Genomic DNA, 112,141 nt, shown 5'->3' on the forward strand with positions numbered 1-112,141 from the left:
ACGTTCCGGTCGGGGTCGGTCGGGATGTACTGACTGCCGACGCCGGTCACTTCGATTGTCGTCCGGTCCGCCCGTTCGACGTGAACGATGTCGGCGGGGCGGTCGAGAGCCACGCCGAAGACATCGAACCCACTTCCGAGGTTGGCGCTCGTGGCGGGTGCGCGGACCGTAACCATGCCCCGCTGTTGCCTTATCGCAGATAAAAATGTGGCGAACGTCGCAACCGACCCCTCGTCGCGCGCTCAATCGCTCGTCGACTGCTCCGCGTTCGCGGGCTCGGGGTCGGTCTCGACGCCGGTGAACTCGAACCGCGCCCCGCCGGCGTCCGACTCGCCGAGGCTGACGGACCAACCGTGGGCGTCCGCAATCGTCTTGACGATGGGCAGGCCGAAGCCGGTCCCGTTCTCGTGGGTCGTGTACCCCCGCTCGAACACGTCCGCTCGCTCGGACTCCGGAATGCCCGGCCCGTCGTCTTCGACGTAGAAGCCGCCGTCGAGTGCGCCGACGGCGACGGTGAGCGCGTCGTCGTCTTCGCTCCCGTGCTCGACAGCATCACCAGACGTAGTCTGGTTGCCCGTGGAACCGTGTTCCACGGCGTTCCGAAACAGGTTCTCGAACAGCTGGCGGAGTCGTCCTCGGTCGGCGGCGATAGTCCGGTCGGCCCGAACGTCGAGGGCCGCGTCGCCGACGACCGTGCCGTCCCACGCCTCCTGTGCGACCGTTCGCAGCGCGACCGGCGTCACGTCGGTGAGCGTCTCGCCCTCGCGGGCCAGCGTGAGCAGGTCCTCGATGATGTTCTCCATCCGGTCGTGGGCGTCCTCGATTCGCTCGAAGTACTCCTCGTCGCCGGTCTCGGCTGCGAGTTCGAGGTAGCCGCGGGCGACGGTGAGCGGATTCCGCAGGTCGTGAGAGACGACCGACGCGAACTCGTCGAGCCGCTCGTTTTGGCGTTCGAGCCGTCGCTCGCGTTCGACCCGTTCTGTCACGTCGCGGAGGAGGACGAGCGTCCCCGTCATGTTCGCCTCGTCGCCCAGCGGCGTCGTCTCTACGAGGAGGGCGCGCTCGCCGTCGTCCGTCGGGACCGTCGTCTCCGTCTCCGCGTCGGACTGCGGAACGCCGTCGAGCGCGTCGACGATTTCCGCGGGGAGGACGCGCACGACCGACCGTCCGTAGGCGTCCGAGAGGGGAAGCGAGAGGAACTGCTCGCCAGCGGGGTTGACGTCGATGACGCGCCCGTCGCCGTCGAGGACGAGCGCGGCGTCGTGCATCGACTCGACGGCCGACTCCCACGCGACGGGGACGAGCGTGAACAGTCGGTGTCGGAAGACGCTCCAGGCGACCGCCCCCGAGGCGACCGAGAAGGCCAGCACGGGGATGTTGAGACCTGGAACGGGGCTCAGGCCGGCGACGTAGACGACGCCGCCCACGGTCGGGACCAGTCCGCCGCCGAGGAGGGCGAGCGTCTGCTTCCGGTAGATGCCGTCGGACCGCAGGAGCGTCCGGCCGAGGGTGGCGCACCCGAGCAGGATGAGGGCGTAGGCGTAGACGATGAAGCCGGCGAAGGCGACGCCGTGTTCGTTGACGAGAACGACGTAGCCGTGGTCGGCGTCGAGCCAAAGGTCGGTCCAGATGAGGCCGTGCCACGAGTTCGTCAGCACGAGCGCGACGACGGCGACTGGCACGGACCCGAGCGCCGCCCACGCGACTCGGGACTCCAGTTTCACGCCCGCGTGGCGCATCACGTACGCGAACCACAGGAGCGGGAGCGGCGCGATGCCGAAGTAGCCGAGTTGGTTCAAGAGGACCTTCGTCGAGAAGTCGGTCAGGGAGAGTTCGAGCGCGTACGTCCCCATCCAGAGCCCGGACGCGAACAGCAGGAGGGCACCGAGGGTCGCGCCGGGGACGAGGCGACGCTCCGTCCGGCGGCGAAAGAGGTACGCGCCGAGCGCGACGAAGAGGGCCGCACCGATTCCGATGGGAATCGTGTACGGCGTCGCTTGCCAGTACGGAGCGCCGTGCATGCCCGGCTTTCTGTCGACAGGGGTTAAAACTCCCACCGTCGGCGGCGGACCCGGCCAATCAGAAAGGACTTTCCACCCGACGCCGAACGTCGGGGCATGATAGGCATCGTCGGCGGCGGCATCGCGGGCCTCGCCGCGGCGTACCGACTCCAGAACCGGGGTCACGACGTTCGAGTCTTCGAGGCGGCCGACTCTCTCGGCGGCCTCGCCGCAACCTACGAGACGGACGGCGACGACATCGAGAAGTTCTACCACCACCTCTCGAAGTCCGAAGAGACCATCGTCGAACTCGCCGGGGAACTCGGCCTCGAAGACGACCTTGAGTGGCGCATCGGCAAGAACGCCTACTACGTCGATGGCGTCGTCCACCCGCTCGACACCGCGTGGCAAATCGCCGCCTACCCCCACATGAGCCTCTACGACAAGTTCCGTCTCGGCATGCTCACCCTCGGCGTCGACGTTCGCGGAGGCGTCCCCGACTTCGACGCCTACGAGGAACTCGCCGAGTACGAACACACCCCCATCGAGGAGTTCGTCGTCGCGCACACGACCCGCGGCGTCTACGACAACTTCGTCGACCCGCTTCTCGACGGCAAGTTCGGCGAGCGCAAACACGACGTGTCGGCGTCGTGGTTCCTCGGGCGCGTCCGCTTCCGCGGCGAGCGCGACCTGCTGCGCGGGGAGAAACTCGGCTACTTCGACGGCGGCTTCGCGCCCTTCATCGACGCGCTCGTCTCTGCGGTCGGCCGCGAGCACATCGAGACCGGCGCGCGCGTGACGGAACTCGACACCGACGGCGAGGCGGTCTCGACGCTGACCGTCGACACCGACGACGGGACCGAGACCCACGAGGTCGAGTCGGTCGTCGTGGCGACGATGCCGAACGTGCTCGAAGACCTCACGGGCTTCCCCTGCGACATCGACTTCCAAGGGGCGGTCTGCGGACTGGCGACCATGTCGGAGTCGCTGATGGACACCTACTGGCTCAACATCGCCCACGACGCGCCGTTCGGGTCGCTCATCGAGCACACGAACTTCGTGCCGAAAGAGCGCTACGGCGGCGACCACCTGTTGTACGTCGCGAGCTACGTGCAGGGGCCGCACGAAGCGCTCTGGCAGATGAGCGACGAGGAGGTCGAAGACGCGTGGTTCGACGAGATAGAAGACATGTTCCCCGACTTCGACCGGTCGGCGGTCGAGGAGTTCCGCATTGCTCGCAACCCGCGGGCAGGACCGGTGTACGAGCGGGGCTACCTCGACCTCGTGGTGCCGTACGACCTCGGCGAGGAGGTCGCCGAGGGGGTCTACTACGCGGGGATGGCGTCGGAAGCGCAGTACCCAGAGCGGTCGCTCAACGGCGGTATCGTCGCCGGCTACGAGGTCGCAGACCGTATCGACCGTCGCCTGTAGCGCGACCGTAAGCCGACGCTCTCGGAATTTTCCGACCTTCCCGCGGGATGCCGCCCCACAGCGTGCCGATTTCTCTCGTGGCGCGCCGTCGCACACTTACCGGCAACTTGTTTCTCGTTCGTAACTTCTTTTTAAGTAGCTGACTGACTAGTCAGTTAGTGAGTGCAGACGAAACGCCGGACCAGTCGGTCCCCGACGAGGTCCACGAAGAACTGATGGCCGCGACCTACCGGGCACTGTGCGCCCACGGCTACGCGGACCTGACGATGCAACGAATCGCCGACGAGGCCGGAAAAAGCAAGTCCCTCCTCCACTACCACTACGGGACCAAACAGGAGCTGCTCGTCGCGTTCCTCGGCTACCTGTTCGACCGCTTCGAGGAGCGGGTCGCCGCGACCGAGGGCGACGCCCCCGAGACCCGCCTCCGGGTCCTCCTGGATAAGATGGTCCCCGACGGCGACGACGACGGCGACTACGACCGCTTCGGGCTCGCCCTCAACGAACTGCGGACGCAGGCCCCCTACGTCGAGGCCTACCGCGAGCAGGTCGCCCGCAACGAGGCGATTATCCGCCGCCGCCTCGCCGACATCATCCGCGAGGGCGTCGAGGAAGGCCACTTCCGCGAGGTCGACGCGGACCGAACCGCGTCGCTCCTCTTCGCGGCGCTCGACGGCGCGCGCCTCCAGCGCGTCGCCGTGACCGACCCCTCGGGAATCGAGACGGCGAGCCAGTCCGCCTTCGACGCGCCCACCGAAGTCCGCGCCGCGCTCGACGAGTTCGTCGTCGAGAACCTCGTGCGCGAGGAAGGTGACGAATGAGCGCGAAGGCGAAGGACGTCAACCTCGTCGACGGCGACCTCGTCAAGCCGATGTTGGTGCTGTCGCTGCCGCTCGTCTTCTCGCAGATTATGCAGGTGGCGTACAACCTCGCCGACACCTTCTGGGTCGGCCGCGTCGGCTCCGAGGCCGTCTCGGCGCTGTCCTTTTCGTGGCCGCTCGTCTTCCTCATGATCTCGTTCGGCGGCGGGTTCACCGTCGCCGGGACGGTCCTCGTCGCCCAGAACAAGGGCGCGGGTAACCACGACGAGGTCGACCACGCCGCCGGGCAGACCCTCGGGTTCGTCATCCTGCTTTCGGCCGGGTTCGCGGTCATCGGCTATCTGTTGACGCCGATACTGCTCCCGCTCATCGGGACGACGCCCGGCACCGAAGTCCACCAGTTGGCGGTCGACTACACGCGCACCATCTTCCTCGGCGTCGCGTTCATGTTCGGCTTCTTCATCTTCCAGGCGCTGCTCCGCGGGTGGGGCGACACCAAGACGCCGATGTACCTGATGGGCCTCGGCGTCGTCATCAACGTCTTCCTCGACCCGTTCCTCATCCTCGGGTTCAACGCGAACCCGATATTCGGCCTCGTCGGTCTCGAAGGCCTCGGACAGTCGCTTTTCGCCGCGACCGGATTCACCGGCTTCGGCGTGCAGGGTGCGGCCATCGCCACGGTGTTCTCACGCGGCGTCGGCGCGCTCGTCGGCTTCTGGCTCCTGCTCTCTGGGCGGGTCGGTATCAGCCTCTCGCCGCGCGACCTGATTCCGGAGCGCGAGATGGTCGAGCGCATCGTCCGCATCGGCGCGCCGTCGAGCATCGAACAGTCGACCCGCGCGCTCGGCGTGACTGCCCTCACGGCGCTCGTCGCCTACGCCGCCGTCAACGCCGGCGGGGCCAGCACCGAGACCGCGGTCGCCGCGTTCGGTATCGGCAACCGCCTCAACTCCCTCGTGTTCCTGCCGGCCATCGGCCTCGCGCAGGGTACCTCGACCGTCGTCGGCCAGAACCTCGGCGCTGACCAGGCCGAGCGCGCCGAACGCGCGGTGTTCTGGGGCGTCGGCATCATCGTCACCGCGCTGGTGTTCGTCTCCGCCGCCGCCTACCTGTTCGCCGAACCCATCGTTGCGGTGTTCATCCCCGGCGAGGAGGCGGTCATCGCCATCGGCGTGGACTACCTGCGCATCATCGGCCCGACGTTCCTGTTCCTCGGGGCGTTCAACGTCGTCAACGGCGGGTTCCGCGGGAGCGGGTCCACCCGGACGGCGATGGTGTTCTCGCTCATCTCGCTGTGGGTGCTGCGCATCCCGGCGGCGTTCGTGCTCGTGGAGTTCTTCTCTATGGGTCCGACCGGCGTCTGGTACGGCATCGCCTTCTCGAACGTCGGGGTGGCGCTGCTCGCGTTCGCGTGGTTCACCCGCGGAACGTGGAAAAACAGCGTCGTCGACGTCGGCCCCCGCGTGCCGTCCGACGATTAGAACCGACCCGACTCCGCGCGACGTCTCTTAAGCGGTCTTCTCGTCGGTGCCGTCGACGTCCTGCATCCCCGGCGCGGCCGACACGTCCACGTCCTCGGGTTCGTCGGCCCCGCCGACCTCGACTTCGCCCGAGTCGTCCTCGACGTACACGTCGTCGGCGAAGCCGCCCTCCGCGTGGGGGTGGTTCGGGTCGTCGAGCTTGCCGAGCGTCGCGGGCGCGTCCGGGATGTCGATGGTGCGGAAGTCGCCGAGGGGGTTCGCGATGTCGATGCCGTGGCGCTCGAAGAACTCCTCGTAGCGTTCGTAGTGGGCCTCGATTTCGTCGACCGGAATCTCCATCATCTCCGTCCAGCCGTGGTTGTAGAAGTCGAAGTTGGCCTGGACGTGGGTTATCTCGCGGGCCTCGGCCTCGGGGAAGCCGGCGTCGAGCGCCGCGAGATAGGTGTCGAAGGTGCACTCGAAGAACGCCGCCATGTGGGCCTCTCGCTCCGCTCTGCGGTCGGAGTCCGCGCGCTCGCCGAAGATACGGACGTGGAGGTCGACCATCTTCTCGGTGGCGATGTCGCCGATGACCGGCATGGTGAGGGCCTTCTTCGTCGCGAAGTGGCGGATGTTCTGGCGAATCTTCATTCCGTCGTCCGCTTCGGGTCGGATACAGGTAAAGACCACGTCTCCGGGGGCGCTTCGCGGGCGTCCCGCGCGAGACGGACGCGACCCCGCCTGACTCACGCGGGCGACGCGACCCGCGAGTTCCCGAACGAAATTTTACGAGGTGATTTAATGCGGTTCGCCCGCATGTGAGGGGTATGAGCGACTCCGCATCCGTCCGCGAGGACTCGGTCCTCGAGTGCGACGACTGCATCTCGCCGGCCGAAGCGTTCGGCATCGTCGCCGACGAGACCCGACTCACCATCCTCGAAGCGCTCTGGGAGTCACCCGACCGACCCGTTCCCTTCTCCGAACTCCGCCGACGGGTCGGCGTCGACGACAGCGCGCGATTCAATTACCACCTCGGAAAGCTCCGCGGCCAGTTCGTCCGCAAGACCGACGACGGCTACGACTTCCGCCACGCCGGCGAGAAGGTCGTCCGCGCCGTGCTCGCGGGGACGTTCAACGAGGACCCCGTCCTCCCCGCCTTTTCGGCACCCGGCTCCTGTGTCGCCTGCGACGGCCCGCTCGAAGCCGACTACGGCGACGAGAAACTCACAATCTCCTGCGCCGACTGCGCGCGGACCCACGCCCACGAGGAATTCCCGCCCGGCGGCCTCGAAGGGCGCACCACGGAGGCGCTCCTATCGGCGTTCGACCAGCGCGTGCGACACCTCCACTGCCTCGCCGCCGACGGCGTCTGCCCCGAGTGCGGCGGGACGACGAGCACCTCGCTGTCCCGCGACGCCGACCCGTTCGACCTCGACGTGGTCGTGACCCACCGCTGCGGCCAGTGCGCCTACGAGGCCGTCTCGCCCGTCGGGCTGGTCCTGCTCGACGAGTCGACCGTCCTCGGCTTCCTTTCCTCGCGGGGACAGGACGTGTGCGGAACTCCCTTCTGGCGGTTCCCGTGGGTCGTCGGCGACGAGGCACTCACCGTCGTCTCGGAGGACCCGTGGCGCGTCCGCGTCCGCATCGAACACGGAGACGAGGCGCTCGTCGTCGACCTCGACGACGAACTCTCGGTCGTCGACTCTGCGGCCGAAGCTGTCGAGAAGATTGCATAAGCGCGCTACGGTAAGCCCGCTTACAGAAATGTAATTCAGATTACCCTTTTGGTGTCGGCGGTCGTCTCTCCAAACGAGGAGAACGACCATGTTTGACGATATCCACTTCGGCCGCGGCGACGTACGAGAGATAGTCCCGATCCGGTTCAGAACGCTCTCAGAGACGGCGCTCGTCGCGGTCGCGGCGGTCCTCGGCGTCGTCGCGGCCACCGCGGTCGCGACGCTCGTCGCCCCGCTCGCGCCCGGTCTCGGTCTCGTGGCGCTATTCTTGGGCTGGCCGCTCGGTTTCGCCGCCGGCGTCGCTGGCGTTCGCGGAGTCGTCCGCATCGCCGCCACCAGCGGCGTTCCCGCCCGCGTCCGCGGCTTTGTTCGCGCCGCGTTCGCTCGCGGCGACGACGACGCGGAGTTGGCACCCTCGGAGTGCCCGGCCGCCGCCGACGGCGGCTTCACCGAGCGGTTCGGTGAGACGCAGTAACAGCCGCGATTCGGCTCCCGTCTCCCCATCTCGTCCCGATTTCCGGCTGCAAAACAATCATGAGGGAGATAGCAATCCACATTAACCCCGAATACAAACGTCGGGTCATGAGCCAATCGTACGTGATCGTCGGCGACGGTATCGCCGGGGCCTCAGCGGCTGAGACACTCCGCGAAGAGGAACCCGACGCCGACATCACCATCATCACGGACGAGGGCGAACCGCTGTACAACCGCATTCTCATCAAGGAATTCGCCAAGGGCAAACTGCCCGAGGCACCCATCTCCATCCACGACGAGTCGTGGTACGACGACCGCGACGTGGACCTCGAACTCAACACGCTCGTCACGGACATCGACCCCGAGGGCCACACCGTCACCGCCCACGACGGCACCGAGTACGACTACGACAAACTGCTTCTCGCCATCGGTGGCACGCCGACCCAGCTCCCCGTCGAGAACTCCGACGCGGAGGGTATCCACCACTTCTGGACGTTCCAAGACGCCCGCGACATCAAAGAGCACATCGAGGGCGCGGACAACTCCGTCGTCATCGGCGCGGGCCTGCTCGGCATCGACCTCGCGGCCATCACCGCCGCCCAAGAGGTCGAGGGCAAGTACCTCATGCGCGGCAAGGCGTGGTGGCGCTACGCGCTCTCCGAGGAAGGCGCGGAAATCATCCACGAGGCGCTCCGCGAGCGCAACGTCGAACCCGTCTTCGACTCCGGCGTCGACCACTTCGAGGTCGACGACGACGACCGCGTCACGACCGCCGTCGACCCCAACGGCGACCGCTACGACGCCGACTTCGTCGGCATCGCCATCGGCCTGAACTTCAACACGGAGATTCTCGGTGGCACCGACATCGAGTACGACAACGGCATCTACACGGACGAGTTCATGCGGACGAACCACGATGACATCTTCGCGGCCGGTGACATCACCGAGTTCCACGACCTCATCCTCGGCGACCGCGCCCAGAACGGCGCGTGGGGCTCCGCCAAAGAGCAGGGCACCATCGCGGCCAAGAACATGGTCGACTACGGCTCCGAGGAGTTCCGCTGGGTCTCGTCGTACTCCATCACCCACTTCGACTTCCCGTTCCTCTCGTTCGGCCACCCGACGCTCGGCGACGACCACGTCGAGGCCAAGTACTCCGACACCGAGTGGCGGCGTCTCGCCATCAAGGACGGCAAAATCGTCGGCGGCGTCCTCATCGGCGACCTCTCGCCGCAGACGAAGTACAAGAAGCTCATGCGCGAGCAGGTCGACGTCAGCGGGCAGAAGGAAATCCTCGTGAAGCAGGACTTCCAGCTCGACGACCTCGAAGGCGCGGCGGCCGAACAGTAACTCGGGACCCGCTCCCGCTGTTTTCACCCGGCCAGCCGCGTCTGCGCGCGGCCGCCCGGCGCGGCTTCGGCCCGCCGGGCGCTCGCCTGCGTTCGCGGTTCGCCCCCTCGTTCTTGGCTCTCTTTCGCCCGTCGTTACGCGCCCCGCCAGTCGTCTCGCCGGCCAAACATTTATCTCCACCCATGGTGTGTGTTACCACATGTCATCAAAAGACGGACAGTCGCCGTCTTCCCCAGCAGTCACCGCGCCGCCGACCGTCGCACCCGTTACCGACGTGCCGCCGGGCGCTCGGGTCCATCACTTCGACGAGTTGAGCGAGCGGACCCAGCACGCGCTCGCGAGCGCCAGTCCCGCCGGCCGGCTCGACATCGACACGACCACCTCGCGGCTCTCGCGGGGCGACATCGTGGTGTTCACCGACTACGTCCGCGTTCAGTAATCTCGCTGCGCCCGTCCCGTCGCTCGCGTTCTCCGCCCGACCCGGTCGCCCCCGAGCCGACGGCCTCCCGCTCGCGGACGGCCGGGACCGAAGTCGTTTTCCACGCGTCGCCGCCTATCGCCGGGTATGGCAACAGGTGGCGGCCAAGGAACGATGACGCTCGCGTTCGAACTCTCCGCGCTCAAGCAGCTCGGCGACCCGAACGCGGCGTTTTCGGACGCCCGGACGTGGACGAAGTACATCGGCGTGGTGAGCGAGAAGCCGACGTACGTCGTGACGAACTTCACCCGAAAAGAGCGCATCCGGCAGGACTTCTTCTCCGGACCGCGCGGCGTCAAAGAGAGCCTCGAAAACGTGATGCGCCAGTTCGACACCGACCGGCACGTCTTCGTCGGCACGTCCGACGAGGACCGCGCGGTGGCCGAGGAGACCGGCTGGGAGTACCTCCCCGTCGAGGACGCCGCCGAGGCCGCCGAGTGGGTGCTCGCCGGCGACGACGACGCCCCCGCGGACCCCTTCGAGGACGAGGGGCGCGACGACTGGCCGTAGTCGGAGCACAGCGGGGCGTTCGCCCGCGATTCTGTTCCCCTATCGAAAGCACTAATCAGCAACGGCACTTTTTATTCTTCGATGAGTCACCAGTTGCCTGACGTACAGGCCTCCCAGCCGGACGTGACCGTCGGGCTGAGCCAGGTCGGCGTCACAGGCGTCGAGAAGCTCGTCAAGATCGCCCGCGACGGGAAGCGACCCCTCGTCTTGATGGCTGAGTTCGAGGTCTTCGTCGACCTCCCCGGCGGCCGCAAGGGCATCGACATGAGCCGAAATATGCAGGTCATCGACGAGGTCCTCGAAGCCGCCGTCTCCGAGCCGGCCTACCGCGTCGAAGACATGTGCGGCGACGCCGCCGAGCGCCTCCTCGCGAAGCACGAGTACACGACGACCGCCGAGGTCAGCATGACCGCCGAACTCGTCGTCCGCGAGGACACCCCCGCCAGCGGACTCTCCACCCAGAGCACCGCACAGATCATCGCCAGCGCCACCGCGACCGAGGAGGGCACCCGCGAGGAAATCGGTGCGGAAGTGGTCGGCATGACCGTCTGTCCCTGCTCGCAGGGCATGTCCGCCTCCCGCGCCCGCGACGTGTTGCAGGACCTCTCGGTCGACGACGACACCATCGAGGAGTTCCTCGACAAGGTCCCCCAGCCGGGCCACTCCCAGCGCGGCCACGCCACGCTCACCGTCGAGACGCAGGGCTCGCCCGAGGTCGACCTCATGGACCTCATCGACATCGCCCGCGACTCGATGTCGGCGCGCATCTACAACCTCGCCAAGCGCCCCGACGAGGACCACATGACCTACCACGCCCACGCGAACGCGAAGTTCGTCGAGGACTGCGTCCGCTCGATGGCCGAGATGTCCGTCGACGCACTCGACCACCTCGGCGACGACGCGGTGGTCCACATGAAACAGTCGAACGACGAGTCGATTCACCAGCACAACGCGCACGCCGAGCGCGAGGTGACGCTGGGACAGCTCCGCGACGAACTCGACGCCTGAACGGTCTCCGCACCCGGACACAACCGCTTTCTCTCTCCGAATCCCTACAGCGGGAGCGGTGCCGCTTCCTCCCAGCGCGGGTCGAACGTCTCTCGGAGGTCGGCGGCGAACTCGGGGTCTTTCAGGTCTATCATGGCGAACGCCTGCCCGGGGTCGAGGGGGTTCGGGACCTCGATGCAGACCTCCACGTCGTCGATGAGATTGAACACGCCCGTGACGTTCTCGGCAGTTCGCACGTGGAAGTTCTGCGCGCTCGACAGCCGGTTCATGTAGCTCTGGCCGACGCTCTCGGGCAGGCTGTCGACGAGGTCCGGCGACATGAGCATCGAGACCTCCACGCCGCGGTCGAGCGCGGCCTCCAGTTCGTCGACGACGAGGTCGCCGACGGCGTCGAGGTCGAACTGCGGCGAGGGCGTTCCGGCGACCATCACGAGCGAGTCGTCGGCCGCCGCGAGTCGCTCGACGAGCAGGTCGATGGTCTCGTCCGCGCCGACCGCGGCCGTCCAGAACTGGTCGTGGACGGGCTCCGCGGCGTCGAGTTCGTCGGTCAGCTCGGCGACGACGTTCTCGTACTGCTCGGCCTTCTCGGCCAGCTCCTGACGCTTCGATTCGAGCAGGCGGTCGAGCGCCGTGTCGGGCTCGACGGCGACGTACTTCTTCGGCCGGCTGGCCGCCTGACTCCGGATGAGGTGATACTGTTCGAGACTGTTCAGCACGTCGTAGACGCGGCCCATGGGGACGTCGCTGGCGCGCGATAGCTCCTTGGCCGTCGTCGCGCCCGTCCGCAGAAGCGCGCGGTAGGCTCGGGCCTCGTACTCGGACAACCCGAGGTCTCGCAGACTGGTCATGCACCGTCCGTCTCGTTTCTCCCTGATAAACAAACCGGATGTTTACACCCGCTCGCGGTTGCCGTCGGTTGCGGTCAGGCGTCGGGCGTGACTGAGGACACCGCCTGCATCAACTCCTCGGGAGTGGTTGCCTCCACCGTCGTCTCGCCGGCGCTGACGCGCGCGGTCCCGTCGGCGAGGCCGTCGGCGTCGGCCTCGGGAACCACGAGCGCCTCGTGGTCGGCGACGCGGAGCGCCGCCCGGTGGAGGTCGGAACCGACGCCGTCGTTGAGTTCCACGACGAGCGGGTCGCGGAGCAGACGCGCCGCCGCGGTCCCGTAGGCGGCGATTTGTACGCCGATACGGTCCCACGCGCCCGCGAACGCGCCGATGGTCTCCTGTGCCACCTCGCGGTAGCGCTCGTCTCCCGTGAGCGCCGCGAGGTCGAGCAGCGCGTTCGCCATCTCCACGTTCCCGTCGAGCGGGCGGAGCGGCGACGACAGGAGCGCCTCGCCGCTCGCGGGACCGTCGAGGAACGAGCCCTCGTCGAACAGTTCGTCGATGGCGGCGTCGGCGGCATCGGCGGCGAACGCGAGGAGCGGGTCGCCCGCGACCGACTCGTCGCCGAGCACCTGTCGGGCGCGGCAGGCCGCGGCGACCACGCGCGCCTGGTCTTCGAGCAGGAGCTTCTCGCCCGCGTCGCCGCCGGACCGGAAGTGAGTCACGACGCCGTCGTCGACGAGGTCCTCGGCGAGTCTGTCGAGCGCGCGGGAGCCGAACTCGCGGGCCCGCTCGTCGTCGGTGAGGCCAGCCAGCACCAACAGCGCGTCCGCGGCGAGGGCGTTGCCGCCGGCGTAGACGGTGAGGTCGGTCCGCGGGCCGGGCGCGTTGTCGCGGCCCTCCTTTCCGAGGAGGTAGTAGTCCGTCCCCGCGGCGGGACCCATGCTCCCCGCGAAGCCGGTTCCCGTCCACAGCGAGTCGACGAGGAACTCGGCGGTCCCCGCGGCCGGGTCGAGGTAGGCGTCCTCGCCGGTGTAGCGGTAGCCGTTGGCGAACGCCCGCAGGAGCGCGGCGTTCGATTCGAGCGTCTTCTCGCGGTTCGGCTTCGACCACGCGGCGTCGTCGGCGTAGCGGAAGAAGCCGCCTTCGACGGGGTCGAACAGGCCGTCGCGAATCGCGTCGAGCGACCGGAGCGCCCGGCTTCGGTCGCGCTTCAGCGCGAACTCGACGGTCCGCGGGAGCGGGAACTTCGCGGCGTCGCCCCACCCGCCGTGGGCCTCGTCGAAGGCGACTTCCAACTGGCCGGCGAGGTGCGACTCGATTCGAGGCGAGACCTCGCCCGCGGGGGGGAGGTCGCCCCTGAGCGCCCGCGGGAGCCGTCCGGCGTCCGCGCCCTTCTTCTCCCACACCTCGCGCACGCGGTCGACGACCTGCCGCATGCCGTCGGGGCCGATGAACGTCGCGCCCGTGATGGGGTGGCCGTCGGGCGCGAGGAAGACGGTCGAGGGGAAGCCGCCCATGTTGTACCGCTCGCGGATGCGCGGCTGGCGGTCCACGTTCACCCGAACCGGGACGAAGCCGTCGTTGAGGTTCGCGGCGATGCGCGGCTCAGCGTACGTCTCGGCGTCCATCTCGTGACAGTCCTCGCACCACGTCGCCGACAGCGAAAGCAGGACGGGCTTGTCCGCCGCTCGCGCCTCGGCGAACGCGTCGGGGCCCCACTCTCGCCATTCGACGCGCGTCTCGTCGGTCATGTCCACCCATCCGCGGTGGACGCGGGTAAGCGCTTCGAGCCCTCGTGGCGCGGCCGGTCGCAGTCGGCGGGTCGCGCGCATCCTCGACGGTCGCCGCGGACGGGTTCGGGAGACCGGCGCGTCGCGGGCGGGACAAAAGGGCTATGGGCCGCGGCCCGGTAGTGTCGCCCATGCGAACGCGCACGCTGATGGCGCTCTTGCTCCTCATCCCCCTCTCCGACGCGTTGCTACTCGTGGTCGTCGCGCAGTACATCAACCTCGTGCCGACGGTCGCGCTCGTCGTCCTGACCGGGCTCGTCGGGATGCTCATCGTCCGCGCCGAGGGGCGACATACCCTCAGAAGCCTCCAGTCGAAGTTCGCCGGGGGCGACCTCCCGACGAACGAGGTCATGGACGGCGGCCTCCTCATCGCCGCGGGCGCGTTCCTCCTCACGCCGGGGCTCGTCACCGACACCATCGGCTTCCTGCTCGCCATCCCGGTGACCCGGTACCCCATCCGCGAGGTGCTCAAGCGCTTCGTCGTCAAGCCGTACCTCGACAAGCGCGCCGACGGCTTCGTCACCGGCAACGTCTGGACGACCGGCTTCCCGCAGGGCGACTTCGGACCCGGCGGTCCCGGTGGATCGCCCGGCCCGAGCGGCGGGAGCGGTTCCGGCGGAAGCGGCAACAGTAGCGGCGGTGACGGCGTCTACGACGCCGACCCCGACTCGTACCGCTTCGACGGCGACGGCAACGACTCCAAGTAGCGCGTCTTCCTCCGGTCCCGCGTCGTCTCTCTTGTTCGGGTTTCCGGCGCGTAGCCGCGCGAAGCCTTCCGATATTCGACTTCACGCCCAGCGTCTGAAGCGGTGTAATCGACCGACGACGCCGACATTCACTAACACGCACCAACGCGCCTCCGAAAAGAAAGTCTTAAAATCAACAGCGCACAACGAGTGAATGCGCTTACCTGGGCCAATAGCTCAGTCAGGTTGAGCGCTCGGCTGATAACCGGGAGGCCCGCGGTTCAAATCCGCGTTGGCCCACTCCCGTTGGCAACGATTCGTTGCCGATGCGAGTTAGGGGCTCAAACTCCCCGGCCACCCAACTTCTGCGGATACTACCGACCGAGAGAACGCTCGGTCTATCGTTCGTGTCGTCGGGACGAATCAGCGGCGAACACTCGACCGCCCCGACCGAGCACGACTGTCCCGACACAGAGAACTACTAATGTCTGACTCAAATCCCCGAGCATCTCTCACAAATATGCACCAATTCACACAGATTTGTCCGCATTTATCAGCACATAGCTGGTCGAACGGACGAATTCTGAGAAAGCTATATCACGCAATAGATTGTGGTACCGAATAACATGGAATACGAACTCACCTGTCTGTACGGGTGCGGCCACACCTCCACGGCCGACTCCCGCGAGGACGTCGGCGTTCTCGTGATGGAACACATGGACGACGAACACGACACGCCCGTCGACCCGCTGGAGGCGGGCGAGCTCGCGTTGAAGCGCTTCGACGGCGCGTCGCTCCGCCAGGCGCGGCAGTAGCCGACTACTCGAACTTCCGTCAGGTCTTCGAATCCGAGTTTCTCTCGACTATCACCGTCTCGTTCGTTCGAGGGACTGCGCTGTCTCTCGATTTCGTGGTTCGACGAGCGACCCATCCGAACAAATTTACTCAGTTCTGTATCCCAGTAGTATTAAACCCGTACACGCCATACGTGTTGGTGATGCCAACCATCGACGTCTCCGAACACCTGTACCGCCAGATTGAGTCCGCCGCCGACGGCGAGGACCTCGACGCGGCGATGTGGAAGATGGTCGGACGGTACCAGCGCGGTAACACGCCCGGCGACTGACAGGATTCGGACCACCCTCGACCCCTGACCGCGCGTGCGGTCATCATCAACCCCGCTCGCCGCAACTTGCCCTGTTTGCGGCGAGTCCGTTTTCCGTTTTCTGAGCGATAGTACCCGCGAACGGGTTCGCCGTCGCGCCCGTCGGCCTCGTCCTTCTTTAGCGACGCGTCCGTAGTCTCTCGCGTGTTCGACGCCGAACCCACCGGAACCCTCGGGAAGTTCGCGGAGACGGTGCGCGTCTTCGCCGAGCGGCGGCCGTCAGTCCGCGACCTGTTGCGCAGTCGAACCGGGTCGCTCGACCGCGTCCACGCGGTCCTGCCATCGACCGTCGCGGTCGGCGAGTCCCTCGACCTCACGGTACAGGTGTGGGACGAGTACGAACGGCTTCACGGCGCGTACGACGGCGACCTGCGGGTGTCTGCGACCGACGATACTGCGACGTATCCAGACCGCGTCTCCCTCGCCGGCGACGACGAGGGCTACGTCAGACTCGCCGACGCCGTCTCCTTCGAGACACCCGGCGTCCACTACCTGACCTTCTCGCGCCCCGGGTTCGATGAGCGGTACGTCTCGAACCCTGTTTCCGTCTCCACCGACTCCCCCGACGAGCGCGTCTACTGGGGCGATATTCACCTGCACTCGCGGCTCTCGGACGGGACGGGGAGCCTGAAGAAGGGGTATCGGTTCGGGCGCGACGCGATGGCCCTCGACGTCGTCGCCTACACCGACCACGACACGATGGGGTTTTTCATCCCGCCGTCGCTCCAGCGCGCCCTCATGCACGGGTGGTACTTCGACCGGTCGCGCCGCGTCGCCGACCGGTTCTACGACCCCGACGAGTTCGTGACGCTCGTCGGCTACGAGTGGACGAAACAACCCAACTGCGGCGGCCACGTCAACGTCTACTTCGAGGACGCCGACGACGCCGTCCTTCTCGACTCCCGCGGCGGGACGACGGACACCTACGAGAAGCTTTGGAGCCGCCTCCGCGAGTTCGAGTCGACCCGCGACTCGCGGGTCGTGACGATTCCGCACCACCCGACGGAGCGCATGTATCCCTTCGACTTCTCGGCTGTCGAGTACGACGACGAACTCGCGCCGCTCGTCGAGGTGTACTCGCAGTGGGGGTCCGGCGAACTGCCGGGCGACGAGGGGAACCCGTTTCCACTGGCGATGGGTCGCGGCGAGACCGACGAGCCGGGCCACTTCGTCCGCGACGCGCTGTCGATGGGCTACCGGGTCGGCCTCGTCGCGGGCGCAGACTACCACGGCCCGCACCCCGGCCACTCGCTCATCCACGCCGACCCGCACCTCCCCTCCGTTCGCGAGTGGGTCGAAGACGGCGTCGGCTGGTCGAGCATCTGGCGCGTCTGGAACGAGCGGAGCTATCCAGGCGGTCTCTCGGCGTTCCGAGCGCCCGAACTCACCCGCGAGGCGGTGTTCGAGAGCCTCCGGAGTCGCCGCGTCTACGGGACGACCCAGCCGCACCGCATCCTCGCGTCCCTCTCAGTCGGCGGCGTCGAACCCGGCGAGAACGACAGTTCGCTCCGCCTCGACACCCGCGACGAACCCCGCGAGGTCGAAGTCGAGGTCGCGGGGACCGCCCCGCTCGAACGCGTCGAAATCGTCAAAAACGGCGAGACGTGGCGGTCGCAGGCGATTACCTCGGACCCCGACGCGCCGCTTTCGGCGTACACGACGTCTGTCTCGTGGACCGACGGCGACCCGGTCGAGGGGACGGTCTGGGACGACGACCGGCGCTCGGCGGCCGACGCGTACTATCTCCGAGTCACCCAGGTCCCGCGGGACTGCGAGTTTCCCGGGACCGCGTGGGTGGGTCCGGTCTGGGTCGAACCGCCGGACTGAGAGAGGCGGCCGCAGCGACCCCGCTCGCCGCCGGGCGACCTCTCAGGCGAGGAACCTCGTCACGCCGAGGCTTTCTGCGACCAGCCACGCGATGAACAGCGCGTAGGTTCCGAGGAGGAGGTACGACTCGCCGCGCGTCAGCGCCATCTCGGTCCGGAGGACGGCGAAGAAGACGACCGACGCGCCCGTGAGGAAGCTCATCATCGGAACGACCTCCTCGAAGGCGATGACCGCGCCCCCTGCGACGAGGATGCCGACCGGGAGCGCGACGAGGAGCGCGAACACGTTGCTCCCGAAGACGTTGGCGAGGCTCATCGGCGCGTTGCCCTGCCGGGCGGCCGAGACGCTGACGAACGTGTCGGGGAGGCTCGTGCCGGCGGCGACGACCGTCAGCCCCCAGAGGAACGGCGACGTGCCGAAGACGTCGCCGAGGCCGACGGCCGCGCGGACGAGTAGTTCGGCCCCGAGGAGAATGACCGCGAGCGACGCCACGAGGGCGACCCACTCGCGTCTCGGGTTCACGTCGTTGACGACGGCGGTGAGTCCGGCGCGGTGCTCCAGCGTGTCGTGGTACTGCATGAACAGGTACAGGCCGTACAGCGCCAGCGGGATGAGCGCGAGCGCGGGACTCACGAACCCGTCGAGGCTCGCGGTGTCGGTGACGGGTCGGTAGATGACCGCGAGCGAGAAGGTGAGCACGAGAACGGCGATAGAAAGCAGGTAGAACTGCGCTTCCTTGTAGACGAGGTCGCGGTTCGAAGCGAGCCGTCCGCCCTTGCCGACCATCGCCGACACGGACGGGATGATAAGGATGTTGTAGACGGCCGACCCGACGACCGCGCCGACGCCGATGTCGAACGACTGGTACCGGACCGTGGCGATGACGATGCTCGATAGCTCGGGAAAACTCGACCCCACGGCGGCGATGATGGCTCCCTGCACGATGGCGGGGAGCCCGTAGTACGCGCCCAAACGGTCCGAGGCCTGCACGAGCATGCCGCCGCCCTTCCACGCGAGAATCGCGCCGGCGGCTGTGAACGCGACGAGAACCGGAACTGATGCCACGCCCGCACTTCGGCGGCCGGTGGGAAAAAACCGACCCGACTGGCTGCGTCGGCTGATTTCGGCTCGACCCGCTCGCTCAGAACCCCTCGCGCAGGTACGGGTCCCGCTCCGTGAACACCGAGGCGAGGGCACCGGCCGTCTCCTCCCCGGCGACCGAGAGGCGGTCGGTGCGGGCGAGTGCCTCGACGCTCCGCGCGCCGACGAGGAGTTGCGAGAGCGCCCCGATTTCGACGGTCGCGTCCGGGTCGGCGTCGCCACCGACTGATTCGACGCTCGCCGCGCCGTCGCCGACGGCGACCCGGAACGACCCCTCGTTCCAGTCGCAGCGGTCGTCGCGGACCGCGAGGACGAGGTCACAGGCGGCGTCACCGGGGAACGAGACGGCTTCGAGGGCGGCCGGTACGTCCACGATGCGGACCATCGGGCCGGGCTTGATTTCGACTGTCGCCGCCCGCGGGTCGGTCAGGCCGTCGATGAGCCGGGTCGATTCGCGTTCCGACGAGAGAACGACCTCGTCGACCTGCGAGTCGTGGTCCCGCAGGAACCGAAACAGCTGTGCGCGGGCCTCGGCGTCGACGGCGACGAGTTCGCCCACGGACAGCGTCCGCGACTCCCGGTCGCCGCTCACGTCGTAGACGACGTAGCCGCGGAGGTCGCCGTCCCGTTCCCAGCCGTAGGCGAACGGGTCGCCGTCCCAACCGCGGAACAGCCGGTGGCGAATCCAGCCCTCGCTTCGGTCCACCGCGAGGTCTTCGGTCGCCGCGGCCGCGTACACGTCCTCGACTCGCGCCCAGTCGTCGGCGTCGAGGCGGACGAACTCCCCGGCCGGGTCGGCGGCGACCGCCGCGAGTTCGTCCGGCGGCACCGTCGTCTTCGCGTAGTTGTTCGCCGTCGCCCAGCCGAACCGGCGGTAGAAGGCGTACTCGAACGGCCAGAGCGCCGAGAGGTACCGACCGGTGTCGCGGAACTCCGCGAGGAGGTCGTCGAGCATCGCGCCGACGTGGCCCCGCCGGCGCGCCGGCGGCGGCGACGCGACCGCCGAGATACCGGGCAGCGGGTGCCACTCGCCGCGGACGCGAGCCGTGAAGTCGTAGAAGGCACACACCGTCCGCAGGTCGGCCGCGTCGAGGTCTTCGACGGGCGTGTCGGGCGGCGCGTCGTAGAACCCTCGTGGGTGGTAGCTCTCCGGGTCGGGAAGTCGCTCGTCCGACCAATCGGGGCCGTTCTCGGGGCGGAAGGCGTAGTTGAGGAACTCGCGGTAGGTCTCGCGGTGCTCCTCGGGGAGGGAACGGAGGTGCATGCCCGCGGTGCGTCGGGGGACGGTATATGTTTTCGGTACGCGGGCTCGCAGGCGGTCGATTACGATACGATAACACCGACGGCGGAGACCGATGGCGCGACGAAAGCTTCCGTCGTGGGCCGCTTCCCGAACCGTGCGATTCACGTCGTCTCGGTCCCGAGCCCTGCACATGAGCGAGACGAAGCAGTCGTTGGTATCGCGGGGGAACCTCCTCCTCGCGGCCGTCGTGACGCTCGGCATCGTCCTCCCGGGCGTGGCACGCCGCTTCCTCGGCGAGGCGGGCTACAACGACCTCGGAATGGTCGTGTTCGTCCTCGGCTACGCGGGCATGGTCTTCGTCGTCTGGTACGGGTGGATTCGGCCGCTCGACATCACCGGCCCGTCCGAGTAGCGCGCGCCGACCACCGGACGCCGCTCCGTGCCGACAGCGGTGCAGACCCCGGGGGAATCGCCCCGGCAGCCCGGTCGCCCCAATATCGGGGGGTCCGACCGCCGGTTTCCAACGAGAATAACGGAACTTTGATAGTCGATTCGAACCGACCGAGAAAACAAGAATGCTTCCCCTTCAGCTCGTAGACACCTTCCTGCTCGACTACAACATCGGGCAGGCGCTGTTGCTCGTGTTCATCCTGTCGACGGTTGGAACGCTGCCGCTGAAGTCCCGGCAGATCCTCGGTATCAACACCACGGTGTTCGGGCTCATCTTCCTTCTGACCCCGGTGTCGCTGGGCAAGGCTCACTACCTGTTCCTCGGGATTGCGCTCCTCATTGTCGGCCCCATCGTCTACGTCTCGGGCCGCCGCTGAGGGGACGCCGCCGGGCGTTTCGGCCCGGGTCACCGCCGTTTTTTGCGACAGTACGACGGACTGACCGACCGCAACCGACGGTCGCCGTCTCGTTTTTCTCTCGCGACGATTCCGAAGAACGCGACGTTTAAACGGAGAGAACCGCAACCCACGGGTATGTCTGAACCGAGCGTTCCCGGCGGCCGCGGGGCCGTCTTGGACCTCCCCTGCGGCGAGACGAAGCGCGTCCGGGAACTCGACTTGGGCAAACGGGAGTTCGACTGTCCGTGCGGGGACAGCCACGCCGTCGTCATGGACGTCCACCCGCCCGACCGATTTCTCCCGGAGTTCCTCGTCGAAATTCTCCAGGAGACCATCGAGACCACGAGCGACGACATGCCCGAGTTCGGGACGGCCCACCTCATGGGCATCGTCCTCGAGGAGTTCCCCGAGGCCGTCGTCTCCGAAGACGTGTCCGAGGACGGCGAACTCGGCGCGGGCATCGTCTGGGTGACCGACTTCGACTCTCGACGGCTCCACGAGATAATCGTCGAACTCGTCGTGGAACTCATGGAACACGCCGTCAGCCACGCCGACGACGACGAAGTCGTCTCTGAGTTCGAGTCGAAGATGCTCCAGTTCGACGTGAGCGAGTTCGTCGACCAGTACCGCGCCCAGCGCGACCTCGACCCCGAACCGTACATGTAGCGTGCGGGCCGAGCGCCCGCTTTTCAGTCGACTCGAAGTCGCTCCACCGTCGGGTCGAGGGTCGCCTTCGCGCCGAGCGGAAGCGGAACCGTCGGGTCGGCGTGGCCGAACTCCACGTCGAACACCGCCGTCGCGTCGGGGTTGTACGCGTCGAGGACCGACAGCACCTCCGCGCGGAGTTGCGCGCCGTAGTCGGCCGGCGGTTCCCACTCAAGTCCGGGCGAGTACGTCCGCGGCCGACCCATCACGAGCCCGTCGAACCGCGCTAACAGGCCGCGTTCGCCCATCGACCGCAGGGTGTACCGGACCTCCCGGGGGAGCGGCACGTCCTCCGAGGTTTCGAGCGCGAGCACCGCTCCGTCGAGTTCCTCGGGGTCTGGGAGGTAGCGGTCGGTCTGGAGATGCCACTTCAGGACGCTGAAGTTGCCACCCCAGAGTCGCCCGGTCACGCGTTCGTCGCCCCGCCACGTCCGACCCGGGTTGTCGTGCCACTCGCGCGGGTCTTCGGTGTCGAAGTCGAACCAGTCGTCGGTCCACTCCGGCGCGGGTTCGACGACGCCGATGGAGCGCTCGAAGAACGCCCGGCGGAGGTATCGCTCGACGTACGGGTGTAGCTCGGGGTCGACGGTGAGCGTGGGGTGGAGCGTCGCGCCGTAGCTCACGACGCCGTGGGTCCAGAGGAACAGCCGGAGATTGTCGTTGTCGCTGAAGCCGAAGAAGCGCGTCGGCGACGCGGTCAGCCGCGCCGGGTCGAGGTGCGGGAGGATTCGAAGCTGGTCGTCGCCGCCGGTGACGGCGATGACGCCGCGTATCGACGGGTCCTCGAAGGCCTCCATCACGTCCTCCGCGCGCGCCGCCGGGTTGTCCCGGAGCCACTCCCAGTCGCGGCGGGCGGACTCGAAGACGACGGGGTCGAGCGAGAACACGTCGCGGAGACGCGCGCACGCGCGGTCCAAGTGTGATTCGTCGATGGGGCGCGACGGCGCGACGACCGCGACCCGGCTCCCGGAGTCGAGCGGCGGCGGCGTCGTGAATACCGCGGGCATGCGTAGCCGGTACTCGGATACCCGTCAAAAGCCTTCCCCGGGCGCGACAGCGGCGTTCGGCAACATTTTCGAAATTCGCAATCGAGTTTCGGACCTCGTAATTTTTCGCCGGACTTATTACGATGTGCGGATTGGATTCCGACGATGACTGACGAGGACACCTCGGCCGGACCTCAGCAAGGTACAGAGGACCGGACGATTTTGCTCATCGGAAGCGGCCCAATCCAGATTGGACAGGCGGCGGAATTCGACTACTCCGGCGCGCAGGCCTGCCGCGCGCTCCGAGAGGAAGGCGCGCGAGTTGTCCTCGTCAACTCGAACCCCGCGACCATCATGACCGACCCCGAGATGGCCGACAAGGTCTACATCGAACCCATCACGACCGAGGCCATCTCCGAGATTATCGAACGCGAGCGCCCCGACGGCGTCATCGCCGGACTGGGCGGTCAGACCGGACTCAACGTCACGGCCGAACTCGCAGAGGAAGGCGTCCTCGAGGAGTTCGACGTGGACATCATGGGCACGCCGCTCGACACCATCTACGCGACGGAGGACCGCGACCTCTTCCGCCAGCGCATGGAGAAAATCGGTCAGCCCGTCCCGAAGTCGACGACCATCTCGCTGGAGGAAGACGAGGCGGTCGAGAACATCACCGAGGAGGCCCTCGAAGAGCGCGTCGAAGCCTCCGTCGACGCCGTCGGCGGCCTGCCGGTCATCTCGCGGACGACGTACACGCTCGGCGGCTCCGGCTCCGGCGTCGTCCACGAGATGGACGAACTCGTCTCCCGCGTCCGCAAGGGACTTCGCCTCTCGCGCAACAGCGAGGTGCTCATCACGGAGTCCATCTCCGGGTGGGTCGAACTCGAATACGAGGTGATGCGCGACGCCGACGACTCGTGTATCATCATCTGCAACATGGAGAACATCGACCCGATGGGGATTCACACCGGCGAGTCCACCGTCGTCACGCCCTCGCAGGTCATCCCCGACGAGGGCCACCAGGAGATGCGCGACGCCGCGCTCGGAGTCATCCGCGAACTCGGCATTCAGGGCGGCTGTAACATCCAGTTCGCGTGGCACGACGACGGCACCCCCGGCGGCGAGTACCGCGTCGTCGAGGTGAACCCGCGCGTCTCGCGCTCCTCCGCGCTCGCCTCGAAGGCGACCGGCTACCCCATCGCCCGCGTCACCGCGAAGGTCGCCCTCGGCAAGCGCCTCCACGAGATTACGAACGAAATCACCGGCGAGACCACCGCCGCCTTCGAGCCCGCAATCGACTACGTGGTCACGAAGGTTCCGCGGTGGCCCAAGGACAAGTTCACCGACGTGGACTTCGAGCTCTCGACGGCCATGAAGTCCACCGGCGAGGCGATGTCCATCGGACGCACCTTCGAGGAGTCGCTTCTGAAAGCGCTCCGTTCGTCCGAGTACGACCCCGCCGCCGACTGGGACGAGGTCTCCGACGAGGAACTCGAAGCCGAGTACCTCGAAACGCCGACCCCCGACCGCCCGTACGCCATCTTCGAGGCGTTCGAGCGCGGCTACACCACGGAGGACGTGGTCGAACTGACCGACATCCACGAGTGGTACGTCGAGCGCTTCGGCCGCGTCGTCGAGGCGGTCGAAGCCGCCTCCGAGGGCGACTTCGCCGCCGCCGCCTCCGCCGGCCACACCAACGCCAGCATCGCCGCGGCGACCGGTACGAGCGTCGGCGAGGTCGAACAGGACGTCCCCGGCCGCACCTACAAGCAGGTCGACACCTGCGCCGGCGAGTTCGCCGCGCAGACGCCGTACTACTACTCCGCGCGCAAGCCCGAGTTCTTCCGCGGGCCCTTCGAGGGCGACTCGGCCGGTAACGAACTCCGCGTCGACCGCGACATGGAGAGCGTCGTCGTCGTCGGCGGCGGTCCCATCCGCATCGGACAGGGCGTCGAGTTCGACTACTGTTCGGTCCACGCGGTGCAGGCGCTCCGCGACATGGGCATCGACGCGCACGTCGTCAACAACAACCCCGAGACGGTGTCGACCGACTACGACACCTCCGACGGCCTCTTCTTCGAGCCCATCACGGCCGAAGAGGTCGCCGACGTCATCGAGGCCATCGACGCCGACGGCGTCATGCTCCAGTTCGGCGGGCAGACCTCGGTCAACATCGGCCACCCGCTCGAATCCGAACTCGACCGCCGCGGCGTCGACTGCGAGATTCTCGGCACGACCATCGACGCGATGGACCTCGCCGAGGACCGCGACCGCTTCAACCGCCTGATGGACGACCTCGGTATCCTCCAGCCCGAAGGCGGCTCCGCGACCAGCGAGGAAGAGGCGCTCGACCTCGCCAACGACCTCGGCTACCCCGTGCTCGTTCGCCCGTCGTACGTCCTCGGCGGCCGCGCGATGGAAATCGTCCACTCCGACGCGGAGCTCAAGGAGTACATCGAGGAGGCCGTTCGCGTCTCCCCCGACAAGCCCATCCTCATCGACGAGTTCCTCGCCGACGGCGTCGAACTCGACGTCGACGCCGTCTCCGACGGCGAGAACGTCCTCATCGGCGGCGTGATGGAGCACGTCGAGGCCGCCGGCGTCCACTCCGGCGACTCCGCCTGTATGATTCCGCCGCGCTCGCTCGACGACGAGACGATGGCCCGCGTCCGCGAGGTTACGGAGGACATCGCCAGCGCCCTCGACACGGTCGGCCTGATGAACGTCCAGCTCGCGGTCAAGCAGAACGAGGAGGGCTCGAACGACGTGTACGTCCTCGAAGCCAACCCGCGGTCCTCGCGCACCGTCCCGTTCGTCTCGAAGGCCACGGGCGTCCCAATCGCCAAGCTCGCGGCGAAGGTCATGGCCGGCAACTCGCTCGCCGACCTCGCCGTGAGCGAGCAGATTCCCGAGCAGGTGTCGGTCAAGGAGGTCGTCCTCCCGTTCGACCGCCTGCCGGGTTCGGACCCGCGTCTCGGCCCGGAGATGAAGTCCACGGGTGAGGTCATGGGAACCGCGACCTCGTTCGGGAAGGCCTACGAGAAGGCCCAGTCGGCCGCCAACGACCCGATTCCGGCCGACGGAACCATCTACGTCGACCTCGCGGACCCCGAGTTCCCCGACGCCGACAGCGAGGCCGGACAGGAACTGCTCGACGCCTTCGGCGAGTACTACGAGGTGCTCACGCCCGAGGACGTCGACGACTTCCTCACGATGCTCCGCGAGGACAACTTCGACTTCGTCGTCTCCCGCGACCGCGAGACGCTCATCGACTGCGTCGAAGAGGAGGTCAGCTACTTCTCGACGTACGCCTCCGCGAAGGCGGCCCTCGAAGCGCGCGGCGCGGCCGACGAGGACATCGACGTGCTCCCGGTCGGCGAGCGTCCGCGCGTCGTCGCCAACTGGGGTCAGTAAACGACCGGTCGGCGCGCGAACCCCCTGACTCGATTCCTCGATTTCCCACCGACTCGGTTCTTCTCTCCTCGGGCCGGCGACCGCCGCCGCCCCGGACTTTTGACGCGTTCCCGAAGGTTATTGAGCCCCGCACCCATGCGCGGGTATGGCACGCAATCGCGGTCGCGTCCTCCTCGCCGGTGCGACGGGTCGGACGGGCCGACACGTCCTCGACGCGTTGGCGGACACTCCCCTCGTCGTCAGGGCGCTGACCCGCGACGCCGACGCCGAATCCGACCTCCGAGCGCGCGGCGCGGACGAGGTCGTCGTCGGCGACCTCCTCGACCCCGACGACGCCCGGCGGGCGGTCCTCGACGCCGACGCCGTCGTCTCCGCGGTCGGCGTCTCGGCGGGACTCGACGCAATCCGCGGCGACCTCGTCGACGGCGCGGGCGTCGAGAACCTCGTGGACGCCGCGACCGCCTCCGGCGCGCAGCGGTTCGTTCTCGTGTCTTCTATCGGTGTCGGCGACTCGAAGGGCGGACTCCCGCTGTCGCTCCGCGCGATTCTCACCGCGTCGGGCGTCCTCTCGGCGAAGGAACGAAGCGAGACGCGGCTTCGAGACGCGCCGCTCGACCACACGATTATCAGGCCCGGCGCGCTCACCGACGCCCCCGCGACCGCCGACGTGGTCGTCGGCGAGGGCGGCGACTCGGTCTGCGGGAGCGTCCCGCGCGCGGACGTGGCGAACGTCCTCGCGCACTCGCTTTTCACCCGCGAGACCGAAAACCGGACGTTCGAGGTCGTCTCCCGGCCAGGGCTCCGCGGCCGGCCGGATAACGTGGTCGACATCGACTGGACGCCGCTCCCCCGCGCCGAGGCGTCGGGCGACGAGGGCGAACGAGAACTCGCGGAGTAGCCGACCGCGGCGGCGCGCTCAGTCGAGTTTTCCGAGCGCTTCGAAGAAGTCGGAGGTCGGACCGGCGAGTCGAACCGGCGAGTCGGACCGCTCGATACGTATCTCCGTCGGCGGCGACACCGTTCGCCGGGTCCGCCCGTCGCCGACGACGACCGCCGACGCCGCGTCGGTGACGCTGACGGTCACGGCCGCGTCCAGCGGGACGACGAGTGGCGGCATCCCCTCGTCGGCCGCCATCTCGGTGACGACGAGCCCCTCGACGCCGGGGTGGACGAGCGGGCCGCCCTCGCTGAGGTTGTAGGCGGAGCTCCCCGCGGGCGTCGTGACGAGCACGCCGTCGGCGTGGCCGCCGGAGTACACGGAGCCGTTCACGCGGACTTCCAAGTCCGCGCCGCCGCCGTGTCCCCGGCGCGGGCCGTGGACGACGACCTCGTTCATCGACGGGTTTATCTCCCAGCCGTCACCGCTGGCGACGATTCGGGGGACCTCCCGAATCGACTGGCTCCCCTCGCGGAACGCGGCGACCTCGGCCAACACCTCGTCGATGGCGTCGTCGGGCGAGACCGCGTTCAGGAAGCCGACCTCGCCGAGGTTGACGCCGAGGATGGGGACGCCGTCGGCACCGCGGGCGGCGTAGAGAAACGTTCCGTCGCCGCCGATGCTCACCACGAGGTCGCAGTCGTCGAGCGACTCGACGGGGACGCCCTTGACGCCCAACTCCTCGGCGGTCGCCGCGTCGACGACCGCCTCGGCGTCGACCTCGGCGAGCGCCTCGCTCGCGTCCGCCGCGAGGTACGCGGCCCGGCTGTTGCCCTTCTGTGCGACGATGCCGACCTTCATGCCCCGCGGTTTGGCGTCCCCCGGCAAAAGCCCACCGTCACGTCGCCCGGCCCCGTCTCCGCTCGACGCCGCGCGGTAGCTCCGCGCACGGGAAACGTTCATCACGACGCCTGCCTACCTTGAGGTGATGGCAGGCACGGACGCCGGCCGCGCTGTCGTTCGGTGGTGGCTCCCGTGAGTGACGACGACTGGTTCGAGCGGGCACTCCGCGAGGGCGCCGACGGTGAGACCGACGCAGACGACGCGGACCCGGACGAACGCGAGCAGCGCGACGACGGTGAGACCGACGGGTCTCCCGAGAGCGATGCGGTCGCGGACCCCGCGTACGAGCCGTCGGAAGACACCCCCGAGAGCGGGGCCGGCGGCGTCGGAGAGCCTCTGTCGTTCGATGACCGCGCCCCCTTCGACGGTGACGACGACCGCTTCGACGGCGATGACGACCCGTTTTCGACCGACTTCGCCACGGCGTTCGAGAACGCGCCGATGCCCGACGCGGGCGGCGGCCTCGGCGGCGCGCAGTCCGACGACGAGTTCGGATTCGGCCCGGATCCGGGGGAGTCGGAGCCGCCGGCGTTCGACGACGAAGAGCTCGATTCCGACATCGACCGCATCGACATCGGCATCGAAGGCCTCGACGACATGATTCTTGGCGGCGTCCCGGAGCGGTCGCTCATGGTCACTATCGGGAGCGCCGGGACCGGCAAGACGACGTTCGGCCTGCAGTTCCTCCGGAAGGCGCTCGAAGACGGCGACAGCGGCGTCTACATCACGCTCGAAGAGAGTCGCGAGCGCATCCTCGACACCGCCGACGAGAAGGGGTGGGAGTTCTCGAAACACGAGGCCGAGGGCCGACTGGCCGTCGTGGACCTCGACCCCGTGGAGATGGCGAACAGCCTGTCGAGCATCCGAAACGACCTCCCGCGGCTGGTCGAGGAGTTCGGTGCCGACCGGCTCGTCCTCGACTCCGTCTCGCTTTTGGAGATGATGTACGACCACCCCTCGAAGCGCCGCAGCGAGGTGTTCAACTTCACGCGGTCGCTGAAGGACGCGGGCGTGACGACGATGCTCACCTCGGAGGCGGACCAGTCCAACCCCTACGTCTCCAGACACGGTATCGTCGAGTACCTCTCTGACGCCGTGTTCGTTCTCCAGTACGTCCGAAACGACGACTTCCGCGAGACGCGGCTCGCAATCGAGATTCAGAAGATACGCGATGCCAACCACTCCCGCGAGACCAAGCCCTACGAACTCACGAACGAGGGTATCAGCGTCTACCAGCAGGCGAATATTTTCTGAGCCTGCGTTTCGCCTCTCGGCTCACGGAGGTTCTGTGCACGACCGTACGGGTTCCCGTAAGAGGGCTAAGCGCGACCCCCCTGTTGCAGCCGCCTCAGTCGTCGGCGGGCGCCGGTTCGGCGGACTGTTCGGACTCGAAGCGCTCGAAGTGGACGACCTCGTCGACTGGGCGGCGGTACTTGCGTTCCGCCCGCAGCTCGTCGGCGTCGTCGACGGGGATGCCCATCGTGAGAAGCATCACGGGCTCGTACCGCTCGCCGTCGATGTCGAACGCGTCGAGGACGGCGTCAGCGTCGAACCCGCCGATGGGGCAGGTGGCCACGCCCTCGTCCCACGCGGCGTACATGAGCGACATGGCGACCAGCGACGTCGAGCGGACGGTCCAGACGCGGCGCTCCTGTTCGGGGAGGTCCGCCATGTCGGCGATGTTTTCGAGGATACCGTCGTGGACCTCCTCGCTCGGCAGGTAGCCCTTCTCCAGCATGTCGTCGGTGACGGTCTCGGCGTGGGCCTCGGGGTCCTTGTTACCGAGCACGATGACCGACGCGGCGGCACCGGTGACGTGTTCTTGGTCGTACGCCGCCTCGCGGAGCGTCTGCTGTGTCTCGTCTTCGCGCAGTACGACGAACTCCCACGGTTGGAGGTTGTAGCTCGACGGGGCCTGTACGGCGTTTTCGAATATCGTCCGGAGAGTCGTCGAGCGACTCGTCGGCGTACTCGTGGACTGAACGGCGAGTCGTTACGACCTCTGTGAATTCCATTGATGCCCGCCAAGGGCGGCACCAAAATAGGGCGTTGCAATCCGGTCGAACCGGCCGATTCCGGTGTGCTCGCAGTACTCGTATCAGCACGCTACTGGGTGACGCCCGTGTCACCGCGAGGTCGAAGACACGGTTCTGTGGTGCCGTCCGCTCGCCGCGACTCACCTGACGATAGTCACCGGCACCGGCGACCGCCGGAGGACCTCCTCGGCGACGCTTCCGAGCAGGATGCGCGAGACGCCGGTTCGGCCGTGGCTCCCCATCACGACGTGGTCGTAGCCGGCGTCGTCGCCGTCCAGCACCTCGACGATGACTTTCTGCGGGCTGCCGACCTCGATGCGGTCGGTGACCGACCTGTCGGTGTCGACGAGCCCCACCTCGGCTTTCACCTCGGCGAACGTCTCTCTCGACTTTCGTTTCTCCGCTTGAAACCACTCTTCGGAGCCGCTGAGTGCCCGCTCACGATAGTCGGCGTCGGCGGGGTTGATGACATTCAAAAGCGTGAGTTCCGCGTCGGGCCACTCCGTGGCGGCGAAACGGACCGCGGCGACTGACTGCGGCGACCCGTCGGTCGGAACGAGCACGTGTTCGGCCATGTCGCGGCCTACTCGGCCGCGGGCTAAAAATCCGCCCGGCGGGCGCGGGCCGGGACAACCGCGACTCGATCGTCTGCGACGGACGGCGCGGGACGTTCCGGGTGCTCAGTCGCCGTGTCGCGTCACGCAGGTCGAAAGCCCCGTCAGCTCGACGGGCTCGGAGTTATCGGGCGAGTAGACGACCATCTGCCCTTTCTCCATGTACGGCACCTTGTCTTCGAGGTTCGGCGGGATGTTGACGCTCTTGATGGCGTCCTCGTCACCGAGGTTGAGCACGACCTTCGTGTTCACCTGCTTGAACACCGGGTCGGCGATGTCCTGTGGGTCCTGCGTGATGAGGAACAAACCGAGGCGCTCTTTTCGGCCCTGTTTCGCCGCCTCGGTGAACTTCTGGATGACCTTCCGCGCCTGTACGGTGTCGGCGTCGGTGAGGAAGTTGTGCGCCTCGTCCATCCCGAGGACGACCGGCGTCTCCTTGATGCGGTCGCTCGCGGGGTCGTTCGAGAGTTTGTCGTCGATGAGGAGCGCCGAGACGGCGAGGACGAACAGCTCTTTCGCCCGACTCGACGAGAGGTGGTAGGTCGGCACGACCGTCAGCCCGCCGGGCCGGACGAGTTCGTGGTCGAGTTCGGTTATGGGCCGGGCGTCCTGGTCGAAGACCCCGCTCGGCACGCCGCGGACCCGGCGTTTCACCGCGTCGAAGGTGGCCTCGTGGACTCGCCCCGACTCGTGGAGTTCCTCTTTCAGCGCCGGGTCGTCGAGGAACTGGAGGAACTGCTTGTACGTCCCCGAATCGCCGTAGTTCCGGAAGAAGCGGTTCAGGAGTTCGGTGAGCGCCGGGTACTGGTTGTCGTTGAGGCTGCTGCCGGCGACGAGCCACGGGAGGTCCCGCGCCATCGAGAAGGGGATGGTGAACTCCAACTGCTCGGCGCGGTGGTTCGCGCCGGGGTACGACGACCCGGCCATCTTGGGGACGAGCGCGAGGGTGTCGTCGTGGCCGCCGTGGGCGACGCCCTCGCGCTCGTAGCGCCGGGCCATCTCGTCGTCCATGTCTGGGTTGTCGTCGTGCATCTGGGCGTACTCGTCCTGCGGGTCGAACTGGACGATCGCGGTCTGGACCTGACGGCCGTCGTCCATCTCGTAGCTCCGTTCAGCCGAGAGGTACTGCCGCAGGATGTTCTTCGAGGCGTGGGTCTTCCCCGACCCGGTGCCGCCGGCGACCAGCGTGTGGCGGAACACGAGCGGGTCGCCGTCGGTGTAGTCGTCGTTCAGGCGGTAGTCGATGGTCGGCGGTCGGGCCGCGGTTCGGACCTTCTCGCCGCCGACGGAGAGGTGGCCGAGGAAGACGCCCTCCTCGGGAATCTTCAGGCCGGTCTTAATCTGGGTCGCGTCGGTGGCCTCGCCGACCGTCGCCTGCGGTTTCGGTACGCGGTCGACCATCCGCCGTTTGAGGTCGCCGCGGTCCGAAAAGAGGACGGCGATGGGTTCGAGTTCGGCCATGAACTTGAAATCGCGCTCCTCGAACTCGTCGGCGGGGCGGCGCATCGCCCGGCGGGCGTGAATCTCGGTCGCGTCGTCGGCCTGGAACTCCTGGGCGTACTCCAAGCCGACGATGCGACAGAACAGCAGTTCGTCGTCGGGATAGGGGACGACGAGGTACTTCCCGAGGCGGACGCGCTCGCGGTTCCCCGCGGTCACGAACGCCCGGAGCGCCGTCCGCTCGGGGTCCTCCGACACGCGCAGGCCCTGCGAGACCGCAATCGCGCCGACGCCCCGCTCGTCGCCGACGGGGTCGGCGTCGTAGTCGTCGAACTGCAGGTCGTCGGCCTCGTCGGTCACGCCGCCCATGTCAGTCGAGCCGGCGTCGTCGCGCTCGCCGGAGTCGGTTTCGACGCCATCACCGCCGGCGGCGCTCGCGGCGGCCGCAGTTTCGGCTCCCGCGGCGGCCTCGGAACGCTCCGAGCGCCCGTTTCCGGTGGCGTCAGCGGCCGGCCTGTCTCGGTCCGCGTCGGACGAGTCGTCGGGGTCGTCGCCGGCGAAGTCGCTGAAGTCCCCCAAATCGGTCATGTTCCAACGCTTGCGGGCGGCGAGTAAAAAGCCACGCGTCGGCGACGGCGCGCGGTTCCCCTGTCGAACGGTCCCGGATGACGCGCTCTCGGGCGTCGCGTACGACTTTTCCGTGTCGCGCACCTAGCCCGGCTATGTTATTGGTCCGCGGTCACGGCGGCGGCACGGCACTCACCGGTACGATATTCGAACGGGGGGAGCAAGCGCCGACCTACCGCGGCGCGCCGGACGAGGACGCGCCCTACGTCTGGGTCTGCGACGAGTTCTACGAGGTCGAAAGCGGCGGGTCGGAGACCGAAATCGACGGCCGGACGATTCGGGTCGCCTTCGACACGCCGCTCCCCCGCGGCTTCGACACCCGCGAGCAGGCGCTGTCGGCCGCGAAAGAACACGTCAAGACGCAGTTCGCGCGGGTCGGCGTCTCCGCCGACGACGTACGAGTCGAGGTCGTCAGGCCCGAAGAGGAAGGGACGCCGGAGGACGAACAGCCGGACGCGGCGGACCGCTCCGCCGACGAAGGCTCTCCCGAGGGCGACGCGTCGCTCTGAGGGCGGTCGACCGCCGAGGCGCGCTCCTCGGTCGCGCTACTCTTACTCGTCGGCGTCGACCCAGCGGATATTGTCGTAGCTCTTCATCTGGTCAGAGTCGAGTTTCTCCGAGAGCTTTCGTCTGAGCGCGGCCTTCTCGCCGACGCTCACCCGCGCGAGTTCGTCGGCCTTCTCGACCGCCAGCGGCGGCCCGCGCGTGGCGGCCACGTCGCGGACGACGTGGTGCATCAGGTCGGCGCGGCGCTCGGAGTCCTTCGTGAACGCGTAGGGCGCTTCGACCCGGTAGCACACGTCGGTTCGGGGGTCGTACAGCACGAAGAACGTCACCGTGTACGCCTCGGGGTCGAGCGTTCGCTCGATGCCGAACGCCTCGCCCTCGGCGCTCAGTTGGCGGTCCGAGCCGCCGCGCGAGACGAACCAACTCGTGAACGTGAGCTCCTCGGTGCGGCGCTCGTCGCCGTCGGGGCCCTCCCGGCGTTCGAGCAGGTTGACGAAGAAGGCGGCGTCGTCGACCCACGGCCGCCTGCCGGCGTCGTTCCCGTCGAGCTGTTTTCTGACCGTGCGGACGACGTGTTTCGCGCCGGGATTCTTCACGAAGCCGGCGAGGGGCACGTCCCGCTCGACGAAGCGCTCGACGAGTCGGATGTAGTTCTCGACGACGGCCTTCGGCTTCGCGTCGCGCGCGAGGTCCTTCAGTTCGGCGTCGCGGTCGCGCCAGTTCAGGAGTTCCTTCGGGTACACCGGTCCGTCGAGGATGAGCAGGTCGGAGACGGCGTCGGCGTGTTCGAGCGCGTGGGCGCTCTCGGCGAGGTAGAGCGCGAGCGCGTGGACGACGCCCTCGGCGTAGCGGTTGACCCGCGGGACGCTCAGCACGCGCCGGCGGCCGTAGCCCTCGTCGGACCGGAGCCACTCGTCGGTGTCGAAAAACTGGACCGGGTCGTGGGTGTGCGCCGCCATGACGATAGAGCGGTGTCGGTGGAGGTCGAGGTCCGACGGCTCGGCGGCCATCGCGGCGTGGGCCACGTCGAGGACGAGCCCGTTTTTGAACGTCGTCGGGTTGATGGTCCCCGAGTCGAGGCCGTGGACGGTCGGAAACGGCGACTCCGTGAGCGCGACGTCGTCGATGGCGGCGGCGTGGAGGCGCTGTTCCCCGAGCGGTTCGACGATGGGAAGTCCCCCGTCGGGCGATTCGAGGGGGTCGAGCCACGATTCCCAGACCGTCCGCGCGAGGTCGTCGTAGTCGGCGTCGTCGACCGAGTCCGCGATGGAACTCGCCATGGACGCGATGTCGTCCACGTGGACGGGGTCGAGGGTCATATCTCGGCGTCGTCGCCGACGGGTATAGTGGTTGTCGTCGCCGGTGAGGCGTCGTTCGGACTGGCCCGCGGCGAGCCGACGCGCGACGGGTCGCCCCCTCGACAGGTCCCGGCACGCTCATATCGCTCCGTTGCCAACGCTTCGCCGAGAATGTCTGTCAGCGCGGTCGGGTTCGACCTCGACTACACACTCGCGGTTCCGACGCGGGACCGCGAGACGATTCTCTCGGAGGCGGCGGCGGCGGCGGGCGCGCCCCCGTTGACCCGAGAGGCGTATCTCCGGGCACACCAAGAGAACCTCACGCGCGAGACCCGCGCGCCCATCTTCGAGACCCTCCTCGACGAGCACGACTCCACCGTCGACCCGGAGCACGTCGCAACGGCGTACAGAGAGCGAATCACCGACGCGGTCGTCCCCGTCGAGGGCGTCGAGGCGATGCTCGCCGGCCTGCGGACGACCTACCGCGTCGGCCTCCTCACCAACGGGCCGGTCGTGGCCCAAGAGGCGAAAATCGACAAACTCGGTTGGCGCGACCACTTCGACACGGCGCTCGTGACGGGCGCGCTCCCCGCCGGAAAGCCGGACCGGCGGGCGTTCGATGCCCTGCTCGACGAGCTCGGAACCGAGCCCGAAGAGACCGTCTACGTCGGCGACAGCGTCCACCACGACATCGCCGGCGCGCACGACGCAGGGCTGCTCCCGGTGCAGGTGCTCGGCGAAGGCTGTGACGACCCCGACCCGCGGGCGGTCGCACACATCCACCACGACGACCTGCCGACGGCGCTTCCGGAACTCGTCGCGGACCTCTGAGTCGGTCGCGCGGCGGGCGGGTTTTATTGGTCTCGGCCCTCGGCTTCGAGCGCCGCGACCAGCGCGCGGAACGCCGGGAGCGTCCACTTCACCTGCGCGCCGTCCTCGACGAACACGAGCGTCCGCGGCGGGCGGACCGCCTTCGGGCGGACGCGAAGCCCCTCCTCGGAGGCGGCCTCGGCGGTCACGTCGGGGTGGGCGAGGAACTCGACGCGGGCGCGGTCGGGCTGGACGTACACCTCGGCGACGCGCTCGTCGCCGGCGGCGACCGCGTAGGCGAGCGCGCCGTCGTCGGTCGGTTCCACGTCGGGGTCGGCGTCGACGACGGAGAGAACGGAAAAGGCGTCTTCGTGGCCCGTTACCTCCGAGGCGAGCAGTTGGGCGATGCGTGTCCCGTCGGAGAGCGAATCGACGACCATGCCGGCCGTTCGCGCCCGGACGGTTTCGGGGTGTCGCTTCGCTGGCGGGCGGAGGGGCGAAGCGAAAAGACGGGAGGACGCTACTCGGCCAGCGACCGCTTTGCTTTCTCGGCCGCGTCGTCCACGTTCACCTCGTTTGCGCGTGCGAAGAGGACCGCGGCGGCCTCGGCGGTGACGCCGAGGCGGGACTGTCGCTCGTTGATGCCGGCGACGGCGGCCTGTTTTTCGATGCCGGCGGCGACGCAGGCGTCGAGAATCTGCTCGAACGCCGACTGCTCGCGGAGGACGGAGGCGTCGGGTTCGAACTCCTCGGGTATCCGTACCTCGGCGGGGTCGAACGTCGCGACGACCTCGCCGTCGTCGCGCTCGACGAGGCCGCGGCCCGCGGCGAGGTCGATGAGGCGCTTCGCCTGGTCCGGGGAGAACCAGTCGCGGTCGAGCGACAGGGCGACGACGAACTCGCCCTCGCCGAGGCGGGTCGAGCCGTGTTGCCGGAAGGGGACGGCGACGGTGACGTCGAGACTCATCGGTTCGACGGCGGGCGCGGGCGAACTAAACGGTTTGCGTTGCCATCGCGCCCGAGAGACGTGGTGTCACCCGTCTCCGCCGAGCACCGATTCGAGCGATTCAAGTAGTCACCGAGGTTTTTACCCCGTATGAAGGACCAAGGACGCTCCAAGCGGAAGCGGACCGGCGGTCGGCGCAAGCCGTCCCGAAACAAGAAGCGCTACCAGCTGGGCCGCGAACCCGCCGCCACGACGGTCGGCGAGCCCCGGTTCCAGATCATCGACTCCCGCGGTAACAACGAGAAGGTCCGCGCCCTCTCGACGAACGTCGCGCAGGTCGCCGACGGCTCCGACGTGACGCAGGCCGACATCGAAGGCGTCTTCGACAACCCGTCGAACGTCAACTACGCCCGCCGGAACATCATCACGAAGGGCTCCATCATCGACACGAGCGCCGGCCGCGCCCGCGTCACCTCCCGCCCCGGTCAGGACGGGCAGGTCAACGCCGTCGTCGTCGACGAAGAGTAAGTCTCTCTCCCCGCGTCGTCGTTTCGGCGCGGCTCGACTGTTTTACCCCGTGAGCCCCGCGGCCGTCGCTCGCGGGCGTGGTTCGGTCGAAGTCGAATCCGGAACAAGAAGTGAGCGATAAAAGCGGCGTCGCGGCTGGCCGCTCGTGGCCGGTCAGGGCGTCGGCGCGGCCTTCTGAAGCGCCGTCTCGGCGATGTTACCACCGTAGTCGGCGCTCCGGGAGACGGAGTCGACGATGAGGCCGAGCAGTTGCGCGCGGGCCGGGTCGAGGCCGCGGAGGAGTTCGTCGATGCCGCGGGCGCTCGCGTCGATGGCCTGGACGGCCTCGCGGGACTCGTTGGCGAGGCGGCTCGCCTCGTCGCTCTCCTCGGCGAACAGCGCGTCCATACCGCCGTTGACGACGGCCTTCGCCTCCTCGAACAGTTCCTGAATCGCCTCGACGATTTCGCCGTCGACGGGCTCTTCGAAGTTCAATGAGAGGTGGGCGATTTTGGTCGCGTGGTCGCCGATGCGCTCCAGTTGCCGGGCGGCGGACTGGTAGTCGAAGCAGATTTCGCGGGGCAGGCCGAGTTCTTCTGCGGCCTTCGGAGTCCGGAGCGTCGCCCGGAAGATTCGGGAGACGACCATCCAGAGGCGGTCGACGTCGTCGTCGCGCTGGATGACGTCGCGGGCCATGTCGTCGTCCTGCTCGGCGATGGCCGCGATGGCGTCTTCGAGCATCGAAAGCGAGATGAGCCGCATCCGAGTGACCGCGTTGTGGATGGAGAGCTCGGAGGAGTCGAGCAGGTCGCGGATGACGACCCGGTCGCGCGTCTCTTCGAGCACTTCGAGGCCGACGAGGCTCTGGGTCGCCTCGCGGATGGTCCGGCGTTGGTCGGTCGTGATGCGCGAACTCTCCAGCGCGATGATGTCGAACCCGCTTACGTACATCGTCATGACGGCGCGGGTGAGTTCGTCTCCTTCGAGGGTCGCGATGTCGAGGGTGCCCTCGGTGCGTTCTTCCTCCGAGCGAGGGGTCAAGAACAGCGAGTCCCCCTCCGGGTAGAACTCGACTTCGCTCCCCGCCGAGACGCCGTTGTCCGTCGCCCAATCTTTGGGAATCGAGACGGTATAGGTGGAACCGCCCGTCACCTGCACCTTTCGGGTTTCGACCATGTCCGTGGGTGGTTCTCAATACACAATAAAACTGTCTATCTCTATATATTGATTGCGCATTTTATGTGATGAGCGCTACCGAACGTGACCCGTGCCGATTCGAGCTCGAAACACCGCTCCCTCAGTAGTTGTTTTTACGCCGCTCCCGTCGGCCCGTGTCCCCGCGTTTTCTGACACGTCGGCGAAAGTTCGCGCACGAGACGGCTACGAATGGAACAATCGGCTGCTTTCGTCGATTACGCCCCGTTCTTGTCACACGTTATCAATCGTTGTGGACATACCGGAACGTATCACTATATAGTTGTCATAGCAGGGTATTTACGCCAAAATCGGCTCGTCAAAATCGATGACGCGTAACTCGGACAGCGGTCTTTCGCGGCGTAAGTTCCTGATTGCCTCGGGCGCGGCCGGTCTCGCTGGACTCGCCGGGTGTACGGAGAACAACACCGACGGCGGTGGCTCCGGCGGCGACTCTGAGGGTGAGGACTCGTCGGGTGACGGGAGCAACGAGCTCTCGGGAACCATCGATATCGCCGGCTCCTCGACGGTGTTCCCGCTCGCGACCGCGATGAGCGAGCGCTTCCAGACCGAGCACTCCGAGGTCAACATCAACCTCCAGTCCACCGGTTCCGGTGGCGGTTTCGCGAACTACTTCTGTACGGGTCAGACCGACTTCAACAACGCCTCGCGCCCCATCAAGGGCGAAGAGCAAGACCAGTGTGAGAGCAACGACGTGACCCCCGTCGAACTCAAAGTCGCCACCGACGCGCTGACGGTCATCGTCAACAACGACAACGACTTCCTCGGCGACGGACTCACCGTCGAACAGCTCCGGACCATCTTCTCGGCCGAGTCGACCCCGACGACGTGGTCCGACGTGAACTCCGAGTGGCCCGACGAGGAGATTCAGATTTACGGCCCCACCGACGCCTCCGGCACGTACGACTACTTCATCGAGGCCATCATCGGCGAGGAAGGACCGGGCCACCGACAGGACTACTCCGCGACCGAGCAGGACCGCACCATCATACAGGGCGTCCAGGGCTCCGAGTACGCCATCGGCTACATGGGCTTCGCGTACTACAGCGAGAGCACCGACGCCGTGCAGGCCGTCCCCATCGAGAACGACGCCGGCGAGTTCGTCGAGCCGTCGCTCGACACGGCGCTGTCCGGCGAATACAACCCGCTTTCCCGCCCGCTGTTTACCTATCTCGCCCGCGAGTCGCTCGCGGAGAACCACGTCGCCGAGTTCGCCCGCTACTGGATGGAGAACTCCACCAGCCGCGAAATCGTCGCCAACGAGGTCGGCTACGTCCCGCTCGGCGAAGACGAGCAACAGGAGATGCTCGACACGCTCAACGCGGCCATCGAGGAAGCCAACTAGCCGCTTCCCCGACAGAATCAGCTAACGAAGCGCTTTTTCATACACCACGATTCAATCCAACCAATGAGCACAGATGACCTCGAAACCGACCTCACGCGGAACACGGAGAACTCCCCGCGTGAGCTACTGACGCGGTCGTTCTTCTTCCTGTGCGCGGCGTTGTCCGTCGTGACGACCCTCAGTATCGTCGGGCTCCTCATCACGGAGGCGGCCAAGTTCTTCACGCTGACAGCCCCGCTGATGGGAGTGGTGGGGGAGACGGCGTCTATCGTCGACTTCCTCACCGGAACCACCTGGCAGATACACAGCCAAGAGTTCGGCGTGCTGGCGCTCGTGTCGGCGACGCTGATGGTCACCATCGGGTCGGCCATCATCGCGCTCCCGCTCGGCGTCGCCACCGCCATCTACCTCAGCGAGTACGCGAGCGCACAGGCGCGCTCGATTCTCAAACCCGCGCTGGAAATCCTCGCCGGCGTCCCGACCGTCGTCTACGGCTTCTTCGCGCTCATCTACATCACGCCGGCACTGGAAGTCGTCTTCCCCGGCATCGGGACGTTCAACATGCTCTCTGCGAGCATCGTCGTCGGCATCATGATCATCCCGATGGTCGCCTCCATCAGCGAGGACGCGATGTCCGCCGTCCCCGACGAACTCCGACAGGCGGGCTACGGCATGGGCGCGACGAAGTTCGACGTGTCGACCGGCATCGTCGTCCCCGCCGCCCTCTCCGGTATCTTCTCTTCTTTCATCCTCGCGCTCTCGCGCGCCATCGGCGAGACGATGGCCGTCACCGTCGCCGCGGGCGCGCAGGCGAAGTTCCTCAACCCGCTCAACCCCGCGTCGTACCTCGAAGGCGCGCTGCCCATGACCGCTGCGATGGTCCAGCTTCTCACCGGTGACATCACCGGCGGCGGGCTGGCCTACCGCAGCCTGTTCGCCATCGGCCTCGTGCTCTTCGTCATCACACTCATCATGAACGTCATCAGCGACTACGTCTCGCGACGCTACCGGGAGGCATACTGAGATGTCGACCGACACCGAATCGAGTTACGCAGACGGGTTCGGACAGGTCAGCCGAACCACCGGAACCGTCTTCCGGTACCTACTGTTGGGCGCGACGATGTTCGGCATCGTCACGCTCGCCATCCTCCTCGTCTACGTCGCCAACGACGCGATTCGCCCGCTCACCGCCGACCTCGGGTGGCATCTCACCTTCTTCCTGACGCTCGTCGTCCCCACGACGGTCGTCGCCGGCTCTCTCGCCCGCCGGAACGTCCCGGCGCTCAAGCTCGGCGGGATGGTCATCGGGATGCTCGCGGTGTTCCTGCTGTTCAGTGGCGGCGTCGCCATCGTCTTCGTCGATATCGTCCCGCCGCTGACCGGCCTGTCGTACGTCGTCGGCCTCCTCGTTCCGGCGGCGCTCACGGTCGTCCTGACCAAGTACGAACAGCAGATTCCGTTTACCCTCCGCGTCGCCGCGACCGGTGCCGCGTTTATTCTCTCGCTCGTCGGCGTTCCGGGGTACTTCCACAGCATCCCCGAAATCGTCCGACAGCTCCCGTTCGTCCCGACCGATTGGATGATTCTGACGCTCGTTCTCGGCGGCGTGACCGCGGTCGTCGTCGGACAGTACATCGCCCGAATCCGAGAGGACACTACCGCGGGCCTCGCGGCGGGCGCGTCCGCGCTCGTCCTGACCGGTCTCGCGGCCGTCGTCGGTCCGACGCTCGGCGTCGACGCCAACGCCGCCGCCGTCGTCACGTCGGTCGCGTTCGTCCCGACGCTGGCCTACGCCGGCGGCGCGGCGGTCACCCGCGAACAGGAGCGAATCGGCCTGCTGCTCGCGGGCGTCATCATCGGCGGGTCGCTCGTCGGCGCGGTCGCGGTCGACGCGCTCGGCTTCGCCGGCCCGCAGTCGTGGGTCGACTGGCAGTTCCTCACGAGCGCCCACAGCGGGACCGCGGAGAACGCCGGCCTCTACCCGGCCATCGGCGGCTCCATCCTGCTGATGGCGACGGTCGCCGCCCTCTCGTTCCCGCTCGGCGTCGGCGCGGCGGTGTACCTCGAAGAGTACGCCCCCGACAACGCCTTCACCCGATTCATCGACGTGAACATCTCGAACCTCGCCGGCGTCCCCTCGGTCGTCTACGGCCTGCTCGGACTCGGCGTGTTCGTCACCTACCTCGGCCAGCCGACGGGGACGGTCCTCATCGGCGGCGCGACGCTCGCGCTCCTCATCCTGCCCATCGTCATCATCTCCTCGCGCGAGGCGATTCGGGCGGTTCCCAGCGACATGCGGCAGGCGTCCTACGGCATGGGCGCGACGCGCTGGCAGACGGTGAAGAACGTCGTCCTCCCGGAGGCGTTCCCCGGCATCCTGACCGGAACCATCCTCGCGCTCGGCCGGGCCATCGGAGAGACCGCGCCGCTCATCATGATCGGCGCGCCGAACGTGCTTTTCAGCCTGCCGACGGAGCTCACTTCGAAGGTGAGCGCCATGCCCCTGCAGGTGTACGCGTGGTCCAGCCTGTTCGCCAGCGAGGACTTCTACACGAAGGCAGTCCCGGCGGGCGTCGTCGTCCTCCTGGCGGTCCTCCTCGCCATGAACTCCATCGCCATCGTCCTGCGCAACAAGTTCGAAAGTGAAAACTGAACACCACCAATGAGCCAAAGAGACAAAGCACCCGAGGGAGAACAGCAAGCCATGAACGGAACAGAGGACCCGACGAACGACGAGATGCTCGTCGAAACCGACGTGAGCGACGGGCTCTCTGCGTCGGAGAGTTCGGTGGGGCGGGACGCCGAGACCGTCATCAGCTCGGATAACATCAACGTCTGGTACGGCGACGACCACGCGCTCACCGACATCTCGATGGACATCCCCGAAAACAGCGTGACCGCCATGATCGGTCCCTCCGGCTGCGGGAAGTCCACGTTCCTCCGCTGTATCAATCGCATGAACGACCTCATCGACGTCGCCCGCGTCGAAGGGGGGCTCACGCTCCGCGGCAAGAACGTCTACGACGACGACGTCGACCCCGTCGCGCTCCGCCGCCGCGTCGGCATGGTGTTCCAGAAGCCGAACCCGTTCCCGAAGAGCATCTACGAGAACGTCGTCTACGGCCTGAAGATTCAGGGCATCGACGCCGACTACGACGAGGTCGTCGAGGAGTCGCTCAAGCGCGCCGCCCTCTGGGACGAGGTGAAAGACCGCCTCCACGAGTCCGGTCTCGACCTCTCTGGCGGTCAACAACAGCGCCTCTGTATCGCCCGCGCCATCGCCACCGACCCCGAGGTGCTGCTCATGGACGAGCCCGCCTCGGCGCTCGACCCCGTGGCGACCTCGCAGATCGAAGACCTCGTCGAGGAACTCGCCGAGGACTACACGGTCGTCATCGTCACCCACAACATGCAACAGGCGGCGCGTATCTCCGACAAGACCGCCGTCTTCCTCACCGGCGGCGAACTCGTCGAGTTCAACGACACCCAGAAAATCTTCGAGAACCCCGAGAGCCAGCGCGTCGAAGACTACATCACCGGCAAGTTCGGATAACCCGCTCTCGCTCGCACGGTTCGCGGCTCGTTTTGTGCCACGCTCGGTCCGCATCGCCGACCCGACGCCCGCGTTTCGGCGTCGCGTATCGGACACGGTCGTTCGGGACGTATCGGCGGCTCAGTCACCGAAACCATCACAAGGAATTTCACTTCGCCTGCCGGAACGTCACGTATGGCCAGAAACACGTACCAATCTCGCCTCAATCAGCTCGAAGAGGACGTGTTGTATCTCAGCGAACTCGTCTCGGAGCGAGTTCGGTACGCCCTCGACGCGCTCGAAGACAAAGACGAGCGGAAGGCCCAGGAGGTCATCGAGGGCGACCACGAAATCAACCGCATCTACCTCGACTTGGAGCAGGACTGCATCGACCTGCTCGCGCTCCAACAGCCCGTCGCGGGCGACCTGCGATTCATCGCGGCGTCGTTCAAGATAATCACCGACCTCGAACGCATCGGCGACCTCGCGACCAACCTCGCGCAGTACGCCATCGACGCCGAAAACGACGTGTACACGGAAGTCGACATCCGCCGCATCGGCGACGCCGCGCTCGACATGGTCGACCAGGCGATGGACGCCTACGAGACCGAAGACACCGACCTCTGTCAGTCCGTGGCGGAGCGCGACGACAGCCTCGACACGATGTGTGACAACGCGTCGCAGAGCATCGTCCGCGACCTCATGAGCGGCGACGACTTCGAGGGCGACGGCGACCTCGAACCCGAGACCGCCCTCGTCGACGTGCGCCGCCTCCTGCTTACGGTTCGCGACCTCGAACGCATCGGCGACCACGCCGTCAACGTCGCGGCGCGGACGCTCTACATGATAGACAACGACGACTCGCTGCTGTTCTGAGCGCGCGCCACACACCAACGCGTCGCTTCTTTTTCGGGAGATAAGAAGAAAAACCAGACCAACCGACCGCCGACCGTCCGACTTACTGGAAGCCGATACGGCCGCCGTCGCGGGTGTCGGGCGACAGGCCCTCGCGGGAACCGCCCTTGAACTGGTCTTGGATATCCTCGTAGTAGCGCATCAGTTCCTCGGTGATGGTCGGCCGGACCGACTCCATCGCCTTGCGGAAGTGGCGCATCTCGATTTCCTCGGCGTCGGAGTCCTCGCGGAGCGCCTCGATGGCCGCCTCGCGGCAGATGGATTCGAGGTCGGAGCCGACGTAGCCGTCGGTTATCTCCGCGATTTCGCGGAGGCTCACGTCGGGCGCGAGCGGGCTCCGCTGCGTGTGGATATCGAGAATCTGCTCGCGGCCCTCCTCTGCGGGCTGGCCGATGAGGACGAGGCGGTCGAACCGACCCGAGCGGATGAGCGCGGGGTCGATCATGTCCGGGCGGTTCGTCGCCGCGATGACCATGACGTTGCCCGCGTCTTCGAGGCCGTCTAACTCCGTCAGGAGCTGGTTGACGACGCGCTCGGAGACGTTGTTGCCCATGTCGTTGCCGCGGGCGGGGGCGAGCGCGTCAAGCTCGTCGAAGAAGATGATGGTCGGCGAGACCTGCCGCGCCTTGCGGAACGTCTGCCGAATCGCCTTCTCCGACTCGCCGACCCACTTCGACAGCAGCTGCGGGCCGCGCACCGAGATGAAGTTCGCGTTCGTCTCGTTGGCGACGGCCTTCGCTATCAGGGTCTTCCCCGTGCCGGGCGGCCCGTAGAGGAGCACGCCCTTCGGGGCCTCGATGCCCATCCGCTCGAACTTCTCGGGCGTCGTCAGCGGCCACTCGACGCTCTCTTGGACCTTCTGTTTGGGCCCTTCGAGACCGCCCACGTCCTCCCACGTGACCTTGGGAATCTCGACGAGCACCTCGCGCATCGCCGAGGGCTCGACCTCGCCGAGCGCGCCGCCGAAGTCGTCGTTCTTGACGACCATGCGGTCGATGAGGCTCGGCGGGATGTCTTCCCTGTCGAGGTCGATTTCGGGGAGGTAGCGCCGAAGCGCCTTCATCGCGGCTTCCTTCGTCAGCGCCTCGATGTCGGCACCGACGAAGCCGTGGGTGTCGTCGGCGAGGTCGTCGAGGTCGACGTCGTCCGAAAGCGGCATGCCGCGGGTGTGAATCTGGAGGATTTCCTTGCGGCCCTCCTCGTCCGGCACGCCGATTTCGATTTCGCGGTCGAAGCGACCGGGGCGTCGGAGCGCGGGGTCGACCGAGTCGACGCGGTTCGTCGCCGCGATGACGATGACCTGTCCGCGGGCTTCGAGCCCGTCCATCATCGTCAGCAGCTGGGCGACGACCCGGCGTTCGACCTCGCCGGTCACGTCCTCGCGCTTGGGCGCGATGGAATCGAGCTCGTCGATGAAGATGATGCTCGGCGACTCCTCTTTGGCGTCCTCGAATATCTCGCGGAGCTGCTGTTCTGACTCGCCGTAGTACTTCGAGATGATCTCCGGCCCTGCGATAGAGAAGAAACTCGCCGAAGTCTCGTTGGCGACCGCGCGGGCGAGAAGCGTCTTCCCGGTGCCCGGCGGGCCGTGGAGCAACACCCCCTGCGGGGGCTCGATGCCCAGTTTCTTGAATATCTGGGGGTGCTTCATCGGCAGTTCGACCATCTCGCGGACGCGCTGAATCTCGTTGGTCAGCCCGCCGATGTCTTCGTAGGTGATGCCGCCGCCGGCCTTCTCGAAGCCCGAGATGGGCTCCTCGCGGAGTTCGACGTCGGTGTCCTCGGTGACGAGGACGACGCCGTCGGGCTTCGTCTCGACGGCGATGAGCGGAATCGCCTGTCCGGGCGACCGCATGAACGGGTGGTTCGTACTCGACATCACCGGGACGATGTCGCGTTCGACCACGGGCCGCTTGAGAATCTGCCGTTTGACCATGCCGGCCGCGTCGGACCCGAACTGGACGCTCGCCTCTTCGGGCGGCGCCAACACGAGTTTGTCGGCCTTCGTGGCCTCTGCTTTGCGGATGGTGACCCGCTCTCCGATGCCCACGTCGGCGTTCTGCCGAGTGAACCCGTCGATGCGGACCGTATCCGTGTTCCAGTCCTGCCGGTCTGCCCGCCACACCTTCGCGGCGGTCGTTTTTCCTCCCTCTATCTCGATGATGTCTCCCGGCGAGAGCTTGAGATGGAGCAAGGTGTCCGGATCAAGACGGGCGATACCGCGCCCCGAGTCGTTCGGGTACGCTTTCGCCACTTCGAGTTGGACTTCGTTCATGATTACCTCGCGGGGATGCTGATACCTGTGAGAGGCCATCGGATAAGTCCTTCCCCGGTCGGCCCGAGGCACCGTCCTCCCGTGGTTACAGCCTAGCACACCGTAGGGCGGGCGGCTACTAATCCCTACCGACTGGACAGGCGTCGGCGCGTCGATGGCTGGCGTTTTTACCCTCGAACACGACGGTTCACGCATGCGACTCCTCGCGTTCGACGGCCGGATGGGTGCCAGCGGCGACATGCTCCTCGGCGCGCTCGTCGCCGCCGGTGCCGACCCGTCCGTCCTCTCGCCCGTCGAAGACGCCCTCGACGTGACCTACCGCGTCCACGAGGTCGACAAAAACGGCATCCTCGCGACCAAGGTGGACGTGCTCCTCGCGGAGACCGACGGCGGCGACCCCCGCGGCGAGGGCCACGGCGACGACCACCGACGCCTGCGCGCCGACGGCGACGACGGGGGCGACTCCGACAACGACGCTGACGGCGACGGCGAAGACGAGCACAGTCACCAACACCAGTACCGCCACCACGACCACGCTCACGACGGGGAGCACACTCACCACCACGACGACGGCCACGAGCATTCGCACGACGACCACGAACACCACCACTCCCACGACGACCACGAACACCACCACTCCCACGACGACCACACCCACGCCGAAGGTCACGGCCCGCACCGGACCTTCCCCGAGGTCGTCGGACTCGTCGAGTCGATGGACCTGCCCGCGAGCGTCGTCGAGGATGCGACGGCCATCTTCCGCGTGCTCGGAGAGGCAGAAGCCGAGGTCCACGGCACGGACCTCGACGAGACGCACTTCCACGAGGTCGGCGCGGACGACGCCATCGCCGACGTGGTCGGGGTCTGTCTCCTCCTCGACGACCTCGGCGTCGACCGCGTCGTCACCGGCCCGGTCGCCGTCGGCGGCGGCGAGGCCGAGATGAGCCACGGGTCCTACCCGGTCCCCGCGCCCGCCGTGCTCAACATCACCGGGGCGGCCGACTGGTCGGTCCGCGGCGGCCCCGTCGAGGCCGAACTGCTCACCCCCACGGGCGCGGCCATCCTCGCGCGCCTCGCCGAGGGCGTCGAGACGCTCCCGTCGATGTCGGTCGAGTCGTCCGGCTACGGGGCCGGCGGCTGGGACTTCCCGGACCGGCCGAACGTCCTCCGCGCGGTCGTCGGCGACGGCGGCTCCCGGCTCGTCCGCGACGAGATTTCCGTCCTCGAGACGAACCTCGACGACGCGACGCCCGAAGTCCTCGGCGGGCTGCAGGAGACCCTGAAGGACGCCGGCGCGCGCGACGTATCAATCGTCCCGACGACGATGAAGAAGTCCCGCCCCGGCCACCTCGTCAAGGTCGTCGTCAAGCCGGAAGACGCCGAGCGCGTCGCCTACCGCCTCGCGGTCGAAACCGGCACGCTCGGAATCCGCGAACACGGGGCGGGGCACCGCTGGACCGCCCGTCGCGAGTTCGAGACGGCGACGCTCGCTGTCGACGGCGACGAGTACGAGGTGAGCGTCAAGGTCGGAAGCGACGCCGACGGCGTCGTCTACGACCGAAGCGCAGAGTACGACGACGCGCTCGCCGTGGCGAACGAGACGGGACTTCCCGTCCGCGAGGTCATGCGCCGCGCCGTGGACGCGGTGGCGTCTAACGACGGTGAATAAGCGATTCGCGAGGCTCACCGTCCGGGAGGATTCGCCGAAAAAGCGGTCGCGGCCGACCCGTCAGGTCACTTCTCGTTGAACTGCGGTCGGGAGTTGAACGGCGCGAACGTCCCCGCGGGGTTGTTCACGTGGACCCACGCGTGGAGGCCCCAGTGGCCGCCGGCGAAGCCCCACATACCGTCGTCGCTGTCGCCGTGGAACAGGTCCGGAAACGGCCCCTCGTACTCTGGCCCTTCGTCGAACAGGTACTCGACCGCGCCGAGGATGAGTTCCTCTTTGCCGTTGCCCTCGTTTTTCCCGTAGACGAGCGCGGCGGGCTTCGTGATATCGACCTCGTCGTCGTAGTTCTCGATGAGGTAGTGGTGGTTCACGTAGTGGTAGCCCATGCCCGGCACGAACGGACTGCCGAGGACGTAGCCGTCCGCGATGGCCTTCCGAACGTCGGCGTACTTCGACGTGGCCGCCCGGACCGACGAGAGTTCGCGCTGGAGCGCCCCGCGGTGCGCCGCCACGGGCGAGGCGAACGCGCCGAGCGAGAGCGCGCCGACGCCGAGAGCCTTCAGGTACGTTCGTCGCCCGACTTCGGGGGTGCGTGATGTGCTCATGCGACACGAGATACGCGACGGTAGAACGTAGGTATGAATCGGGCACGGCGCGTCTCATAAACCGAGAGTCGCGTTAATAGCGTTCTTTTCCCTGCCGACCACTCGAACACGGCCCCTCGACCGGTCGCGTAGACACCCGTTAGGCGGCCGTTAACGGCGGCACAACCGCCGACACGGACGCTCACTCCTCGCGCGAGCGGTGTTCGTCCAGCGCTTCGTCGATGCTCAGTTCCCCGCCGGCGACGCGGCGCGCGAGCGCGTCGTCGATGGTGCGGTTGTCGTCGGACGCCTCGCGCGAACGCGCCTTGATGCGCGTGAGTTCGCCCTCGGTCGGCTCTATCTCGCGGGATTCGATGCGCTCGCCGTCCCGGCGGGCGATGTTCACCGCGGCGAGCACGTCACCCATGCCGCGCGCGCCGGTCCCGAGGTACGGCGTCGTTCCGGTCTCGTCGACGAGTTCGACCGCGACGTCGTCGAGGTCGTTGATGAGCTTCGCGCCCTGCAGGCGCGCGCCGTCGCCGATGCGGACCACGGGGTCGACCGCGTCCTCGGTCTCGCGGCGGATGACCTCGACGGCGTCCGAAAGCGGGACGTGGAACGCGGCGACGACCGTCTCACCCGAGAGGACGGCGACGCCGGGTCTGGTTCCGGGGTCGACGCCGACGACGGTCCGTCCGTCGCCGCCGCGGAGGCTCGCGAGCGCCTCGTCGACGGCCCGGCGCACGTCGTCGCCGGTCGCGGTCACGCGGGCCACGTCGCCGTCGGTATCGACGCCGTCGAGGTCGTCGTCCGGGCCGGTGAGGAGGACCCGCGCCCGCTCGGGAAGCGGGTCGCCCGGCTCGACGGTGGTAAAGGCGACTCCTCGGCTCCGGAGTTCGGACACGGCCTCGTGGTAGAGGTCGAAGTCAGCGGTGGCGACGACTATCACGACCCTCCCTTGGCGACGGCGACGAATAAAGCGTCGTGCGCGGGTCGCCCTCGACGGTCGCGGACTGGCACCGAAGCGGCGGCCCGTACCGCGCCGGGCGACCGGGGTCTTTTTCGGCCGGTGGCACCCACCACCTGACGTGACAGAGTCAGTCTCCACCGGGTGCACGGCGCTCGACGACCTCCTCGACGGCGGGTTCGAACGCGGCACCGTCACGCAGGTGTATGGCCCCTCTGCGGCCGGCAAGACCAACGTCGCGCTCTCGGCGGCGGTCCGGGTCGCCGCAGCGGGTGGCACCGTCGTCTACATCGACACCGAGGGGCTGTCGGTCGACCGCTTCCAGCAGCTCGCGGAGGCGGTCGCCCCCGAGGACGTGGAGTCTGTGACCTCGCGGCTGATGATAAGCGAGGCGTACGACTTCGAGGACCAAGAACAGGCCGTCCGCGACGCCGAGGAACTCGCCCCCAACGCCGACCTGATCGTCCTCGACTCCGCGACCGGCTTCTACCGGCTCGAACGGACCGCCGAGGGCGACGGCGGCGAGGCGCTCCGTCGGGTCGCCCGGCAGGTCACGCACCTGCTGTCGCTCGCGCGCAAACACGACCTCGCGGTCGTCCTGACGAATCAGGTGTACTCCGACCCCGACACCGACCGGACGCGGGCGCTCGGCGGCCACACCCTCGAACACTGGACCGGCACCGTCGTCCGCCTCGACCGCTTCCGCGGCGGCAACCGCCGGGCGACGCTCGAAAAACATCGCGCGAAACCCGCCGGGGAAACGGCGACGTTCAAGATAACGGACCGCGGGCTCTCGGCGACTGAAGTGTAGAAAAAGGTCGACGCGGCCGGGCGGACGACCCGGCCCAATCCTGCTCCTGTGTTCCGTTCGCGTTTCGATTTCGGGCGTACCGGTGTGTCCGGTGCGTCGGCGTTACAGCTCGTTCAGCTTCCGGAGGAGCTGACCGCGGTAGCGCTCGTCGGCCTCGAAGCCCTTGACTTCGAGCACGTTGCGTTCGAGCTTATCGAGCGCGACGTGGAACGCGTGTTCCGCGCCGTAGCCCTCGCCGCTGCCGGCCAGTTGGCCGTGGCTCGTGCGGAGCCGAATCTGGCACTGGATGAGCGGCGTGCCGCGGAGCTTCTCCTTGTGCTCGTGGAAGCGGACGTGGGCGTGGAGCACGCTCATCCGCTGGTACTTGTCAGCCACCTCGGTGATGGCCGAGTTGATGTCGGCGCGGCTCAGCGTTTCGAGGAGGCCGATGTTCGTGACCTGCACGTCCATCTGCTCTTCTTCGGTGTAGGTGAGCGCGCGGAGCACGTCGGTCTTGGTCACCACGCCGAGGACCTCGCCGTCGTCGTCGGCGGGCGTGACGACGAGCCCGGCGATGTCGTGTTCCAGCATGCGCGCGACCGCGTCGCGGACGCTCTCTTCGGGCGTCGCCGTGCGCGCCGGGCTGGTCATGAGGTCGTAGACCGGGAGGTCGAGCATCCGGTCGGTGTCGCCGCGGCGGTCCTGTTTGCCCTGCCGACCCTCGTCGCGCACCATGAACTCGACGAGGTCGTAGGTGGTCAGGATGCCCGCGAGGCGGCCGTCCGGGTCGACGACCGGCAGCCGCGAGACGCCGTGTTCGCGGAGGCGGTTGATGGCCTGTCCGAGGTGGTCGCGCTCGCCGATGGTGACCACGTCGTCGGTGTAAATCTGCTCGACGGTCAGCGCGTCGAGGTTGTCGAGGACGGCCTCGAGGATGGCGTCCTGCGTGATGATGCCGTACTGTTTTTCGCCCTCGTAGACCGGCGCGACCTTCGTGTTGCCCTCGACGAGCATGCGCGCGACCTCGCGCACGTTCTCGTGACGGTCTATCTTGGGGACGGCCTTCGTCAGCGCGGCCGCTTTGGTGTTGTCTTCGACGTGCGAGTTGATGAGCTGCTTCTCACCGATGACGCCCGCGTACTCGCCGTCGTCCTGGACGATGATGCCTTTAGGGTTTTCCCGCTCGAAGATGGAGCGGACCTTGCCTAATCGCTCGTCAACGTCGACCTCGATGAAATCAGGAGTGGCGATATCAGCAATATCCATAATACATCCTTACATACAACGCCGCTTCTCTTGAAGGTTCGTCCCGTTTCCACCCGCGAGGAAGGACCGAAATCGCAAGGCCACGACGGGGCTGAAGGGTGGAATTCCGACGACAGACGGCCTGTGCTTATTGGTAACACTATTCTCACGCGGAATATCGTCGTTTCTCGCCGACGCGTCGACCGTGAACGGTGCGCGCGGCCGAATACTGTAACTCAGTTGCCATTCTCTCGCAGGCGAGTTTGGGGACACCCCCGCCTCGATTCCCGGTCGAGATCGGACTAGATGAATCCGGGATATGCCGGTAGTTCGGGCCTAACCGGTCGAATTCGCACATCTAGTCGCTCCATACTTACAGCCGTTCCTACCGTTCAGTATTTCCAGAGAATGGCGTCTCCTGACAAGAACTCCCAGACTGACCGCCGCGATGGCGAAGAATCGTTCCGAGCAGACGGTGCCGGCACCGCCGAACTGGTCCCCACGACCGGTCTGGAGGCGATGGCCGCCCGCGCGAGTGAACTACCGGTCCCCGCGTCGGACCGCATCGAATACGGCCCCGTCGAAGACCTCACCGACGACGAAGCGGCGGACGAAGACCGCCCGGAAACGCTCCGGGAGGCCGTCCTCCGCGAGGTGAAGGCGTTCTTCGCCGAAATCGACGACGAGACGGCGTTCGCGCCGACGCCCTCGGAGGCGTTCATCGAAGACCAGTTCTTCGACTTCTCGTTCCTCGAGGGCGTCGAGGCCGTCGAACACTACTGGGTGAACAAGCCCTTCGCGTTCGTCTCCATCCTGTACGACCACGAGAAGCGCGAACACCAGTACCACGTGAGCGAACCGCGTCTCGACGACTTCGAGGACTTCGTGCGCGACGACCTGACGAAGATTCTGCGCAACAGCCTCCTGTACCGCGACCTCGACGCCGACGGCGACCGCGAGGACGTGTTCGACGACGAGGCCCGCGAGATAATCACCGAACACGCGGCGACGGTCGAAGAAGGGTCGCTCTGGAAGCTGTTTTACTTCCTGCTCCGCGACTTCATCCACTTCGGCCGCATCGACCCCGTGATGCGGGACCCCGGCATCGAAGACATCTCCTGTGACGGCGACGACGTTCCCGTCTACGTCTTCCACAGCGTCTACCGGGACGTGCCGACGAACGTCGTCTTCGACGACGGCGACCTCTCGTCGTTCACCATCCGCCTCGCGCAACGCGCGGGCAAGCAGGTCACCGTCTCCGACCCGCTCGTGGACGCGAGCCTCCCGGACGGCTCCCGCGTCCAGTTGACCCTCGGCTCGGACATCGCCACCCGCGGGTCGAACTTCACCATCCGGAAGTTCTCGGACGTGCCGCTGTCGCCGGTCGACCTCGTGCGCTGGAACACCTTCAGCGTCGAGCAGATGGCGTACTTCTGGCTCGCCATCGAGAACAACCGGTCGCTCATCTTCGCGGGCGGCACGGGCTCCGGGAAGACCACCTCGATGAACGCGGTGTCCTTCTTCGTCCCCGGCCACGCGAAGGTCGTCTCCATCGAGGACACGCGCGAAATCACCCTCCCGCACGACAACTGGATTCAGTCCGTCACCCGCGACACGTTCACGGCCGACGGCCGCGGCGAGGTGTCGATGTACGCGCTCCTGCAGGCCGCGCTCCGACAGCGCCCCGAGTACCTGCTGGTCGGTGAGATTCGCACGGAAGAACGCGTCGCCCTGACGTTCTTCCACTCCATCGCCACGGGCCACACCGCGTACACGACGTTCCACGCCGACTCCTCGGAGGGCGTGGTCCACCGCATGCGCAACGAGCCCCTCGGCGTGCCCGCCCAGATGCTCTCGGACCTCGACATCATCTCGGTGCAAAAGCAGATTCACCTCGACGGCGACCGGACCCGCCGGAACATCGCCGTCACCGAAATCGCCGGCGTCGACGACGACGGCGAGGTCGAACTCCGCGACGTGTTCAAGCGCAACCCCGAGAACGACGCCCACGAGCGCGTCGGCGACTCGGTCGTCCTCGACGAAATCGCCGCCGAGCGCGGCTGGACGGCCGCCGACCTGCAGTACGAACTCGACGTTCGCGCCGACGTGCTCCGGTACATCGCCGCCTCGGGCGTCGACGACTACCTGACGGTCTCCGCGATGATTCGCCGCTTCGAGCGCGACCGCGAAGGCCTCCTCGCGCACGTCTACGCCGAGACCTCGCTGGTCTCCGTGGACGAGGGCGACGAGGACGCCACGGCAGACGACCTCGACGACGACGAAATCGAGGTCTCGCCCGAGACCGAGCGCCTGCTCGCGGACCTGTTCGACATCGAGTTGGACGACGACGCGGATGCCGACGCGGAAGACGACACGGCAGACGACGAGCGCGACGACTCCGACGACTCCGACGACGGCGCTGACTGGGAGGTCTTCGGCGACGAAGCTGACCCGGCCGCTGCCGACGCCGCTGCCGACGCCGATGCCGACGCCACCGAGTTCGACGATATCGCGGAGGCTGGCCCCGCGCCGGCCGATGACGCCTCGGACGCGGACGAAGCCGTGAGCGACGACGACGACCGGGAGGCCGACGATGCCCGCTGACTCGTCGTCCTCGGTTCCCCTGCCCGACTACGAGGTCGAGCAGTACTTCCCGCGCGAACACTTCGACGAGTCGCCCGAGGAGGTCAAGCGGCTCCGCCAGCGCTACGGGTACGTCCGCACGTACTTCAAGCGCAACCCGGCGAACCACCGCGACCTCCAGCGCTGGCTGAACCAGACCCGCGTGGGTACGACCTACGACCTGTACCTCACGCAGTCGCTCAAACTGGCGTTCGTCACCGCGGTGTTCGGCTCGCTCGTCGGGCTCGCGCTCACGTTCGTCCTCGCCCGCATGGGCGTGCTGGCGAACGCGTCGAGCCCCGTGAGCTTCGGCATCGCGGCGCAGTACGTCGTTCCCCTGCTCCCCTACAAGGTGCCCATCCTCGGCGCGGCCCTCGTCGGCCTCGTCGGCGGATTGGCGGCCGCCGGGACCTACTACGCCCGGTACTACCTCCCCAAGAGCCGCGCCGAGATGCGCGGCCGGAGCATCGACATCCTGCTCCCGCACGCCATCGTCTACATGTACGCGCTCAGCCACGGCGGGATGAGCTTCCTCGAAGTCATCCGCTCTGTCGCCGACGCGCCCGACTACGGCGAGGTGTCCAGCGAGTTCGAGATGATTGCCCGCGATATGGACCTGTTCGGCAACGACCTGTTCACGGCGCTCCGCAACTCGCGGAACCTGACGCCGTCGATCAACTTCGAACAGTTCCTCGACGACCTCCTTTCGGTCCTCGACTCCGGCGGCGACGTGGCCGCCTTCCTCGACCGCGAGTCCGCGACGTACCTCGAAGAGGCCCGCGACGAGCAGGAGGACTTCATCGAGACGCTGTCGATGCTCTCTGAGGTGTTCGTCGCCGCGTTCGTCGCCGCGCCGCTCTTGCTCATCGTCACCCTGATGGTCATCAGCTTCCTCGGCGGCGACACGCTCGTCCAGCTGTACGCCCTGAACTACCTCATCTTCCCGCTGGGGATGGCGTTGTTCCTGCTCCTCGTGGACGTGCTCTCCTCGCCGTACACGCAGGACACGGTCCGGACGAAACACGACGTGACCGTCCTCGAAGAGATTCGGACGGTCGTGGCCAACTTCCTCGGCGCGATGCGCCGCGAAGTCCAGCGCGCCCGCGAGGCCCGCTGGGGCGGTGACGGCGTCGCCTCCGACGGCGGCTTCGTCGACGAGCGACTCGACGACTACCGCCGGGAAAACGCGGTGTACGAGCTTCGGACGCTCGTCGGCGACCCGCTCGACATCATGCGCCGCCAGCCGTACCTCTCGGCCGTCGTCACGGTGCCTCTCGCGCTCCTGTCGGTCGTCGGCGTCCTCGTGCTCGGCCTCGCGACGCCGACGCTCGACGCCATGCTCGCGAACCCGTACAACACGACGGTCTGGTTCGTCGTCCTCCCGTTCGCCATCGTCGCGGTCCCCCTGACGGTCTTCCACGAGCTTCGGACCCGCCGCGAGCGCACGCTCGAACGGCGCTTCCCCGACACGCTGAACCTGCTGTCGAGCGCCAACCAGATGGGTATCTCGCTGGTCGAGGCGCTCGCGCTCGTCTCCCGGTGGTCGAACGGCGCGCTCGCGGACGAACTCCGCGCGCTCCGCAACGACATCCACTGGAACCACGACGCCCACTCGGCGCTCATGGCGTTCGCCAGCCGGCTCAACGTCCCGCAGCTCTCGCGGGTCATCCGGCTCATCGCCAGCGGTGGCCGCACCAGCGGCGACCTCTCGCGCGTCCTCAGCGTCGCCGCGGAGGACACCCGCAACCGGTACAAGCTCGAAAAGTCCCGCCGTCGCGCGATGGGTTCGTACATCGCCATCGTCGTCATCGGGTACTTCGTCTACCTGTTCGTCATCCTGATGCTCGGTGCGAGCTACCTCGGCCCCCTCGCCGAGATGACCGGGCCGTCGGCGTCCGCGTCGATGGACGGACAGTCGCTCCCCATCGGCATCTCGTCGGTGCCGCTGGCGAACTTCCACGTGGTGTTCTTCCACTCCGCGCTGATTCAGGCGGTCGGAAGCGGACTCCTCGCCGGAAAACTGGCAGACAACAGCGCCCTCAGCGGACTGAAGTACGCCCTCGGACTGTCCGCGCTGGCGCTCGTCGCCTTCGCACTGGTGTAAGGCCATGACTCACAACACTCCCAATCAACACACGCAATCGCCCCTCAGGCACGTACTGCGCGGGTTCGTCGCGGGCGAGGCCCGCCGCGGCTCGCACCTCCGCGGTGACCGCCGCGGAGCCTCGGCCATCCTCGGCACGATGCTCGCGTTCGCGCTCGTCGTCTCGCTCGTCGCGATGGTGCAGGTTTCGGCGGTCCCCGCGTGGAACCAACAGACCGAATTCGAACACCTCACCGCGGCCGAGACCGACTTCGCCGCGTTCGACGAGAGCGTCGCCAAGGCCGTCGACGGCCGGCAGACCCGCGCGACCCTCGACGCCGGCGTCGACTACCCGACCCGCGCGCTGTTCGTCTCGCCCGCGGCCGGTTCCGGTTCGCTCCGGACGACCGACCCCGCGACGGCCCGCATCTCCGGCGCGGTCGCGACCGGCGAGACCGGCACCTACTGGGACGGCTCCGAACACGCGTTCGACACCCAGCAGTTCGTCTACCGACCCGACTACCGGTACCTCCAGAGCGAACCCTCGCTCGTCCACGAGGGGACCGCGCAGTACACCGCCTACGGCGGCGGCGAAGTCGGTGCGACCCAGTCGCTCGTCGACGGGACCAAGGTGTCTCTCGTCTTCCTCGAAGGCGACATCGACACCGCGACGGGCGAGGCGACGACCTTCAGCGTCGTCCCCCTGAGCGCCGGCACCGACTACATCACGGTCACCGACGCGGGCACGCCCATCTCCATCTCGGTCCCCACTCGGCTCTCCGAAGACACGTGGCGCGACCTGCTGGCCGACGAACCCAACGTCCGCTCTATCGCCTACGCGACCGGAGCCGACTACAACACCCTGACGGTCGAACTCGCGCCCGGCAAGACGTACGACCTGCGGCTCTCGCGGGTCGGCATCGACACCCCCGGCGCGCTCCAAGAGCCCGCCTACATCGTCGACGTCGAGGGCGACAACGCCGTCGTCCCGCCCGGTGCGACCCACCGGGCCGTCGTCGAGGTCCGCGACGCGCAGAACAACCCCGTCCCCAACGCGGTCGTCAAGGCCAGCCCCGGCCTGACCGCCGAGAGCGGGCGCATCGTCGCGCGCGACACCGGAACCATCTCGACCGTCACCGACGGCGACGGCCGCGCGACGTTCGTCTACACCGCGACGAGCAGCGTCGACGGCGTCGTCTCCGACGAGTTCGACGTGGTCGTCGAGGACTCCGCGGGCGCGAACGTCGACCGCGTGACCTTCGACGTGCAGCTCCGCGAGGGCGGCGTCACCGACCCGCTCCGCGGGCTCGTGGCCGCCATCGGCGACCCCGGCTTCGTCTACGCTGACGTGGACGGCAACGGCGAGTTCGACGGCGCGGACTACCGCGTCAACAACACCGGCACGGGCGGCGACATCGTCTACGACGCCGGCTCCGACCGGCTCGTCGTCCCGCCGAGCGTCCGAACCATCGTCTCCGACGAGGACATCACCCTCGCGGGCGACGGGGTCTCGCTCCACGTCGACGTCGTCGCGACCGGCTCGAACAGCCGAATCGACATCGACGCCGGAAGCGGCTCTCTGGCCGCGGTCGGCGTGAGCGTCACCTCGGTCTCGGGCAAGAACATCGACGTGACCGCGGGAGACGAAATCGACCTCTCCGGCGCGTCGGTCACGCAGGGCAGCAACGCCGACCTCACCATCGAGGCCGGCGGCGACATCGACCTCGACAACGCCGGGGTGACGCTCACGCAGGATCGCAACCTCCTCGCTGTCACCTCGACGAACGGCTTCGTCAGCGCCCGGAGCGCCGACATCAGCGGGAAAGGCGACGTCCGCATCGACGGCGCGGACGGCGTCGACCTCGCCGGGGCCGGCCTCTCGGGCGTCAAGGACAACGCCGACCTCGAAATCGACTCCGCCCGCGGCGGCGTCAACCTCAACGGCGTGGTCATGCTCGGCGACGGCGACATCCTCGTCGACGCCGAGGGCAACATCTTCGTCGTCGGCGCGAACATCGCCTCGGCGAAGACGGACGTGGAGATAACCTCCGACAGCGGCATGGTCAGCGGCCGCGAGGCCGCCATCTCCGCCGAGGACGACGTGGTCATCACCGCGGCGACCCGCATCTACCTCCCCGACTCCGCCATCGAGGACGAGGACTCGCCCGAACTGAACGCGCCCGACGTGGAGGTCTGAGCCGTGTCTCGCCTCTCTCTGGACTCTCGCGGCGTGTCCGAAATCCTCGGGCTCGTCTTCGCGTTCGGCCTCATCGTGTCGGTCATCGCCATGGTCCAACTCGCGGGCACGCCCGTCTGGACCGCCGGCGACGAAGCCGACCACAGCGCCAGCGTCTCGACCGACCTCGCGTCGCTCGACTCGCAGGTGTTCCGCGCCTCCGGCGTCGACGCCGGCAGCCGCGTCGCGGTCGACTCCGACGTGTCGTACCCCGAGCGCTACCTCGTGGTCTCACCGCCCGACAGCGTCGGGACGTTCCGGGTCGACGGCGCGGACGCCGTGACCGTCACGGGCGTCTCCGCGGTCGGCCCCGAGCGGGTCTTCTGGAACGGCTCGACGCACACCTACGCGACCGGGGCCATCGTCTACGAACCCGACTACGCCGAGCGCGACGAGGCCCGGATGGTGCTCGAAAGCGGCGTCTCGTACCTCGAAACCGACGGCACCCCCGTCGTCCACCGCCAGTCGCTCGTCCGCGGCACGACCGTCACGCTCGTCTTCTTCGAAGGCGACCTCGACGGCCACACGACCGCCGGCGACACCGTGGCGCTCGCGCCCGTCTCCGTCCGCACCGAGTCGCTACCCGTCTACAGCGCCACCGACCCGGTTCGCATCTCGGTGCCGACCTACCTCTCGGAGGACGCGTGGGTCGACCTCATGGCCGAGGAACCCCACGCGCGGGTCGTCTCCTACACCTCCAGCGGCGACCACGCGGTCGTCACTATCGAACTCGACGCGGGCGTCCGCTACGACTTCCGCGTCGCTCGCCTCGGCGTCGGCGAGGCTGTCGAACCCGACCCCGCCGCCTACGCCGTCGCGGTCGAAGGCGAGGACGCCGCGGTCCCCTCCGGCGGCCGCGAGACGCTCGTCGTCCGCGCGTTCGACCGGTACGGCGCGCCCGCCGCGGGCGCGACGCTGACCGTCGCATCGCCGACCTCGCTCGGCGGCACCGTCGCCCCCACCGACGGGGCGACCGCCGTCACCGACGAGTCGGGCCGCGCGAGCTTCACGTACACCGCGCCCGACGGCGTGACCGAAATCGAACACGACACGGTCACCGTCACCCTCGACGGGGCGTCCGGCCCCGGCGCGACGGTCACCTTCCCGCTGGAAGTCCGCGGGATGGGCGAGACCTACGAGGTCAGAAACGTCGTCACCTCGACGCCGACTCCGACGCCCACTCCAACGCCGACGCCGTCACCAACGCCAACACCCACGCCGACCCCGACGCCGGAGCCCGAAGATGACTTCACCATCGACGACGGCGAGGTCGTCCCCTCCGACGACTTCACGGGCGAGTTCGAACTGCTCGGCAGCGCCATCAAGAACGGGCGGTACGACGTGCCCGTCTCCGTCACCTTCGTCGTCGACGGCGAGTCCCACAGCCCGTTCGACTGGAACAACGTGAACGACGGCGCGTCGCGCTCGTTCAACGTGGCGGGCGACGCAGGCGACGGCCTCTCCATCGTCGCCGCCGCCGAGGGCTACGTCACGGCCGACTCGTCGGTCGACCACCGGCAGGTCGCGGTCCTCCGCGACGGCGACCCGGTGCCGGACATAAAAGGCTACAACGGACAGGACGACGCCGCCGAGTTCGTCGCCCCCTACATCAGCGACGACGGACAGACGATGGAACTCGACAGCAACCAAGCCATCTTCCTGTTCGAACTCGGCACGACGAACACGAACAGCAACGCCTTCGACATGCAGGACGTGGTCATCCTCGTGACCCTCTGGGAGGACGACTGAGTAGGCCGACTCACCTCCGCCGCGCTCGTCAGGAGCGCCAACCCCATTCTTCGGTCTTTTTTCCCGCCGGGTTCGCACGACCGCCGTATCGTTAACACCCGCGTCGCCGTAGGGTCTCGCATGTCGTTCGACCCGGACCGCGTCTCGACGGTCACGTTCGACTCGTACAGCACCCTCGTGGACGTCGACGCCGCCGAGAAGGCGCTCGCCGAGCGCGTCGACGACCCCGAGCCCGTCTCGAGGCTCTGGCGGTCGCGGTCGCTCGAATACACCTTCGTCGGCAACCACATCGACGAGTACGAGCCCTTCTACGAGGTCAACCGCGCGGCGCTCCAGTACGCGCTGGAGGCCCACGACGCGTCGGTCTCGGCGACCGAGCGCGACGAGATTCTCTCGGTCTACCACGAACTCGACGTGTTCGACGACGTGCGCGACGCGGTCGGCCGCCTCCGCGACGCCGGCTACGACTGCTACGTCGTCTCGAACGGGAACCCGGAGATGCTCGACTCGATGGTCGACCACGCCGACATCCGCGACCTCCTCGACGGCGTCGTCAGCGCCGACGAGGTCGGAGTGTTCAAACCCGACGCGGAACTCTACCGCCACGCGGCCGCCCGCACCGGGACGCCCATCGACGAAATCGCCCACGCGACCGCCGGCTGGTTCGACGTGATGGGGGCCCAACACGCCGGGATGCAGGGCGTCTGGGTCGACCGGAAGGACTCGCCGTGGGAACCGTTCGGACCGGAGCCGGACCTCTCTGTCTCCGACCTCACGGCGCTCGTCGACACGCTCGTCGGCGACGAAAGCGGGACGGCGGACTGACCCCACGGCTCGCACCCGCTCGCGGGAACCGCGCGCCAGGTGCTCACAATACTATTGTCGCTGGCCGTTCATCTAGTTGGATGGAACGCCGGCGCGTGAAAGGCGGAATCTTGGCCGCTATCGGGTTCGTTCTGTCCCCGCTTTCGTGGTGGAACGACCTCGTGGTCAACCTCCCGCTGGCCTACGCGTTCGGCGTCACGGTGAGTCTCGTCTCCAGAAGCTGGTTTCTCCCGGGTGTCGTCGCCGGCTACTGGCTGACGAACGTGGTCGGCTTCGTCTTGCTCCACAAGGGCGCTGTCGACGCGGTGTCCGCCGAATCGCAGCCATATACGACCCGACGGTTCGCCAAGGACTTCGCCATCTCTATCGGTTACACTGCGCTCGTGGTCCTGTTGGTCTGGTTCGGCTTCCTCACCGTTCCCGACGGTCTGCTCGCGGCGCTCGGCCGGTGACTGCTGCCGGGTCGGTCGGACCGGCGCTCGTCGTGAAAAATAGTTCGAGCCGACTCGGCGGTAGGACCGGGTCGGTCGGCGGTCGTCGTCTCAGTTCTCCGTTCCGTTGTCGATAGGCGTCTCGGTCGGCGGTGGTGTCTCCGTCTCGTTCGTCGGTTCTTCCGTGGTCGGTTCTTCAGTCGTCGGTTCTTCCGTGGTCGGTTCTTCAGTCGTCGGTTCTTCCGTAGTTGGTTCCTCTGTCGTTGGTTCCTCTGTCGTCGGCTCGTCACCGACGGTTATCTCCGCGTCGTCGGTGATGGGCGACCCGTCCATCGTGTACGGGCCGTCCTCAGCGCCGTCAGACGAGAGGAAATCGAGCTGTTGGTTGTTGTTCGTATCCAGATGCGCCATGGCGGTCAGGGTGGCGCTCTCGCTCAGCGACTCGGTGAGGAAGATTCGGATGTTACTGTTGCTCTCTTCGATGTAGTTCGATATCCCGACGACGTCGCCGCTCTCGTTGTGAATCACGACGAAGCCGCCCTCAGAGAGGGTCGCGCTCGCGACGGTCACGGTGGCCCCGTTGGAGTTCTGGTCTTCGAACTCGACGGTCGCTGTCGGTTCTTCGGTCGGTTCTTCGGTGGTCGGTTCCTCAGTCGTTGGCTCTTCCGTAGTTGGTTCTTCGGTGGTCGGCTCCTCAGTCGTCGGTTCTTCGGTGGTCGGCTCCTCACCGACAGTCACGTCAGCGTCGTCGGTGACGGGCGTCCCGTTGACCGTGTACGGGCCGTCTTCGGTCCCGTTGGACGTGAGGAAGTCGAGCGTTTGGTTATCGTTGGTGTCGAGGTGCGCCTGTGCAGTCAGGGTGGCACTCTCGTTCAGCGGTTCGAGGAGCGGCACGGAGACGTTCTCCTGCTCGCCGGGTTCGAGGTAGTCGGTCGCGCCGACGACCGAACCGTTCTCGTCGATGACGGCGATGTAGCCGCCTTCCGAGAGGTTCGCGCTCGCGACGGTCACGCTACTCCCGTCGGACTCCTGGTCGTCGAACTGGAGTGACGCGGTCGGCTCTTCCGGCGTCGGCTCCTCGCCGACGGTCACGTCAGCGTCGTCGGTGACGGGCGTCCCGTTGACCGTGTACGGGCCGTCTTCAGTCCCGTTAGACGTGAGGAAGTCGAGCGTCTGGTTGTCGTTGGTGTCGAGGTGCGCCTGTGCAGTCAGCGTCGCACTCTCGTTGAGCGATTCGAGGAGCGGCACGGAGACGTTCTCCTGCTCGCCGGGTTCGAGGTAGTCGGTCGCACCGACGACCGAGCCGTTCTCGTCGAGGATAGCGAGGTAGCCGCCGTCAGAGAGGTTCGCGCTCGCGACGGTCACGCTACTCCCGTCGGACTCCTGGTCGTCGAACTGGAGCGACGCGGTCGGTTCTTCGGGTTCTGGCTCGGGCTGTTCGCCCACGGTGAGCGTCGCCAGTTCACCGAAGTCGCGCGTCTCGATGCCGTGGATGTACGTCCCGTCTTCGAGGCCCGTCGTGTTGACGTCGAACGTGATGGTCTCGGTCTCGTTGGGGTTCAGCGCCCAGCCGGTCCGTTCGACCACGTCACCCTCCAGACGGAACTCGACGCACTGAATCATCGGCACGTCGTTCGGGTTGGTGATGTCCGCCGATACCGTCACCGGCTCACCGGCTTCGACGCCGGACGGCGCGGAGAGGTTACTCACCTCGAACGACCCGTAGGTCGTGTTGCTCGGATACGTGCAGTACTCCGCCTGCATCTGTGTCTGTGTCTGTTGCTGTACCTGTGCCTGCCGTGTGTCGACCGCCGCCATCCCAGTTCCTGTCGCCGCCGCCGCGACGAGCGCGACGACGACGAGGACGCCGGCGATACGTGTTCGTGTATTCATGTGTCTGCAGTGACAATCTACCGACGCTGTGGGCAAAAGCTGACGAGATAGTTTCAATAGTTTCGCGTGCAAGCTGTCAACTTACCTGATGGTATAGGTGGTTAGTCTGTCTCTGATTTCGATACTGGGGGCTCATTGACCTGTTTTTTTGCAACAGTTCACGAAACACGATGTTTCACGCGAGACGCTACGATTTAACTGTCAGAAAAGCGAGTCGGTCGCCAAAGCTAACGTGGTAGCTTCTCGTTTATTCGAAGTTCTTGACATTTTGAGAGACGGGGTCGGCTGAGCGTTTCGAAAACGGAACGGTGTCGAATCGCTGGCTGTCCCACGTGTCGTTCGAGTAGTCTCATCTGACTTCCCACCCGGGTACCGATTGTCCTCTCGACGTTGAGGAGTAGGCAATATACTCAGAATTGACGTTACATATGAGTTCGAATTTGGGGAATTACACTCTTAATATCCAAAACTTCTTGTACTCGTGTCCTATTTGGTCGTGTATGAGCGAATCCAACGAGAATTCGCGGATTGCACCGTACACGGAGTACTCGCGCACCCGTTCGCGGTGCCCTCGATGCGGGACGTCCGTCCCGAAGGAGGCGGTCGCCGACGCGCTGTGTGCGAGTTGCCAGACGGACGTATCCATCTGATGAGCACGGCCGCACCACACAGTTCCGACGAGTTGGCTGACGCGCCGGTGTTCGACCTCGAATGTATCTACGACGACCCGGAGAACCCGACCGAACTGACGGTGTTTTCCCCGAAGTCGGATGAGCTGACGACGTCGTGGATTACGGTCGACCGCGGAAGCGCCGTCTCGCTCGACGACATCGCGTAGGCGTCGGCGGGCGGCGCTTTTCGGTAGTTCACCTGGTAGTGCTCAGTCTCCGATTCCACGGACGCCTCGCTCCGGCCACGACGTTCAGCTCCGCTCGGTGTTCGAGGAATCAGAAAATGGGTTGGGGCGGATTCGAACCTCGGTCGCTCACTCCGTTCGCTCCCTGCTTCGAATCCGCGGTGACCACACACTTCGACACACGCTCCTCGCTGTCGCTCGTCGGTGGTGTCGAAGAGAAGTGGGTTGGGGCGGATTCGAACCGCCGGCCTGCTCCGTGTGAAGGAGCCGTCATAACCTGGCTAGACCACCAACCCGGCTACGATTTCGATTTTCCGCGCCGCCAATTAAGACTTACGTTGTGCCCCGATTCGAGGGCACAAACGAGCCTACTCGGGTCGCCGCACGCGACGGCGAACCCGCCCGGCGGCCCGGCGACTCCGCGTCGCCGCCCGGCGCGCGCCGTACTCGACGCGCTCTCGCCGCGTCTGCGGCTCGGACTCCTCCCCGTCCTCAACCTCGCGCCCGAGCGCCGCCATGAGGCGGCGACGGAGCGGTGCCGTCTCCTCGTCCAGACCGGCGTACAGGTGCTCGAATCCCCGTCGGAAGTAGTACCGCGCGTCGGTGAAGTGTCGGTTCATACCTCTGGATAGCCACGGCGACGAGAAAACGGTTATGTCACGTGTTACCGAGAGTCATTTGTCTGGGAAAGAGCGATACACTTTAGTGATTCTTAGGCATACCTAAAACCGGGAACGCAGGCCACGCTTCGTGGTCGGTTCCAGTTAGCGTCTGGCCCCTTTCCGGGACGGCGATACCGTGGGCACGATTCGTCCGTCCTGGTCCCATTATCCTCGTGAGCGACCGCGCCGATCGCGCCGACGCCGGCGGGTGAAGCGGGCGCTCGGACTCAGTACGTCGGCGACTCCTCGGGCACGCCGTCGCGCTTGTTGACCAGTCGCGCGAAGACGAACAGCGCGTCGGAGAGGCGGTTGAGGTACGCGACGACTTCCTCGTTGACCGGCTCTTCGGCCGCGAGCGAGACGACGCGACGCTCGGCCCGCCGCGACACCGCGCGGGCGTGGTGAAGCTTGGCTCCCGTCTCGCTCCCGCCCGGGAGGATAAACGACGTGAGCGGGTCGAGTTCCTCGTCGGCCTCGTCTATCCACGCTTCGAGTTCGTCGACGTGGTCGGCGGCTATCTGCGGGTCGTCCTCGTCGGGGTCGGGGTTCGCGAGGTCGGCCTGCACGATGTGGAGGTGGTTCTGGACGGCTTCCAGCACGTCGTCCACGTCGTCGTGGCCGGTCGGGCGGACGGTCCCGACGAGGGCGTTCACCTCGTCGACCGTCCCGTAGGCCTCGATGCGGTGGCTCGTCTTCGACACGCGGGTCATGTCCCGCAGGTCGGTCATCCCCTCGTCGCCGCGGCCGGTGTATATCTTCATGCCAGCGTCTGGTCGACGTACCGGAGGATGTTCTCGCTCTCGGACATCGTCACGCCGCGGTCGCCGTCAACGAGAACGGGGACACCGCGCTGGCCGCTCACGCGCTTGACCTCGTTTCGGTCCGAGTGGAGCGCGTCGACCCACTGCGTCTCGTAGTCGACGCTCGCCTCGGACAGCGCGTCGTGGACCTTCTCGCAGTACGGACAGCCGTCGAGCGCGTAGAGTTCGATTCCCATGCCCCGCCGTTGGGCGCGCCGACTCAAAGAGATTTGCACGCCGATGGGCCCGACCGCCACGCCTCGGTCGTCGTGCCGTCGGTGCCCCGTGAGCCGTTACGGCTCTCCACCCGCATGTTTTAGACACGTCAAAATTCAACCTTAGAGCAACAAATCTATATGGTGGCTTGTATCTATTTCACATAGTGATGAACACTAACGCAGATTCGGTCGACCCCAAACTCTCTCGGCGGTCGGTCGTCGCGGCCGGTTCCGGTCTGCTGACGGCCGGCCTCGCCGGCTGTCTCGGCGGTGGCGGCGGAGCGGGAAGCGGAAGCGATGGCTCGAACACCGGCTCCAACGACGCCTCTGGCGGGTCCGAGTCGGAAGACGAATTCGTCGTCGTCGCGTCGTTCTTCAGTTTCTACGACTTCGCGCGCAAGGTCGCGGCCGACACGCCGGTGACGCTCAAGAACCTCATTCCGACCGGCCTCCACGGCCACGGCTGGGAGCCGGACGCGAGTGTCACGCGCGACATCATCGAGGCCGACGCGTTCGTCCACGTCGGCGAGGACTTCCAACCGTGGGCCGACCGCGCCATCCAGACGCTGAAAGACGACGACGTGGACACCCAACTCATCAACGTCCGCGAGGGCGTCGAACTCGTGGAACTCGCCGCGAGCCTCGACCGCGACGAGGAGGGCGTCGGCGAGGGCCGCGGGAGAGACCCCCACTTCTGGCTCGACCCGCGGCGCGCCAAGACCGCCGTCGACAACATCACCGAGGGGCTGGTCGAACTCGCCCCCGAGCACGAGGAGACCTTCCGCGACAACGCCGACGCGTACAAGGCCGACGTGCTCGACCGCATCGACCGGGACTACCAGGACATCTTCGACCGGGCGTCGCGCAAGGTCGTCCAGTTGGCGGCCCACAACGCCTTCCAGTACATCGGCGTCCGCTACGGCGTCGAGATGCGCCCGCTCGTCGTCAACCTCGCCGCCAGCGGCGACGTGAAGCCCTCGGACATCACCGAGGCGAAGCGCGTCATCGAGGACAACGACATCAAGTACATCGGCGCGGGCGTCTTCGAGACGCGTCGCCCGGCGAAACAGCTCATCGCCGAGACGCCCGTCGAGGCGTACTTCCCCGTCACACCCTACGCGGGCGTCCGCGAGGACTGGGTCGAAAACGACTGGGGCTACGAGGAAATCGCGTACAACATCAACATGCCCACGTTCGAGGTCGTCCTCGGCAACAAGTCGCCCGACGAGGTCGGCCACGACGGCTGGGCCGACGAGTGGAGGAACTTCGAATGAGCGCCCTCCGGAACGGCGAGTCCGCGGAGTCCGCTGATATCGGCGTCGCCGACGACGCCACCGCCGACGCCGGCGGCTCGTCCGGCCCCCTCGTCGAACTCGCAGACGTCGAGTTCGGGTACACCGCGACGCCCGTCGTGGAGGACATCTCGCTCCGCATCGACCCCGGCGAGTACGTCGCCATCGTCGGGCCGAACGGCTCCGGGAAATCGACGCTCATGAAGCTCATCCTCGGCCTGCTCCGGCCCGACGCGGGGACCGCGCGGCTGTTCGGCGAGCCCTCGCACGCCTTCGACGACGGCGCGCGCATCGGCTACGTCGCCCAGCACGCGAGCGCCTCCAAGGAGATGCCTATCACGGTCCGCGAGGTCGTGAAGATGGGTCGGTTCCCCCACGTCGGCTTCGGCCGGCTCTCGGCCGAGGACCACCGCATCGTCGACGAGGCGCTCGCCACAGTCGGCATGACGGACTTCGCCAACCGCCGGGTGACGAAGCTCTCGGGCGGCCAGCGCCAGCGCGCCTTCATCGCCCGTGCGCTCGCCGGCGAGGCGGACCTGCTCGTCTTGGACGAGCCGACCGTCGGCGTCGACGCCGAGTCGGTCGACGCCTTCTACGACCTGCTCGAAGCGCTCAACGAGGAGGGCATCACGATTCTCCTCATCGAACACGACCTCGGCGCGGTCACCGACCACGCCCGGCGCGTCGTCTGTCTCAACCGCGAGGTCTACTTCGACGGTCCGACCGACGAGTTCGTCGAGAGCGACGCGCTCGCACGAGCGTTCGGGACCGCGGCCTCGTTCGCCGGTGGTGGTGGCGCGTGATACCCGTCGAACTGTTCGCCGCGTTGCAGGCGGGACCGTTGGACGCCGTCCTCGCGCCGTTCTACTGGTTCCTCGCGCTGTGGTCCGACCTGCTTTTCGCCGTCGGCGACGCAACGGGCCTCGGCTTCCTCGACTACCGGTTCATGCACCGCGCCATCCTCGTCGGCCTCTGTATCGGCGTGATGGCTCCCCTCATCGGGACGTTTCTCGTCCACCGCCAGCTCGCGCTCATCGGCGACGCGCTCGCCCACACCGCCTTCGCCGGGGTCGCCGTCGGCCTCTTTCTCAACGGCGTGTTCAGCCTCGGCGTCTCGCCGTACCTGACCGCCGTCGTCGTCGCCGTCATCGCGGCGCTCCTCATCGAACTCATCTCCGAGACGACCGACGCCTACAACGACGTGTCGATGGCAATCGTGCTGTCGACCGGATTCGCGCTGGGGACGGTCCTCATCAGCCTCAACGCGGGCGGCCTCGCGGTCGGCATCAACCAGTACCTCTTCGGCAACCTCTCGACCGTCTCGGCGGAGAACGCCGCCATCCTGCTCGTGCTGTTCGCCGTCATCGTCGGCACCGTCGCGCTCACGCGCAACCAACTGCTCTACGTGACGTTCGACGAGACGGCCGCCGCCGTCTCGGGCATCTCGGTGACGTGGTACAACCGCGTGATGGTCATGCTGACCGCGCTGGTCGTCGTCGGCGCGATGCAGATTATGGGCGTCATCCTCGTCGCCGCCATGCTCGTCGTCCCGGTCGCGGGCGCGGCGCAGGTCTCCCGAAGCTTCTCCGAGTCGCTTCTGGTCTCCGTCGTCCTCGCCGAACTCGCCGTGCTGCTCGGCATCGGCGCGTCCTACTACGGCGAGGCCACCGCGGGGGGCGTCATCGTCCTCTTCGCGGTCGGTATCTACGTCGTCTCCGTCGCCATCGGTAAGTTGCAGTCGCGCGCCGGAGAGGACGCGACGCCCGAACTGGGGAGTATCGAGTCCTCCGACCTGTAACGTCGCTCGCGTTTTTCGCCCCGTCCGTCAGCTCGGCGGTTTCGAGGCTGCTCATGGTTCGTACCGGTCGAGTCGCCCGACCGCGTCCCGGAACGCGTACCAGCCCACGCCGAGTCCGAGAAGCGCCGTCGCGGCGACGGCGACCGTCATGGCCGTCGAGAGAGACATCGAACCGGTCTCGATGGCGGCGGTCGCGGCGATAGCCGGCATCCCGATGAGCGCGACGACCACGGAGAACGCCGAGAGCGCGCCGAGCGGGGGGAGCCCGACGCCTCGCGAGCCGGTCGCCGCGTCCGTCGGCGAAAGCCGAAGACCGGCCGCGAGCGACACGACGGGCGCTGTCGCACCCAGTATCGAGCCGACGAGCGCCGCGCCGACGCAGGCCGCCGGGGCAGCGCCAATCGAGAGCGCGGTTCCGAGTCCGGCCGCCGCCGACAGCGCGGTCCCCGGAATGGCCGCCGACAGCGCGTAGCCCGTCACGACTCGTTCGCGCCCGTGGGGTGCCGTGAGCGTAAGCGGGAGCGCGGCGCCTTCGGTTCCGAGCGGGTCGAGCGTCACTCCCGCGCCCGTCGCGACCGCGACGTAGGTCGCGACGACGGCCGGAAGTGCGGTCGGGAGCGTCTCGACGACCACGAGTCCCACCCCCGCGGTGGCTCCGACGACGATTCCGCTGAACAGTAGTGCGCGCGGTTCGCGCCACAGGCGGAGCCACACGACGCGGGCGACGGCGGCCGTCGGCCGCGAGGCGACACGGGCGACGAGCCGGCCGCCGGCGACCCGAAGCCGGGTTACGATTGCCGGGTCTCCCCGCGTTTCCCCTGCCTTTCCAGCGTCCGCCCGTTGGTAGTCAGTTATCCGGCGGGCCGTGGCGACACCGAGCCACCACGCGACAGGCGTTCCGAGGAGGGCGGCGACGGCGCGCCCGTCCGAGGCACCGACGCCCGCGCCGACAAGCGCGAGGTCGGCGTACCAACCGACCGGGAGTCCGCTCAGGAGCGCGAAGGACGACCGAGTTCGAACGAACGCGAAGCCCACGACCGAGACCAAGAGCGCGCCGAAAAGGAGCCGGTGCCGTCGCACTCGCGGATAGTGACGGAACGCCAATCTGACACCCAGCGCGACCGGGAATGTCACCGCAACGGCCGTCGCGACCAGCGCCGTGACGGCGACGAGCGCGGTCACAGCCGTCCTCGGTGACGCCGCTCCGGCGGCGAACGCGACGCCACCGGCGACGCCCACGACGCCGACGAGCCGGCCGGCGAACGCGAGCTGGTCGAGAAGCTCCGCGGTGAAAAACGCCGTCGGGGAGAGCGCGAGGCGCCGGTGGTCAGTCCGTTCGTCGTCCTCTCGTTGGGCCGTTCTCACGAGCACACCGTAGCAGGTCGCGACTGCCAACAGTCCCGACAGCCCGCGCGCGGTGCCGAGCGCGCCGGCCCCTCTCCCATCCGCAACGGCGACGCCGGCGGCGTACGCACCCGGGTCGCTCCAGACCGCCTCGTAGCCGGAGACCGGGAGTCGGCCGACGACCGCGAGGAGTGCGAACGAGACGGCGGCGAGATAGAGCACAGACACCATCGGGCGGTCGCGCGCTCGCCGGACCCCGCGGAGGGCGCGGACGCGAACGACGTGTCCGACCTGCCGAACCATCGTCTCCATCGGTCACTCGCTCCGGCCCTCGGTCATCTCTAGGAAGGCGGCTTCGAGCCCTTCCGACTCCCCGTCGCGCTGCGCTTTGCGTTTCACCGCGTCCAGCGGCCCCTCGGTGACGAGCCGTCCGTCCTGAATGACGCCGACGCGGTCCGCGAGCGCCTCGACGACGGTGAGCAGGTGCGAGGAGAGGAACACGGTGGTCTCGTCGTCGGCCAGGTCTTCGATGACGCGGCGCATCGTCCGCGCCGACCGCGGGTCCAGTCCGGACGTGGGCTCGTCGAGAAACACAACGTCGGGGTCGTGCAAGAGTATCTGAATGAGTCCGACGCGCTTTCGCATCCCGCGGGAGTACGCTCCGAGGCGGCGGTCGGCGTCGTCGGACAGGTCGAACCGGTCGAGAAGCGCCGAAACCCGTTCGCGAATCGTCTCGGCGGGCAGGTCACGGATGCCGCCCGCGTACCGCAACTGCTCGCGCGCGGTGAGTTCGTCGTACAGCGGCGGAACGTCCGGCAGAAATCCGATTCGACTCGTCACCGACGCCCTGTCTTCGATGGACGCCCCGGCGACGCGCGCGCGGCCGCTCGTCGGCGCCGTCAGTGTCGTGAGCATGCGCATCGTCGTCGTCTTCCCCGCACCGTTCGGACCGAGGAATCCGTAGACGCTCCCCGACTCCACTCGGAGAGAGAGCCCTGTGACTGCGACGGTGTCGCCGTACTCCTTCCGGAGCGACTCGGTCTCGATTGCTAGCGGCACGTTTCGTTCGTCGTGTATCACGATAATTAAACTGCCTCCTCAAACGGGGCTGCACTCCAGTCACTCGGATTTGCCCCGGGAGTATCTTTATTATCATCTAACATTATTATACTGATGACATGTCCGGCAGTGTCATAAATCAACGTGAAAGCGTTGAGAATAGTAGTGCCAGCATCGAGACCAATTCCCCCGAAGTTACCGTGCTCTCACGGTCAGAACTCGACGTGGTGCCGCCGCAACTAAGCGGGAGCATCACGCTGATCTGTTCCCGGGAGGCTGACGATCCGCTCGCCGGCCTCGACGACGCAGACGGGGCGTTCGACGCGAACGAGCGCGACCACATCGCCGAGCAGATCGCCGACGAGTCGGTCGCTCCCCGCCCGGCTTCGGAAGTGAGCGGTGACGTTTCGAGCTTCGACCTCGGCTACGGTGACCGGGAAATCGTCGCCGACCGGGCGATTCCATCCGAGGCCTCAATTGCCGTCACCTCCGTCCCGTTCAATGGCGGTCACATCGACTCGTCGTCGTTCTGGGTCCGCGAGGCTGCAGGTGCCGACGAACTGACGTTCCACATCATCGTCGCGCCGCCGGGTCTCAACTCGGCGGAACGCGATGCGCTCGACCGGCTTCCAGCGGGCGAAGACGTCCCTGACTTCGACCCAGAGTCCGACCTGTCCACCGCCGCGGCGGCCGTCGTCGCCGTCACCATCGCAGCGGTTGCCGTCTCGAGCAGCGGACGAGCTAACCATGCGTTTGAGGCTCCCTCGGGTGCCAGTTCCGACGCCGACTCGGGCCAGTCGGTGAGTGAGCTGATCGAGGCGCGGGTTGGCGCCTAAACGACGCCATCTGGCTCCAATCATGCAGCAAACCTCCCGAATTGGTCCGCGATGACGCCGCTTCAGTCGGTCGTTCTCGCGTTTCTGGGTGCGTGGGTCGGAGCCACGGTAGGAAACTCAACCCGGATTGCCGCAAGCGCGCTCTCCCAACGGCTCGGTCCGTTGTACGCGATAGTTCCGAAGTGGAACTTCTTTTCGCCACATCCGGGGCAACACGACTACGTCTTATTATACCGCGACCGTCGAACCGACGGGTCGCTGAGCGCTTGGCGGAGCGTCGACAAACTCAGTCAGTCGGCCCCTCCGGCTATCGTCCGGTGGGTCTGGAACCCATCGATGTACCGGAGCAAGGCACTTTTCGACCTCACACAGGGTCTCACGTCAGCCTTTGATGACGACGAACAGCGCGCAGATTCCGAAACGGAGGTAACAGCGGCAACCCCCCCGGAACCGAGACGAGTCGATCTCGGTCAGGTGAAGTTCTCGACGATGTACCTCACGCTCTTGCAGCTCGTGACGGCACAGGAACACTCACCGCTCGGAGAGTCCACGCAGTTCGCTGTTATGCAGTACTCGCGCGCGAGCGACGGGCACGAACTGGTATTCGCCTCGGAATTTCACTCACTCGATGACTGATTAACATGATTCCAACGCTCACACTCATCGGAGCCACGCGCGTGATGGCACTCCTTATCGGCGTTCACACGGTCCTGAAGTCGGCAGAGCAGTTAGCTACCCGCGGCAGATTCGAGCCCGACGGCGTACTGAATTGGGACGTCTCCCGCTTGTTCGCGGAGTCCGGACCGGCCTCGAAGGTGGTCGTTCCGCTGATAACGTATCCCCGATTCCGGTGGGTACTCGGCTGCCGACTCTTGGCTGGCGCTGCGGTCGGCGTGACGGCGGCGTTCGGGATGCCATCCCCGCTCGGACTTCTCGTCGTTCTTTTCACCGACGTCTGCATCGTCTTCCGGTGTCAGGGCGGCCTGAGCGGTGATTTCCAGATGGCGACGATCGTTACCTTCGGGGTATTGCTCGTCACGCTCGCCCCCCAGGGGAGCGTTCTTTCCCGTGCTGCCATGGCGTTCGTCGCCGCCCAGGCGGTCCTCTCATACGCGATTGCGGGGCTCAGTAAGGCGATGTCGGACGAGTGGCGGGACGGGACAGCGGTGCTCGGTGTCTTCGCGACGAACAACTGGGGGAACGGCCGCGTGTTTCGGTTTCTCGACCGCTATCCCCGGCTCACCCAGGTCGGCTCGTGGGGCGTCATCGCCTTCGAGTGTGCTTTCCCGCTAGTACTCCTTCGACCGATTGAACTGTCGGTCGGACTGCTCTCACTCGGCGTCCTGTTCCACGTTTTCAACGCTGCGTTCATGGGCTTGAACGGGTTCCTACTCGCGTTTCCCGCGACGTACCCGGCTGTTCTCTACGTGCATCAATGGTTCGGCGGACTGGTTCCCTAGTGACGATGGTCCCGCTGGCCGCCGGTCGGCGTGCCGTTCAGGGGACTCGGGCACCCGAACCCTCGTCTCTCGGCGACCACGAAATCACGCTTCGACGCCCGCCCGAGCCGTTTGCTGGCTTGCCCGCGCTCAGTCCGACTGGCTCCCCTGGACGTTCCCGGTCGGGTCCCACAGGAGGTCGACCACTCCCCCAACGCCGAGAAGAACCAACAGCACCGGGAGGTCCGTCGGCGCGCCGACCGCGTAGGCGGCGACGCCGATGACGCCGAGCGGGACCGCGGCGAGGCGCTCGACGTTCGGTACCCGGTGGAACAACAACCCCGTCACCGCGTACCCCGTCAGCGAGGCGAGGAGCAGCGCTTGCACGGGGTCGTGACCGCCGACGGTGGCCCGAACGGTCAGGCCGCCTAAGACGACGGTGAGGAGGGAAAACAGCAGTACGCGGGGTCGCTCGATAGCGGTGATGGACACGCCGGTCGCTTGTGTCTGGAAGGAGATAACACTACTTCACAGACAGGTGTGCGCAAGGCCGACACGGTCCCCGTCGCACTCGCTCGTCGGCCGCCTATATCGAGACGGTGAGTGTCTCGTCGACGCCGGCGAGTCCCGAGACGGTGAGTATCGCCTCCCGTCGGCCGGTCGCTTCGACCTCGATGCAGACGCCGAGAGGTCTTCATCCCGGCGACGACGCTCTGGACGCTCGCGCCGATGTCGCTCTCGTGTCGAGCGCGCAGACGCCGATGCCCTCGCCATTGCGGGCATTCGGCCGCCGAGACGAATTTCATATCGTCGTAATTGGTTTATCACGGCCCGCTCCCGCCCGCGAACCAATATCTTCAACAACGACTACCACGGATTCGACCCCATGAGCGACCTCGAAATCCAGCGCGAATGCCCGGCTTGCGGCAACGACACGTTCTACCTCGCCGCCAGCATGGAGATTCACCTCGGCACGAAGACGAAGTGGCACTGCACGGAGTGCGACTACGGCTACATCCACATCACGGACGACATCGAGACGTACGCGAAAGCGGAAGCGTAAGCCGCGAAAAAGAGGTTTTCTCGTTATTCGCCGTCGCCGAGCGCCTGCCACGAGAGCCGCGGGTTCCGCGCGGCGGACACCTGGTCGATGCGGCGGGCGCTGGTCTTCGTGGGCGCGGTTTCGAGCGCCTCGTCGGAGTCGGCGTACGCCGCGTTGAAGGCGTGTGCGAGGTCGTCGAGCGACGCCTTGTCCTCGACTTCCGTCGGCTCCGTGAGCATCGCCTGCGAGACGAGTTCGGGCCACTTCGTCGTCGGCGGGTGGACGCCGTAGTCGAGCATGCGCTTCGCCACGTCGGCGGCGTCGCGGTCGCCCGAGGTCGCCGCGAACTCGTGGTGGAACGGCCCGTACGGGACTTCGAGGTCTATCTGCGAGGCGAGGTAGTTGGCGTTGAGGACGGCCTTGGCGCTGGCGTCCGCGAGACCGGCGTCGCCGAGGCGGGCGATGTAGGCGTACGCCTTCACGAGGACGAGCCAGTTACCGGCGAAGCCGTGGACCTTGCCGATAGAGGACTCGGGTTCGTACTGCTCGTAGCCGGCGGCCGTCTCGCGGACCATCGGACTCGGGAGGAACTCCGCGAGCTCTTCGACCACGCCGACCGGACCCGCACCGGGGCCGCCGCCGCCGTGGGGCGTGGCGAACGTCTTGTGGACGTTGTAGTGCATGATGTCGAAGCCCATGTCGCCGGGGCGGGCGCGGCCGAGCAGCGCGTTGAGGTTCGCGCCGTCGTAGTACAGCAGGCCGCCCGCGTCGTGGACCATCTCGGCGATGTCGACGATGTCGCGCTCGAACAGCCCGAGCGTGTTGGGGTTCGTGAGCATGAGCGCGGCCGTCTCCTCGGAGATGGCGGCGTCGAGCGCCTCCATGTCGACGCGGCCGTCGTCGTCGGACGGGAGTTCGACCACGTCGTAGCCGGCCATCGCGGCCGACGCGAAGTTCGTCCCGTGGGCCGACGAGGGAATGATAATCTCCGAGCGGTCGTCGTCGCGCGACTCGTGGTAGGCCTTGGCGACGAGGATACCCGTGAACTCGCCCGCGGCACCCGCCGGGGGCTGGAGCGTCACGGCGTCCATCCCGCCGATGTCGGCGAGGTACTCCTGCAGGCCGTGCAGGAGGCCGAGCGTCCCCTGAATCGTCCGGTCGGAGCGGTCGGGGTGGACCCCGGCGTTGGGGTCCGCGGCCACGTCCTCCGTGAACGAGGGGTTGTACTTCATCGTACACGACCCCAGCGGGTACGGCCCGAGTTCGACGCTGTAGTTCATCTGCGACAGGCGCGTGTAGTGGCGCGCCAGTTGCGGCTCAGACAGCGCCGGCAGCGTCAGTTCGTCGCGGGTCAGGTCGTCGGGGAGGACGCCGTCGGAATCGACCTCGACGGTGGTACTGTCTTTCTCGGACAGGAGCGGTTCGTACTCGTCGTCGCGGCTGAATCGGGCTTGGTCGAAGTTCATCAGATGACCTCCTCGAAGGCCGCGACCAGTCCGTCCGCGGCGTCGGCGTTCGCGTCGGTGATACAGACCTGCAGATGGTGGTCGTCGAGGGCGTGGACCGCGAAGCCGCGGCCGGCGAGGTCGTTCGTGATGGCTGGCGCGGGCTGGTCCGTCCGGACGACGAACTCGCGGAAGTGGTGGCGGTCGTACAGCGGTGCTTTGACGCCCGAAAGCTCGTCCAGTCGGGCGGCGAGGTCGCGCGCGTCGGTGACGGCCTGCGTCGCCAAGTCGACGAGGCGGTCGGGGCCGAGCCACGCCATGTGCATGGCGGTTCGGAGCGCGACCCACGCCTGGTTCGTACAGATGTTCGAGGTCGCGCGCTCCTTTCGGATGTGCTGTTCGCGGGTCTGGAGCGTCAGCGTGAACGCCCGCATGTCGGCGCTGTCCTCGGAGACGCCGACGAGGCGGCCGGGGACCTGCCTGAGGTACTCCTCACGGGTGGCGAAGATGCCGAGACCCATCCCGTAGGCCGTTCCGAGGCCGAGCGCGCCGGCCTCGCCGACGACCACGTCGGCACCGACGCTCGCGGGTTCTTCGAGCAGGGCGAGCGCCACGAGGTCGCTTCCGAGACAGAACAGCGCGTCGTTGTCGTGGGCGAGGTCGCTGATATCGGCGAGTCGCTCCTCGATGACGCCGCGGACCGTCGGGGTCTCGGCGTAGACCATCACGGTCTCGTCGTCGACGAGGTCCGCGAGGGTCTCGACGTCGACCGCGCCGTCGTCCATCGGGTACTCGCCGATTTCCATCTCCGCGCCGTCGAGGTAGTTCTCCAGGACGCCGAGACGACCCTCGTGGAGGTGTTCGGGGACGAGCACGCGGTGGCCGCTCGCGCCGCGGCGAAGGCGGTTCGCGAGAAGCGCGGCCTCGGCGAGCGCCGTCGCGGCGTCGTACATCGGGCAGTTGGCGACCGGAAGCCCGGTCAGTTCGACCAGCATCGACTGGTACTCGAACAGCACCTGCAGGAAGCCCTGTGCGATTTCGGGCTGGTACTGCGTGTACGAGGTGAGGAACTCCGAGCGCCGCGAGAGGTCGTCGACCAGCGCCGGCACGTAGTGGGCGTGGTGGCCGCGACCGAGGAACTCCGTCAGCTCCTCGTTGCGTGAAAACAGGTCGGCCATGGCGTTCCTGAGCTCCTGTTCGTCGGCGCTGTCGACGCCGAACTCGCCGTCGAAGCGGACCTCACCGGGGATGTCGAAGAGGTCTTCCGCGCTGTCGACGCCGACGGCGTCCAGCATCGCTTCCTCGTCGGCGTCGGTGTGTGGGGCGTACGGGCTTCCGACCCGCCGTCCGTTTCCAGCCGTCATCTCACTCCGTCTGCTCGCGGTACTCCTCGGGAGAGAGGAGGTCGTCGAACTCGCTCGTGTCGGCCGGTTCGACTTCGAGCATCCAGCCGTCGCCGTAGGGGTCGTCGTTGAGGAGTTCCGGGGCGTCGAACAGTTCCTCGTTGACGGCCGTGACCGTGCCCGAGATGGGGGCGTAGAGGTCCGAGACGGCCTTGATGCTCTCGACCACGCCGAACTCCTCGCCGGCGGCGAGTTCGTCGCCCTCAGCGGGGAGTTCGACGAAGACGACGTCGCCCAGTTCGTCCTGCGCGAAGTCGGAGATGCCGATTTTGACGGCGTCGCCCTCGGTGGTGGTCCATTCGTGCGATTCCAGGTACTTCCGGTCGTCAGGGATTTCGAACATTGTCAGTTGATGAAGGGAGGTGTCACGATTACTGCGCGCTTCTCGCGGCCGCGGACGAGCACCGAAATCTCGGTCTCGTCGTCGGCGTACTCGACGGGGACGTAGCCGAGGCCGATAGGCTCCGACAGCGTCGGGCTCATCGTCCCGCTCGTCACGACGCCGATGACTTCGCCGTCCGCGTCGGCGATGTCGTAGCCGTGTCGGGGAACGCCGCGGTCGAGGAGGGCGAAGCCGACGAAGGTCTCGTCGACGCCGGCCTCGGACTGCTGTTCGAGGGCGTCGCGGCCCACGAACTCGGTATCGAGCTTGACGACGAAGCCGATGCCGGCCTCGTAGGGGGTCCGGGGCTCAGTCTCGGGGTCGAAGTCCTGTCCCGAGAGCAGGTAGCCCATCTCCAGTCGGAGCGTGTCGCGGGAGCCGAGCCCGCAGGGGGTCGCGTCGAGCGCCGACCAGACGGTCTCGGCGTCGTCCCACGGACAGAGGACCTCGAAGCCGTCTTCGCCGGTGTAGCCCGTCCGGGCCACCCAGCACTCGACGCCCGCCACGTCGGCGAACGTCGCTTGGAACTTCGAGAGGTCGTCGAGGGCGGCGTCGGGGGTGGCGTCCGTGACCGAATCGAGGGCGTCGGGGCCCTGTACCGCGAACATCGCCCAGTCCTCGGTCACGTCCTCGACGGTGGCGTCGAGGTCCCAGTCGTCGCGGAACGAGGTCCAGCGGTCGTACATCTCCTCGTCGTGGCCGGCGTTCGGGATGAAGAGGTAGACCCGCTCGTCGCGGTCGGGGAGTCGGTAGACGACGGTGTCGTCGATGATGACGCCCTCGTCGTTCACGATGGCCGAGTACTGCGAATCACCCGGTTCGAGGGCCGTCACGTCGTTCGTCGTCAGGCGCTGCATCAGCGCGGTCGCGTCCGGGCCGGACACCTCGAGTTCGCTCATGTGCGAAACGTCGAAGATGCCGACCGATTCTCGGACGGCCACGTGTTCGGCCTTGATGGAGTCGTACTCCACAGGCATGTCCCATCCGCCGAACTCGGTAAACGTCGCCCCGGCGTCCGCGTGGACGTCGTACAACGGCGGCTTGCGAAGGCCCATACAGGCCCCTGCGAACTGCGATAAGTAATGCTTTGGTATCTGTTCGCTCGGTCTGTTCATTATCTTGCATGAATCGGGGTCGGGTTACGGGGGTAAACACCACGAACCCGCAACCAGGTGGCGAAATCTGCCGTCCGGGAGCGGTTGCGGTCTGGACGGCGTTCGGAGTGATAAACCGACTACTGCGATACAGAACTCCGAAACGGAGTTGCGACGCGCCGCGAGATCGCTATCCGTGTCGTACTGGGTGGTGACAGAGAGTCAGAAAAGCGGAGACCGTCGGGGTCGCTGCCGCCTGTTCGGGGCGAGGTCGGTCTCAGTCGTCCGCGACGGCGGGCGCGTTCGGCGACTCTGGACGCGCTTCGACCTCGGCGGCGATCTGTTCGGACGCCGGCGTCCACGTCAGTTCCTCCTCGTAGTGGAAGGCGCGGTGGTCCTGCGTCGGGTCGACGACCGTCAGCGAGAGCCAGTCGTTGTCGAGCAGTTCGGTCAGTTCCTCGTGGTCGGCCAGCACGTCGGAGACGCGGTCGACCGGCGCGTGGATAATCGTCGAGAGGCGGAGCGGCTGGTGGTACGGCCTGTCGTCGGCGGCCATCAGCGACTGGAGCGGGAGCCCCGTCATCAGGTCGCCGCCGTTGCCCTGGTAGACGCCGACGTTGCCGACGGGGTTCTGGGTCACCTTCGACCCGCTGCCGTAGACGGCGTTGTCGACCGTCGAGAAGTAGTACTGGGCGTTAATCCACTGCGTGACGACCATCGGTCCCGTGAGAATCGCTTCGAGCGCGTCGCCGTCGGAGTCCGTCGAGTGGTCGTACGAGTGGAGGAACGCGCGGCCGTCGAGGTCGAGGTCGCTCGTCAGTTCGCGGGGGCCGATGACGAAACCGGCGTTGCCGGCCAGTCCCCACTCGGGGCGCGTCTCGGCCCAGTCGGCGGCGCGGCGCTCGGTCTCCCTGACACCCGCGGAGCCGTCGGCACCCATCGACTCGGCGCGCTCGGCGGTCGCGTTCTCCCGGGCGACCGCGAGGTCCGCGCGCAACTGGTCGAGGTCGTCGGCGTGGCTCTCGGGCACGTCGCCGTCGAACAGGTCGATTTCGTCGGTCGTCGTGTTGTGCTCGCCGGCGACGAACACCGTGTCCTCGGGGATGTCGAACCCGCGGTCGCGGAGTTCAGCCTTGACGGTCTCGTCGTTGCAGATTGCCGCGAGGACGCGGGCGTTCGGGCCGCCGGGGTTGCCGGCGCAGGCACCGCAGTCCAGACTCGAATCGAACGGGTTGTTCGCCGTCTCGCTGGCGTGGCCGGTGAACACGACGAGGCGACCGAACTCCTCCCAGCCCATCAGTCCGAAGGCGTTCGCGGCGTACTCGACTTTCTCCTCGTCGGTCAGCCCCACCGGGAGGTCGCCGACGTAGGAGTGCTGCCGGTGGACGGCCTGGTCGCAGAACTCGTGGTTGTCGGGGACCGCGTCGTCGGCGGTTCCCAGCAGGTCGGAGACGCGACCGGGGACGAGCGTGCGAGCCGCGAGGGCCAGTCCGTACCCGCTTCCGGCGCTCTCGACGAATCCGAAGGCGGTGGCGGGGTTGGTCTTCAGCGACTCGATGACTTCGCCCGCGGTCTCACGGAGGTTCGACCAGCGGTCGTGACTCGCCTTCGTCTCCCTGTCGGTCGGGACCTCGGAGACGTGGTGCTGCGGGTCGAGAATCGGGGGACAGGCGTCGACCGCAACATCGGCGTCGTAGCCCAGATACTCCATCGGGATGCCGAAGAAGCCGGCGTAGCCGTGGGTCTCGTAGTCGCCCGTGTCCTCGATGTGGCGGCGGATGACCTCGGAACGCGTGTCGATACAGAAGACCAACTGCGCGTCCGGGCGGCCGGCGGAGTCGCTGTCGTCGAGGGCCTCGCTCTCGGCGGCGACGCGGTCGACGACCTCGCCGCGGTAACTCGCCTCCCACGCGCTCAGGAACGCGTCGGCGAGTTCGTCGGCCGCGTCGGCCTTGGGGGTCTCGGGACCGGTCGACGGCTCGACATCGACGCTGAACGCGTCGAGGAGCGCGAGACGTGCCGCGAGGTAGCCTTCGAGCGTGATTGGGTGCGTGGACTGCCACTCGCCGCCGTCGGCGGCGCGTTGCTTGATGAAGCCGGTCCAGCCGGGGAGCGCGGCGAGTTGCTCCTCGAATATCGGGACCCACTGGCCCTGGGGATACGACTCCAGCGCGGCTTCGACGGTTTCGACCGGCGACTCGGGGAGGTCGGCGACGATTCCGTCGTCTGGAATCTGACCGTCGTACGCGGCCATCGACCGGAAGGCGCTGTAGAACCCGTCTTCGCGGTTCGGCATCGGCCAGTGGGCCTGTCCCTCGTCGAGGAACGCCGACAGCCACTTCGTCAGCACGCGGTCGACCCGAGCGGTGTCGGTGTTGGCGTCAGTCTCGGCGTCCGAGGGCTCCGACTCGACGCCGGCGTCCATGCGCTCCAGCAGCGTTTCGGGGTCGTCCTCGTAGCCGCGGTCGGCCAGTTCCGAGGCGAGCACGTCGGGGTCGATTTGCCCGTCGTCGAGGGCCGCCCGGAACGTCTCGGGGGTCGGGTAGCCGCGACCGCCGACGAGGTCAGCGGCCTGGGTGACGGCCTCGTGGAACGGCATGTCTTCGAACCCCGAAAGCGGGTTGGCCGTCACGAACGAGTGAATCGGCCAGACCGAACCGACGGTCGTCGCCGCTTTGTCGATGCTGTCTTCGATGGTGTGTTCAGTACTCATTGTAGTCCTCCGTGGCGGTCAGCACGGTGCTGGAGGCGGGTTGGCTCGCGTTCAACAGCGCGACGTAGAGGCGGTGGCTGCGCTCGTGGACGCCGAGTTCTATCGCGGCGTAGACGACGAGGAAGGCGCCGGCGACGAGCGCGTGGAGCGCGCTCAGTTCGGCCGGGGCCTCGACGACCGGCAGCCCGGACAGGAGGCTCGAAATCGCCTCGTAGGCGAGCGCGTAGACGGTGATTGCCGGCAAGAAGACGAGCGGGACCGCGCCGTAGCGGACTGTCGTCGGAAGCGAGGCGTGCGCGACGACGTTGCGGGCCGCGTGCAGCGTGGTGAGCACGACGAACGTCACGAGCAGGAGCCCGCTGTCGAGGTGCGTTCCCTTCCCGGTGAGCGCCGCGAACAGCGCGCCGCCGGCCAGCCCGGTCGCCAGGACGACGACCGCGCCCGCGACACCGGTCTCGTGGGCGTCGTGGTCCGTCGGGGCGGTGTGTTCGACCGCCGCGCCCGCGCTGAGGAAGTGGTACGCCTTGTAGAAGCCGTGCAGGATGAGGTGGGTGATGGCGGCTCCGAAGAAGCCGAGGCCGGCCTGCATAATCATGAAGCCCATCTGTCCGATGGTCGAACAGCCAAGTTCGCTCTTGACGTCCGACTGGACGTTCTTGAGCAGCTTTCCGAGGAGGGCGCTCGTCGCGCCGACGGCCACGATGCCGAGCATGAGCGTGGCGTCGAGGGTCACGACCGGGGCGAACCGAAGCAGAAGGATGCCGCCCGCGTTGACGAACCCGGCGTGCATCAGCGCGGAGGCGGGCGTCGGGGCGGTCATCGACGAGAGGAGCCAGCCGTGGAACGGGACGAGCGCGGACTGAATCATCGCCGCGAGGACGAGCGCGACGCAGGCCAGAAGCCACACCGGCCCGCCGAGCCCATCGGCGCTCGCGGCGATGCCGGAGACCGTCGCCGCGCCGGTCGCCCACCACAGAGCCGCGAGCGCGACGCCGAGGAACGCGCTACTGGCGAGGAAGTACCTGCGAGCGACGCTCGCGGCGGCCCGCGCTTGACTCCAGCCGTCGACGATGCCGATGAGTTTCGCCATCGCCAGTCCCATCGCCAGCCAGAGCAGCCAAAACAGCGCGACGTGGTCGGCCGCGACGAGGCCCATCACGGCGACCGTGAAGCCGAACACGGTAGCGAAGAAGCTCGTCTCGTGGCGACTGCCGGCCATGTAGCGGCGCGAGTAGCTGTGGACGATGCCGCTGAAGAACGTCACGACCACCCACAGCAGCACGGTCAGGCCGTCGACGGCGACGACGCCGGGAACCTCCCACGCGCCGCCGAGTCGGACTCGGGCGAAGAGCACGCCGATGCTCGCGGCGAACAGCGACCACACGAGCCACGTTAGTGCGACGGGCGCGAACGGCGAGTCCGCCGCCGCGTCCGGGAGTGCTCCGACCGTCGGTTTCGAGGTGCGTCCTGACATCGTTCGATTCGTCGTTGACCAGAACGGTCACCGAAACGCGTTCGGCGTCCGATACTGGTCGTCCTTACACCCATCCGAGAACAGATTGTCTATTAAATCTACCTACATTCACAAATCGTTCGCAAATTAGCCATTATAGAACATTATGGTTTTGTGAGTGCGGTCCGGCTTGAACCGCCGGTTCTGGAAGGGGAAATCGGCTTAGAACGCTCGTTTCGAGCCTCGTGCCCTGCTATCTGCCCGTTCGACGGCCGAATGTCGGCGACGGTTCACACGGGGGCGACTTTCCGCGACGATCCGCGATTGCAGTCGTTCGTCGGACTCGCTGACCGATTCGTGAACGCTCCGTTCGTCGCGAGGATATCGTGCGCGCGTCCGCTCAGGAATCGTTTTCGGCGTGTCTCTCGGCGTCGAACTTCCCGAACGGCGTCGTCTCGTGCGTGCGGACGAGCACCTCGTCGGCGACCGTGAGGCCCATATCGAGGAGTTCCTGCGCGATGGAGGTGATGTCGCTGTCCGTCTCGCCGACGGCGGTGACGAGGAGGTTCTGTTCGCCGGTGACCAGCTCTTGGACGGCCACGACGCCGTCCATCTCCAGAATCTCGGGGACGAGTTCGCCCCGCTTGGGAATCGAGGCCGTACAGTAGAGCAACATTCGGAGCGGGTAGCCCGACTTCCCATAGTCGACGCTCGCGCTGTAACCCTTGACGACGCCGTCGGATTCGAGTCGCTGGATGCGCTTGCGGACGGTGCTGTCCGAGGTTCCCGTTCGCTTCGCGATGTCGCCGGACGACATGTTCCGGGCGTCCTCTTGGAGCGCGTACAGAATCGCCTTGTCTACGTCGTCGATATCCTCGCCAGCCATACCACTACATCGGAGAGGAGAGCACTTTATCCTTTGATATTGCTCGGACGGAGGCCCGCTCGGCATCCGAGGTCCGTCGTCTCCGGAGATAGATTTATTACCCATCCGATACAATTAGTTACTATGATTGTTGTAAAAGATAACACCGACGCGCCCGACGCTCACGAGCAGTCCGTTCGCCGCACGGCCACCTTCGCCGACATGGCCGCCGCGATGCGCGGGTTCTGAGCGGTTCGTCGGGGTTCGGTTCTCCTTTCAGTTCGCCCGACTGCGCCGCGACATGACTGATTTCCTGAGTTTTCGCGTTTCCTGATAGCCCGTTTCAACGACCCGTCTGAACCGGCGCGAGACGCGCTTCGCCCCGGGAAAACGGATTTACCTTTGGGTGTCATATTCTATCAAACTGGGCGACACCGCCCTGATACCCATGGCAGACAAACCACACCAAAACCTAGCCATCATCGGACACGTCGACCACGGGAAGTCCACGCTCGTCGGCCGGCTCCTGTTCGAGACAGGCAGCGTCCCGGAACACATCATCGAACAGCACCGCGAGGAGGCGGCGTCCAAGGGGAAGTCGGGCTTCGAGTTCGCCTACGTCATGGACAACCTCGCCGAGGAGCGCGAACGCGGCGTCACCATCGACATCGCCCACCAGCGCTTCGACACGGACAAGTACTACTTCACCATCGTGGACACGCCCGGCCACCGCGACTTCGTGAAGAACATGATTACGGGTGCGTCGCAGGCCGACCACGCGATTCTCGTCGTCGCCGCCGACGACGGCGTCGCACCGCAGACCCGCGAGCACGTCTTCCTCGCCCGAACGCTCGGTATCGAGGAACTCATCATCGCGGTCAACAAGATGGACGTCGTCGACTACAGCGAGGACTCCTACAAGCAGGTCAAAGAGGAGGTCCAACAGCTCCTGAACCAGGTACGGTTCAACTCCGACGACGCCGGCTTCATCCCCATCTCGGCGTTCGAGGGCGACAACATCTCCGAGCCATCGGAGAACATGCCGTGGTTCGACGGGCCGACCGTACTGGAGTCACTCAACAACCTCCCAGAGCCGTCACCGCCGACGGACGCGCCGCTCCGCGTCCCGATTCAGGACGTGTACACCATCTCCGGCATCGGGACGGTCCCGGTCGGCCGCGTCGAGACGGGGATTCTCAAGACCGGCGACAACGTCCGGTTCATGCCCTCTGACGCGGGTGGCGAGGTGAAAACCATCGAGATGCACCACGAGGAGGTCCCGGAGGCGGGCCCCGGCGACAACGTCGGCTTCAACGTCCGCGGCGTGGGCAAGGACGACATCCGCCGCGGCGACGTCTGCGGCCCGGCCGACGACCCGCCGTCGGTCGCCAAGACGTTCAAGGCGCAAATCGTCGTGATGCAACACCCCTCGGTCATCACGGCGGGCTACACGCCGGTCATCCACGCGCACACGGCGCAGGTCGCCTGCACGTTCGAGTCGCTCGACCAGAAGCTCGACCCCGCGTCGGGCGAGGTCGCAGAGGAAGAGCCGGACTTCATCAAGGCCGGCGACGCCGCCGTCGTCACGCTGCGTCCCCAGAAGCCGCTCAGCATCGAACCGTCGTCAGAAATCGCCGAACTCGGCAGCTTCGCCATCCGCGACATGGGACAGACCATCGCGGCCGGCAAAGTCCTCGAAGTCTACGAGTAGCGCCCGGTTTCGACCACCGTTTTTCGTCCCACCGCCGCGACAGCGGTTGGGCCGTCTGCACGGCGGTCGGTCGACCGATTGGTCACAAACCGCGTGTGAGCGTCCGCCGCCTGCGGCGTCACTCGTTAGCGCCGGGGTAGAGCGCCGACACCTGCCAGACGTTCGCGCGAACGCCGGCCCGCTCGATGTCCATCCGCACGCGGTCGCCGGCGTGGTGGTTCGCGAGGTAGGCGCGGAAGGTGCTGTTCTCGTAGGAGGTCACGTGGTACGTCGAGCCGTTGTCGCCGCGGAGGGTCGCCGCACCGTGGTCGTTTACCTCGTTTACGATTGTGAACGTATTCGAATTATTTCTGGACGCTGTCTCAGACATACCCAATTATATGTTAATTGGATACATAAAACCCGGCGGTGCGTTTAGTAAATCGTTATAAACCACATCGTGATTGTTCCCCACGGGAAACTGTCCGCTCGCCGTCAGTCGATTTTCGGAGAATGGCCCGCGTCCGGTGGTCGATTCGACGCGCCGTGCGCCGGCTGTTGGGTTGCGACCGGCGTGGGACGTGACGCGACACGGCCACGCTATCGAGCGCGGGTGGGTCGTCGAAACGAATCGTGTCGCGTAAGTACGGCTTCTCGAATCGGGGACGGGGCGCGGTCATCCTAGGGGTTGGAGCCAATTAACCGAATGGCTTGATATATCCGGTTTCATTAGTCACCCGCGTCGCCGCGGACGCCCCGGCGCACGTCGACGTAGTAGTCGCGGAGCAGGTCTCGGCCGATTCGAAGCGGCGTCTCCGGACCCACGTCCTCGTCGAGCACCGCGGTCACGGTCCGCCGTTCCCCCGCGAGTTCGACCACGATATCCACTCGCGGGGGCGCGCCGTCGTCAACCACGTCCGGCGGCTCGGTACCGAGGTCGGCCGCCAACCGGGGGTCGATTCGCGTCGTCGACGCGGCGGTGTCGATGCGCGCGAGCACCGCTTTCGACCCGCTGACGCCGGTGACGGTCACGCGCTCCGCGTGGCCGACGACGGGGACTCGCTCGTCGCGGATTCCCGAAGGGGCGTCTGCCGGTCGCGTCCCGTCGAGAGAGCGCCCGACCCGCTCGACGAGCGCCGGGTCGACGCGTCCGCCGGCGCGCTCGATTGCGAGGCGGGCGATGGCCGCCGCGGGCGACCGACCGGTGGCGCGGAAGAGCCCGCGGAACCCCGCCGTCGGGTTGACTTCGAGGACGACCCAGCCGTCGTCGCTCTCGATGAGGTCGACGCCGGCGTAGTCGAGACCGAGCGCCCTCGTCGCCCGGAGCGCCGTTTCCGTGGCCTCCGGCGAGAGTTCCTCCGTCGCGTCCTCGACGTCGCCGCCGAGCGCGACGTTCGTGCGCCAGTCACCCGCCGGGGCGTATCGGTACATCGCGCCGACGACCTCGTCGTCGACGATATAGATTCGGAGGTCGCGGTGGCGTTCACTCGCGTCGACGTACTCCTGAATGAACGCTCGCCGGCCGTCGACGGTCGCCGAGACGGCCCGGTCGTGGTCGACCAGCCACGTCCCTCCGCCGTTGGTCCCGATGGCCGTCTTGTAGACGACCGGCGTCCCGAACCCCTCTCGCGCGGCGTTCAGCCTGGCGTCCGCGGTGGCCATGTACGTGTGCGGCACCGGGACGCCCGCGGCGGCCAGTCTGCTCGAAGTCGCGTGTTTGTGGACCGCGAAGAGGACGTTCCGCGGGTCGTTGAGTACGGGCCGAACCGCGGCGTAGCAACTGGCGATAGAGAGGTCTTCGAGCGGGCTCGTCGACTTCGACAGCAGGAGCCGATTGACCACCACGTCGACGTCGGGGTCGAGCGCGACGCCCGACGGCGACACGTCGATACCGACCGCCTCCTCGTGGAGCCAGACAGCCTCGTGGCCGAGCGCCGTGACCGCGTTGCTGATGGCTTTCGTCTCCCTGCTGTCGTGGAACCCCAGAATCCCCACGGTGACCGTCGGTTTGTCCCCCTCCATGGGTGACACTACGCGTCGCGGTCGCATCAGCGCATCGCGAGGTTCCGCAGAATCGGAATGTGACGCCGCGCGACGCGTCGCGGGCGCGGCGGTCACCTGCTCATGAAGTCGGCTATCGGTTCGGTCCCGCCACCGAGTCGGCGGTCGCGGTTACTCCTTTTCGGTGACGGTCACGGTGTAGCTGCCGCCGCCGGAGTAGCTGTCGACCAGCACCGAGAGGTCGGCCGACGTGTCGGGGTCGTCGATGACTATCTGCTCTTCGCTGTCCGTGGTCCACGAGCGGTAGTCGTAGGACCCGGTCGTGGGGCACGTCCCCGAGCCCTCGTTGACGTAGAGGTCGAAGTCGGCGCTCGACGGCCCGCTGAGGTCGACGACGACCTGCGACGGCGAGCCATACTCCCACGCGTAGCTCCAGCAGTCGGAGTCGGCCGACGACGACAGCGAGTCGTCGATGGTGGAGGTGGTCGAGTCGCCGCCGCCACCGCCACCGCCGCCGCCGCCGCCGCCGCCGCTTCCCGGCTCGGTCGTGACGGCGTTCGCGGCGTCGACGCGGCCCGCTCCCTGTTCGTTCTCGGAGAGGCCGACGTCGACCGCGGTGTTCTTGAGCTGGCTCCGCAGGTCGGCCGGCGAGAGGTCGTAGACGGCGAGCGTGAGCCCGGCGACCCCCGAGACCACCGGCGTCGCCATCGACGTGCCAGAGATTTCCTTGTACTCGGTATCGGTCGTCCAACACGAGAGGACGTTCGTCCCCGGGGCGGCGAGGTCGATGTCGGTACCGTAGTTCGAGTACGACGCCAGCGTCTCGTCGGGGTCGAGCGCGGAGACGGCGACGCACTCGCTGTATGCGGCGGGGTACGACACGCTCCCGCTCCCGTCGTTGCCGGCGGCGGCGACGACGAGGCTCCCCTGCTGGGTCGCGTACGACACGGCGTTCTTCATCGTGGACGTGTAACCGCCCCCGCCGAGCGAGAGGTTGATGACGTCTGCGCCCTGGTCCGCGGCCCACTCGATGGCGTCGGCGATGTCGCTCGTCGAGCCGCTGCCGGATTCGGAGAGCGCCCGCCCCGAGAGGAGCGAGGAGTCGCTGATGCCGCCGATGCCCTCGCTGTTGTCGGTGGTGCCGGCGGCGATGCCGGCGACGTGGGTGCCGTGGTACTCGTCGGCGAGCACGTCCGGATACGGGTCGCCGTCGGCGTCGACGAAGTCCTGGCCCTTGTCGGAGCCGAACTGCGCCGAGAGGTCGGGGTGGTCGTACTTGACCCCCTGGTCGACCACGGCGACGGTCACGTCGGAACTGCCGAGCGTGGTGTCCCACGCGGTGTCGGCGTTCACCTGCTGCGGGGCGTACTGACTGCCGTACTGCGGGTCGTTCGTCGTGTAGAGCGCCTGATGGGTGACGTTCTTCTCCGCGTACTTTACCTCGTCGCGCTTCGTGACGGCCGAGATGAAGTTCTCGCGGGCGCGGTCGGCGGCGACCGACGGGAACTTGACGGCCACGTAACTGAGGGTCTTGTTTTCGTGGACGACCGTCGCGTTGCCGGGAACGTGCTTTTCCACGGCCTTGCGCGGACTGTCGGCCGTCTTCGAGACGCCGACGAGAATCTCTTCTTTCTTCGGGCCGGGGGACCGACCGGGCGTCGCGGTGGTCACGCCTGCCGCGCCGGTCAGCCCGGCGGCCGCGGCGAGTTTCAGGAAGGTTCGTCTGTCGAAGTTCGGTGTGCCTGCCATGGGCACACATGTCTCGGGAGACCGTGGCAATATTTGTTAGCTTGACTGAAATTTCAATTTCAGCCTGTTCTTCAAAGACCATTCGGAACAGAATCGTAAACCAAAATAAATCATCGACAGATTCCCGAATCATCGTTCCTGCTTCGGTCGCCCCTCCCTCGAAATTTATAAACCCGAAACCGGGTGAGGTGATGTATGGACCTCCTGCGGCGGTTGGTCGGTCCCGACGGGCTCCCGTCGGGCCGAGTGGCGCTCTTCGTGGACGGCCCGAACGTCCTCCGCGACGAGTTCGACGTGGACTTAGACGACATCCGGGCGGCGGCTCGCTCGCTCGGCGGGCAGTTGAGCGCGGCGCGGCTCTACCTCGACGAGCACGCCACGCCGGGGCTGATTCAGGCGGCCGAGGCGCGCGGCTTCGAGGTCATCGTCACGAGCGGCGACGTGGACGTGAAGCTCGCGGTCGACCTCACCCGGTACGCCGTCGAGGACCGCGCCGACGTCATCGCGGTCGCCTCGCGGGACACCGACTTCAAGCCCGCCCTGGAGACGGCCAACGCCTACGGCCTGCGGACGGTCGCCATCGCGCCGGGGAGCTACGGCCGCTCGGACGCGCTCCAGAACGCGGCGACCCACGCGATGACGCTCGATGAACTCGCCGACGGCGGCGACTGAGCCGGGAGACGAGCGGGCCGGTGTCACCGGCTCTCCCGACGCCGCCTGCCCTGACATCGACGCCGCAACGACACCGCACCAACCACACACCGACTCGACCGCGAACGGTTCGCTTTTTCCTCCCCCGACCGACCACTCGTCCATGCAGGAGTTCGACACGCCGGTCGTGGACAACCACCTCCACCTCGACCCGGACCACGGGCGCGGGCTGGAGGCGGTGAAGGATTTCGCCCGGAGCGGCGGCACGCATCTCCTCGTCGTCAACAAGCCCTCGTGGCTCCTCGGCCACGAGGTCGAGACGGGCGAGGACTTCCGCCCGGTGTTCGAGACGACGGTCGAGGTCGTCCGCGAGGCTTCCGAACTACTTCCCGGACGCGCGTGGCCGGTCCTCGGCGTCCACCCCGGCCTCGTCTCGAAACTCGTCGACGACCGCGGCTACGACCCCGAGGACGCCCGCGACCTGATGTGCGCCGGTCTCGACACCGCCGCCGAGTTCGTCCGCGGGGGCGACGCGCTCGCGCTCAAGTCCGGCCGCCCGCACTACGAGGTCACGGACGCCGTCTGGGAGGCCTCGAACGCCGTCCTCGGACACGGCCTCGACCTCGCCGCGGACTGCGACTGCGCGCTCCAACTCCACACGGAGTCGACGACCGACCTCTCGGACGTGGCCGAGTGGGCCGCCGAGCGCGGCGTCCCCGGAGAGCGCGTGGTCAAACACTACGCGCAGGGCCACCTGACCGGCGGCACGCCGAGCGTCATGAGCGACAAGGACCGCCTCGAAGACGCCGCTGAGCGGGGCGACCCGTTCCTCATGGAGACCGACTTCATCGACGACCCCGACCGGCCCGGAGCGGTGATGGGGCCGAAGACCGTCCCCCGGCGCGTCGATTGGCTCCTCGACGAGGGGCGCGAGGACGCCGTCAGGAACGCCCACGTCGAGACGCCCGCGCTGGTCTACGGCGTCGACACCGAAGCGACGCTCGACCGATAGGGACCGTCGGGCGGAGCGCGGAACGGCCACCGAGACCGGCGCACGAGCCGAATTGCGCCGTCTTCTCCCACGTCGAGCCCTCACACGGTCACGAGCAGGATAAGAAAGGCATTTGAGTCCGGCACGGGAGGTTGTAGGTATGACCGAGGCCGAGGAACGATACTACTCGCCGGAACGCTGGCAGAACTGGTTGACGCGCGTCGAAGAAGAGGACCTGGACCTCGAAAGCGAGGAGACCGGCCGTCTTCTGATGAACATCCAGAACGACGCGGCCATCGCCATCGCCAAGATTCTGACCGCCTACGACGACGACACGCTGGGCGAAGAAGAGGCGCTCGACGAGCTTTCGACCGTCCACGACATCGTCATGGTCGAGCCCGAGTTCGAGTCGGAGAACGAGGAGGCCGAAATCCTCATCGGGAGCGTCCAGACGAGCCTCTCGTGTGCCTTCTTCGCCGCCGAGGAGTTCATCGTCGCCGGCCCCGCCGAACTCGAAGACGACATGGACGCCTACATCCGCGCCGCCGCGGACGCCGAGGCCGCCGACGACCTCGACAGCGCGCTCGGCTACATCGTCCAGGTCGGCACCCGCGTCATCGACGGCGAGGACCTCGATATCGAGGTTCTCGACGAACTCGAATTCGGACTCGTCACCGAGTGGGTCAACGGCCTCGACAGCCTCCAGAGCGGTCTCTCGGAGCCCGAGGTCGTCGAAGAAGAAGACTAAGCTCGGCCTCTCTCACGCTGCTTTTCGTCTCGCTTTTCGACCGCCGAGAGCGTCGGGGTCCCCCGGAATCGGCCCACCTGTAGTTCCGACGGCGAGCCCCGGCTACGGGACCGCGACGAAGTACGTCGCGAACTCGCCGTCGTCGAACTGGACGGTGAGGATGAAGAAGTCGCCACGTGTGTCGAGGTTCTTGTTCGCCGCGAAGTCGATGGTGATGTCCGTCGTCGCGTCCGACGGGAGCGTGACCCGGTCCGGGCCAAGCGTGTACTGATCAGCCCCAACGTTCTGAGCTGGAGAACCGTTGAACGACGCGGTCTCGGCGCCGTTACCGCCCTGGTCGGGGTAATAAAACGAGACGCGGAAACTCGTCACGACGCGCTCCGTTCCGGTGTTGTTGAGGGAGATTCGAGCGGCGTCGTTCCCGTTCGTGGCGGTTGTCCCCGTTAGGATGACGTCTTGGTCCTCCTGCGGCGGATTAATCTCGCTTGTCGACCCGTCGTCTCCCGCGCCCGTGCCGCCGCCACCGCCGGTTCCGTTGACGAGCGGGACAGTATAGGTCGTCTGTTCGATTGCTTCGACCGCCCCGTCGCCGTCGAGGTCGCCCGACGCCCGGATGGTTATCGGTCCGTCCGCGTCGGCGGCGGGCGTGAACGCGAACCCGGCGCGGCCATCGTCGGTCGTTGTGATGGTCCGACTCGTCGGTGACGCGTCGCCTTCGGTAACGGTGAAGTCGATACGCTCGCCTTCGACAGGGTTGTTGTAGCCGTCGCGAGCCTCGACGACGACTCCGGTCGACTCGCCGGGCGCGGCGGAAGTTCCCGTCGTGACCGGGACGAGGTACTGTCCGTCGGGACTGGCGACCGTCGACGCGGCCGACGAGGACGACAGTTCGACCTTGGCGAGTCGGAGTTCGTAGGTGTACGAGCCGTTCAGGGTGACGCGGACGAGGCTGTTCGTCGGGTCCGCGCCGTCGCCGAGGTCGGAAACGGCTTTCACCCGGACGTTCTCCAGCATCCGGTCGGCGGTCGGAGACCGACTCCACGCCGTCGCGTTCGACCCGACCGGGAGAGTCAGGGTGATGTCCTCGTCGGACTCGTTCGTCACGGTCACCGTCCGCGTGGCCGACGAGATGGGCGCGACGGTCAGCGGGGTTCGAGTCGCCGTCTGACCGACTCGGCCGTCGACGGAGACGACGGTGATTCGGTTCCCCGAGACGAGCGTCTGGCCGCCGAGCGGGACCACGTTCGCGCCGGCCTCGCGCTGGACCGACGCGCCGGAGACCGTAATCGGCGTGCCGTCGAACTCGTTGTAGTCCGGCGAGTAGCGCAGGACCTTGCTCTCGTAGGTTCGCGCCCCGCCGTCCCAGAGCGTCCGGACGGCCTCGGGTTCGCCGTCGACGGCGTCGGCACCGGCGATAGTGACGTCCCGCGAGTCCGTAAGCGCGAGGCTTCCGGTCGTCGGACCGGGGTTGATGAAGACGACGCGCGGGCGGTACTGGACGCCGGTCTGAACCGTGACACCTGACTGCACTCCTCTCGTCGCGGTCGCCAGCACGTCGTTGTGGAGCGACACGAGGTCGTCCGAGGCGTCCAGATAGGCCCCGAACTCCGTCGCTTTCGTCTGCTGGGGAACGACCGTCGCCTGGTAGAGCGACAGGCCGATAACGAGGAAGCCGAACAGGAGGATAGCGCCGACCTGAACCGCCTGCCCCCGTTCGCTGTCGAGGAGTTCCATTGGGGTGGTCAACTGGTCGGACTGATAAAGGTCTGTTGCCGCGTACGTTTTTATGTCGCACCCGCCTGCGTTCAGTCGTGCAGGTCGCTTCGCGCGCACAGATCGAGACGGTCGGGATGGTCCTCCTGTTAGGACTCGTCGTGGTGGTCGTCACGGTCGGGGGCGTCGCCGCGCTCGCCGCTGTCGACGACTACCGAGACGACGCTCCGCTAGTGGAACTCGACGTGACCGTCGACGGGTCGAACCTGACGCTCGCGCACCGCGCCGGAGACACCCTCCGCGCCGGCGAGGTGGCCGTCATCACCCGAAGCGAGGACACGACGACCCGGTACTCACTCGGGACTGACGGTGACATCAACGGGCGAGCGGCGACGACGGAGTCGCTGTTCGGCCCCGGAGACAGCTGGCGACCGGCCGCCCCTGTCGGGTTCGACGGGAGCGATCCGTACCTCGTGTTGGTCGTCCACGAACCGAGTAACACCGTCATCCACCGCGCGGAGCGGACGCTCGGCGCGATCACGGAGACGCCCGGCCCCGCGCCGACGCCGCGGCCGACGACGACGAGTTCGCCGGTGACAACCACGTCCACGGCGACGACAACTTCGACGACCGTAACTTCGACGACCGTAACTTCGACGACCGCAACGACGACCACGGCCACGACCACTTCGACGCCCCCGGAATCGACCGCTATCAACGGGGTGCACGTGGAAGACCGGACGACCGACTCCGGCGGTGCCGGTTACCGCGTGGACTACGACGTGGCCACGGGTCCGGACTTCGACCGCGTCCGCGTGACCTTCGAGAACCTCGATTCGTCGTGGGCGACCCAGACGGTCACCGAGACGAACGCCCGCGGCTTCGCGACCTACGATATCGGCGCGGGCGTCGGCGACCGCTACCGAATCACGGTGGCGGCGCTGGACGCGGGCGGCAACGTGCTCGACTCGCGGACCATCTCGGACGTTGCCGACGGCGACAACCCCGACGCGAACACGGGACTCCCCGAGTCGAACGACCCGAAGATTCGCGGTGCCGCGCTCATCGACCTGACGCAGGAGGGTGCGGCGTACGAACTGAACTACAACGTCACGAACGCCTCGAACCTCTCGGAAATTCGCGTCGAGTTCGACAACCTCGACGCGCCCTCGGCGACCGCGGAACTCAGCGGGACCGCATCCCGCGGGACCATCGCGGGCTACTCGGCGTACGACGGGACCGAAGGCGACGACTACGAGGCAGTCATCCGCGTCTTCGACGAGGACGGCGTACTCGTCGACCGCCGGGTCATCTCGGACGTGGCCGACGGCGTCGACCCCGCCGGCAACGACGACCTGACGCGGGCGTCCAGCCCGTCGTTCGCGGGGACCATCATTGACGACCTGAGCATGACGCAGGCCGACTACGAGGCCTCGTACAACGTCACCGACCGGGCGGAGTTCGGCGGCGTCAGGCTGTGGGTTTCGAACGTGGACGCGTCGTACGCCGAGGGAATCTACGAGAGCGCGGACCCGCGGCACACCATCGACGACTTCGCCGCCGAGGACAACGGCGGGACTTTTGGGATGACCTACCATATCCGGCTTCAGTTGCTCGACGCCGACGGCGTCGTCGTCGACGAGCGCATCGTGACCGACGACGCGGACTGGACCGACCCGTCCGGAAACGACGGCCTCTCCCGCGCGGGAAGCCCCGCGCTCGACTCGGTGTCTGTGTCGGATCAGTCGCAGACTAACCGGAATCGAGTTCGCTACCGGGTCGACTACGACGTTATCGGGACGAGCGAGTTCGCCGAAGTTGAGGTGTACTTCCGCAACCGTCAGCAACCGCAGGCCAGCGGGGTCGTCCGAAGTTCGGCGACGAGCGAGAACAACCTCGAATACGCCGAGACCTACGGAACTGGAGACACCTACGACATCGAGGTCCGCGTCGTCGACACCGACGGTATCGTGGTCGACCGGTACGTCCTCTCGGATATTGCGGGCGACAAGAACGCCTGACCGCTCGTCGCCTATTCTTCGACAACCGACGTAACTCACCATCGACAAAACCTTATCCCTCGGTTCTGTAGCATCGACCATGACTTCCGTCGGCATCGACGCCATGGAGATTTGGACGGGCAAACTCGTGTTAGACCTCCCCAACACCTTCGCGCCGGTGAAGGGCGAAGACCCGGAGAAGTACACGAAGGGCCTCGGTCTCCACACGTCGTCGTTCCCGGACGTGTACGAGGACATCGTCACGATGGGCGCGAACGCCGCCAAGCAACTGATGGACCGGAAGGGGCTCACGCCCGCGGACATCGGCCGCATCGACGTGGCGACCGAGTCGGCGTTCGACAACTCCAAGCCGGTGTCGACGTATATCGCCGGCTGTCTCGAACAGGTGTACGACGGCGACTTCCGCCACGCGAACAAGGGCGAGCGCAAGTTCGCCTGTATCGCCGGCACCCAGAGCCTCGACGACGCCTACAACTGGATTAAGGCGGGTCGCAACCGCGGGCGCGCGGCGCTCGTCATCGCCACCGACACCGCCCTCTACGAGCGGGGCGACCCCGGCGAGGCGACGCAGGGCGCGGGGGCGGTGGCGATGCTCATCGACGAGGACCCGGACCTCGTCGAACTCTCGACCGAGCAGGGCTACGGCAGCATGGACGAGACGGACTTCCTCAAGCCGAACCAGCAGTTCCCCTCGGTGGACGGCAAGCGCTCCATGCAGGTGTACCTCGCCCGCATGCGCGAGGCGCTCGAAGACTACGAGAGCGTCGCGGGTCGCACGCACCCCGACCTCTTCGAGTACATCCCGTTCCACACGCCGTTCCCCGGCATGGTCCGGAAGGCGGCGCTCCTCGGGTTCCGTCACATGACCCGCGACACCGACATCGAAGACGACCTCGAAGCCGAAATCGGCCGACAGCCCCGCGAGGAGGACTTCGAGACGTGGGACGACTACGAGGAGGCCATCCGCGGCTACATGGACGAGCTGAAGACGACCGAACAGTACCGCGAGTGGTACGGCCGCGTCATCGAGCCGACGCTCGACATCTCCAGCCGCGTCGGCAACTGGTACACCGGCTCGGTCCACATCGCCCGACTGTCGGCGCTCATCGCCGCCGCCGACGAGGGGAAAGACATGACCGGCAAGCAGCTTCTCGTCGGGTCGTACGGCTCCGGCGCGCAGGCCGAGATTCACGCCGAGACGGTCCAAGAGACGTGGCTCGACGAAATCGAGGCCGTGGACGTGGACGACCAGCTCGCGGCCCGAACCGAGATCTCCTTCGACGACTACGAGCTCATCCACGACGTGCACAACCACGAAAAGGAGATCGAGGTCGAGGAGTTCACCCAACCCGAAGCCGAGTTCGTCTTCACGGGCTGGGGTCGGATGAACGAGCGCCGCTACGAGTACGTGGAGTAGGTAGAATACGCGGAGTAACGGGGACCGTCTACGCGAGCGCCTCGCTTGCGTTCGCGGCCGGTCGTTAGAACGAACGAGCCTGTTCGGGGAGTATCGACCACGAGTCTGCCGGGTCCGCGCCCCGGTCGTCGTAGAACTTTCTGCCGATGTAGTCGTCGCTCACGCTTCCGAGTATCGTGTTGTACAGGTCGGCGGCCGACTCGTAGGTCTCGGTTCCGAGCGGGGCGAGGATGGTCTCGACGGTCTCCGCGTCGTCGACGTTCGGCGCGGTCACCTCGACGTCGCCGGCGCGTTCGAGCACGCGGTCGGTCGTAACGGGGTATTCGAACGCCGTTTCGAGATGTGATCGGAGGTCGCGAATGTCCATGGGCGGACATCGTCGCGGCCGCCCTTCGGCTTTTTTCGCCCTTAGACGGACACTCTGGAAATTCGAATCGAATCGGAGAGAACGCGAAAAACGGGTTCCGACGCCGGTTCAGGGGAGTTTCCGCAGGTCTTCGAGCATCTCGTCTAGGTCCCGGTCGGTCACGGCGAGGGCGAAGCCGTCGATAGTGGCGAGCGCGGGCGCGTGCTCCCAGAGTTCGTCCTCCGAGAGGCCGTGGAGGACGACGGCGTTCGGCGTCGGCGTGACGACGCGCATGGCGACGAGCGGCGACTCGCCGCGGGTGACGCCGGTGAAGACGAGCGCCCGACTCGTGGACTGGCCGTAGAGCCGGTAGAACTCCTCCGAAGAGAGTCGCGTGATGGCCTGGATACTGTTGATGACGGTGTGGCCGCTGATGCGGTCTTGGTCGCCGTCGACGATGGGTGTCGCGCCGATGGCGTCGTAGAAGCTGTCCAGCGGAATCGACGTGGGGTATTCCCGGAGGTCCTGGACGATGTCGCTCTCGAAGCCGGCCGAGAGGACGCGGGCGTACTGCCGGATGCGACTGCCGCCGCGGGCCTCGTCGATGTCGAGGAGCGCTTCGACCATCCGGCGGATGACGCCGATGCCGGGGCTCTCGCGGCGGCCGCTCTCGTAGTCGGAGACGACCGACGACGACACGTCCAACTGCTCGGCGAGCGCCGTCTGCGAGATGTCGAAGTCGGTCCGCCACTTCCGGAGCGTCGCACCGGGGTCGTCCGAGAGGGTAATCTCGCCCGCGATGCGTCGAGCGAGGTCGTCGCGCGGTGCCGCGGTCATCGCGAACACCTCGGTTCGACGGACGAGTGAATCATGCGACAACGTGCGTGAGTGTCCCGCAAAAGGGTGTCGAAAGGGGTAGTCGTCGCCTGACGAACCCCGTGGGAACCCTGAAGGTCGTCGCCCGACCACTACGCGGTATGCCATCGACCCTCGTCCACGTCGCGGTCGGCGGACTCGTCGGTGCCGCCCTCCTCGGTCGCTGGTTCGACGCCCGCTCGGTCGGCGTCGCGCTCGTCGCCGCCGCAGTCCCCGACCTCGACTCGTTCACCAGCACGCTCCTGCCCGGCAGCCACCGCGCGCTGTTTCACACGCTCTTGTTTCCGCTCGCTCTCGCCGCCGTCGTGGCCTACGACACGCGGGTTCGTGACCCCGAGCGATCCGTGATTCGCGGTCGGTGGGGCGCTCGCGGCGTCGTGGTCTCGTGGGTCGGCATCGCCGCGCTCCTCTGCGGCGGCATCTTCCCCGACCTGTTCACCAACGGCGTCAACGCCTTCTACCCGCTCCACGACGCGTTCTACTCGATTAGCGGGCGCGCCGAGTGGTCGAGCACGCGCGGGTTCGTCCAGACGTTCGTCGAACGACGGCCGGCGTCGTCGCCAGCGCCGACGACGGAGACGCTCCACTACAGCACCGTCGTCGACCCCTCGCCGGGCGCGGAACCCGAGAACGTCGAGCGGGTCGCTCCGCTGGCCTCGTCGGGGACGGAGTTAATGCTCATCGTGCTCGGTGCGGGCGTGGTCGGCGGTCGACTCCTCTCGGAGCGCCTGCGCGGGCGGATGGAGTGAGTCGTCGGAACGAGACGGGGGAGCGGCCGAGGCTCGCGACTCCGAGCGTTCATAACCGATGGCGACGCATTCGCGTCCATGAGCGAGACACCCGACGGCGTCGAGGTGCGACCCTACGAACCGGGCGACGCGGCCGCGTTCTGGGAACTGAAACGCGGGTTCGAACTCGGCATCGGCGAGGGAACCGGCGGCGACGACAAGCTCACCACGTACGAGGCGAAACTCACCGACGACTACCGCGAACGCTACCTCTCGTGGGTCGAGCACTGCGCGAGCGACGACCCCGGGTGCGTCGTCGTCGCGGAGGCGGTGTCGGGCGACGAGGACGGTGACGTCGGCGTCGATAGCGACGGCGACGACCGCGGCGACGACGCTCGTCTCGTCGGCTACGCCTTCGCGCTCCCCGAGGAGATGACGTTCATCTGGGACGCCGCCGTCCTCAACGAGCTGTTCCTCGACGCCGACTACCGCGGCACGGGCGTCGCCGACGAACTCATGGAGGCCGTACTGGACCACGCGCGCTCGCAGGACCTCCCGTTGGACCGAATCGTCCTCGACGTGGACGAGTCGAACGACCGGGCGCGGGCGTTCTACGACCGCTACGGCTTCGACCACTGGGGAGAGCTCGTCGCTCGCGACCTCTGAGTCGAAGAAAGCGAGGTACTGGAGAACGGCGATTCGAGCGCTCGGACAGGCGCGACTACCGGAGCGCCGTGGCCGCGAGGCCGCCGACGGTGCCGAGAACCGCGGGGTACGCGACGCCCGCGAGGAGCGCGGACGTGACCGGGTCGGGACTAACGGCCGCGTCGCCGACGGTAACGGTGAAAAGCGCGATACCCGCGAGCGCGAAGACGAGGTAGCCGACGGTGGTTCCCGCGCCGGCCAGCGCGCCCGCCCGCGTCGAGGACGCGCCGCTGACGACGGCCGCGAGCGCGCCCGCCGCGAGGAGCGCGACCACGGGCGCGACGTAGAGCACCGGCGAGAACGCCTCGACGCTCTCGATGAGGTTCGCGGCGGAGGTGGTCCCGAACAGCCCGGGGAACGTCGTGGTCACGCCGTGGGCGCTCATGAACACCCAGCCGACGACCTTCCACGTCGAGATGTCGGAGCCGAGGGCTTCGAGCACCTGGCTGGCCGTCGAGTTCTCGATGGTCGAGGAGGTGAGGAGGTAGGTCACGAGGTAGCCGAAGAGGGCCGCCCCGAGACCGGCGACGCCGCCGCTGCCGACCGACCGAAGCGTCGATGGTGTGGAACCGGGCGTTGATTCAGGTGTCGTTGACATCGTGTCGGAAGCGATTGTCGTTCTCCCGTAAATGTCTCGTGGCCGCCGTGAGAGGGCCTCTCGCGGTACGTGATGCCGATACGTGACGGTGGCGACGCGTCCAGCGACCGCCCGACGGCCATCGAATACCGGAGGGTCACGTTCAAGTCTCGCCGTGCGATAGCGACGGGCATGTTACTTCGGGGCCCACGGGTGATTCGTGGCGACCGCGTCATCGACGAGGCGGACGTTCGAATCGACGCCGAGACGGGGCGAATCGAGGCCGTCGGCGACCTCGACCCCCGCGGGGACGAGCGAGTCGTCGACCTCGCCGGGAAGACGGTCACCCCCGGACTGGTGGACGCGCACGTCCACTTCTCCTTGTCGGGCGAGCGGAGCGTCGAGGACGTGGTCGGCATGTCCGACGCCGAACTCACGCTGGTCGAGGCGCGAAACGCTCGGAAGACGCTCGAAGCGGGCGTCACGGGCGCTCGCGTGATGGGCGCGCGAGACATCGACGTGGCGCTGAAACGCGCCATCGACGCCGGGGACGTGCCCGGTCCGCGGACGGTCGCCAACTGCCGGTCGATAACCATCACCGGCGGCCACGGCCACCACATGGGCCGCGAGATAGACGGGCCGACCGAGGCGCGAAAGGCGGTCAGAGAGCAGGTGAAACTGGGTGCCGACTTCATCAAGTTCATGACGACCGGCGGGGTGACGACGCCCGGCAGCGACCCCGGCGCGGTGGCGTTCACCGAGGAGGAACTCCACGCGCTCGTGGACGAGGCGCACCGCCGGGGCGTCCACACCGCGACCCACGCCCACGGCGGCGAGGGCGTGAAAGCGGCCATCCGGGCCGGCGTCGACACGGTCGAACACGGGACGTTCCTCGACGACGAGGCCATCGACCTGTTCGTGGAGCGCGACGTGACGCTCGTGCCGACGCTCTCCGCGCCGTACCACATCGTCCGCAACACCGAGGCGGCGACGAAGGAGGACGTGGCGAAGACCGAGACCGTCTACGAGCGTCACATCGAGTCGTTCAAACTGGCCGCCGAGGCCGGTGTCCGAATCGCCGGCGGCACCGACGCGGGCACGCCGTTCAACTTCCACGGCGGCAACGCCTCCGAGGTGCAGTTCATGGCGCAACACGCCATGGAGCCACTGGACGCTATCCGAGCGATGACCGAGACGGCCGCCGACGCGGTGGGGTTGGACGACTGCGGCGTCGTCGAACCCGGCGCGTACGCCGACCTGCTCGTCTTCGACGACGACCCGCTGTCGGACCTGACGGTATTGAACGACCCGACGGCGGTCCTGAAGGGCGGCCGCGTCGTCGCCGGCGCGGTCCCCGGCGGAGAATAAGTCGGCCTCAGCGAACGTCGTCGGGGTCGAGGTCCCAGCGGAACTCGGCGTCGTAGTCGCCGCCGGTCGTCGCCAGCCAATCCTCGCGGGAGACGCTGTAGCGGAGTTCGTCGGCCGGGTCGCCGTCGATGACGATGCTGTTTCGCTCGCGGCCGTCGAGGCCGCCGCCGAGCGCCGCCGTGTACTTCTCGATGGCGCGCTGGGACTTCTCGTTCGCCGCGACGTGTGACACCGCGACGACTTCGAGGTCGAACACGTCGAACGCGAGCGCCGCCAGCGCCGCGGCGCGCTCGCCCGAGTAACCGCGACCCCAGTGGCGCGGCCGGAGCCACAGACCGAGTTCGCCCACGCGGCGGTCCCACTCGGTGTGGAGGCCGCCGAACCCCGCAATCTCGCCCGCACCTTCCTCGCCTTCGCGCGGGATAATCGCGTAGTCGGCGCTCTCGGCGTCGGTCCAACTCGACTCCCCGCGGTCGAGAAAGTCCTTCGTCACCTTCGGCGTCTCGTGGCGCGACCACGGCATGTACCGGGTCACGCCGTCCATCTCGGGGGCCGAACACAGGTCGTAGGCCTCGTGGACACCGACGTGCTTCGGGCGGCGGGCGACCAGTCGGAGCCGCGGCGTCTCGATGACCTCGGGGAAGAGGTCGCTCACGCGCGGCCCTCCCAGCGGAACTCGGCGTCGTAGTCGCCGCCGGTGGCGTCTTCCCACTGTTCGCGGGTCACGGACCAGCCGCGAACGTCCCGTGGAGTGCCGTCGGCGTCAACGGCCTCGTTGGGGAACAGGCCGTCTTCCTGCCCGCCGAAGCGGTCGGTGTACTTCTCGATGGCTCGACACGACGCCTCGTTTTCGGGCATGGCGTACGCGAGCGCGACGTCGAGGTCGAGCACGTCGAAGACGGCGGCGAAGAACGCGGCCGCGCGCTCGCCCGAGTAGCCGCGGCCCCAGAACTCCTTGCGGAGCCACATGCCGAAGACGGCCCGGCGCTTGTCCCACTCGGGGTTGAAGCCGGCGGTGCCCGCGAACTCGCCCGCGCCGTCCTCGCCGTCGCGGGGGAAGACGGCGTAGATGGCGTTGTCGGCGGACTCGTGACCGTCCTCGGCCTGTTCGAGGAAGTCCAGCGTCTCCTTGGGCGTCTCGTGGGGCCCCCACGTGACGAACTCGGTCTCCTCTTCGATGGTGTCCGACCGCGAGGCGGCGAAGTGTTCGTACGCGTCCAACGGGTCGACGACCTCCCGCGACAGGGCGCGGAGCCTGAGCCGCGGGGTCACGATTTCGTCGGGAAACATGGAACGGAGTCCACTCGGAGGGCGCTAATAAGTTTTCTGAATATTGACACATGTCGGCACGGGACAGTGTCCGGCGAGCGGTCGCGGACGACTGAGCAGTCGGATTCGAACACCTTCCGGTCGTACATACGTTCTCCCGTGCGAGAACGCGGAGATGCGTATTTGTGGCGGGAGCGCCTCTGACAGAAGGGAGTCAGTATGGACTGGGAGCGAACGGTCGGCGGCTACGCGCTCGTCATGGGAGCCGTGACGCTCGCCATCTGGGTGTTGACCGTCGAGCACGGGTCCGTCATGGAACCGCGGACCGACCCGTTCGCGCTGTTCGCGTCGCTCGTGTTGGGCGGGCTGACCGGCGTGTCGCTGCTGGCGACGGGCGTCGGACTCGTTCGGAGCCAGCTGTGGGCGCGGCCGCTCAGCCTCGTCGCCTTCGGTCTGCTGTTCGCTGGCGTCATCGACAGCGCCGGCTACTACGCCGGTGTCGGACGAGTCGGCGTCGTCGTGGCGCTGTTCGTCGTCTGTCTCACCACGCTCGCGGCGCTCGGGTGGTCGCTCGTCGACGCCCGGAACCGGGCGCGGCGGGCGGCGTGGTGAGTCCGCGTCCGACCAGTGCGCGGCGCTCCGCAACCACTAAACGCGCCTCGGTCCTCCTTCCGGTAATGGTAGACTGGACGGAGAAGTACCGCCCATCGACGCTCTCCGAGGTCCGCGGCAACAACAAGGCCCGCGACGCCCTCGCGGAGTGGGCCAAGACGTGGGACGACCACCGGGAGGCCGTCGTCGTCCACGGGAGCCCGGGCATCGGAAAGACCTCCGCGGCCCACGCGCTCGCCGCCGACATGGGCTGGGAGACGGTCGAGCTGAACGCGTCGGACCAGCGGACCGGCGACGTCATCGAACGCTTCGCCGGCCGCGCCGCCAAGAACGCGACGCTCGCCGGTTCCTCCGCGGGCACGTCCACCCGGCAGTTGGTCATCCTCGACGAGGCCGACAACATCCACGGCAACTACGACCGCGGCGGAGCCAGCGCCGTCACCCGCCTCGTCAAGTCGTCGAGCCAGCCCATCGTCCTCATCGCCAACGAGTTCTACGACATGAGCCGCGGGCTTCGGAACGCCTGTCAGGAAATCGAGTTCCGCGACGTGTCCGCCCGCTCTATCGTCCCCGTCCTCCGCGACATCTGCCGCAAGGAGGGACTGGAGTTCGAGTCCGACGCCCTCGACCGCATCGCCGAGATGAACAGCGGCGACCTCCGGTCGGCCGTCAACGACCTGCAGGCCATCGCCGAGGGCCGCGAGAAAATCACCGAGGAGGACGTGGTCATGGGCGACCGCGACCGCTCTGTCGGCCTGTTCGAGTTCCTCGACGCCGTCCTCAAGGAAAAGTCCGCACAGGAGGCGCTCTACACCGCCTACGACGTGGACGAGACGCCCGACGACCTCACGAAGTGGGTCGAGGACAAGGTCTCGCTCGTCTACGAACCCGACGAACTCGCCCGCGCCTACGACTTCCTCGCCAACGCCGACCGCTGGCTCGGCCGCGTCCGCGCCACGCAGAACTACTCCTACTGGCGCTACGCGACCGACAACCTCGCCGCCGGCGTCGCGGCCTCCCGCGACCGGACCCGCGGCGGGTGGACGCGCTACGGCGGCGCACCCTACCGCTCGACCCGCGACAAGACCCGCGACACCGTCGTCCGGAAAATCGCGGAGCAAGGTGGCTTCAGCATGGCGACCGCCCGTCGCGAGGTCCTTCCGTACCTCTCGGCTATCACCCACCACTGCAAGCCCCGCGAGCTGACCGTGGCCACGGCCGCCTACTACGAGTTCGACGAGTCCCACGTCTCTTTCGTCACCGGGAGCGGCGAGACGACGAACAAGGTCCAGTCCATCGTCGAGGACGCCGGCGAACTCCGCGAGGAACTGGTCGAAGCACACGCCGGCGGCGCGTTCGCCGGGATGGAGGACGTGGCCATCGAGGGCGACGCCGCGGCCGCCGACGGCGATGGTGGCGGCTCCGACGACGTGCTCGACCGGGACGCCGACGTCGACGAGTCGGCCGAGAGCGACGAGACCGACGCGTCGACCGACGACGGACAGTCCGGCCTCGACGACTTCTTCTGAGCGGGCCAGCCGTCTCGTCTCCGCCGCACCGACGCCCGAGATTGACGCCACGCGGAGCTTTTTCAGGTCGCCCGACGAACCGCGCGTATGAGAGCCGCAGTCCTCCGCGAACACGGTGAACCGCTCGACGTGACCGAAGTCCCCGACCCGACGTGCGACTCCGACGGCGTCGTCGTCGAGGTCGAGGCCTGCGGCATCTGCCGGAGCGACTGGCACTCGTGGATGGGCCACGGCGAGTGGGCAAACGACGCCGTTCCGTCCGGACAGATTCTCGGCCACGAGCCCGCGGGCCGCGTCGTCGAAGTCGGCGAGGGCGTCGAGACAATTGCGGAGGGCGACCGCGTCGCCTTGCCGTTCAACCTCGCGTGCGGTTCGTGCGGCTACTGCCGGACCGGCCACGGCAACGTCTGCACGGGCGACCACCCCAACGCCCTCGGCTTCGAACTCTCCGCGCAGGGCGCGTTCGCCGACTTGGTGCATCTCCCCTCCGCCGATTACAACGCGATTCGGCTCCCCGAGAGCGTCTCGCCGACCGACGTGGCCGCGCTCGGCTGTCGGTTCATGACCGCCTACAACGCCCTCGACGCCCGCGCCGGCCTCCGCGCGGGCCAGTGGGTCGCCGTCCACGGCTGCGGCGGCGTCGGCCTGTCGGCGATTCAGGTGGCGAACGTCCTCGGGGCGCGCGTGGTCGCGGTCGACGTACGCGATTCCGCGCTGGACGCCGCGACCGACCTCGGAGCCGACGCCGTGGTCAACGGCTCGGCGGAAGACCCCGTCGACGCCATCCGGGGGCTGACCGACGGCGGGGCGCACGTCTCGCTCGACGCGCTCGGCGTTGCGGAGACCTGCCGAAACTCGGTTCGGTCGGTCCGGCCGCGGGGCTCGCACGTGCAAGTCGGGCTGACGACCGAGGCCGAAAAGGGGAACGTGTCGCTGCCGACCGACTGGATGACGAGACACGAGGTGTCGTTCCTCGGGGCGCGCGGGATGCCGCCGACGAGCGCGGACGACCTGCTCTCGCTGCTCGCGTCGGACGCGGTCGACCCCGGGTCGCTCGTGACGAAGACCGTCTCGCTCGACGAGGTTCCCGGGCGGTTGGCCGCGATGACCGACTACGACACCGTCGGCGTCGAAGTGATGGTTCCGTAAAACAGCGGTCGTCGGTTCGGATGCCCGTTGCCCGCTCAGGGCGTCGGCGTCGGCGCCCGACGTTTTTCTGACGACTCGTCGTCGGCCAGTCCGCGCCAGACGACCTCGCCGCAGTCCGGGCAGTCGAGTCGGACCGCACGGCCGTCGCGCACCTGTTCGGGCCACTCGTCGATACCGGCGGCGCGACCGCAGGTCTGACAGAAGAGAACGGTCTTGGTGTGTTCGCAATCGGGCGGTTCGTGACTGAATTCGCGGGGAGCGTAGTTCATGCCGCAGCAAGCGGCGTTTCGGGGGATAAGCTTGTTGGATGAATCCGGGTGTGTGCCCGGCTACCCCGGCTCAGAGCAGTTTCGAGAGGAACTGCTTGCCGCGGTCGGTCTTCGGGTTCTCGAAGAACACCTCGGGCGGCGAGTCCTCGACGACTTGGCCGTCGGCCATGAGGACGATGCGGTCGCCGACCTCGCGGGCGAAGCCCATCTCGTGGGTGACGACGAGCATCGTCATCCCCTCCTCGGCGAGGTCGTGCATCACGTCGAGCACCTCCCCGACGAGTTCGGGGTCGAGGGCGCTCGTGACCTCGTCGAACAGCATCACGTGCGGGTCCATCGCGAGGGCGCGGGCGATGGCGACGCGCTGTTGCTGGCCGCCGGAGAGTTGGTTCGGGTAGGAGTTCGACTGCGCGCGGAGGCCGACGCGGTCGAGCAGTTCGTCGGCGCGGCGCTCGGCGTCGCCTTTCTTGAGACCCTTGACCTTCGTCGGGGCGAGCGTCACGTTCTCCCGCGCCGTCTTGTGCGGAAAGAGGTTGAAGCTCTGGAACACCATGCCGATTCGCTGGCGCAGGCGATTGATGTCCGCGTCGGCCGCGGAGATGGACTGGCCTTCAAGTCGAATCTCGCCGTCCTGAATCTCTTCGAGGCGGTTCGCACAGCGGAGGAGCGTCGATTTCCCGGACCCCGAGGGGCCGATGATGACGCACACTTCGCCCTCTTCGACGTCGAGGTCGACGTCTTTCAGGACGTGCGTCTCGCCGAAGTACTTGTCAACCTCGTCGAATTCGAGGAGACTCATCGGCGGTCACCCCCCCAGTCCGAGCGGGCTTCGAGGTAGCTGACGATTTTGCCGAGCGGAACCGTAATCATGAGATAGGCGATGGCGACGAGGATAATCGGCGTCCACGGGTCGAACGTGGTCGAGTTGACGTTGCGAAACGCGCTGATGAGTTCCGGAACGGCGATGACCGTCAGGAGCGAGGTGTCCTTCACGAGGATGACCTGGTCGTTGCCGATGGCGGCGAGCGCGTTGCGCCACGCCTGCGGCAGGACGACCTCGCGCATGCCCTGCACGTAGGACATCCCGAGCGAGCGGGCGGCCTCCATCTGTCCCTCCGGGACGGCGTCGATGCCGCCGCGGACGGCCTCGCCGACGTAGGCGGCGTGGTTGAGCGTCAGCCCGATGATGGCTGTAGGGTACTGCCAGTTGGAGATAGGGAACTGCCCCGGCGGCCAGAACGCCGGAATCCCGACGTAGATGACGAGCAACTGGAACAGAAGCGGCGTCCCGCGGAAGAACTCGACGTAGGCGGTCGCGACGGCGTTCGTGAACCCCGTGTTCGACACCCGACCGAGTCCGACGAAGATGCCCGCGGTAACGGACAACAGACTCCCGACGAGGATGATGGCGAGCACTCGCAGGAACGCGTTGACGAACTGCGGGTGGATGATCTCCACGAAGAGTTCGAAATCGACCTGGGTGAAGATAATCGCCGCGATGAATCCGCCGACTCCGAGCGTGAATAGCCCCGCGATGGCCGCGCCCAGTCGTCTGAGCGTTTTGTCGTTCAAAAACTGCTCTTGGTACTCACCGTCGCCGGTTCGTCCCTCGGAGTAAGATTCAGCCATTGGTAGTATTTCTCACGGTAGTGGGATAAAAAAACGCGTCCTGGTCGAATTATCCGGAGAAGTACTCCGAGTAGATCTCGTCGTACGTCCCGTTGTCGCGGATGGTCTCCAGCGCGCCGTTGACCTCCTCGCGGAGGTCGTCGTCGTCCTGCCGGAAGCCGATGCCGTACTCCTCGACGGTGAGGGTGAGGTACGGCGGGGCGTTCTCCTTGCCCTGTTCTTCGGCGGCACCGGCCCCCTCGAGGAACCGGACGTTGTCGCTCTGCTCGACGAACGCGGCGTTGACGGTGTTGTCGTTGACGACGGCGCTGACCTGGTTGTTCCGGAGCGCGTCGAACGCGCCGGTCACCTGGTCGTAGCTCTGAATCGTCAGGTCGCCGCCGAACTCCTCTTTGAGGCTGGTCGCGGCGCTCTCGCCGGTCGTCCCCTTCTGGACGCCGACGGTGACGCCCCGGAGGTCCTCCTTCGAGGAGATGTCGCTCTGGTTGAGGACGATGACCGTCTGGTACGCGGTGAAGTACGGGTCCGAGAAGTCGATCTGCTCCGCGCGGTCCTCCGTGATTGTCATCGCGGACATGATGACGCGGAAGTTCCCGTTGTTGAGCGAGGGGATGATGCTGTCGAAGCTCGTCTTCTGGAACTCGTGTTCGTAGCCGAGTTCCTCTGAGAAGACCGCCTCCGCGATGTCGACGTCGAAGCCGACGAGTTCGCCCTCGGTCGTCTCGTACTCGAACGGACGGTACGGGATGTCCGAGCCGATGGTAATCGTCTCGCTACCGCTGCCGCCGCCGCCGAGACAGCCGGCCAGCGTGAACGCGGCCGCGGCCCCGGCGGAGCCCTTCAGAAAGGTACGACGTTCCATAACAGCCATCAGGTAGCACAGCCCCGTATAACACTTCTTCGGTCCGTTCATCAATTCGTTCCGATATTGACGAAAAATATCCGGGAATTGTGTAGATGGGTGGGATATATCTCCAACCGCGAAACGGAGTCAGCCCCTTCGTGGGTCTCGGATTGCCGTACAACTTCTGGCGATACTGTTGTGACTTTTGCCGCGATTAGTGCGAGTATTGAAGCCAGCTCCGACAAGCGGGCGAGCGCACGACCAATCAGGTTGCGGTCCGCTCGTCAGTCCGCGTCGTTCGTCGCGCCGGCCTGCGGTACCGGAAGCCCACCGCGGACGAGCACCGCCGCGCCGACGACGAGGACGAGCGCGAGGACCGTCCCGCCGAGGTGGGCGAGTTCGAGCGCCGGACCGTACACCTGCCGGCCGGCGATGAGGAGCGCGACGACCACGACGCTCGCGGGCGCGGTGACGAATCTGAGCCGACCGTAGGCGTCCGCTCGCGGGCCGTGGGCGGTGTTCGCCCAGAGGGTGACCGCGAGGAGCGCGGCGTAGGTGGCGAGGCCGACGACGTAGTAGACCGCTTGCGTCGTCGGGCCAAAGGAGACGAACGCGTGGGGCGCGAGGACGAGCATGACGGGCGCGCCGACGAGCGCCAGTCTGACCGCGTCGGCGATGCGGGGGATGCCGCGGTCGACGAGCCCCCACGCCGCGGCGGCGACGACGGCGGTGAAGATGGACGTCGCGACCACGTAGTGGGCGGTGAGGATGACCCACTCGTACTCGGTGACGGTGAGCGCCCCGAGGACGATTTGGAACGGGAGGATGACCGTGGCGACGACGAGCGCGTAGCGGACGCCTTTCGCGACGCCCTCGCGCCACGCCTGCACGGTCGTCCCGAGGATGAGGAAGCCGGTGAGCATGGCGACGAGGCGGTGGAACCACTCGATGAAGCTGCCCCAGTTGGCCGGGAACAGGCCGAGGAAGCCGTCGCAGAACGGCCAGCGCCCGGCGCAGGTGAGGCCGGCCCCCGAGGCGGCGGTGTACACGCCGAGGACCATCAGGACGCCGGTCATCGCGGCGGCCCCCGTGAGGAGGCGGCGAAGCCGAGGTGTCATACGCGTGGCTCAGGACCGCGCGAACTTATATTTCGTCGGTATGGTCCTCGAAGGCGTCAGCCCGGAACGAAGTCCCACGGCTGGCACCAGTCGGAACCGGCCGGCCCCGGACGACCCGACGGGCTTCGTCCCACTTGTCCGAGCCGTCCCATTCAAGTCGGTTCGGTTGGACCCGCGAACATGGACGAGCGACTCGAATCCCGAGCGGACCGACTCGATGGCTACCTCGACGACAACGGCCTCGAAGCGGTCTGGTTCGCCCGACCGAACTCCTTCGCGTGGCTCCTCGGCGGCGACAACGTCGTCGACCGCGACTCGCCTTTGGGCGTCGCCGCCGCCGGCTACGACGGCGACGAGTTCCACGTCGTGACAGACAACATCGAAGCGGAGCGCCTGCTCCACGAGGAAGTACCCCACGAGGACGTTCGCGTCCACCGCTTCCAGTGGTACGAAGGCTCGCTGGCGTCCGGCGTCGAGGCGGTCTCGCCGACCCCCGCCGCCGCCGACTTCGACGTGCCCGGCTTCGAGAACGTGGACGCCGCGGCCGTTCGCCAGCCGCTTTCCGACGCCGACATCGAGGCCTACCGCGAACTCGGCCGCGACGCGGCGAGCGCCGTCGAGCGGGTCTGTCGCGAACTCGAACCGGGTGACACGGAACACGAGGTCGCCTCCGGCCTGAAAGTCACGCTCAGCGCGATGGGCATCGAAGCGCCGGTTGTCCTCGTCGGCAGCGGGCGGCGGGCCCAGAAGTACCGCCACTACACGCCCAAACAGGAGGAACTCGGCGACTACGCGCTCGTCTCCGTGACGGCCCAGCGCGGCGGCCTCTACGCGAGTTGCACGCGAACCGTCGCGTTCGACGCGCCCGAGTGGCTCGAAACCCGCCACGAAGGAGCGATGCAGGTCGAGACGGAGGCGCTGGCGGCGACCCGAGAGGCCGCCGTGGAAGGCGGAACCGCCGGCGACGTGTTCGACGCCATCCGCGACGCCTACGACTCGGTCGGCGAGTCCGAGGAGTGGCTGAACCACCACCAGGGCGGCGCGGCCGGGTTCGCCGGCCGCGAGTGGTTCGCCACGCCCGACGCCGACGACGAGGTCCACGCGCCGATGGGCTACGCCTACAACCCGACCATCCAGGGGGCGAAAAGCGAGGACACGGCGCTCGTCACCGACGAGGGCGTCGAAGTGCTGACCACGACCGGTCGCTGGCCGACCAGGACCGTGACCGACGCCGAGGAGACCATCGAACTCGAACGCCCGGAAATTCTTCACATCGAAACGGAGTAATTTTTCGAGCGCGACGGCGTCGATTCACCGTCCCGACCTCGCCGCCGTCCGGTGAGTGTTCGACTATTGTCGAAGTCAAAATTCGACGTTGTTGAATAGCTTTTTGCCCCCTGCGTGAGGACGTGTGGGTCATGGGACTGGACGACGACTCACGGGAATATCACAGACAAGACCCACCCGGAAAAATCGAGATTGCGACGACGAAGCCGACGAACACGCAGCGCGACCTGAGCCTGGCGTACTCGCCGGGCGTGGCCGCGCCGTGTCTCGACATCGCGGAGGACGAAGACGCCGCCTACGAGTACACGGCGAAGGGCAACCTCGTCGGCGTCGTCTCGAACGGCTCCGCCGTCCTCGGGCTGGGGGACATCGGGGCGCAGGCGTCGAAGCCGGTAATGGAGGGTAAGGGCGTGCTGTTCAAGCGCTTCGCCGACATCGACGTGTTCGACGTCGAACTCGACATCACCGACGTGGACGACTTCGTGGCGGCCACGAAGGCGATGGAGCCGACGTTCGGCGGCATCAACTTAGAGGACATCAAGGCCCCGGAGTGCTTCGAAATCGAACGACAGCTCCGCGAACAGATGGACATCCCCGTGTTCCACGACGACCAGCACGGCACGGCCATCATCTCCGGTGCGGCGCTCCTCAACGCCGCCGACATCGTGGACAAGGACCTCGACGACCTCGAAATCGTCTTCTCCGGCGCGGGCGCGTCAGCGCTCGCGACGGCGCGGTTCTACGTCTCCCTCGGCGCGAAAAAGGAGAACATCACGATGTGCGACTCCACGGGCATCATCACCGAGTCGCGCGTCGAGGCGGGCGACGTCAACAAGTACAAAGCCGAGTTCGCACAGCCGGTCGACGAGGGCTCGCTGTCGGACGCCATGGAGGGCGCGGACGTGTTCGCTGGGCTCTCGGTCGGCGGCATCGTCAGTCAGGAGATGGTGCGGTCGATGGCCGACAACCCCGTCATCTTCGCGATGGCGAACCCGGACCCCGAAATCACCTACGAGGACGCGAAAGAGGCCCGCGAGGACACCGTCATCATGGCGACCGGGCGCTCCGACTACCCGAACCAAGTCAACAACGTCCTCGGCTTCCCGTTCATCTTCCGCGGCGCGCTCGACGTGCGCGCCACCGAGATTAACGAGGCGATGAAGCGCGCGGCCGCCGAGGCGCTCGCCGAACTCGCCCGGCAGGACGTGCCCGACGCGGTCGTCAAGGCCTACGGCGACCACCCGCTCCAGTTCGGTGCCGACTACGTCATTCCCAAACCGCTCGACCCCCGCGTGCTGTTCGAAGTCGCACCCGCGGTCGCGCAGGCGGCGATGACCTCCGGTGCGGCCCGC

At 67.2% G+C, this 112,141-nt stretch carries 105 protein-coding genes, 2 tRNA genes and 1 pseudogene (2 of these 108 running past the window's edge); 59 read left to right on the forward strand and 49 right to left on the reverse strand.

The features are described 5' to 3' along the window. Both C5B91_RS10100 and C5B91_RS10105 read right to left on the reverse strand, forming a co-directional pair. Nucleotides 1–176 carry the beginning of a homoserine kinase gene (locus C5B91_RS10100; RefSeq protein ID WP_008095700.1) on the reverse strand. The gene continues 706 nt to the left of window position 1, outside the view, so the window shows 176 of its 882 coding nt (coding positions 1–176); its start codon is at nt 174–176; the stop codon falls past the left edge of the window. Between the two features lie 66 nt (nt 177–242). Next, nucleotides 243–2,021: a histidine kinase N-terminal 7TM domain-containing protein gene (locus tag C5B91_RS10105; protein ID WP_049967627.1), complete on the reverse strand. Its 1,779-nt coding sequence runs from the start codon at nt 2,019–2,021 to the stop codon at nt 243–245. A gap of 96 nt (nt 2,022–2,117) precedes the next feature. Between C5B91_RS10105 and C5B91_RS10110 the strand changes: the two genes are divergently transcribed. The 3 genes from C5B91_RS10110 (at nt 2,118) to C5B91_RS10120 (ending at nt 5,730) form a co-directional block, all read left to right on the forward strand. Beyond that, nucleotides 2,118–3,431, forward strand: coding sequence for an NAD(P)/FAD-dependent oxidoreductase (locus C5B91_RS10110; protein ID WP_115819572.1), 1,314 nt, complete (start codon nt 2,118–2,120; stop codon nt 3,429–3,431). Nucleotides 3,432–3,589: 158 nt separating this feature from the next. Beyond that, nucleotides 3,590–4,249, forward strand: a complete 660-nt coding sequence (locus C5B91_RS10115) for a TetR/AcrR family transcriptional regulator (RefSeq protein WP_049967628.1) — start codon at nt 3,590–3,592, stop codon at nt 4,247–4,249. Continuing rightward, nucleotides 4,246–5,730, forward strand: a complete 1,485-nt coding sequence (locus C5B91_RS10120; RefSeq protein ID WP_115819571.1) for an MATE family efflux transporter — start codon at nt 4,246–4,248, stop codon at nt 5,728–5,730. The genes C5B91_RS10115 and C5B91_RS10120 overlap by 4 nt, the downstream gene beginning before the upstream one ends. A gap of 27 nt (nt 5,731–5,757) precedes the next feature. Here the strand turns inward: C5B91_RS10120 and C5B91_RS10125 are convergent, their stop codons facing one another. After that, entirely contained in the window at nt 5,758–6,399 is a 642-nt protein-coding gene (locus C5B91_RS10125) for a DUF6149 family protein (protein WP_181950680.1), read from the reverse strand. Between the two features lie 137 nt (nt 6,400–6,536). On the opposite strand from C5B91_RS10125, the gene C5B91_RS10130 reads away from it, so the two are divergent. The 6 genes from C5B91_RS10130 (at nt 6,537) to mptA (ending at nt 11,265) form a co-directional block, all read left to right on the forward strand. After that, the gene (locus C5B91_RS10130; RefSeq protein WP_049967631.1) at nt 6,537–7,445 is read left to right on the forward strand and encodes a winged helix-turn-helix domain-containing protein; all 909 of its coding nucleotides are present in this window, start codon (nt 6,537–6,539) and stop codon (nt 7,443–7,445) included. An 88-nt stretch (nt 7,446–7,533) separates the two neighbouring features. Beyond that, the gene (locus C5B91_RS10135; protein ID WP_115819570.1) at nt 7,534–7,920 is read left to right on the forward strand and encodes a hypothetical protein; all 387 of its coding nucleotides are present in this window, start codon (nt 7,534–7,536) and stop codon (nt 7,918–7,920) included. Nucleotides 7,921–8,027: 107 nt separating this feature from the next. Next, a complete protein-coding gene (locus C5B91_RS10140) occupies nt 8,028–9,269 on the forward strand; it encodes an NAD(P)/FAD-dependent oxidoreductase (protein ID WP_008095689.1) in 1,242 nt (413 codons plus the stop codon). A gap of 199 nt (nt 9,270–9,468) precedes the next feature. Beyond that, nucleotides 9,469–9,708 (forward strand): hypothetical protein, encoded by a 240-nt coding sequence (locus C5B91_RS10145; protein ID WP_013035539.1) that lies wholly within the window; start codon nt 9,469–9,471, stop codon nt 9,706–9,708. Nucleotides 9,709–9,861: 153 nt separating this feature from the next. Further along, a complete protein-coding gene (locus tag C5B91_RS10150; protein ID WP_004975410.1) occupies nt 9,862–10,257 on the forward strand; it encodes a hypothetical protein in 396 nt (131 codons plus the stop codon). A gap of 81 nt (nt 10,258–10,338) precedes the next feature. Further along, nucleotides 10,339–11,265: a GTP cyclohydrolase MptA gene (gene mptA / locus C5B91_RS10155; protein ID WP_008095685.1), complete on the forward strand. Its 927-nt coding sequence runs from the start codon at nt 10,339–10,341 to the stop codon at nt 11,263–11,265. A 44-nt stretch (nt 11,266–11,309) separates the two neighbouring features. Here the strand turns inward: mptA and C5B91_RS10160 are convergent, their stop codons facing one another. Next, the gene (locus C5B91_RS10160; RefSeq protein ID WP_004975406.1) at nt 11,310–12,113 is read right to left on the reverse strand and encodes a TrmB family transcriptional regulator; all 804 of its coding nucleotides are present in this window, start codon (nt 12,111–12,113) and stop codon (nt 11,310–11,312) included. Between the two features lie 74 nt (nt 12,114–12,187). After that, nucleotides 12,188–13,846: a DUF255 domain-containing protein gene (locus tag C5B91_RS10165; RefSeq protein WP_115819569.1), complete on the reverse strand. Its 1,659-nt coding sequence runs from the start codon at nt 13,844–13,846 to the stop codon at nt 12,188–12,190. Between the two features lie 170 nt (nt 13,847–14,016). Here C5B91_RS10165 and C5B91_RS10170 point away from each other — a divergent pair, with 170 nt between their 5' ends. From C5B91_RS10170 to C5B91_RS10185, 5 genes are all read left to right on the forward strand, one after another. Continuing rightward, a complete protein-coding gene (locus tag C5B91_RS10170; RefSeq protein ID WP_008095681.1) occupies nt 14,017–14,592 on the forward strand; it encodes an FxsA family protein in 576 nt (191 codons plus the stop codon). A gap of 205 nt (nt 14,593–14,797) precedes the next feature. Next, a tRNA-Ile gene (locus tag C5B91_RS10175) sits at nt 14,798–14,871 on the forward strand. Between the two features lie 326 nt (nt 14,872–15,197). Beyond that, nucleotides 15,198–15,386, forward strand: coding sequence for a DUF1059 domain-containing protein (locus C5B91_RS10180; RefSeq protein WP_115819567.1), 189 nt, complete (start codon nt 15,198–15,200; stop codon nt 15,384–15,386). 182 nt (nt 15,387–15,568) lie between these two features. Then, nucleotides 15,569–15,697: a hypothetical protein gene (locus C5B91_RS22975; RefSeq protein ID WP_004042243.1), complete on the forward strand. Its 129-nt coding sequence runs from the start codon at nt 15,569–15,571 to the stop codon at nt 15,695–15,697. Between the two features lie 183 nt (nt 15,698–15,880). After that, complete coding sequence (locus C5B91_RS10185; protein WP_008095674.1) at nt 15,881–17,563, forward strand: DUF3604 domain-containing protein; 1,683 nt, start codon at nt 15,881–15,883, stop codon at nt 17,561–17,563. Nucleotides 17,564–17,605: 42 nt separating this feature from the next. Here the strand turns inward: C5B91_RS10185 and C5B91_RS10190 are convergent, their stop codons facing one another. Continuing rightward, complete coding sequence (locus C5B91_RS10190; protein WP_008095672.1) at nt 17,606–18,628, reverse strand: sodium:calcium antiporter; 1,023 nt, start codon at nt 18,626–18,628, stop codon at nt 17,606–17,608. Between the two features lie 76 nt (nt 18,629–18,704). Beyond that, nucleotides 18,705–19,928, reverse strand: a complete 1,224-nt coding sequence (gene eis, locus C5B91_RS10195; protein ID WP_049967642.1) for an enhanced intracellular survival protein Eis — start codon at nt 19,926–19,928, stop codon at nt 18,705–18,707. Between the two features lie 169 nt (nt 19,929–20,097). Between eis and C5B91_RS10200 the strand changes: the two genes are divergently transcribed. From C5B91_RS10200 to C5B91_RS10210, 3 genes are all read left to right on the forward strand, one after another. After that, the gene (locus C5B91_RS10200) at nt 20,098–20,319 is read left to right on the forward strand and encodes a hypothetical protein (protein ID WP_008095667.1); all 222 of its coding nucleotides are present in this window, start codon (nt 20,098–20,100) and stop codon (nt 20,317–20,319) included. A 163-nt stretch (nt 20,320–20,482) separates the two neighbouring features. Next, nucleotides 20,483–20,734, forward strand: a complete 252-nt coding sequence (locus tag C5B91_RS10205) for a hypothetical protein (RefSeq protein ID WP_008095666.1) — start codon at nt 20,483–20,485, stop codon at nt 20,732–20,734. 156 nt (nt 20,735–20,890) lie between these two features. Beyond that, entirely contained in the window at nt 20,891–21,421 is a 531-nt protein-coding gene (locus C5B91_RS10210; protein ID WP_008095664.1) for a DUF5815 family protein, read from the forward strand. 23 nt (nt 21,422–21,444) lie between these two features. Here the strand turns inward: C5B91_RS10210 and C5B91_RS10215 are convergent, their stop codons facing one another. Then, nucleotides 21,445–22,467 (reverse strand): S66 peptidase family protein, encoded by a 1,023-nt coding sequence (locus tag C5B91_RS10215; protein ID WP_049967643.1) that lies wholly within the window; start codon nt 22,465–22,467, stop codon nt 21,445–21,447. Between the two features lie 144 nt (nt 22,468–22,611). Between C5B91_RS10215 and carB the strand changes: the two genes are divergently transcribed. Then, a complete protein-coding gene (gene carB / locus C5B91_RS10220; RefSeq protein WP_115819566.1) occupies nt 22,612–25,860 on the forward strand; it encodes a carbamoyl-phosphate synthase large subunit in 3,249 nt (1,082 codons plus the stop codon). A 145-nt stretch (nt 25,861–26,005) separates the two neighbouring features. Next, the gene (locus tag C5B91_RS10225) at nt 26,006–26,758 is read left to right on the forward strand and encodes an SDR family oxidoreductase (RefSeq protein WP_008095661.1); all 753 of its coding nucleotides are present in this window, start codon (nt 26,006–26,008) and stop codon (nt 26,756–26,758) included. A gap of 18 nt (nt 26,759–26,776) precedes the next feature. Here the strand turns inward: C5B91_RS10225 and C5B91_RS10230 are convergent, their stop codons facing one another. Beyond that, the gene (locus C5B91_RS10230; RefSeq protein WP_115819565.1) at nt 26,777–27,598 is read right to left on the reverse strand and encodes an NAD(+)/NADH kinase; all 822 of its coding nucleotides are present in this window, start codon (nt 27,596–27,598) and stop codon (nt 26,777–26,779) included. A 174-nt stretch (nt 27,599–27,772) separates the two neighbouring features. Here C5B91_RS10230 and C5B91_RS10235 point away from each other — a divergent pair, with 174 nt between their 5' ends. After that, nucleotides 27,773–28,894: a KaiC domain-containing protein gene (locus C5B91_RS10235; RefSeq protein ID WP_115819564.1), complete on the forward strand. Its 1,122-nt coding sequence runs from the start codon at nt 27,773–27,775 to the stop codon at nt 28,892–28,894. A gap of 94 nt (nt 28,895–28,988) precedes the next feature. Here the strand turns inward: C5B91_RS10235 and C5B91_RS10240 are convergent. The 3 genes and pseudogenes from C5B91_RS10240 to C5B91_RS10250 form a co-directional block, all read right to left on the reverse strand. Beyond that, a pseudogene (locus tag C5B91_RS10240) lies at nt 28,989–29,655 on the reverse strand (nitroreductase family protein). A 161-nt stretch (nt 29,656–29,816) separates the two neighbouring features. Next, nucleotides 29,817–30,251 carry a universal stress protein gene (locus C5B91_RS10245; protein ID WP_008095648.1) on the reverse strand — a complete coding sequence of 145 codons (435 nt, stop codon included), beginning with the start codon at nt 30,249–30,251 and terminating at the stop codon, nt 29,817–29,819. 105 nt (nt 30,252–30,356) lie between these two features. Next, on the reverse strand, nt 30,357–32,318 hold the full coding sequence (locus C5B91_RS10250; protein ID WP_115819563.1) for an ATP-binding protein: 1,962 nt from the start codon (nt 32,316–32,318) through the stop codon (nt 30,357–30,359). A gap of 134 nt (nt 32,319–32,452) precedes the next feature. On the opposite strand from C5B91_RS10250, the gene C5B91_RS10255 reads away from it, so the two are divergent. Continuing rightward, nucleotides 32,453–32,866, forward strand: a complete 414-nt coding sequence (locus C5B91_RS10255) for a hypothetical protein (protein ID WP_008095645.1) — start codon at nt 32,453–32,455, stop codon at nt 32,864–32,866. 42 nt (nt 32,867–32,908) lie between these two features. On the opposite strand, the gene C5B91_RS10260 is transcribed toward C5B91_RS10255, so the two are convergent. After that, on the reverse strand, nt 32,909–34,183 hold the full coding sequence (locus C5B91_RS10260; protein ID WP_008095643.1) for a DNA double-strand break repair nuclease NurA: 1,275 nt from the start codon (nt 34,181–34,183) through the stop codon (nt 32,909–32,911). 150 nt (nt 34,184–34,333) lie between these two features. Between C5B91_RS10260 and C5B91_RS10265 the strand changes: the two genes are divergently transcribed. Next, nucleotides 34,334–34,993, forward strand: a complete 660-nt coding sequence (locus C5B91_RS10265) for an HAD family hydrolase (protein WP_004975368.1) — start codon at nt 34,334–34,336, stop codon at nt 34,991–34,993. 23 nt (nt 34,994–35,016) lie between these two features. Here C5B91_RS10265 and C5B91_RS10270 read toward each other — a convergent pair whose 3' ends face one another. Together C5B91_RS10270 and C5B91_RS10275 are read right to left on the reverse strand one after the other, a co-directional pair. Next, nucleotides 35,017–35,412 carry a hypothetical protein gene (locus tag C5B91_RS10270; protein ID WP_008095642.1) on the reverse strand — a complete coding sequence of 132 codons (396 nt, stop codon included), beginning with the start codon at nt 35,410–35,412 and terminating at the stop codon, nt 35,017–35,019. An 80-nt stretch (nt 35,413–35,492) separates the two neighbouring features. Then, nucleotides 35,493–35,939 (reverse strand): DUF2240 family protein, encoded by a 447-nt coding sequence (locus C5B91_RS10275; protein WP_004975365.1) that lies wholly within the window; start codon nt 35,937–35,939, stop codon nt 35,493–35,495. Between the two features lie 129 nt (nt 35,940–36,068). Between C5B91_RS10275 and C5B91_RS10280 the strand changes: the two genes are divergently transcribed. Next, nucleotides 36,069–36,446, forward strand: a complete 378-nt coding sequence (locus C5B91_RS10280) for a 30S ribosomal protein S8e (RefSeq protein WP_008095639.1) — start codon at nt 36,069–36,071, stop codon at nt 36,444–36,446. Between the two features lie 153 nt (nt 36,447–36,599). On the opposite strand, the gene C5B91_RS10285 is transcribed toward C5B91_RS10280, so the two are convergent. Beyond that, a complete protein-coding gene (locus tag C5B91_RS10285) occupies nt 36,600–37,601 on the reverse strand; it encodes a phosphate uptake regulator PhoU (protein ID WP_049967649.1) in 1,002 nt (333 codons plus the stop codon). 346 nt (nt 37,602–37,947) lie between these two features. Between C5B91_RS10285 and C5B91_RS10290 the strand changes: the two genes are divergently transcribed. The 5 genes from C5B91_RS10290 (at nt 37,948) to phoU (ending at nt 43,393) form a co-directional block, all read left to right on the forward strand. Then, the gene (locus tag C5B91_RS10290; RefSeq protein WP_049967650.1) at nt 37,948–38,985 is read left to right on the forward strand and encodes a PstS family phosphate ABC transporter substrate-binding protein; all 1,038 of its coding nucleotides are present in this window, start codon (nt 37,948–37,950) and stop codon (nt 38,983–38,985) included. Nucleotides 38,986–39,048: 63 nt separating this feature from the next. Further along, nucleotides 39,049–40,008, forward strand: coding sequence for a phosphate ABC transporter permease subunit PstC (pstC, locus tag C5B91_RS10295; protein WP_115819562.1), 960 nt, complete (start codon nt 39,049–39,051; stop codon nt 40,006–40,008). A 1-nt stretch (nt 40,009) separates the two neighbouring features. Then, nucleotides 40,010–41,638, forward strand: a complete 1,629-nt coding sequence (gene pstA / locus C5B91_RS10300; RefSeq protein WP_115819561.1) for a phosphate ABC transporter permease PstA — start codon at nt 40,010–40,012, stop codon at nt 41,636–41,638. Nucleotides 41,639–41,689: 51 nt separating this feature from the next. Next, complete coding sequence (gene pstB, locus C5B91_RS10305) at nt 41,690–42,538, forward strand: phosphate ABC transporter ATP-binding protein PstB (RefSeq protein ID WP_004975356.1); 849 nt, start codon at nt 41,690–41,692, stop codon at nt 42,536–42,538. Between the two features lie 174 nt (nt 42,539–42,712). Next, nucleotides 42,713–43,393, forward strand: a complete 681-nt coding sequence (gene phoU, locus C5B91_RS10310; RefSeq protein WP_008095611.1) for a phosphate signaling complex protein PhoU — start codon at nt 42,713–42,715, stop codon at nt 43,391–43,393. A gap of 82 nt (nt 43,394–43,475) precedes the next feature. Here phoU and C5B91_RS10315 read toward each other — a convergent pair whose 3' ends face one another. Further along, nucleotides 43,476–45,707, reverse strand: a complete 2,232-nt coding sequence (locus C5B91_RS10315) for a CDC48 family AAA ATPase (RefSeq protein WP_004975353.1) — start codon at nt 45,705–45,707, stop codon at nt 43,476–43,478. A gap of 193 nt (nt 45,708–45,900) precedes the next feature. On the opposite strand from C5B91_RS10315, the gene larC reads away from it, so the two are divergent. Further along, on the forward strand, nt 45,901–47,376 hold the full coding sequence (larC, locus tag C5B91_RS10320; RefSeq protein WP_115819560.1) for a nickel pincer cofactor biosynthesis protein LarC: 1,476 nt from the start codon (nt 45,901–45,903) through the stop codon (nt 47,374–47,376). Between the two features lie 65 nt (nt 47,377–47,441). Here the strand turns inward: larC and C5B91_RS10325 are convergent, their stop codons facing one another. Further along, complete coding sequence (locus tag C5B91_RS10325) at nt 47,442–47,981, reverse strand: hypothetical protein (protein ID WP_049967653.1); 540 nt, start codon at nt 47,979–47,981, stop codon at nt 47,442–47,444. Between the two features lie 181 nt (nt 47,982–48,162). Next, nucleotides 48,163–48,909, reverse strand: coding sequence for a hypothetical protein (locus tag C5B91_RS10330; protein ID WP_115819559.1), 747 nt, complete (start codon nt 48,907–48,909; stop codon nt 48,163–48,165). A gap of 139 nt (nt 48,910–49,048) precedes the next feature. Between C5B91_RS10330 and radB the strand changes: the two genes are divergently transcribed. Continuing rightward, entirely contained in the window at nt 49,049–49,738 is a 690-nt protein-coding gene (gene radB / locus C5B91_RS10335) for a DNA repair and recombination protein RadB (protein WP_008095603.1), read from the forward strand. 102 nt (nt 49,739–49,840) lie between these two features. Here radB and C5B91_RS10340 read toward each other — a convergent pair whose 3' ends face one another. After that, nucleotides 49,841–50,983, reverse strand: a complete 1,143-nt coding sequence (locus C5B91_RS10340) for a CBS domain-containing protein (RefSeq protein ID WP_008095601.1) — start codon at nt 50,981–50,983, stop codon at nt 49,841–49,843. A 387-nt stretch (nt 50,984–51,370) separates the two neighbouring features. Here C5B91_RS10340 and C5B91_RS10345 point away from each other — a divergent pair, with 387 nt between their 5' ends. The 6 genes from C5B91_RS10345 (at nt 51,371) to C5B91_RS10370 (ending at nt 60,929) form a co-directional block, all read left to right on the forward strand. Then, on the forward strand, nt 51,371–53,566 hold the full coding sequence (locus C5B91_RS10345; protein WP_115819558.1) for a type II/IV secretion system ATPase subunit: 2,196 nt from the start codon (nt 51,371–51,373) through the stop codon (nt 53,564–53,566). Further along, entirely contained in the window at nt 53,556–55,688 is a 2,133-nt protein-coding gene (locus tag C5B91_RS10350) for a type II secretion system F family protein (protein ID WP_049967656.1), read from the forward strand. Before C5B91_RS10345 ends, C5B91_RS10350 begins: the two co-directional genes overlap by 11 nt. Nucleotides 55,689–55,692: 4 nt before the next feature. Continuing rightward, complete coding sequence (locus C5B91_RS10355; RefSeq protein WP_049913600.1) at nt 55,693–57,864, forward strand: hypothetical protein; 2,172 nt, start codon at nt 55,693–55,695, stop codon at nt 57,862–57,864. A gap of 3 nt (nt 57,865–57,867) precedes the next feature. Continuing rightward, nucleotides 57,868–59,652, forward strand: coding sequence for an Ig-like domain-containing protein (locus C5B91_RS10360; protein ID WP_008095595.1), 1,785 nt, complete (start codon nt 57,868–57,870; stop codon nt 59,650–59,652). Between the two features lie 120 nt (nt 59,653–59,772). Then, nucleotides 59,773–60,477, forward strand: coding sequence for a haloacid dehalogenase type II (locus C5B91_RS10365; protein ID WP_008095594.1), 705 nt, complete (start codon nt 59,773–59,775; stop codon nt 60,475–60,477). 80 nt (nt 60,478–60,557) lie between these two features. Then, on the forward strand, nt 60,558–60,929 hold the full coding sequence (locus C5B91_RS10370) for a hypothetical protein (protein WP_115819557.1): 372 nt from the start codon (nt 60,558–60,560) through the stop codon (nt 60,927–60,929). A 90-nt stretch (nt 60,930–61,019) separates the two neighbouring features. Here the strand turns inward: C5B91_RS10370 and C5B91_RS22650 are convergent, their stop codons facing one another. After that, nucleotides 61,020–62,801 (reverse strand): hypothetical protein, encoded by a 1,782-nt coding sequence (locus C5B91_RS22650; RefSeq protein ID WP_233514219.1) that lies wholly within the window; start codon nt 62,799–62,801, stop codon nt 61,020–61,022. Nucleotides 62,802–63,301: 500 nt separating this feature from the next. On the opposite strand from C5B91_RS22650, the gene C5B91_RS22415 reads away from it, so the two are divergent. Together C5B91_RS22415 and C5B91_RS10385 are read left to right on the forward strand one after the other, a co-directional pair. Continuing rightward, a complete protein-coding gene (locus C5B91_RS22415; RefSeq protein WP_181950681.1) occupies nt 63,302–63,451 on the forward strand; it encodes a zinc finger domain-containing protein in 150 nt (49 codons plus the stop codon). Beyond that, nucleotides 63,451–63,639, forward strand: coding sequence for a hypothetical protein (locus C5B91_RS10385; protein ID WP_004975315.1), 189 nt, complete (start codon nt 63,451–63,453; stop codon nt 63,637–63,639). Before C5B91_RS22415 ends, C5B91_RS10385 begins: the two co-directional genes overlap by 1 nt. A gap of 239 nt (nt 63,640–63,878) precedes the next feature. On the opposite strand, the gene C5B91_RS10390 is transcribed toward C5B91_RS10385, so the two are convergent. The 4 genes from C5B91_RS10390 to C5B91_RS10405 form a co-directional block, all read right to left on the reverse strand. Continuing rightward, nucleotides 63,879–63,953, reverse strand: a tRNA-Val gene (locus C5B91_RS10390). 72 nt (nt 63,954–64,025) lie between these two features. Then, nucleotides 64,026–64,277 (reverse strand): hypothetical protein, encoded by a 252-nt coding sequence (locus C5B91_RS10395; RefSeq protein ID WP_008095589.1) that lies wholly within the window; start codon nt 64,275–64,277, stop codon nt 64,026–64,028. A gap of 269 nt (nt 64,278–64,546) precedes the next feature. Then, the gene (locus C5B91_RS10400) at nt 64,547–65,080 is read right to left on the reverse strand and encodes a cob(I)yrinic acid a,c-diamide adenosyltransferase (protein WP_004969720.1); all 534 of its coding nucleotides are present in this window, start codon (nt 65,078–65,080) and stop codon (nt 64,547–64,549) included. Further along, on the reverse strand, nt 65,077–65,316 hold the full coding sequence (locus C5B91_RS10405; protein ID WP_008095587.1) for a glutathione S-transferase N-terminal domain-containing protein: 240 nt from the start codon (nt 65,314–65,316) through the stop codon (nt 65,077–65,079). The genes C5B91_RS10400 and C5B91_RS10405 overlap by 4 nt, the downstream gene beginning before the upstream one ends. A 188-nt stretch (nt 65,317–65,504) precedes the next feature. Here C5B91_RS10405 and C5B91_RS10410 point away from each other — a divergent pair, with 188 nt between their 5' ends. From C5B91_RS10410 to C5B91_RS10420, 3 genes are read left to right on the forward strand one after another with little or no spacing between them, the layout of a single operon-like run. Further along, on the forward strand, nt 65,505–66,611 hold the full coding sequence (locus C5B91_RS10410; protein ID WP_008095585.1) for a metal ABC transporter substrate-binding protein: 1,107 nt from the start codon (nt 65,505–65,507) through the stop codon (nt 66,609–66,611). Then, entirely contained in the window at nt 66,608–67,432 is an 825-nt protein-coding gene (locus tag C5B91_RS10415; RefSeq protein WP_081909220.1) for a metal ABC transporter ATP-binding protein, read from the forward strand. Before C5B91_RS10410 ends, C5B91_RS10415 begins: the two co-directional genes overlap by 4 nt. Then, nucleotides 67,429–68,427: a metal ABC transporter permease gene (locus C5B91_RS10420; RefSeq protein WP_008095581.1), complete on the forward strand. Its 999-nt coding sequence runs from the start codon at nt 67,429–67,431 to the stop codon at nt 68,425–68,427. The genes C5B91_RS10415 and C5B91_RS10420 overlap by 4 nt, the downstream gene beginning before the upstream one ends. A 51-nt stretch (nt 68,428–68,478) precedes the next feature. On the opposite strand, the gene C5B91_RS10425 is transcribed toward C5B91_RS10420, so the two are convergent. Together C5B91_RS10425 and C5B91_RS10430 are read right to left on the reverse strand one after the other, a co-directional pair. Then, nucleotides 68,479–70,083 (reverse strand): hypothetical protein, encoded by a 1,605-nt coding sequence (locus C5B91_RS10425; RefSeq protein WP_049967660.1) that lies wholly within the window; start codon nt 70,081–70,083, stop codon nt 68,479–68,481. A 3-nt stretch (nt 70,084–70,086) separates the two neighbouring features. Beyond that, nucleotides 70,087–70,851, reverse strand: coding sequence for an ABC transporter ATP-binding protein (locus C5B91_RS10430; RefSeq protein ID WP_008095577.1), 765 nt, complete (start codon nt 70,849–70,851; stop codon nt 70,087–70,089). A gap of 98 nt (nt 70,852–70,949) precedes the next feature. Here C5B91_RS10430 and C5B91_RS10435 point away from each other — a divergent pair, with 98 nt between their 5' ends. The 3 genes from C5B91_RS10435 to C5B91_RS10445 are packed head-to-tail and all read left to right on the forward strand — an operon-like array spanning nt 70,950 to nt 73,126. Beyond that, a complete protein-coding gene (locus C5B91_RS10435; RefSeq protein ID WP_147298780.1) occupies nt 70,950–71,666 on the forward strand; it encodes a hypothetical protein in 717 nt (238 codons plus the stop codon). Nucleotides 71,667–71,717: 51 nt separating this feature from the next. Further along, entirely contained in the window at nt 71,718–72,302 is a 585-nt protein-coding gene (locus tag C5B91_RS10440; RefSeq protein WP_115819555.1) for a hypothetical protein, read from the forward strand. Nucleotides 72,303–72,346: 44 nt separating this feature from the next. Continuing rightward, on the forward strand, nt 72,347–73,126 hold the full coding sequence (locus C5B91_RS10445; protein ID WP_147298779.1) for a hypothetical protein: 780 nt from the start codon (nt 72,347–72,349) through the stop codon (nt 73,124–73,126). 129 nt (nt 73,127–73,255) lie between these two features. On the opposite strand, the gene C5B91_RS10450 is transcribed toward C5B91_RS10445, so the two are convergent. Next, nucleotides 73,256–73,597, reverse strand: a complete 342-nt coding sequence (locus C5B91_RS10450) for a hypothetical protein (RefSeq protein WP_049967664.1) — start codon at nt 73,595–73,597, stop codon at nt 73,256–73,258. A 394-nt stretch (nt 73,598–73,991) separates the two neighbouring features. Here C5B91_RS10450 and C5B91_RS22420 point away from each other — a divergent pair, with 394 nt between their 5' ends. Then, a complete protein-coding gene (locus C5B91_RS22420) occupies nt 73,992–74,168 on the forward strand; it encodes a hypothetical protein (protein WP_004969725.1) in 177 nt (58 codons plus the stop codon). Between the two features lie 23 nt (nt 74,169–74,191). Here C5B91_RS22420 and gcvPB read toward each other — a convergent pair whose 3' ends face one another. The 7 genes from gcvPB to C5B91_RS10485 form a co-directional block, all read right to left on the reverse strand. Then, nucleotides 74,192–75,613, reverse strand: a complete 1,422-nt coding sequence (gene gcvPB / locus C5B91_RS10455) for an aminomethyl-transferring glycine dehydrogenase subunit GcvPB (RefSeq protein WP_008095567.1) — start codon at nt 75,611–75,613, stop codon at nt 74,192–74,194. Further along, nucleotides 75,613–76,956, reverse strand: a complete 1,344-nt coding sequence (gene gcvPA / locus C5B91_RS10460) for an aminomethyl-transferring glycine dehydrogenase subunit GcvPA (RefSeq protein ID WP_115819554.1) — start codon at nt 76,954–76,956, stop codon at nt 75,613–75,615. The genes gcvPB and gcvPA overlap by 1 nt, the downstream gene beginning before the upstream one ends. A 1-nt stretch (nt 76,957) precedes the next feature. Next, entirely contained in the window at nt 76,958–77,338 is a 381-nt protein-coding gene (gene gcvH / locus C5B91_RS10465; RefSeq protein ID WP_008095565.1) for a glycine cleavage system protein GcvH, read from the reverse strand. Nucleotides 77,339–77,340: 2 nt separating this feature from the next. Next, on the reverse strand, nt 77,341–78,432 hold the full coding sequence (gene gcvT, locus C5B91_RS10470; protein WP_008095564.1) for a glycine cleavage system aminomethyltransferase GcvT: 1,092 nt from the start codon (nt 78,430–78,432) through the stop codon (nt 77,341–77,343). 316 nt (nt 78,433–78,748) lie between these two features. Further along, on the reverse strand, nt 78,749–81,184 hold the full coding sequence (locus tag C5B91_RS10475) for a DUF2309 domain-containing protein (RefSeq protein WP_115819553.1): 2,436 nt from the start codon (nt 81,182–81,184) through the stop codon (nt 78,749–78,751). Continuing rightward, nucleotides 81,174–82,658: a proton-conducting transporter membrane subunit gene (locus C5B91_RS10480; RefSeq protein WP_115819552.1), complete on the reverse strand. Its 1,485-nt coding sequence runs from the start codon at nt 82,656–82,658 to the stop codon at nt 81,174–81,176. Before C5B91_RS10480 ends, C5B91_RS10475 begins: the two co-directional genes overlap by 11 nt. A gap of 379 nt (nt 82,659–83,037) precedes the next feature. Then, the gene (locus C5B91_RS10485) at nt 83,038–83,523 is read right to left on the reverse strand and encodes an Lrp/AsnC family transcriptional regulator (RefSeq protein WP_008095561.1); all 486 of its coding nucleotides are present in this window, start codon (nt 83,521–83,523) and stop codon (nt 83,038–83,040) included. Between the two features lie 427 nt (nt 83,524–83,950). Here C5B91_RS10485 and tuf point away from each other — a divergent pair, with 427 nt between their 5' ends. After that, entirely contained in the window at nt 83,951–85,213 is a 1,263-nt protein-coding gene (gene tuf / locus C5B91_RS10490) for a translation elongation factor EF-1 subunit alpha (RefSeq protein WP_004975270.1), read from the forward strand. A 118-nt stretch (nt 85,214–85,331) separates the two neighbouring features. Here the strand turns inward: tuf and C5B91_RS10495 are convergent, their stop codons facing one another. From C5B91_RS10495 to C5B91_RS10505, 3 genes are all read right to left on the reverse strand, one after another. Continuing rightward, complete coding sequence (locus C5B91_RS10495) at nt 85,332–85,583, reverse strand: hypothetical protein (protein ID WP_008095559.1); 252 nt, start codon at nt 85,581–85,583, stop codon at nt 85,332–85,334. Between the two features lie 338 nt (nt 85,584–85,921). Then, a complete protein-coding gene (locus C5B91_RS10500; RefSeq protein ID WP_115819551.1) occupies nt 85,922–87,214 on the reverse strand; it encodes a RimK family alpha-L-glutamate ligase in 1,293 nt (430 codons plus the stop codon). 150 nt (nt 87,215–87,364) lie between these two features. Further along, nucleotides 87,365–88,942, reverse strand: a complete 1,578-nt coding sequence (locus tag C5B91_RS10505) for a S8 family peptidase (RefSeq protein ID WP_115819550.1) — start codon at nt 88,940–88,942, stop codon at nt 87,365–87,367. Nucleotides 88,943–89,137: 195 nt separating this feature from the next. On the opposite strand from C5B91_RS10505, the gene C5B91_RS10510 reads away from it, so the two are divergent. The 3 genes from C5B91_RS10510 (at nt 89,138) to C5B91_RS10520 (ending at nt 91,332) form a co-directional block, all read left to right on the forward strand. After that, on the forward strand, nt 89,138–89,614 hold the full coding sequence (locus C5B91_RS10510; RefSeq protein WP_008095553.1) for an NYN domain-containing protein: 477 nt from the start codon (nt 89,138–89,140) through the stop codon (nt 89,612–89,614). Between the two features lie 142 nt (nt 89,615–89,756). Next, nucleotides 89,757–90,605 (forward strand): TatD family hydrolase, encoded by an 849-nt coding sequence (locus C5B91_RS10515; RefSeq protein ID WP_115819549.1) that lies wholly within the window; start codon nt 89,757–89,759, stop codon nt 90,603–90,605. A gap of 139 nt (nt 90,606–90,744) precedes the next feature. Beyond that, a complete protein-coding gene (locus C5B91_RS10520) occupies nt 90,745–91,332 on the forward strand; it encodes a DUF2150 family protein (RefSeq protein WP_008095550.1) in 588 nt (195 codons plus the stop codon). 102 nt (nt 91,333–91,434) lie between these two features. On the opposite strand, the gene C5B91_RS10525 is transcribed toward C5B91_RS10520, so the two are convergent. After that, nucleotides 91,435–93,066 carry a hypothetical protein gene (locus tag C5B91_RS10525; protein ID WP_115819548.1) on the reverse strand — a complete coding sequence of 544 codons (1,632 nt, stop codon included), beginning with the start codon at nt 93,064–93,066 and terminating at the stop codon, nt 91,435–91,437. A gap of 77 nt (nt 93,067–93,143) precedes the next feature. On the opposite strand from C5B91_RS10525, the gene C5B91_RS10530 reads away from it, so the two are divergent. Both C5B91_RS10530 and hmgB read left to right on the forward strand, forming a co-directional pair. Next, on the forward strand, nt 93,144–95,066 hold the full coding sequence (locus C5B91_RS10530) for a type IV pilin (RefSeq protein WP_115819547.1): 1,923 nt from the start codon (nt 93,144–93,146) through the stop codon (nt 95,064–95,066). 79 nt (nt 95,067–95,145) lie between these two features. Beyond that, nucleotides 95,146–96,483: a hydroxymethylglutaryl-CoA synthase gene (hmgB, locus tag C5B91_RS10535; protein WP_115819546.1), complete on the forward strand. Its 1,338-nt coding sequence runs from the start codon at nt 95,146–95,148 to the stop codon at nt 96,481–96,483. A 64-nt stretch (nt 96,484–96,547) separates the two neighbouring features. On the opposite strand, the gene C5B91_RS10540 is transcribed toward hmgB, so the two are convergent. After that, nucleotides 96,548–96,850, reverse strand: coding sequence for a hypothetical protein (locus tag C5B91_RS10540; protein ID WP_008095543.1), 303 nt, complete (start codon nt 96,848–96,850; stop codon nt 96,548–96,550). Nucleotides 96,851–96,958: 108 nt separating this feature from the next. Beyond that, nucleotides 96,959–97,666: a helix-turn-helix domain-containing protein gene (locus C5B91_RS10545; protein ID WP_004975230.1), complete on the reverse strand. Its 708-nt coding sequence runs from the start codon at nt 97,664–97,666 to the stop codon at nt 96,959–96,961. A gap of 140 nt (nt 97,667–97,806) precedes the next feature. Between C5B91_RS10545 and C5B91_RS10550 the strand changes: the two genes are divergently transcribed. Continuing rightward, nucleotides 97,807–98,454, forward strand: a complete 648-nt coding sequence (locus tag C5B91_RS10550; RefSeq protein WP_049967669.1) for a metal-dependent hydrolase — start codon at nt 97,807–97,809, stop codon at nt 98,452–98,454. 78 nt (nt 98,455–98,532) lie between these two features. Continuing rightward, nucleotides 98,533–99,099, forward strand: coding sequence for a GNAT family N-acetyltransferase (locus C5B91_RS10555; RefSeq protein WP_115819545.1), 567 nt, complete (start codon nt 98,533–98,535; stop codon nt 99,097–99,099). Between the two features lie 55 nt (nt 99,100–99,154). Here the strand turns inward: C5B91_RS10555 and C5B91_RS10560 are convergent, their stop codons facing one another. Further along, the gene (locus C5B91_RS10560; protein WP_008095537.1) at nt 99,155–99,736 is read right to left on the reverse strand and encodes a hypothetical protein; all 582 of its coding nucleotides are present in this window, start codon (nt 99,734–99,736) and stop codon (nt 99,155–99,157) included. Nucleotides 99,737–99,907: 171 nt separating this feature from the next. On the opposite strand from C5B91_RS10560, the gene C5B91_RS10565 reads away from it, so the two are divergent. Continuing rightward, nucleotides 99,908–101,083, forward strand: a complete 1,176-nt coding sequence (locus tag C5B91_RS10565) for an amidohydrolase family protein (protein ID WP_049967671.1) — start codon at nt 99,908–99,910, stop codon at nt 101,081–101,083. Between the two features lie 7 nt (nt 101,084–101,090). Here C5B91_RS10565 and C5B91_RS10570 read toward each other — a convergent pair whose 3' ends face one another. Together C5B91_RS10570 and C5B91_RS10575 are read right to left on the reverse strand one after the other, a co-directional pair. Continuing rightward, complete coding sequence (locus C5B91_RS10570) at nt 101,091–101,738, reverse strand: GNAT family N-acetyltransferase (protein WP_115819544.1); 648 nt, start codon at nt 101,736–101,738, stop codon at nt 101,091–101,093. Further along, nucleotides 101,735–102,373, reverse strand: a complete 639-nt coding sequence (locus tag C5B91_RS10575; RefSeq protein ID WP_049967672.1) for a GNAT family N-acetyltransferase — start codon at nt 102,371–102,373, stop codon at nt 101,735–101,737. The genes C5B91_RS10570 and C5B91_RS10575 overlap by 4 nt, the downstream gene beginning before the upstream one ends. A 198-nt stretch (nt 102,374–102,571) precedes the next feature. On the opposite strand from C5B91_RS10575, the gene C5B91_RS10580 reads away from it, so the two are divergent. From C5B91_RS10580 to C5B91_RS10590, 3 genes are all read left to right on the forward strand, one after another. Further along, complete coding sequence (locus C5B91_RS10580; RefSeq protein WP_115819543.1) at nt 102,572–102,964, forward strand: hypothetical protein; 393 nt, start codon at nt 102,572–102,574, stop codon at nt 102,962–102,964. 65 nt (nt 102,965–103,029) lie between these two features. After that, complete coding sequence (locus tag C5B91_RS10585; RefSeq protein ID WP_115819542.1) at nt 103,030–104,493, forward strand: replication factor C large subunit; 1,464 nt, start codon at nt 103,030–103,032, stop codon at nt 104,491–104,493. Nucleotides 104,494–104,580: 87 nt separating this feature from the next. Beyond that, on the forward strand, nt 104,581–105,642 hold the full coding sequence (locus tag C5B91_RS10590; protein ID WP_115819541.1) for a zinc-dependent alcohol dehydrogenase family protein: 1,062 nt from the start codon (nt 104,581–104,583) through the stop codon (nt 105,640–105,642). A 35-nt stretch (nt 105,643–105,677) separates the two neighbouring features. On the opposite strand, the gene C5B91_RS10595 is transcribed toward C5B91_RS10590, so the two are convergent. From C5B91_RS10595 to C5B91_RS10615, 5 genes are all read right to left on the reverse strand, one after another. Next, entirely contained in the window at nt 105,678–105,911 is a 234-nt protein-coding gene (locus tag C5B91_RS10595; RefSeq protein ID WP_049967673.1) for a hypothetical protein, read from the reverse strand. 70 nt (nt 105,912–105,981) lie between these two features. Continuing rightward, a complete protein-coding gene (locus tag C5B91_RS10600; RefSeq protein WP_008095525.1) occupies nt 105,982–106,710 on the reverse strand; it encodes an amino acid ABC transporter ATP-binding protein in 729 nt (242 codons plus the stop codon). Then, nucleotides 106,707–107,540, reverse strand: coding sequence for an amino acid ABC transporter permease (locus tag C5B91_RS10605; protein WP_004975207.1), 834 nt, complete (start codon nt 107,538–107,540; stop codon nt 106,707–106,709). Before C5B91_RS10605 ends, C5B91_RS10600 begins: the two co-directional genes overlap by 4 nt. A gap of 49 nt (nt 107,541–107,589) precedes the next feature. Continuing rightward, the gene (locus C5B91_RS10610; protein WP_008095523.1) at nt 107,590–108,402 is read right to left on the reverse strand and encodes a basic amino acid ABC transporter substrate-binding protein; all 813 of its coding nucleotides are present in this window, start codon (nt 108,400–108,402) and stop codon (nt 107,590–107,592) included. A gap of 266 nt (nt 108,403–108,668) precedes the next feature. Beyond that, nucleotides 108,669–109,460, reverse strand: a complete 792-nt coding sequence (locus tag C5B91_RS10615; protein ID WP_008095522.1) for a COX15/CtaA family protein — start codon at nt 109,458–109,460, stop codon at nt 108,669–108,671. Between the two features lie 222 nt (nt 109,461–109,682). Between C5B91_RS10615 and C5B91_RS10620 the strand changes: the two genes are divergently transcribed. Together C5B91_RS10620 and C5B91_RS10625 are read left to right on the forward strand one after the other, a co-directional pair. Further along, a complete protein-coding gene (locus tag C5B91_RS10620; RefSeq protein WP_008095520.1) occupies nt 109,683–110,789 on the forward strand; it encodes a Xaa-Pro peptidase family protein in 1,107 nt (368 codons plus the stop codon). A 131-nt stretch (nt 110,790–110,920) separates the two neighbouring features. Then, nucleotides 110,921–112,141, forward strand: the 5' portion of a protein-coding gene (locus C5B91_RS10625) for an NADP-dependent malic enzyme (RefSeq protein WP_049967675.1). 1,038 nt of this gene lie beyond the right edge of the window; the window shows 1,221 of its 2,259 coding nt (coding positions 1–1,221); it begins with the start codon at nt 110,921–110,923; its stop codon lies beyond the right edge, outside the window.

This window comes from Haloferax sp. Atlit-10N, from assembly GCF_003586325.1.
GTDB lineage: Archaea > Halobacteriota > Halobacteria > Halobacteriales > Haloferacaceae > Haloferax > Haloferax prahovense.

Bases quoted from the DNA above. Each gene is read 5' to 3' on its own strand.
- C5B91_RS10245 (WP_008095648.1), bottom strand. From the start codon at position 30,251: ATGGCCGAACACGTGCTCGTTCCGACCGACGGGTCGCCGCAGTCAGTC.
- C5B91_RS10120 (WP_115819571.1), top strand. From the start codon at position 4,246: ATGAGCGCGAAGGCGAAGGACGTCAACCTCGTCGACGGCGACCTCGTC.
- C5B91_RS10410 (WP_008095585.1), top strand. From the start codon at position 65,505: ATGAACACTAACGCAGATTCGGTCGACCCCAAACTCTCTCGGCGGTCG.
- C5B91_RS10225 (WP_008095661.1), top strand. From the start codon at position 26,006: ATGGCACGCAATCGCGGTCGCGTCCTCCTCGCCGGTGCGACGGGTCGG.
- larC (WP_115819560.1), top strand. From the start codon at position 45,901: ATGCGACTCCTCGCGTTCGACGGCCGGATGGGTGCCAGCGGCGACATG.
- C5B91_RS10215 (WP_049967643.1), bottom strand. From the start codon at position 22,467: ATGCCCGCGGTATTCACGACGCCGCCGCCGCTCGACTCCGGGAGCCGG.
- C5B91_RS10255 (WP_008095645.1), top strand. From the start codon at position 32,453: ATGTTATTGGTCCGCGGTCACGGCGGCGGCACGGCACTCACCGGTACG.
- C5B91_RS10110 (WP_115819572.1), top strand. From the start codon at position 2,118: ATGATAGGCATCGTCGGCGGCGGCATCGCGGGCCTCGCCGCGGCGTAC.
- C5B91_RS10590 (WP_115819541.1), top strand. From the start codon at position 104,581: ATGAGAGCCGCAGTCCTCCGCGAACACGGTGAACCGCTCGACGTGACC.
- C5B91_RS10525 (WP_115819548.1), bottom strand. From the start codon at position 93,066: ATGGAACTCCTCGACAGCGAACGGGGGCAGGCGGTTCAGGTCGGCGCT.
- C5B91_RS10315 (WP_004975353.1), bottom strand. From the start codon at position 45,707: ATGAACGAAGTCCAACTCGAAGTGGCGAAAGCGTACCCGAACGACTCG.
- C5B91_RS22420 (WP_004969725.1), top strand. From the start codon at position 73,992: ATGAGCGACCTCGAAATCCAGCGCGAATGCCCGGCTTGCGGCAACGAC.
- C5B91_RS10385 (WP_004975315.1), top strand. From the start codon at position 63,451: ATGAGCACGGCCGCACCACACAGTTCCGACGAGTTGGCTGACGCGCCG.
- C5B91_RS10260 (WP_008095643.1), bottom strand. From the start codon at position 34,183: ATGACCCTCGACCCCGTCCACGTGGACGACATCGCGTCCATGGCGAGT.
- C5B91_RS10440 (WP_115819555.1), top strand. From the start codon at position 71,718: ATGACGCCGCTTCAGTCGGTCGTTCTCGCGTTTCTGGGTGCGTGGGTC.
- C5B91_RS10345 (WP_115819558.1), top strand. From the start codon at position 51,371: ATGGCGTCTCCTGACAAGAACTCCCAGACTGACCGCCGCGATGGCGAA.
- C5B91_RS10265 (WP_004975368.1), top strand. From the start codon at position 34,334: ATGTCTGTCAGCGCGGTCGGGTTCGACCTCGACTACACACTCGCGGTT.
- C5B91_RS10545 (WP_004975230.1), bottom strand. From the start codon at position 97,666: ATGACCGCGGCACCGCGCGACGACCTCGCTCGACGCATCGCGGGCGAG.
- C5B91_RS10520 (WP_008095550.1), top strand. From the start codon at position 90,745: ATGACCGAGGCCGAGGAACGATACTACTCGCCGGAACGCTGGCAGAAC.
- C5B91_RS10620 (WP_008095520.1), top strand. From the start codon at position 109,683: ATGGACGAGCGACTCGAATCCCGAGCGGACCGACTCGATGGCTACCTC.
- C5B91_RS10200 (WP_008095667.1), top strand. From the start codon at position 20,098: ATGAGCGAGACGAAGCAGTCGTTGGTATCGCGGGGGAACCTCCTCCTC.
- C5B91_RS10485 (WP_008095561.1), bottom strand. From the start codon at position 83,523: ATGGCTGGCGAGGATATCGACGACGTAGACAAGGCGATTCTGTACGCG.
- C5B91_RS10610 (WP_008095523.1), bottom strand. From the start codon at position 108,402: ATGGAACGTCGTACCTTTCTGAAGGGCTCCGCCGGGGCCGCGGCCGCG.
- C5B91_RS10480 (WP_115819552.1), bottom strand. From the start codon at position 82,658: ATGTCAGGACGCACCTCGAAACCGACGGTCGGAGCACTCCCGGACGCG.
- C5B91_RS10500 (WP_115819551.1), bottom strand. From the start codon at position 87,214: ATGGAGGGGGACAAACCGACGGTCACCGTGGGGATTCTGGGGTTCCAC.
- C5B91_RS10510 (WP_008095553.1), top strand. From the start codon at position 89,138: ATGGACCTCCTGCGGCGGTTGGTCGGTCCCGACGGGCTCCCGTCGGGC.
- C5B91_RS22650 (WP_233514219.1), bottom strand. From the start codon at position 62,801: ATGAATACACGAACACGTATCGCCGGCGTCCTCGTCGTCGTCGCGCTC.
- C5B91_RS10340 (WP_008095601.1), bottom strand. From the start codon at position 50,983: ATGGATATTGCTGATATCGCCACTCCTGATTTCATCGAGGTCGACGTT.
- C5B91_RS10135 (WP_115819570.1), top strand. From the start codon at position 7,534: ATGTTTGACGATATCCACTTCGGCCGCGGCGACGTACGAGAGATAGTC.
- pstA (WP_115819561.1), top strand. From the start codon at position 40,010: ATGTCGACCGACACCGAATCGAGTTACGCAGACGGGTTCGGACAGGTC.
- C5B91_RS10495 (WP_008095559.1), bottom strand. From the start codon at position 85,583: ATGTCTGAGACAGCGTCCAGAAATAATTCGAATACGTTCACAATCGTA.
- C5B91_RS10555 (WP_115819545.1), top strand. From the start codon at position 98,533: ATGAGCGAGACACCCGACGGCGTCGAGGTGCGACCCTACGAACCGGGC.
- C5B91_RS10130 (WP_049967631.1), top strand. From the start codon at position 6,537: ATGAGCGACTCCGCATCCGTCCGCGAGGACTCGGTCCTCGAGTGCGAC.
- C5B91_RS10560 (WP_008095537.1), bottom strand. From the start codon at position 99,736: ATGTCAACGACACCTGAATCAACGCCCGGTTCCACACCATCGACGCTT.
- C5B91_RS10595 (WP_049967673.1), bottom strand. From the start codon at position 105,911: ATGAACTACGCTCCCCGCGAATTCAGTCACGAACCGCCCGATTGCGAA.
- C5B91_RS10615 (WP_008095522.1), bottom strand. From the start codon at position 109,460: ATGACCGGCGTCCTGATGGTCCTCGGCGTGTACACCGCCGCCTCGGGG.
- C5B91_RS10395 (WP_008095589.1), bottom strand. From the start codon at position 64,277: ATGAACCGACACTTCACCGACGCGCGGTACTACTTCCGACGGGGATTC.
- C5B91_RS10180 (WP_115819567.1), top strand. From the start codon at position 15,198: ATGGAATACGAACTCACCTGTCTGTACGGGTGCGGCCACACCTCCACG.
- C5B91_RS10565 (WP_049967671.1), top strand. From the start codon at position 99,908: ATGTTACTTCGGGGCCCACGGGTGATTCGTGGCGACCGCGTCATCGAC.
- C5B91_RS10140 (WP_008095689.1), top strand. From the start codon at position 8,028: ATGAGCCAATCGTACGTGATCGTCGGCGACGGTATCGCCGGGGCCTCA.
- C5B91_RS22415 (WP_181950681.1), top strand. From the start codon at position 63,302: ATGAGCGAATCCAACGAGAATTCGCGGATTGCACCGTACACGGAGTAC.
- C5B91_RS22975 (WP_004042243.1), top strand. From the start codon at position 15,569: ATGCCAACCATCGACGTCTCCGAACACCTGTACCGCCAGATTGAGTCC.
- C5B91_RS10230 (WP_115819565.1), bottom strand. From the start codon at position 27,598: ATGAAGGTCGGCATCGTCGCACAGAAGGGCAACAGCCGGGCCGCGTAC.
- C5B91_RS10445 (WP_147298779.1), top strand. From the start codon at position 72,347: ATGGCACTCCTTATCGGCGTTCACACGGTCCTGAAGTCGGCAGAGCAG.
- C5B91_RS10150 (WP_004975410.1), top strand. From the start codon at position 9,862: ATGACGCTCGCGTTCGAACTCTCCGCGCTCAAGCAGCTCGGCGACCCG.
- gcvPB (WP_008095567.1), bottom strand. From the start codon at position 75,613: ATGAACTTCGACCAAGCCCGATTCAGCCGCGACGACGAGTACGAACCG.
- pstB (WP_004975356.1), top strand. From the start codon at position 41,690: ATGAACGGAACAGAGGACCCGACGAACGACGAGATGCTCGTCGAAACC.
- gcvH (WP_008095565.1), bottom strand. From the start codon at position 77,338: ATGTTCGAAATCCCTGACGACCGGAAGTACCTGGAATCGCACGAATGG.
- C5B91_RS10355 (WP_049913600.1), top strand. From the start codon at position 55,693: ATGACTCACAACACTCCCAATCAACACACGCAATCGCCCCTCAGGCAC.
- eis (WP_049967642.1), bottom strand. From the start codon at position 19,928: ATGCACCTCCGTTCCCTCCCCGAGGAGCACCGCGAGACCTACCGCGAG.
- C5B91_RS10290 (WP_049967650.1), top strand. From the start codon at position 37,948: ATGACGCGTAACTCGGACAGCGGTCTTTCGCGGCGTAAGTTCCTGATT.
- C5B91_RS10205 (WP_008095666.1), top strand. From the start codon at position 20,483: ATGCTTCCCCTTCAGCTCGTAGACACCTTCCTGCTCGACTACAACATC.
- C5B91_RS10365 (WP_008095594.1), top strand. From the start codon at position 59,773: ATGTCGTTCGACCCGGACCGCGTCTCGACGGTCACGTTCGACTCGTAC.
- C5B91_RS10160 (WP_004975406.1), bottom strand. From the start codon at position 12,113: ATGACCAGTCTGCGAGACCTCGGGTTGTCCGAGTACGAGGCCCGAGCC.
- C5B91_RS10270 (WP_008095642.1), bottom strand. From the start codon at position 35,412: ATGGTCGTCGATTCGCTCTCCGACGGGACACGCATCGCCCAACTGCTC.
- C5B91_RS10475 (WP_115819553.1), bottom strand. From the start codon at position 81,184: ATGAGTACTGAACACACCATCGAAGACAGCATCGACAAAGCGGCGACG.
- pstC (WP_115819562.1), top strand. From the start codon at position 39,049: ATGAGCACAGATGACCTCGAAACCGACCTCACGCGGAACACGGAGAAC.
- C5B91_RS10275 (WP_004975365.1), bottom strand. From the start codon at position 35,939: ATGAGTCTCGACGTCACCGTCGCCGTCCCCTTCCGGCAACACGGCTCG.
- C5B91_RS10405 (WP_008095587.1), bottom strand. From the start codon at position 65,316: ATGGGAATCGAACTCTACGCGCTCGACGGCTGTCCGTACTGCGAGAAG.
- C5B91_RS10515 (WP_115819549.1), top strand. From the start codon at position 89,757: ATGCAGGAGTTCGACACGCCGGTCGTGGACAACCACCTCCACCTCGAC.
- C5B91_RS10415 (WP_081909220.1), top strand. From the start codon at position 66,608: ATGAGCGCCCTCCGGAACGGCGAGTCCGCGGAGTCCGCTGATATCGGC.
- C5B91_RS10540 (WP_008095543.1), bottom strand. From the start codon at position 96,850: ATGGACATTCGCGACCTCCGATCACATCTCGAAACGGCGTTCGAATAC.
- C5B91_RS10575 (WP_049967672.1), bottom strand. From the start codon at position 102,373: ATGTTTCCCGACGAAATCGTGACCCCGCGGCTCAGGCTCCGCGCCCTG.
- C5B91_RS10600 (WP_008095525.1), bottom strand. From the start codon at position 106,710: ATGAGTCTCCTCGAATTCGACGAGGTTGACAAGTACTTCGGCGAGACG.
- tuf (WP_004975270.1), top strand. From the start codon at position 83,951: ATGGCAGACAAACCACACCAAAACCTAGCCATCATCGGACACGTCGAC.
- carB (WP_115819566.1), top strand. From the start codon at position 22,612: ATGACTGACGAGGACACCTCGGCCGGACCTCAGCAAGGTACAGAGGAC.
- C5B91_RS10585 (WP_115819542.1), top strand. From the start codon at position 103,030: ATGGTAGACTGGACGGAGAAGTACCGCCCATCGACGCTCTCCGAGGTC.
- C5B91_RS10350 (WP_049967656.1), top strand. From the start codon at position 53,556: ATGCCCGCTGACTCGTCGTCCTCGGTTCCCCTGCCCGACTACGAGGTC.
- C5B91_RS10505 (WP_115819550.1), bottom strand. From the start codon at position 88,942: ATGGCAGGCACACCGAACTTCGACAGACGAACCTTCCTGAAACTCGCC.
- C5B91_RS10145 (WP_013035539.1), top strand. From the start codon at position 9,469: ATGTCATCAAAAGACGGACAGTCGCCGTCTTCCCCAGCAGTCACCGCG.
- C5B91_RS10170 (WP_008095681.1), top strand. From the start codon at position 14,017: ATGCGAACGCGCACGCTGATGGCGCTCTTGCTCCTCATCCCCCTCTCC.
- gcvPA (WP_115819554.1), bottom strand. From the start codon at position 76,956: ATGACGGCTGGAAACGGACGGCGGGTCGGAAGCCCGTACGCCCCACAC.
- C5B91_RS10400 (WP_004969720.1), bottom strand. From the start codon at position 65,080: ATGAAGATATACACCGGCCGCGGCGACGAGGGGATGACCGACCTGCGG.
- C5B91_RS10325 (WP_049967653.1), bottom strand. From the start codon at position 47,981: ATGAGCACATCACGCACCCCCGAAGTCGGGCGACGAACGTACCTGAAG.
- C5B91_RS10280 (WP_008095639.1), top strand. From the start codon at position 36,069: ATGAAGGACCAAGGACGCTCCAAGCGGAAGCGGACCGGCGGTCGGCGC.
- gcvT (WP_008095564.1), bottom strand. From the start codon at position 78,432: ATGGGCCTTCGCAAGCCGCCGTTGTACGACGTCCACGCGGACGCCGGG.
- C5B91_RS10435 (WP_147298780.1), top strand. From the start codon at position 70,950: ATGTCCGGCAGTGTCATAAATCAACGTGAAAGCGTTGAGAATAGTAGT.
- C5B91_RS10550 (WP_049967669.1), top strand. From the start codon at position 97,807: ATGCCATCGACCCTCGTCCACGTCGCGGTCGGCGGACTCGTCGGTGCC.
- C5B91_RS10580 (WP_115819543.1), top strand. From the start codon at position 102,572: ATGGACTGGGAGCGAACGGTCGGCGGCTACGCGCTCGTCATGGGAGCC.
- C5B91_RS10210 (WP_008095664.1), top strand. From the start codon at position 20,891: ATGTCTGAACCGAGCGTTCCCGGCGGCCGCGGGGCCGTCTTGGACCTC.
- hmgB (WP_115819546.1), top strand. From the start codon at position 95,146: ATGACTTCCGTCGGCATCGACGCCATGGAGATTTGGACGGGCAAACTC.
- C5B91_RS10250 (WP_115819563.1), bottom strand. From the start codon at position 32,318: ATGACCGATTTGGGGGACTTCAGCGACTTCGCCGGCGACGACCCCGAC.
- mptA (WP_008095685.1), top strand. From the start codon at position 10,339: ATGAGTCACCAGTTGCCTGACGTACAGGCCTCCCAGCCGGACGTGACC.
- phoU (WP_008095611.1), top strand. From the start codon at position 42,713: ATGGCCAGAAACACGTACCAATCTCGCCTCAATCAGCTCGAAGAGGAC.
- C5B91_RS10425 (WP_049967660.1), bottom strand. From the start codon at position 70,083: ATGGAGACGATGGTTCGGCAGGTCGGACACGTCGTTCGCGTCCGCGCC.
- C5B91_RS10370 (WP_115819557.1), top strand. From the start codon at position 60,558: ATGGAACGCCGGCGCGTGAAAGGCGGAATCTTGGCCGCTATCGGGTTC.
- C5B91_RS10165 (WP_115819569.1), bottom strand. From the start codon at position 13,846: ATGACCGACGAGACGCGCGTCGAATGGCGAGAGTGGGGCCCCGACGCG.
- C5B91_RS10605 (WP_004975207.1), bottom strand. From the start codon at position 107,540: ATGGCTGAATCTTACTCCGAGGGACGAACCGGCGACGGTGAGTACCAA.
- C5B91_RS10105 (WP_049967627.1), bottom strand. From the start codon at position 2,021: ATGCACGGCGCTCCGTACTGGCAAGCGACGCCGTACACGATTCCCATC.
- C5B91_RS10285 (WP_049967649.1), bottom strand. From the start codon at position 37,601: ATGGTCGAAACCCGAAAGGTGCAGGTGACGGGCGGTTCCACCTATACC.